At 46.8% G+C, this 115343-nt stretch carries 100 protein-coding genes, 6 tRNA genes, 1 pseudogene and 1 riboswitch; of the genes and pseudogenes, 33 read left to right on the top strand and 74 right to left on the bottom strand.

The features are described 5' to 3' along the window. The first annotated feature begins 151 nt into the window (after positions 1–151). The gene (locus tag MHH93_RS06800) at positions 152–1063 is read left to right on the top strand and encodes a TIGR01777 family oxidoreductase (RefSeq protein ID WP_500053410.1); all 912 of its coding nucleotides are present in this window, start codon (positions 152–154) and stop codon (positions 1061–1063) included. A 26-nt stretch (positions 1064–1089) separates the two neighbouring features. On the opposite strand, the gene MHH93_RS06795 is transcribed toward MHH93_RS06800, so the two are convergent. From MHH93_RS06795 to MHH93_RS06720, 16 genes are all read right to left on the bottom strand, one after another. Beyond that, a complete protein-coding gene (locus tag MHH93_RS06795; protein WP_500053409.1) occupies positions 1090–2865 on the bottom strand; it encodes a DUF6382 domain-containing protein in 1776 nt (591 codons plus the stop codon). Between the two features lie 298 nt (positions 2866–3163). Next, positions 3164–3679 (bottom strand): A24 family peptidase, encoded by a 516-nt coding sequence (locus MHH93_RS06790; RefSeq protein WP_500053758.1) that lies wholly within the window; start codon positions 3677–3679, stop codon positions 3164–3166. An 11-nt stretch (positions 3680–3690) separates the two neighbouring features. Beyond that, positions 3691–4722 carry a pilus assembly protein gene (locus MHH93_RS06785; RefSeq protein ID WP_500053757.1) on the bottom strand — a complete coding sequence of 344 codons (1032 nt, stop codon included), beginning with the start codon at positions 4720–4722 and terminating at the stop codon, positions 3691–3693. A 29-nt stretch (positions 4723–4751) separates the two neighbouring features. Next, positions 4752–6980: a hypothetical protein gene (locus MHH93_RS06780; RefSeq protein WP_500053408.1), complete on the bottom strand. Its 2229-nt coding sequence runs from the start codon at positions 6978–6980 to the stop codon at positions 4752–4754. Further along, positions 6961–7638, bottom strand: coding sequence for a TadE/TadG family type IV pilus assembly protein (locus MHH93_RS06775; RefSeq protein WP_500053407.1), 678 nt, complete (start codon positions 7636–7638; stop codon positions 6961–6963). The genes MHH93_RS06780 and MHH93_RS06775 overlap by 20 nt, the downstream gene beginning before the upstream one ends. Continuing rightward, entirely contained in the window at positions 7619–7810 is a 192-nt protein-coding gene (locus MHH93_RS06770) for a Flp1 family type IVb pilin (protein ID WP_500053406.1), read from the bottom strand. Before MHH93_RS06770 ends, MHH93_RS06775 begins: the two co-directional genes overlap by 20 nt. 11 nt (positions 7811–7821) lie before the next feature. Beyond that, positions 7822–8691 carry a type II secretion system F family protein gene (locus MHH93_RS06765; RefSeq protein ID WP_500053405.1) on the bottom strand — a complete coding sequence of 290 codons (870 nt, stop codon included), beginning with the start codon at positions 8689–8691 and terminating at the stop codon, positions 7822–7824. 12 nt (positions 8692–8703) lie between these two features. Beyond that, positions 8704–9447 carry a type II secretion system F family protein gene (locus MHH93_RS06760; RefSeq protein ID WP_500053756.1) on the bottom strand — a complete coding sequence of 248 codons (744 nt, stop codon included), beginning with the start codon at positions 9445–9447 and terminating at the stop codon, positions 8704–8706. Positions 9448–9487: 40 nt separating this feature from the next. Next, a complete protein-coding gene (locus tag MHH93_RS06755) occupies positions 9488–10792 on the bottom strand; it encodes a TadA family conjugal transfer-associated ATPase (RefSeq protein WP_500053404.1) in 1305 nt (434 codons plus the stop codon). Next, positions 10789–12006, bottom strand: coding sequence for a nucleotide-binding protein (locus MHH93_RS06750; RefSeq protein WP_500053403.1), 1218 nt, complete (start codon positions 12004–12006; stop codon positions 10789–10791). The genes MHH93_RS06755 and MHH93_RS06750 overlap by 4 nt, the downstream gene beginning before the upstream one ends. Positions 12007–12166: 160 nt before the next feature. Beyond that, positions 12167–12550, bottom strand: a complete 384-nt coding sequence (locus MHH93_RS06745; protein WP_440387504.1) for a VOC family protein — start codon at positions 12548–12550, stop codon at positions 12167–12169. Positions 12551–12760: 210 nt separating this feature from the next. After that, on the bottom strand, positions 12761–13624 hold the full coding sequence (locus MHH93_RS06740; protein WP_500053402.1) for a DUF6612 family protein: 864 nt from the start codon (positions 13622–13624) through the stop codon (positions 12761–12763). Positions 13625–13685: 61 nt separating this feature from the next. Next, entirely contained in the window at positions 13686–14108 is a 423-nt protein-coding gene (locus MHH93_RS06735) for a thiol-disulfide oxidoreductase DCC family protein (protein WP_500053401.1), read from the bottom strand. A gap of 192 nt (positions 14109–14300) precedes the next feature. Then, positions 14301–14579: a hypothetical protein gene (locus MHH93_RS06730; protein ID WP_253431871.1), complete on the bottom strand. Its 279-nt coding sequence runs from the start codon at positions 14577–14579 to the stop codon at positions 14301–14303. Positions 14580–14678: 99 nt separating this feature from the next. Continuing rightward, positions 14679–14924 carry a zinc ribbon domain-containing protein gene (locus MHH93_RS06725; protein ID WP_036610816.1) on the bottom strand — a complete coding sequence of 82 codons (246 nt, stop codon included), beginning with the start codon at positions 14922–14924 and terminating at the stop codon, positions 14679–14681. A 211-nt stretch (positions 14925–15135) separates the two neighbouring features. Continuing rightward, positions 15136–15555, bottom strand: a complete 420-nt coding sequence (locus MHH93_RS06720) for an organic hydroperoxide resistance protein (RefSeq protein WP_017690005.1) — start codon at positions 15553–15555, stop codon at positions 15136–15138. 385 nt (positions 15556–15940) lie between these two features. Between MHH93_RS06720 and MHH93_RS06715 the strand changes: the two genes are divergently transcribed. After that, positions 15941–17236 (top strand): Nramp family divalent metal transporter, encoded by a 1296-nt coding sequence (locus MHH93_RS06715; RefSeq protein ID WP_440390096.1) that lies wholly within the window; start codon positions 15941–15943, stop codon positions 17234–17236. Positions 17237–17324: 88 nt separating this feature from the next. On the opposite strand, the gene MHH93_RS06710 is transcribed toward MHH93_RS06715, so the two are convergent. Together MHH93_RS06710 and MHH93_RS06705 are read right to left on the bottom strand one after the other, a co-directional pair. Then, complete coding sequence (locus MHH93_RS06710; protein WP_500053400.1) at positions 17325–18008, bottom strand: HAD family hydrolase; 684 nt, start codon at positions 18006–18008, stop codon at positions 17325–17327. Between the two features lie 127 nt (positions 18009–18135). Beyond that, positions 18136–18534 (bottom strand): HAD family hydrolase, encoded by a 399-nt coding sequence (locus tag MHH93_RS06705; protein ID WP_235193755.1) that lies wholly within the window; start codon positions 18532–18534, stop codon positions 18136–18138. Between the two features lie 115 nt (positions 18535–18649). Continuing rightward, positions 18650–18825: riboswitch (cyclic di-AMP (ydaO/yuaA leader) on the bottom strand. A 369-nt stretch (positions 18826–19194) separates the two neighbouring features. Here MHH93_RS06705 and MHH93_RS06700 point away from each other — a divergent pair. Further along, on the top strand, positions 19195–19674 hold the full coding sequence (locus tag MHH93_RS06700; protein ID WP_315938240.1) for a glutathione peroxidase: 480 nt from the start codon (positions 19195–19197) through the stop codon (positions 19672–19674). Positions 19675–19824: 150 nt separating this feature from the next. Here the strand turns inward: MHH93_RS06700 and MHH93_RS06695 are convergent. Further along, positions 19825–19907, bottom strand: a tRNA-Leu gene (locus MHH93_RS06695). Positions 19908–20351: 444 nt separating this feature from the next. Between MHH93_RS06695 and MHH93_RS06690 the strand changes: the two genes are divergently transcribed. The 3 genes from MHH93_RS06690 to MHH93_RS06680 all read left to right on the top strand — a co-directional run bounded on the left by MHH93_RS06690 (position 20352) and on the right by MHH93_RS06680 (position 22181). Continuing rightward, complete coding sequence (locus MHH93_RS06690) at positions 20352–21053, top strand: urease accessory protein UreF (RefSeq protein ID WP_500053399.1); 702 nt, start codon at positions 20352–20354, stop codon at positions 21051–21053. A 256-nt stretch (positions 21054–21309) separates the two neighbouring features. Further along, positions 21310–21519, top strand: a complete 210-nt coding sequence (locus tag MHH93_RS06685) for an XRE family transcriptional regulator (protein WP_440387492.1) — start codon at positions 21310–21312, stop codon at positions 21517–21519. Positions 21520–21545: 26 nt separating this feature from the next. Beyond that, positions 21546–22181, top strand: coding sequence for a nitrogen regulation protein NR(II) (locus MHH93_RS06680; RefSeq protein WP_500053398.1), 636 nt, complete (start codon positions 21546–21548; stop codon positions 22179–22181). Between the two features lie 33 nt (positions 22182–22214). Here MHH93_RS06680 and urtE read toward each other — a convergent pair whose 3' ends face one another. From urtE to urtA, 5 genes are all read right to left on the bottom strand, one after another. After that, positions 22215–22910, bottom strand: coding sequence for an urea ABC transporter ATP-binding subunit UrtE (gene urtE, locus MHH93_RS06675; RefSeq protein WP_440387488.1), 696 nt, complete (start codon positions 22908–22910; stop codon positions 22215–22217). Next, positions 22888–23697, bottom strand: a complete 810-nt coding sequence (gene urtD, locus MHH93_RS06670; protein ID WP_440387487.1) for an urea ABC transporter ATP-binding protein UrtD — start codon at positions 23695–23697, stop codon at positions 22888–22890. The genes urtE and urtD overlap by 23 nt, the downstream gene beginning before the upstream one ends. Next, positions 23660–24751, bottom strand: a complete 1092-nt coding sequence (urtC, locus tag MHH93_RS06665; protein WP_440387486.1) for an urea ABC transporter permease subunit UrtC — start codon at positions 24749–24751, stop codon at positions 23660–23662. Before urtC ends, urtD begins: the two co-directional genes overlap by 38 nt. Before the next feature lie 21 nt (positions 24752–24772). After that, positions 24773–25678: an urea ABC transporter permease subunit UrtB gene (gene urtB, locus MHH93_RS06660; protein ID WP_500053397.1), complete on the bottom strand. Its 906-nt coding sequence runs from the start codon at positions 25676–25678 to the stop codon at positions 24773–24775. A 182-nt stretch (positions 25679–25860) separates the two neighbouring features. Beyond that, the gene (urtA, locus tag MHH93_RS06655; protein WP_440390094.1) at positions 25861–27057 is read right to left on the bottom strand and encodes an urea ABC transporter substrate-binding protein; all 1197 of its coding nucleotides are present in this window, start codon (positions 27055–27057) and stop codon (positions 25861–25863) included. Between the two features lie 315 nt (positions 27058–27372). Here urtA and MHH93_RS06650 point away from each other — a divergent pair, with 315 nt between their 5' ends. From MHH93_RS06650 to MHH93_RS06625, 6 genes are read left to right on the top strand one after another with little or no spacing between them, the layout of a single operon-like run. After that, positions 27373–27675, top strand: a complete 303-nt coding sequence (locus MHH93_RS06650; protein WP_440387483.1) for an urease subunit gamma — start codon at positions 27373–27375, stop codon at positions 27673–27675. A 17-nt stretch (positions 27676–27692) separates the two neighbouring features. After that, a complete protein-coding gene (locus MHH93_RS06645) occupies positions 27693–28082 on the top strand; it encodes an urease subunit beta (RefSeq protein ID WP_421887025.1) in 390 nt (129 codons plus the stop codon). After that, complete coding sequence (gene ureC, locus MHH93_RS06640) at positions 28079–29797, top strand: urease subunit alpha (RefSeq protein WP_500053396.1); 1719 nt, start codon at positions 28079–28081, stop codon at positions 29795–29797. Before MHH93_RS06645 ends, ureC begins: the two co-directional genes overlap by 4 nt. Before the next feature lie 34 nt (positions 29798–29831). Then, positions 29832–30527, top strand: a complete 696-nt coding sequence (locus MHH93_RS06635) for an urease accessory protein UreF (protein WP_500053395.1) — start codon at positions 29832–29834, stop codon at positions 30525–30527. Positions 30528–30559: 32 nt separating this feature from the next. Next, the gene (ureG, locus tag MHH93_RS06630) at positions 30560–31279 is read left to right on the top strand and encodes an urease accessory protein UreG (protein WP_017690021.1); all 720 of its coding nucleotides are present in this window, start codon (positions 30560–30562) and stop codon (positions 31277–31279) included. Next, a complete protein-coding gene (locus MHH93_RS06625; RefSeq protein ID WP_500053394.1) occupies positions 31185–32156 on the top strand; it encodes an urease accessory protein UreD in 972 nt (323 codons plus the stop codon). Before ureG ends, MHH93_RS06625 begins: the two co-directional genes overlap by 95 nt. Positions 32157–32264: 108 nt before the next feature. Here MHH93_RS06625 and MHH93_RS06620 read toward each other — a convergent pair whose 3' ends face one another. The 4 genes from MHH93_RS06620 to MHH93_RS06605 form a co-directional block, all read right to left on the bottom strand. Then, a complete protein-coding gene (locus tag MHH93_RS06620) occupies positions 32265–32690 on the bottom strand; it encodes a helix-turn-helix domain-containing protein (protein WP_440387477.1) in 426 nt (141 codons plus the stop codon). A gap of 172 nt (positions 32691–32862) precedes the next feature. Next, positions 32863–32945 (bottom strand) — tRNA-Leu (locus MHH93_RS06615). Between the two features lie 17 nt (positions 32946–32962). Further along, positions 32963–33038 (bottom strand) — tRNA-Lys (locus MHH93_RS06610). A 106-nt stretch (positions 33039–33144) separates the two neighbouring features. Next, positions 33145–33216: transfer RNA gene (locus MHH93_RS06605), tRNA-Glu, on the bottom strand. Positions 33217–33533: 317 nt separating this feature from the next. Here MHH93_RS06605 and MHH93_RS06600 point away from each other — a divergent pair. Beyond that, on the top strand, positions 33534–34310 hold the full coding sequence (locus MHH93_RS06600; protein ID WP_500053393.1) for a DeoR/GlpR family DNA-binding transcription regulator: 777 nt from the start codon (positions 33534–33536) through the stop codon (positions 34308–34310). Positions 34311–34314: 4 nt separating this feature from the next. Next, complete coding sequence (locus tag MHH93_RS06595; RefSeq protein WP_500053392.1) at positions 34315–35211, top strand: Cof-type HAD-IIB family hydrolase; 897 nt, start codon at positions 34315–34317, stop codon at positions 35209–35211. A gap of 75 nt (positions 35212–35286) precedes the next feature. On the opposite strand, the gene MHH93_RS06590 is transcribed toward MHH93_RS06595, so the two are convergent. Both MHH93_RS06590 and MHH93_RS06585 read right to left on the bottom strand, forming a co-directional pair. Then, positions 35287–35958: an MgtC/SapB family protein gene (locus MHH93_RS06590; RefSeq protein ID WP_500053391.1), complete on the bottom strand. Its 672-nt coding sequence runs from the start codon at positions 35956–35958 to the stop codon at positions 35287–35289. A 281-nt stretch (positions 35959–36239) separates the two neighbouring features. Next, the gene (locus tag MHH93_RS06585; protein WP_500053755.1) at positions 36240–36824 is read right to left on the bottom strand and encodes a flavin reductase family protein; all 585 of its coding nucleotides are present in this window, start codon (positions 36822–36824) and stop codon (positions 36240–36242) included. Between the two features lie 182 nt (positions 36825–37006). On the opposite strand from MHH93_RS06585, the gene MHH93_RS06580 reads away from it, so the two are divergent. After that, positions 37007–37705, top strand: coding sequence for an ArsR/SmtB family transcription factor (locus MHH93_RS06580; RefSeq protein ID WP_500053390.1), 699 nt, complete (start codon positions 37007–37009; stop codon positions 37703–37705). A gap of 219 nt (positions 37706–37924) precedes the next feature. Here the strand turns inward: MHH93_RS06580 and MHH93_RS06575 are convergent. The 3 genes from MHH93_RS06575 to MHH93_RS06565 form a co-directional block, all read right to left on the bottom strand. Further along, positions 37925–38013: transfer RNA gene (locus MHH93_RS06575), tRNA-Ser, on the bottom strand. A 6-nt stretch (positions 38014–38019) separates the two neighbouring features. Then, positions 38020–38095: transfer RNA gene (locus MHH93_RS06570), tRNA-Asn, on the bottom strand. A 92-nt stretch (positions 38096–38187) separates the two neighbouring features. Continuing rightward, positions 38188–38649, bottom strand: a complete 462-nt coding sequence (locus MHH93_RS06565; protein ID WP_500053389.1) for a SprT family protein — start codon at positions 38647–38649, stop codon at positions 38188–38190. A 119-nt stretch (positions 38650–38768) separates the two neighbouring features. Here MHH93_RS06565 and MHH93_RS06560 point away from each other — a divergent pair, with 119 nt between their 5' ends. Beyond that, a complete protein-coding gene (locus MHH93_RS06560) occupies positions 38769–39125 on the top strand; it encodes a hypothetical protein (RefSeq protein WP_017690032.1) in 357 nt (118 codons plus the stop codon). Positions 39126–39309: 184 nt separating this feature from the next. Further along, complete coding sequence (cmpA, locus tag MHH93_RS06555; RefSeq protein ID WP_017690033.1) at positions 39310–39453, top strand: cortex morphogenetic protein CmpA; 144 nt, start codon at positions 39310–39312, stop codon at positions 39451–39453. Positions 39454–39638: 185 nt separating this feature from the next. Here cmpA and MHH93_RS06550 read toward each other — a convergent pair whose 3' ends face one another. The 6 genes from MHH93_RS06550 to MHH93_RS06525 all read right to left on the bottom strand — a co-directional run bounded on the left by MHH93_RS06550 (position 39639) and on the right by MHH93_RS06525 (position 48430). Beyond that, positions 39639–41858: a Tex family protein gene (locus MHH93_RS06550; RefSeq protein WP_500053388.1), complete on the bottom strand. Its 2220-nt coding sequence runs from the start codon at positions 41856–41858 to the stop codon at positions 39639–39641. A 469-nt stretch (positions 41859–42327) separates the two neighbouring features. After that, positions 42328–44517, bottom strand: coding sequence for an alpha-galactosidase (locus tag MHH93_RS06545; RefSeq protein WP_500053387.1), 2190 nt, complete (start codon positions 44515–44517; stop codon positions 42328–42330). A gap of 236 nt (positions 44518–44753) precedes the next feature. Further along, on the bottom strand, positions 44754–45104 hold the full coding sequence (locus tag MHH93_RS06540) for a type II toxin-antitoxin system PemK/MazF family toxin (protein ID WP_024630714.1): 351 nt from the start codon (positions 45102–45104) through the stop codon (positions 44754–44756). A 3-nt stretch (positions 45105–45107) separates the two neighbouring features. After that, positions 45108–45389, bottom strand: a complete 282-nt coding sequence (locus MHH93_RS06535; RefSeq protein ID WP_017690037.1) for a CopG family ribbon-helix-helix protein — start codon at positions 45387–45389, stop codon at positions 45108–45110. A gap of 260 nt (positions 45390–45649) precedes the next feature. Further along, positions 45650–46837 carry an alanine racemase gene (gene alr, locus MHH93_RS06530; protein WP_500053386.1) on the bottom strand — a complete coding sequence of 396 codons (1188 nt, stop codon included), beginning with the start codon at positions 46835–46837 and terminating at the stop codon, positions 45650–45652. Positions 46838–47230: 393 nt separating this feature from the next. Further along, positions 47231–48430 carry an outer membrane lipoprotein-sorting protein gene (locus tag MHH93_RS06525; protein ID WP_500053385.1) on the bottom strand — a complete coding sequence of 400 codons (1200 nt, stop codon included), beginning with the start codon at positions 48428–48430 and terminating at the stop codon, positions 47231–47233. A gap of 249 nt (positions 48431–48679) precedes the next feature. Here MHH93_RS06525 and MHH93_RS06520 point away from each other — a divergent pair, with 249 nt between their 5' ends. Then, complete coding sequence (locus MHH93_RS06520; protein ID WP_500053384.1) at positions 48680–50182, top strand: serine hydrolase; 1503 nt, start codon at positions 48680–48682, stop codon at positions 50180–50182. Between the two features lie 45 nt (positions 50183–50227). Here MHH93_RS06520 and MHH93_RS06515 read toward each other — a convergent pair whose 3' ends face one another. Next, a complete protein-coding gene (locus MHH93_RS06515; protein WP_500053383.1) occupies positions 50228–52114 on the bottom strand; it encodes an ABC transporter substrate-binding protein in 1887 nt (628 codons plus the stop codon). Positions 52115–52288: 174 nt separating this feature from the next. Here MHH93_RS06515 and MHH93_RS06510 point away from each other — a divergent pair, with 174 nt between their 5' ends. From MHH93_RS06510 to MHH93_RS06495, 4 genes are all read left to right on the top strand, one after another. Continuing rightward, positions 52289–53584 carry an MFS transporter gene (locus tag MHH93_RS06510; protein ID WP_500053382.1) on the top strand — a complete coding sequence of 432 codons (1296 nt, stop codon included), beginning with the start codon at positions 52289–52291 and terminating at the stop codon, positions 53582–53584. Positions 53585–53747: 163 nt separating this feature from the next. Beyond that, positions 53748–53957: a helix-turn-helix transcriptional regulator gene (locus MHH93_RS06505; RefSeq protein ID WP_017690042.1), complete on the top strand. Its 210-nt coding sequence runs from the start codon at positions 53748–53750 to the stop codon at positions 53955–53957. Between the two features lies 1 nt (position 53958). Continuing rightward, the gene (locus MHH93_RS06500; protein WP_500053381.1) at positions 53959–54729 is read left to right on the top strand and encodes a DUF3169 family protein; all 771 of its coding nucleotides are present in this window, start codon (positions 53959–53961) and stop codon (positions 54727–54729) included. Between the two features lie 108 nt (positions 54730–54837). Continuing rightward, a complete protein-coding gene (locus MHH93_RS06495) occupies positions 54838–56988 on the top strand; it encodes a serine hydrolase domain-containing protein (RefSeq protein WP_500053380.1) in 2151 nt (716 codons plus the stop codon). Between the two features lie 156 nt (positions 56989–57144). Here MHH93_RS06495 and MHH93_RS06490 read toward each other — a convergent pair whose 3' ends face one another. Both MHH93_RS06490 and MHH93_RS06485 read right to left on the bottom strand, forming a co-directional pair. Further along, a complete protein-coding gene (locus MHH93_RS06490) occupies positions 57145–58200 on the bottom strand; it encodes a hypothetical protein (protein ID WP_500053379.1) in 1056 nt (351 codons plus the stop codon). Then, positions 58200–60035: an HSP90 family protein gene (locus MHH93_RS06485; protein ID WP_500053378.1), complete on the bottom strand. Its 1836-nt coding sequence runs from the start codon at positions 60033–60035 to the stop codon at positions 58200–58202. The genes MHH93_RS06490 and MHH93_RS06485 overlap by 1 nt, the downstream gene beginning before the upstream one ends. Before the next feature lie 443 nt (positions 60036–60478). Here MHH93_RS06485 and MHH93_RS06480 point away from each other — a divergent pair, with 443 nt between their 5' ends. Genes MHH93_RS06480 through MHH93_RS06470 form a run of 3 tightly spaced genes read left to right on the top strand, consistent with a single transcriptional unit; the run spans position 60479 to position 63095 of the window. Continuing rightward, entirely contained in the window at positions 60479–61384 is a 906-nt protein-coding gene (locus MHH93_RS06480; protein ID WP_500053377.1) for an ABC transporter ATP-binding protein, read from the top strand. Beyond that, the gene (locus MHH93_RS06475; RefSeq protein ID WP_500053376.1) at positions 61377–62210 is read left to right on the top strand and encodes an ABC transporter permease subunit; all 834 of its coding nucleotides are present in this window, start codon (positions 61377–61379) and stop codon (positions 62208–62210) included. Before MHH93_RS06480 ends, MHH93_RS06475 begins: the two co-directional genes overlap by 8 nt. Before the next feature lie 51 nt (positions 62211–62261). Further along, entirely contained in the window at positions 62262–63095 is an 834-nt protein-coding gene (locus tag MHH93_RS06470; protein WP_500053375.1) for a MurR/RpiR family transcriptional regulator, read from the top strand. Between the two features lie 3 nt (positions 63096–63098). Here the strand turns inward: MHH93_RS06470 and MHH93_RS06465 are convergent, their stop codons facing one another. Further along, the gene (locus MHH93_RS06465; RefSeq protein ID WP_500053754.1) at positions 63099–64085 is read right to left on the bottom strand and encodes a Gfo/Idh/MocA family protein; all 987 of its coding nucleotides are present in this window, start codon (positions 64083–64085) and stop codon (positions 63099–63101) included. Between the two features lie 277 nt (positions 64086–64362). On the opposite strand from MHH93_RS06465, the gene MHH93_RS06460 reads away from it, so the two are divergent. After that, complete coding sequence (locus MHH93_RS06460) at positions 64363–65649, top strand: DUF5050 domain-containing protein (protein WP_500053374.1); 1287 nt, start codon at positions 64363–64365, stop codon at positions 65647–65649. A 186-nt stretch (positions 65650–65835) separates the two neighbouring features. Then, complete coding sequence (locus tag MHH93_RS06455; RefSeq protein WP_500053373.1) at positions 65836–67461, top strand: helix-turn-helix domain-containing protein; 1626 nt, start codon at positions 65836–65838, stop codon at positions 67459–67461. 136 nt (positions 67462–67597) lie between these two features. On the opposite strand, the gene MHH93_RS06450 is transcribed toward MHH93_RS06455, so the two are convergent. Beyond that, the gene (locus tag MHH93_RS06450; protein WP_062833093.1) at positions 67598–68173 is read right to left on the bottom strand and encodes a GbsR/MarR family transcriptional regulator; all 576 of its coding nucleotides are present in this window, start codon (positions 68171–68173) and stop codon (positions 67598–67600) included. Positions 68174–68673: 500 nt separating this feature from the next. On the opposite strand from MHH93_RS06450, the gene MHH93_RS06445 reads away from it, so the two are divergent. Continuing rightward, complete coding sequence (locus MHH93_RS06445) at positions 68674–69903, top strand: quaternary amine ABC transporter ATP-binding protein (RefSeq protein ID WP_076331983.1); 1230 nt, start codon at positions 68674–68676, stop codon at positions 69901–69903. Further along, on the top strand, positions 69869–72460 hold the full coding sequence (locus tag MHH93_RS06440; RefSeq protein WP_500053372.1) for a glycine betaine ABC transporter substrate-binding protein: 2592 nt from the start codon (positions 69869–69871) through the stop codon (positions 72458–72460). Before MHH93_RS06445 ends, MHH93_RS06440 begins: the two co-directional genes overlap by 35 nt. Before the next feature lie 243 nt (positions 72461–72703). On the opposite strand, the gene MHH93_RS06435 is transcribed toward MHH93_RS06440, so the two are convergent. From MHH93_RS06435 to MHH93_RS06370, 14 genes are all read right to left on the bottom strand, one after another. Further along, the gene (locus tag MHH93_RS06435) at positions 72704–72916 is read right to left on the bottom strand and encodes an immunity 17 family protein (protein WP_047842001.1); all 213 of its coding nucleotides are present in this window, start codon (positions 72914–72916) and stop codon (positions 72704–72706) included. Between the two features lie 294 nt (positions 72917–73210). Further along, positions 73211–78778, bottom strand: coding sequence for an S-layer homology domain-containing protein (locus MHH93_RS06430; protein ID WP_500053371.1), 5568 nt, complete (start codon positions 78776–78778; stop codon positions 73211–73213). A gap of 430 nt (positions 78779–79208) precedes the next feature. Further along, positions 79209–80582, bottom strand: coding sequence for an ABC transporter substrate-binding protein (locus MHH93_RS06425; RefSeq protein WP_500053370.1), 1374 nt, complete (start codon positions 80580–80582; stop codon positions 79209–79211). A 386-nt stretch (positions 80583–80968) separates the two neighbouring features. Continuing rightward, positions 80969–81790 carry a carbohydrate ABC transporter permease gene (locus MHH93_RS06420; RefSeq protein WP_500053369.1) on the bottom strand — a complete coding sequence of 274 codons (822 nt, stop codon included), beginning with the start codon at positions 81788–81790 and terminating at the stop codon, positions 80969–80971. After that, on the bottom strand, positions 81787–82749 hold the full coding sequence (locus MHH93_RS06415) for a carbohydrate ABC transporter permease (RefSeq protein ID WP_500053368.1): 963 nt from the start codon (positions 82747–82749) through the stop codon (positions 81787–81789). The genes MHH93_RS06420 and MHH93_RS06415 overlap by 4 nt, the downstream gene beginning before the upstream one ends. Positions 82750–83092: 343 nt before the next feature. After that, a complete protein-coding gene (gene kimA, locus MHH93_RS06410; RefSeq protein WP_500053367.1) occupies positions 83093–84910 on the bottom strand; it encodes a potassium transporter KimA in 1818 nt (605 codons plus the stop codon). 278 nt (positions 84911–85188) lie between these two features. Further along, a complete protein-coding gene (rhaD, locus tag MHH93_RS06405; RefSeq protein WP_169480146.1) occupies positions 85189–86034 on the bottom strand; it encodes a rhamnulose-1-phosphate aldolase in 846 nt (281 codons plus the stop codon). 382 nt (positions 86035–86416) lie between these two features. Beyond that, positions 86417–86941 carry a GNAT family N-acetyltransferase gene (locus tag MHH93_RS06400; protein WP_500053366.1) on the bottom strand — a complete coding sequence of 175 codons (525 nt, stop codon included), beginning with the start codon at positions 86939–86941 and terminating at the stop codon, positions 86417–86419. 119 nt (positions 86942–87060) lie between these two features. Then, a complete protein-coding gene (locus MHH93_RS06395; RefSeq protein ID WP_500053365.1) occupies positions 87061–87753 on the bottom strand; it encodes a hypothetical protein in 693 nt (230 codons plus the stop codon). 172 nt (positions 87754–87925) lie between these two features. Beyond that, positions 87926–88213, bottom strand: coding sequence for a hypothetical protein (locus tag MHH93_RS06390; protein ID WP_062833085.1), 288 nt, complete (start codon positions 88211–88213; stop codon positions 87926–87928). A 187-nt stretch (positions 88214–88400) separates the two neighbouring features. Beyond that, a complete protein-coding gene (locus MHH93_RS06385; RefSeq protein ID WP_500053364.1) occupies positions 88401–88889 on the bottom strand; it encodes a DinB family protein in 489 nt (162 codons plus the stop codon). 27 nt (positions 88890–88916) lie between these two features. Next, positions 88917–89852: a helix-turn-helix domain-containing protein gene (locus MHH93_RS06380; protein WP_500053753.1), complete on the bottom strand. Its 936-nt coding sequence runs from the start codon at positions 89850–89852 to the stop codon at positions 88917–88919. Between the two features lie 215 nt (positions 89853–90067). Continuing rightward, complete coding sequence (locus MHH93_RS06375; RefSeq protein WP_500053363.1) at positions 90068–91234, bottom strand: hypothetical protein; 1167 nt, start codon at positions 91232–91234, stop codon at positions 90068–90070. A 61-nt stretch (positions 91235–91295) separates the two neighbouring features. Continuing rightward, positions 91296–92516 carry a metal-dependent hydrolase family protein gene (locus MHH93_RS06370; protein ID WP_500053362.1) on the bottom strand — a complete coding sequence of 407 codons (1221 nt, stop codon included), beginning with the start codon at positions 92514–92516 and terminating at the stop codon, positions 91296–91298. 225 nt (positions 92517–92741) lie between these two features. Here MHH93_RS06370 and MHH93_RS06365 point away from each other — a divergent pair, with 225 nt between their 5' ends. Further along, positions 92742–94796, top strand: a complete 2055-nt coding sequence (locus tag MHH93_RS06365) for a helix-turn-helix domain-containing protein (protein WP_500053361.1) — start codon at positions 92742–92744, stop codon at positions 94794–94796. 5 nt (positions 94797–94801) lie between these two features. Here the strand turns inward: MHH93_RS06365 and MHH93_RS06360 are convergent, their stop codons facing one another. After that, positions 94802–95635 (bottom strand): helix-turn-helix transcriptional regulator, encoded by an 834-nt coding sequence (locus tag MHH93_RS06360; protein ID WP_145146442.1) that lies wholly within the window; start codon positions 95633–95635, stop codon positions 94802–94804. A 126-nt stretch (positions 95636–95761) separates the two neighbouring features. On the opposite strand from MHH93_RS06360, the gene lacZ reads away from it, so the two are divergent. Continuing rightward, entirely contained in the window at positions 95762–98893 is a 3132-nt protein-coding gene (lacZ, locus tag MHH93_RS06355) for a beta-galactosidase, LacZ type (protein ID WP_500053360.1), read from the top strand. A 215-nt stretch (positions 98894–99108) separates the two neighbouring features. Beyond that, positions 99109–99729, top strand: a complete 621-nt coding sequence (locus MHH93_RS06350; protein ID WP_500053359.1) for a hypothetical protein — start codon at positions 99109–99111, stop codon at positions 99727–99729. A gap of 84 nt (positions 99730–99813) precedes the next feature. Here the strand turns inward: MHH93_RS06350 and MHH93_RS06345 are convergent, their stop codons facing one another. The 11 genes from MHH93_RS06345 to MHH93_RS06295 form a co-directional block, all read right to left on the bottom strand. Next, complete coding sequence (locus MHH93_RS06345) at positions 99814–100161, bottom strand: hypothetical protein (RefSeq protein ID WP_500053358.1); 348 nt, start codon at positions 100159–100161, stop codon at positions 99814–99816. 87 nt (positions 100162–100248) lie between these two features. Then, positions 100249–101292: a flavin-containing monooxygenase gene (locus tag MHH93_RS06340; RefSeq protein ID WP_500053357.1), complete on the bottom strand. Its 1044-nt coding sequence runs from the start codon at positions 101290–101292 to the stop codon at positions 100249–100251. A gap of 223 nt (positions 101293–101515) precedes the next feature. Beyond that, positions 101516–101752: a hypothetical protein gene (locus tag MHH93_RS06335; protein ID WP_500053356.1), complete on the bottom strand. Its 237-nt coding sequence runs from the start codon at positions 101750–101752 to the stop codon at positions 101516–101518. Between the two features lie 12 nt (positions 101753–101764). Continuing rightward, on the bottom strand, positions 101765–102196 hold the full coding sequence (locus MHH93_RS06330; protein WP_500053355.1) for a hypothetical protein: 432 nt from the start codon (positions 102194–102196) through the stop codon (positions 101765–101767). A 268-nt stretch (positions 102197–102464) separates the two neighbouring features. After that, the gene (gene groL / locus MHH93_RS06325; RefSeq protein WP_094939589.1) at positions 102465–104099 is read right to left on the bottom strand and encodes a chaperonin GroEL; all 1635 of its coding nucleotides are present in this window, start codon (positions 104097–104099) and stop codon (positions 102465–102467) included. A 73-nt stretch (positions 104100–104172) separates the two neighbouring features. Continuing rightward, positions 104173–104454 carry a co-chaperone GroES gene (gene groES, locus MHH93_RS06320; RefSeq protein ID WP_153977313.1) on the bottom strand — a complete coding sequence of 94 codons (282 nt, stop codon included), beginning with the start codon at positions 104452–104454 and terminating at the stop codon, positions 104173–104175. A gap of 478 nt (positions 104455–104932) precedes the next feature. After that, complete coding sequence (gene tatC / locus MHH93_RS06315) at positions 104933–105715, bottom strand: twin-arginine translocase subunit TatC (RefSeq protein ID WP_500053354.1); 783 nt, start codon at positions 105713–105715, stop codon at positions 104933–104935. A 78-nt stretch (positions 105716–105793) separates the two neighbouring features. Continuing rightward, positions 105794–106042: a twin-arginine translocase TatA/TatE family subunit gene (gene tatA, locus MHH93_RS06310; RefSeq protein ID WP_036668966.1), complete on the bottom strand. Its 249-nt coding sequence runs from the start codon at positions 106040–106042 to the stop codon at positions 105794–105796. Positions 106043–106250: 208 nt separating this feature from the next. Continuing rightward, positions 106251–106736 carry a MogA/MoaB family molybdenum cofactor biosynthesis protein gene (locus MHH93_RS06305; RefSeq protein WP_017690080.1) on the bottom strand — a complete coding sequence of 162 codons (486 nt, stop codon included), beginning with the start codon at positions 106734–106736 and terminating at the stop codon, positions 106251–106253. Positions 106737–106773: 37 nt separating this feature from the next. After that, positions 106774–107277 carry a cyclic pyranopterin monophosphate synthase MoaC gene (gene moaC, locus MHH93_RS06300; protein ID WP_500053353.1) on the bottom strand — a complete coding sequence of 168 codons (504 nt, stop codon included), beginning with the start codon at positions 107275–107277 and terminating at the stop codon, positions 106774–106776. 15 nt (positions 107278–107292) lie between these two features. Further along, entirely contained in the window at positions 107293–107931 is a 639-nt protein-coding gene (locus MHH93_RS06295) for a 5-formyltetrahydrofolate cyclo-ligase (protein WP_500053352.1), read from the bottom strand. Positions 107932–108213: 282 nt separating this feature from the next. Here MHH93_RS06295 and MHH93_RS06290 point away from each other — a divergent pair, with 282 nt between their 5' ends. Then, positions 108214–110172 (top strand): ABC-F family ATP-binding cassette domain-containing protein, encoded by a 1959-nt coding sequence (locus MHH93_RS06290; RefSeq protein WP_500053351.1) that lies wholly within the window; start codon positions 108214–108216, stop codon positions 110170–110172. A gap of 637 nt (positions 110173–110809) precedes the next feature. Here MHH93_RS06290 and MHH93_RS06285 read toward each other — a convergent pair. The 4 genes and pseudogenes from MHH93_RS06285 to MHH93_RS06270 all read right to left on the bottom strand — a co-directional run. Continuing rightward, positions 110810–112369 carry a 2-isopropylmalate synthase gene (locus MHH93_RS06285; protein ID WP_500053350.1) on the bottom strand — a complete coding sequence of 520 codons (1560 nt, stop codon included), beginning with the start codon at positions 112367–112369 and terminating at the stop codon, positions 110810–110812. Between the two features lie 1210 nt (positions 112370–113579). Continuing rightward, complete coding sequence (gene tsaD, locus MHH93_RS06280) at positions 113580–114635, bottom strand: tRNA (adenosine(37)-N6)-threonylcarbamoyltransferase complex transferase subunit TsaD (RefSeq protein WP_500053349.1); 1056 nt, start codon at positions 114633–114635, stop codon at positions 113580–113582. After that, entirely contained in the window at positions 114632–115153 is a 522-nt protein-coding gene (gene rimI / locus MHH93_RS06275; protein WP_500053348.1) for a ribosomal protein S18-alanine N-acetyltransferase, read from the bottom strand. Before rimI ends, tsaD begins: the two co-directional genes overlap by 4 nt. 18 nt (positions 115154–115171) lie before the next feature. Next, a pseudogene (locus MHH93_RS06270) lies at positions 115172–115343 on the bottom strand (tRNA (adenosine(37)-N6)-threonylcarbamoyltransferase complex dimerization subunit type 1 TsaB); the annotation flags it as partial.

Here is a 115343-nt window from a genome sequence, read left to right as displayed (position 1 = left end):
AAAGATGAGTTAAGCCATATATAGATTTGGTTAATGTACAAATATGCTCCGTCAGGTAAGTCGTTCCCAACAGGCATTGCTTACCGTCCGGGGCTGTTTGTCGATTCACGGGTGTATATCAGGGCAGTGAAAAACAGAGAGGATGTTGGATATGAAAATTGCCATTTGTGGAGGTACCGGATTTGTGGGAGGAGCACTTGTAGATTACTGGCTGCAAGCCGGACACCATGTGAAAGTTATTACACGAAAACTGCCTGACTTGCATAATCCAAGTAAAAATCTTACATATATATCGTGGGAACAAGTCGAAGAACAACCTCACTTGCTGGAGGGTATGGATGCTCTCGTTAACCTTGCCGGAGAAACGTTGAATCAACGTTGGACAACTAAAGCGAAACTGGAGATTGTTGAATCCAGAGTAACAACCGTAGCGCGGGTAGCCAGATTGGTAGAATCCCTGGAACAAAAGCCGGAAGTGGTGGTTCAGGCTTCTGCCATGGCCATCTATGGAACCTCCCCTAACGAAACCTTTGACGAGAGCAGTCCGCAAAAATCAATGAACTTCCCGTCCCGGGTCTCGGAACAATGGGAAGTTGCTGCAGATGCAATCAAAAATGTACGGCTTGTTAAGATCCGGGTGAGTTTGGTTCTTGGACATAAAAAAGGGGCTTTTCCGTTGATGAAGCTCCCTTATATGCTGGGTGTTGGTGGCAAGATTGGCAGTGGCAAGCAATGGACTAGCTGGATTCACATTATGGATATTGTAAGACTTATTGATTTTAGCATCCAAAATAAACAAGTATCAGGTCCGGTCAATGCGTCCTCACCGAACCCTGTCACTAATGATGAATTCGGTCGTACAGTAGGCAAAGTGTATCATCGTCCACACTGGTTCCCAGTGCCCGGTTTCTTAATTAAAACCTTGGTTGGTGAACTATCCGTTGTTCTGCTTCAAGGGCAAAGAGTCATTCCGCAAAAAGCTCTCGACCACGGATTCCAATTCACCTTCCCTACCTTAACCGAGGCCCTGGAGGATCTGAAGCACCGCGGTTTATCTGACTAATTAAACCACGAGAACTATGACATGGCTTATCCAATCGACCGATAAGTGTAAACTGATTCCGCAAGTGTAAATGTGTCTCCATCCGCCAATGGATACTCCTTATACGGAGCAAGAATATTGCCCTGAAGAATGGTTCCATTGACGGAACCCAGATCCTTAATGACATAGCCCGATTTGTTCCGGCTCAATTCCACATGAGCACGGGACACCCCGGTCGCTGTGTCCACCCACTGAACCATGTCTGCTGATCTTCCGATGACAAAAGATGCTCCTTGCACATCCATCCGTTCATTTTGGCTACCACTGCCGGATCTTCGTTCAAGATAATAAAAAGCCATCCCTGGGCCTTCCCCTGTAAAGTTACCTTTAGTCAGATTCTGCAAGTTCACGGTTGCTTCCGCAACTGTATCATGTGGGATTAGCTCTGAAGTTGAAGCTACCGTTTCAACATGGTGCTGAACGAACGGTGGTTCAGAAGGTTCATGAGTCATATGCAGAGGTTGATAACGGGAATGCGCACTTTCTTCTAAAACCGATTCAGTCACTTGTTTTACACGTTCCTCCTTCCTATCAGTTGTATTCCAGCGCCAACTTTCCTGAAATGGTTCCTCTTCATCTTCCGTTTTCTTCCCTTTATGCTTACCGAAATTGAATGAAAAAGACTGCTTATTCTCTGAGTCTTCATGAGGACTTTCCTTACGCTTCCACGTCCATCCTGCTACACCAAGCAAGCCAAGGCTTAGTACCATGCACAGGATCATCTGCGTCTGTCCCGGTTGCTCCATGTAAATAAATCTCCATACCAATGCCATGGCAACCATGCAGCCCAATATGATATAGGTTACTTTGGAAGTTCCGGGCTTTTCCTCCACTTCCTTATCAACAGGCTCTATCGAATCAGAATCATACGGGTTACTTCGTCTCTTATCCATGTTGTTTGAGCTTTCTAATGAAGAATGCTCAGGTGAGCGCCTGCCTGAAAAGGTTCGAGATCTCACCGGAATGTCTTCTACTGCGGATTCACTTGTTTTCTGCGTCTGACGAAAATTTGGCCCAGGCTCCACAGCAACGTTGTGAATGGGAACACTCGGTTGATATGGCCGATTATTACTAATAGCTTGTCTGCTATCCCGCTCAGAAATCGACGAATGCAGATTACCTCTTGACTCATCGAGTGTTTCCGACGTTCTGGACGAGAGAAATGCTGCGCCACCTCCACTGTCTTGTTCGTCTGCGTATAATTCCAGCAGGAGCTCTCGCAACTGTCTGATATCCCAACGTTCGTTGTCACACAACTGTAGAACACGCTGAATGCCTTCTCCCTGCAGTTCCTGTACATGGGCCATCAGCCTAATTACCAGCTCACGGAATTGCTGAGGCGTTGAGTCAACTTCAACCGTATCCATGATTGGTACATAGACCATCCCAAGCTCACCCTGTTCGAATGAACCGTTGATGAACAAGTACTCCTCCTGAATCAATAATTTACGAGGCTCCAGCATATATTGTCGACATTCCGTGAAGGCATCGGCTAGCTGGAACAACAGACCATATAGAACACGCAACTTGATTTTGCTTGACTTTAACATCTGGGATAACATCTTGTACCCTGATATGTCATACTGCAAAGTTACATTTCGATCTACCTCCCGAATATGGACAGGAAGAAGCCGCGGAATCTGATTGGAGGACAACATTCCCATTTGTACACGGCTCAATTCCTCCATTCGTAAGCCTTCCTCTTTCTCCAAAACCATGAACGCTCCGCCGTTACGAATAAAATCTCTCGTTAATCCATACATGCCAATCCTCTCTTTCCATTGTTATATAGGATCAACTAAAGAAAGTTACACTGGGCACTACGATGACGGAACAACCTTCCGATCACTGTTATCCCCAGATTTCTTGATTCCCTTCTATAAGGGAGAAATCCGGGGATAAAGGCGAGCGCTACGCTTCTTCAGGTTTTTTCCGTCCTCTCCGTTCATGTGTAAAAAGTTTAGTTGATATAAGTTGAGTTATAATATGTTACACTCTGCCACTCCAATTGTAGTGCCATCTTCTATCACTGTTACTCTCAAAACTTCTTTACTCCTTCATTCAAGGGAAAAGTCCTGAAATAAGCACCGTGATATACCCGGGCAATACGGCAAGCATAAATGGAAACTTTAATGTCTTCTCTGTGTTCAGCAACTTGAGCGAACCCAGCATGAAGAAACCGGCAAGATTGCCTGCCATGCCTCGAATCCGTTTGGCTGAGTCCTTGCGGAATAGAAGTATCACTAGACCAATGGCTCCCGCATACAAAACAGAGTAAATAATCACATGAATGCCAAAAGCAAATCCCGTCCATGCGCCAATCCCACCAAACAATTTCACATCTCCTGCCCCTACTGCACCAATCGCATACATCAGAAACAAAATACCAAATCCAGCTGCAAACCCAGTGGCCGAGAACAAGAAACCATCCCAACCTCCCCATAAGATATGAGCCAATACACCTGCAATAGTCACGGGTAAAGTTAATCGATTGGGAATTTTCATGGAACGAATATCTGTAATAAAAGCTGCAATAACGTACATGCCACAGGCAATGTAGAACCACTCCACCTCCATCATCTCCTCACTTATTTTCTGGAGGCCACGTTAAACGTAGTCTCCGTCTTGGCACCGTCCCCTGTCTCAACTACAAAACTCCATGTTCCTTCTGTTGTCCGAGTGCCAACAAACCAGGTCCATTCAATAATTCCATTCTCATCTGCGGTCGCCCAACCGATGTGCTTTGCAGAACTTTCACCTGACTTGTAAAATATCGTTAAGTTGGCGGTCGCTCCTGGTTCTACCTTCACCTTGATCGTTGCATTGTTACCTATGTAAGCCGGGTCAGGCTTCAAAAGTACCGTTGCTGATCCTGCAGTATCCCCGTCTCCTGCACTGCCGTCGGATCCTTCTCCGGTATCTCCAATCCATAGCCGTTCTGCCGCAGCAGCCTGTATCCGAAGTGGTTTACTAAGAAATGGGACTTTTACCGGCAATTCGTAACTCAGTTCAAGTCGGAAATATGGATTTGTTTTGTTTTTGAGATCAGGTATCGAAATACCATTCACATGAACACGCTCCATATTCAGCAGAGTTGGCTCGATAAATGGTTGAAGCAGCGGTTTTACCGTGGGATCAAGTACGGTTTCCAAGACGGATGTCTTGATCTCCTGTAGTGGTTGTTCACCACTGGCCGCTGCTGAACGTACCCAATCACTTAATGGCTCGGGCAAAGAAGAAGCATAACCTTCTGCCCATTCCGTCAGAGATAACTCCGGTATCTTCCATCCTCCTCCAGAGCCTTCACCTCCGGCAGAATCAGAAGGTGTGAATGCAAGGGAAACGGGATATATTTTCGTTGATAACTGCTTCACCGCTTCCCCTGCCGTACTCTGTAGCGCTGTGGAGATTAATGTCATTTGCACAATGAAGATGAGAAACATGATAAAGAACAGAAAAACAGGTAAGACCAGTGATGCTTCCAGAACCATGCTGCCCTGTTCCTTTTTCGCAGAACATACCTGCTTATTCAGAGACTTCAAACGTTGCAATCTGATAATTCTGGTTAAAAGAATCTGTAATTGTGCGCTTTCTTTTTCATATTGTTGCTGCTTATCCATAATCCCTCCACCGAAACGATCCCGATCATTCAATAGGAATAATCCGCCTTCCGCTCAATGAAAAATCGCCCATCTTCAACCTGGTCCGCACTCCCCATAACTGCACCGATGCTTCTAACCACCCCTGGCAAAAACCACAGCTTGATGCTGCTGCGCATGTTACCCGAAGCATATGTCTGTTTCTCATCTGGGTTCACACCCGTATTCAATCGAATTAACGCCAGCATTCTGGACATTTTGCGTTCATTGTTGCTGTGCATCAAGAGGAACAATCGAAGATGATCCCTGTACGTCAATTTGACTTTGATATATTTGGACAATTCTACACTGCCCTCTTTTGCGAGTTTCACCATATCCGCAATAGCGTTTGTAATTCCGTATAAAATGGCTGCCGATAGCACCAAAAGTGGATTCCCCAACTTGCTGTGCTCGATTAATCCTTCTGCGGTTCGAATAGCCAGACGCATCCCGAAGATTTCCGCATATGCCGCAGCGATATTACCCGAAGGATTATGAAATCCGTAAACGATATACTCCAGTTCCTGATTTTCCAGTTTGAAGACATCACCAGCATCTCCACCACCTTCAGTCCAGGTAAATAGCTGACCAAAATCCATGGAATTGAAATAGGCTAGAGCGTATTCATTCTGGTACAATTCGTCACCTAGGTTATCCAGCAGACCTGACATCCCGCCAAACAAACTGTCCATTCCCTTCATGGCATCGCCACCAGAATCATAGGGATCACCGGCAATCTCTGCTTTTTTGGCTTCTTCACCACTAGCCTCGTTAAACGCAATGTTAGCGTTGTAATATTCCTCCAGCTGTTTGAAAGCGTCCATGGAACCTGAACTTCCATTCTGAATCTGTGACAAGATTCGTTTGACTTCCTTCAATTTCCCTTTGGATTCTTTGTCATTTGCTTTGCGCTGGGCATCCGACCCACGACCACTCTCCAGCTGTTGCTTACTCTGTTGGATGAGATTGGCAGGACCGCTGCGCACGTAGGTGTCCATATATCGTTCCGTTACCTGACTTGCCTGCCTGACCGCAGATTTAATCGGAACACCGCTCATACCCGTGACACTGCGAAGCTGTGTATTCAATTCCATGTTGTCTCTTCTAACGTTAGAGAAGTCCGCATTCTGGGAAACCACTCGTGCCTTCAACTGATCAAACAGGCTATCTGCCCTCACAAGCTCCGAAGCAAGAGACCGTGTACTTTTGGCTTCAGTGCCTGATCCTGTAGATGCAGGACTCGTTCCAGGCAGATTCGAATTGCCCACGTTGTCGTAACTGGCATTCTCCGAACGGTTCTCCCCCTCCGCGATCACACGTTTCATTTCCTCATTGATCTTGCGCGCTTCCTCGATCTTGGACTGTGCTTCCTCCAGCTTCGTTTGGTGGGCTTGTAAAGCGGGCTGTATGATCATGCTGATGCCAGTCACCACATTCCCAACACCCGTCAGATAACGAGCCAGTTCCAATATGTATTGTTGCTCTCTGAACGGCAGTCCCTCATCTGCCCTTTGCTTGTTCAGATAATCCGCATAACGTGTCGCTGCCTCGGCAGCCGTCTCAGGTGTATCTTCCAGCATCTCATCGTAGATAGCCTGTGAAGGCGGGTCCATGATCAACTTCGGAAGGTTCTTCAGTTTCTCTGCCGATTCCATCTGATTGGCAATGGCCTCATCCAACAACTCTTCACGTTTGTCATATAACTTTTGTAATTTCTTCAGCAAGTCTACCGTGTGCGCGGCTTCCTTCATCTCATCCGACATCGGTTTGAACCGATTGATCACTTCAAGGGTAAAATCAACCGGAGCCCGATACTTCATATCCTCCTGAATCTGGCGATTAAATATATCGTATCTGCCCAGTTCACGCTCCATGCTCAGCGAAGTAGTATCCCACTGGATATCCAGAATGGGGAATCCATCTTTTACGGATGAAGGCTTCACACTATCATTCAGCACTTTTGCCATAATCGCATCGCCACTGCTGTCGCCATATCCGAATAAACCATACTCCCGGAGTGAAGTGTCATAGGCTGACATGACGGATCGCATCGCGGCATGAGTCATTCGTTCAGTCTGCACCTTGAATGCCGCTATACGAGCATAATCAATAAATATAGCGACAAACATATAAACTCCGGCCAAGATTAATATTAAAAAAAGGGTTACGGCTCCCAACTCACCGTCTTTTTTTCTAAACAGATCCGCCCTCCTCCTTTTCTCACTTTTTGCTTTTGCCAAAATGCTGCACAACCTGTCCTGCTTCCGCGGCAGTACTCGAGGCTTCTCCGCCTTTGCCTTTAAACTTGGCTGCATAATAACGGATCAAATCTACCGTTCGAATGAATTCAACCGGTTCTACAACTGCAGATGATCCTTGAGTTAGAACACGGTTACCTGAATCGAACAAAAAAGAAGGAAGAGGCAAGGAAATTACTTGTTCCAGCTTGGTTGTTACTTTCCGCTGAATCAGAAAATTCTGATACTCAATCGTTCCTTTCATGGCTGAGGGCATATGTTGCACCCCTTGTGCTAATTTCTGTTCTGAGAGACTTCCCCCTTCACCAGCAGGTACAGATACGCTAACCTGATTATCCGCTCCCGCCCAGCCAAACAGCGCTCCAAGCATACGATCATCCGTCAGTCTCCAGTACAGATTGTCATGTTCTCCAGCGACAAATTCACCTGTCATCGCCTGTTTGTGACTGTTGTCCCAGCTATAAGCTGCACGTTCGGAAGCTGCATAAGCATGTTGATTCAGGAATGTCTTTTGATACATGTACATGGTAAAAAAGAGCAATAACACAAGAATAAACAGCACGACAGGGAAGATCAGGGAGGCTTCAACGGTGAAGCTCCCTTCTTCCTTCTTCAACCTGTTAACCCGGGAAAAATTCATTACTTTTTGTGTCCACCTTGTTAAGAAGACCCGTGACTATACGTTCAATTTCCTTCCTGAATAACAGAGCAATAATGATAATAACTCCAATGATCAGAATCAGCTCCAACGTGCCAAGTCCGTCCTCTTCCTTCCAAAATGCGTTGACCTTATTCTTCAATACTTCCATCATCCCAATTCCTCCTACATATTCATCATCATAAAAGCAGGTGTCCCGATCATCACCACAATCGTAAAAAAGATAAGTACCATCGGAAATACCAGTTTGGAAGAAGCCTGTTCTCCCTTCGCCCGACTGACAGCCTTACGTTTCTCCCACAACACATGTGACAGATCCCGCAGCGCCAATACAAAGTCACCTCCCCCACGCCGGAAATTCAGCAGCACCGTTGTTGTAAAGATCGTCACTTCCTGTACACCGCAGCGGCGGCTGAACTGTTCAAAGGATTGTTGAAACGAGTACCCATTATTCCAATCTCCTACGGTCTTTCTGAGTTCGTTGTACAACGGATGATCCCGTTCTCCTTGACTTGTAACACAGTGAACGATGGCACGCTGGACGGTCTCCCCGGCGCCCACTAACAGAACAATTCGGTTAAGTAACTCGGGCAGCTCCATAAGGATGTCCTGATCTCTCCGCTGGACCTTGGTATTGAGGTCTTTATAGAGTGCAAAAGGTAAAGCTATTCCTAACGCCAGTCCACCCACCATACCTCCGATGCCCATATCTCCGGCAAGTGTTAACAGACAACCTACCAGTAACATAAGCCACGTGTAGGTTAACATCTCAGCGCAATAGAGCATCGTTTTCTCCCCACTGTGCTGTATGCCATACATTTTCTGAATGGCATGTTGCATCCGAAACATGAGCACAGGCAATCTGCGTCCAATCTCGAACTTGTCCAGTATGAACAGGAATGGTCCATGCAATTTTTTCAGTCGTAATCCTTCCATATCCAGTTTGCGCAGATGCCGATAGGTCTGTCCCCGGGTTCGATCCAGTACCAGCCATCCCGCTCCAAACATCCCTGCGACTATAACGGGAAGCAGCATCGTTTCAGCTCCTTATACTTTGATATCCATAATGCGAGTAACCCACAGATAACAGCAGGCCAACACTGCAAGTGCACCAGTAGAGATTAGATATCCCATCCCGCTGTATAACGGCTCCATAAAGTCCTTGGCGGTCAGATTCAGAAAAATCAGAAAAATAAAAGGGGCAGCAAACATCACCTTGGATTCAAATTTCTTCTGTGCCACTGCGACCATAATATCCTGCTGAATATCCAGCTTCTCACCAATCACCGCAGATGTACGGCGCACGACTTCAACCAGATCCCCGCCCGTTCGTTTACAAGTAATGAACACGTCTGCAAAATTCGTAATGTCCTCAATCTGCGCCCGATCCGAGAAATCCTGTAGTGCCTCTTCGATCGGTTGTCCATACTCCATCCGAGTTCGCAATATTGTGAACTCACGAATCAGATCGGTATCCGCTTCCGGGTTCAACATCCGCAGATCCTCCACGGATTCCTTGAATCCATTTTCCACCGATTTTCCGGCGGCAAGTGCCGAAGACAATGCATATAATGCTTGCTTAAAATGTAAACTGAGTGTCATTCTTTTTCGTTCTAACAGCACTTTAGTCCAATGTTTTGGGACCCATATGCAGCCCGCAGCCAGGATCGCTCCAGCCAACCAGTGATGGTAGAACAGAATTCCGATACCAAAAAACAGCAGACCACTAATCAGCATACAGACCATTCGTTGTCTCCGGGAAAGCGTATATACGGTGTAATCCGTCAACATCTGTCTGGCTTCACCCAACAGTAATCACCTTCCAATGACTTTAATTCACGTTGTTATCTGATGAATTTATTCCAACACTATATTGTTCTATGTATCCATCCAGCCATTCCCCGAGCCCAGCCATCTGAATTTTATCCACCTGAATCAACGTTCCAACCTGCATTAGTCCACCTATAATTTTACCTTCACGCTCTTCTTGTTCCTGGAAACGAAATAGTGGATTCAGCATAACCTCACCGTTCTGCATGCCAATCACTTCACTAATCTCTGTCACCCGCCGTGAGCGATCTCTTAGCCGGGACAGATGTACAAAAATATCGATTGCTGAACTAATCTGCTGCCTTACAACCGCAATGGGAAGATCCGCACCGCTGAGCACCATCGTTTCCAGTCTGCTGATCATGTCCGAGATGGTATTCGCATGCCCTGTTGATAAGCTCCCATCATGACCTGTGTTCATGGCTTGTAACATATCCAGCGCTTCTGCGCCCCTTACCTCACCAATCACAATCCGATTCGGACGCATCCGTAAGGAAGACTTGATCAGATCACGAATGGATATCTGTCCCTTGCCTTCGGTATTAGCATTCCGCGTTTCCAGTGATACCAGATTCGGTACCGTAACAATCTGTAACTCAGCCGAATCCTCAATAGTAATAATCCGCTCATCGGCAGGGATGAACTGTGATAATGCGTTCAGAAAGGTCGTTTTTCCCGATCCGGTTCCACCTCCAATAAAGATGTTGTATTTACTCCGTACCAACTGCTGTAATAATTCTGCCGCTTCTTCATGCAGAGCTCCCTTTTCAATCAGATCGGACATCTTCATCGGTTCACTGGGGAATTTACGAATCGTCATCGTGGGGCCTTTCAAGGCAATAGGTGGCAACACGATATTGACCCGTGAACCATCCTTTAGACGGGCATCTACGATTGGAGAAGACTCATTCACAATCCGGTTTACCCCGGACACAATCATCTGGATAATATCCTCGAGCCGTTCCCGGGACTCAAATTCAAGGCTGATCTGACTGACTTCACCTTCCTGCTCCACAAATATTTCCTTGTGACTATTAATCATAATCTCGGTAATATCGGGATGATCCACGAGCGGCTGCAAAATATCCAATCCACGAAAGGAGTCAAACAACCGCTGTACCAGCGTATGACGCTCTCCTGAGGTCAATTCATCCAGCTTCGGGTCGGTGAGAACTTTGCGTTCTATCCCCAGCCACAGTTCATCATCTCCTGCTGAAGAGGTTAAATCGAGCCCAGCCCTGACTTCCCTGCGCATCATCTGAAACTGTTCTTCACGATCCAGTATTCTATGGGTTGAATCCGTCATAGTGCCCACCGATCTTGCTTCTGAATTCGCCCCGTTTGCTTCAATTCTTCTTCGCCATCTTGTACCAGCATGGCACATAATCTCTTCACTTCACGTTGGAAGATCGGTGAACTAAGCAGGACTTCCTCCTGACTCAGTTGTTTCCAAGAAGGGATATAGGGCAACACTGCATCCAGATGCAGATCAGGGCGTGGGAGTGCATTGATAACATTTTCCCGATATTTGTTAACTACAAAGCGTGATCGGTCCATCATACTTTCATATACCTCTGGCTTTGTTCTTTCAGCATGCTGCAACCATTGTCCCCATCGATGCATGGCAGATATATCATCCTCAACCAACCAGACAAAAGCATCCGCTACATCCAGCACCCCTTCACTGCGCCCATCCCAACCGGAGTCCCCATCCAGAATGAGCATGTCATACTGTCCGCTATCGGATAAATAACGAAGCAGATTCACCGTATCCTCACGAGTCATTTGCAACAATTCTTTCCGATTCGATAATGGCCAGAACACATCGGCTTTCAGTGCTTCATGCCGGACCACATATCCATCCACGCCTTTTGATAGTGCCTGTAACTGCTTGCCGGATTCCTTTCTGCCCACCTTCAGATCGTATAACAGGCGTGACAATCCCGTCTCCGCATCCGGCTGGCGCTGCCCATTTCTAGTTAGTCCCTTTTCCAGAAAAGGGAGCGTACTGTCCAGCGTCTCCAGATTCAGATAAAGAACAGCATATCCTGCGAGTCCCAGTTGCTTCGCCATATGCAGGGCTACCGCCGTTTTGCCACTTCCACCCGAAGCAGATACTACACCGATGGAGAGAGTTTCTTGTCCCGGATGGTGCACCTTCTTGCGGCGTGGCTGCCGGCAGGCATGAATCACAGCATCCAGCAAAGCAGGCAGAGGTTGATATTTCATCAGCCGCTTGGCCTCATCCACCTCTTCCATTCCTTCACTAAGCATCAGCCAAGGTACACCTGATCCTTCTCCCCCGTTATTCAGCCAGTCATTCAGAAACTCCGGTTCCGCAATAACCAGATCCGGAAATTCCCTACCTTCTTGCTCATTCATATGCTCCCTGAAGGAATCCCCCAGGGAGAATGCCGTGAAACGCACATGAAGACCAGACGAACTCCCCTGCACATAATCCAGCCATGCGCTAATGTAATCTCTATCCTTTGAAACCAGAACAACCTTCAGTACAATCAAATTCCCCTTCCCTCCCTGTCAAAAAGCACAAAAAAGCACCGCCCAATAACCGCATGAATATGCAGTATATGGACGGTGCTTCCGTCACGTGCTATGAATGTATGGATAATATAGCATACAATTTCTGGGGGAGCAAGGGATTTATTCTAACCCTTCATCCTTAGGATTCATAGGGTGAATCAAACTCAATAATGTTACGATCAGGATCAAGTACAAAAATCTGCGCAAAGCCCGCTACACTATCGGGTCTTGCTTCGTACTCAATTCCCTGCTGTTCCAACCAAGCAATAGTCCCAGAATAACTGGTCACCCAGATTGCAAAGTGGCCGTCTGTTGTATCAATCCCAGCCTCACGCAGCGTGTGACCCTCTGGGTGCTGTAACAGATGAAGCTGCTGGCTGCCGATGGCATACCATGTACCTGTGGAGCGGAAAGCCGGACGTTCAATCTCCTGCATTCCCAGTAACCCCGAATAGAATTTTTTCGCGATTTCCAGGTCACGTACAGCCAGACTAACATGGTGGATGTGTGCGTATTCAATCATCTTGTATATCCCCTCTCTAATTATACATGACTATACTATAACACCTTGGACCCTGACCATAATCTCCGCTAAAAAGAAAACACCCCTGACTCTGATCCGCTAAGCCTTACGGCTCACACAGATCCAGTTCAGAGGTGCTGCAATCGATATGCATTGATGCTCGCTTAGAGCATTGAGTTCATCTTCAACATATCACTTGGCATTACCATATTATTTTGCGCTATCCAATGCTTCTTGTGGAATCTTGATCTCTTCCACTTTATCCTGGTTAGAAAATGTACTGTTCATCTTCATGTCCATCGTCATTTTCTGTCCATTCTGTTCCATCTCCATGACCATGGCTACATCTGTACTTGCAGGCAAGTAAGTTTCTTTGTTGATCATGTATTTCATCTTCATACTCGTGATATTCATCTGATCAAGCATGGCTTGCATCTGAGCATCCGATCCATTTTGCTCCATTACGGCTTTGGCCAGTTCTTTCACGTTATCACCGGATACGTCAGCGTTAATTACATAATTGTCGCCTTCTTCGGTTACTTCAGTATCTTCTTCGATCTTTTTGAATTGCTCTAATTCGCCTTCAGGATTCATGCTTGCTTTCATCTGCTCAATCAATGCAGCAGTTTGATTTTCAGGAATCGTGACCCATTGATCCCCAACTTGGGAGTAGATTTTATCCGAAGTGATATACTGCTTCACATTTTGAGCTTCCTGTCCCGACATTTCCATATTCATCTCTTGATAGATCATCATTGGATCCTTGATAATATCCATCTTGAGCGATGTTTTAACCTGTTGATCCTGGGACTGTTCACCAGCATCCAGTTTCAGATTCTGATCAATGTTTGCTTCAGTTCTGAAGCTTTTCATTTCTTTCGTTGCTGCATTGGTTTTGGTAATTAGCTCGTCCAAGGTAGGGATTTTTGTCTGCTGCTCTGCAGGTGTATTCCCTTCGTTCGTCGTTTCGTTGTTCGTCGCTGGCGGCGTTGCCGTGTTATCTGTGTCGTTACCGCATGCTGCCAAGCTTACTGCTAATAATGCCCCGATAAATAATGTAGTCCACTTCTTCAAGTTATTGTCCTCCCAAAATAGATATGATCTGTAGTCATTACCCAATTATTTCCGTTATTAATCATAAAAATCGATCTTTGATCTCCGGTGTAGGCAACATGCATGCTTCATCCTTGCCAAACCAGCGATAACGGTTGCGAGCAACCCAGTTATAGACTGCATTACGAATAAATTTCGGTACAACAATGAACACATATAATAATGGATAAGGGAACTTCAGACCTTTTGCCAATCGCAGTGCGGCGGTTGAGCGTGTATAGTATTTTCCATTTTCAATCAGAACAAAAGTGTCCATACTGTCTGTCGATAAATTACCCTTCGCCAGCAGTTCCTTGGCTACATCGGATTGGAGCGAGGCAAAATGATATTTCCCTTCCGGGTCACGCTTGATAATCCATTTGGTTAAGCCCTGGCAGAAGTGACAGACGCCATCCACCAGTACGATGGGATGTCCCTGATGCACATCCGTTTGATTTGCTGTCATATTGGCTGCCTCCTATTGTTGCGGTTAGAGTAACTTACCCAATCTGAGCCATCTTGTTTCCTAATTCTAAAAATATTACTTCTAGAAGTAGTTCAAAAAGTCCGCAAACCGCTCTTTTTGAACACGCATTAATGGGAAGTATAAAGAAAAAGAGCGCAGGCATTGTGCCCACGCTCGTATCTTGTCCGACAATTACTCAGCAATTGCCTTTTCCATCCATTGGTCATCGATCATTTGTTGATGCAGGTCACTTGCCCACTGGTCCATACATTTGCAAATGAAATCTTTGCGACATACTGGACAAGGCGTTTTCTGCAGACGGCTGATATTGGTCATCTTCCATTCGGGAGAACGGGAGTAGAATACACGGCATTTTGTACCGTCTACCAAATTCATTTTGAATTCGTACAATCCGTCTTCCTTGTTACCATAAGCTAATTCTAAATCTGCAATACGCGGTCTATAAGACATGGATATCACCTGTTTAATTCAAATTTGGTTCATGCAATGACACTACTCAGTACTAAGTTATATTAAAGAAAATTCAGTTCAATGTCAACTCGCGCATGTCTACCCGCCAAACAGAATATCCAGAATCGTCCCTACTTGCCCTTGTTTTTTACCTTTCAAAACATCCGGATCAAATACTTCAACATAGCCGCAGGAAGCACAAGCCACGAACAGGTAGTGGTTATGTTGTATATCAAACATCTTGCTCAGGCCAGCTCCTGACATGGAAACTTCCTTAATGTTACAATCCGTGCCCCTGCATTTCGTGCATACAAATCGGCGCTCGATCATCTCTTCAATACTCATCTTCGTTCCCCCTTTATGGAATGTGTAGCATGAAGTGGGAGTGCAATTATGTAAAATAGTACGCGATCCGGCATCTGATCTCCTGCATCATGTCCTTAGATTATAATCAACACAAAACCCTGCCGATTGCCAGCAGGGCTTTGTAATCGAACATCAGGTATCAGAAATACCCCTGCTCTATATGTTCCCCTTTACTTGCGGGAGTCGAATCTTAGACTACGTTCAATACAACATCAATGTTACCACGTGTCGCTTTGGAATACGGACAGAAATCATGTGCCTTGCGCGCCAGATCTTCTGCTTGACTGTGATCGACACCAGGCATACTCACGTCCAGACGAACAGATAATTGGAAACCGTCATCCGCAGGGTCTTTACCAATGGATACGTTACTTGTAACGACCACATTCTCCAATTTTACACCTGCTTTACGTGCTACATTGGCAAGTGCACTTTCATAACATGCTCCATATCCAGCGGCGAAGAGCTGTTCAGGGTTGGTACCTTCACCACCGGAACCACCAAGCTCTTTGGGCATTTTCAGATCATGTTTGAGCACGCCATCCGAAGAAGTCACCGAACCTGTACGTCCACCTTTAACTGTCGCTACTGCTGTATATAAAGCTTCCATTTAGAATCTCTCCCTTATCCATATAGTTTTTAACTGCCTTGCTTTCAATTTAAACTTCTGGCTCATTTTGAAACGCAAGTTGTATCTTTATCAGCTTTTACAACTTTATTATTTTCATGCATTTTAACACCATGGCTGTATTTTTCCTGAGGTTGGGTAATATACGAAGGGGCTTTTACGAATTAGAACCGAAATTTTGTGTTAATACATAAAAGTTGCACTAGACAAAAATTATTGAAGGAGTACAATGTAACAATAAACATAAAAATTTAGATATATCATGCGCGGTTTGTCCCGCATCAATATTCCAAAGTCAGGTGATTATCGTATGAGTAAAAAAAATCCGTTCAACGCTCCTTCAAGAGAATCATTGTCTACTGCAGGCATGGCCCCTTCCCTTGGAGAAGCGCATAGCTCCATGAAAGTTCCGCAGAATGCTGCATGGTGGAAAAAATTTCTCGCCTTCGTTGGCCCAGGATACCTCGTTGCCGTAGGTTACATGGACCCCGGCAACTGGGCAACAGATATCGCAGGCGGCTCGCAGTTCGGGTATACCTTGTTATCCGTCATCCTGCTCTCGAACCTGATGGCCGTTGTACTTCAATCGTTGGCTGGAAAACTCGGCATCGTCACTGGACGGGATCTGGCTCAAGCCTGTCGTGAACGCTTCAGCATGCCTGTTGTCATGATGTTATGGATCCTGTGCGAACTTGCCATTGCAGCTACCGATCTGGCTGAGGTCATCGGTTCTGCCATCGCGTTAAAGCTGTTATTCAACATCCCCATGTTGTACGGTGTTATCATCACCGCAGTTGATGTACTTCTGATTCTGGTGCTGCAAAATAAAGGCTTCCGCGCCCTGGAAACTCTCGTTATTGTGCTGATGGCGACCATTGCCCTCTGCTTCGGGATTGACCTGTTCCTGGCAAAACCGGATATGGGCGGTGTTCTCCATGGTTTTGTCCCAAATGTGGAGATCCTGCAGAACCCTGCCATGCTCTATATTGCCATTGGTATTATAGGAGCAACCGTGATGCCGCATAATCTGTATCTGCATTCTTCCATTGTGCAGACGCGTCAGATCGAACAGACACCACAGGGCAAAAAAGAAGCGATTCGTTATTCGACCATGGACTCTACAATCGCGCTGACACTCGCCTTGTTCATCAATGCGGCCATCCTGATTGTATCCGCTGCTGTATTCCATAGTGCCGGCATGACACAGGTTGCCGAGATCGCAGATGCCTACCATCTGCTGACACCTCTATTGGGTACAACGGTTGCAAGTATCCTGTTCGGTGTGGCGTTGTTAGCATCAGGTCAGAATTCTACCCTTACAGGGACACTCGCTGGACAGATTGTGATGGAAGGCTTCCTGAACATTCGAATTCCAGCTTGGCTGCGCCGACTGGTCACACGTCTGATCGCCATCATCCCGGCGGTAATTGTCACAGCGATTGCAGGAGAACACGGCACAGAAGAACTGCTCATTTTGAGCCAGGTTGTGCTGTCGCTTCAATTGCCTTTTGCGGTAATTCCCCTGGTGATGTTCACGAGTGACAAAAAAAGCATGGGGGCATTCGCCAACAAATTGTGGCTCAACATCATTTCATGGGTCATTGCCTCGATTATCGTGGTGCTGAATATCTATCTGATCATTCAAACGATCCGGTTATTCTAATCACGTTCTTATTGATAAAATACTAAAAAGGCTGATCAACTCCGGTATTCGATACCAGATTGATCAGCCTTCTTTTATTAATAATCACCTAATCCTGATTCGGCACCAGTAACGGCAGGAGTTGATCCAATGAATCAACAGTCCAATCCGCACGTTCGTCCTCCGATCGGTCTGGCTGGAATCTTCCGTAACCTTGCATAATTCGAATCGTACGCATGCCCAGCTTCCGAGCAGGTATAATATCGTTATCGATCCGATCCCCGACCATGACGGCTTCCTCTGGCGTACATCCTGCCTGTTTCAGGGCCACCGCGTATAACTCCGGATCTGGCTTGGACACCCCTTCTTCAGCCGAGCAGGCCAGAACATCAACATACTTCCGCAGTCCGTAACTCTCCAGTCTCTCTTCCGTTCCGGGACTCTGATTGGCAATAATGCCAATGCGATAATACCGTGACAACTGCTGGAGAACGGAATCCGCTGAAGGAAAAGGACGTTCAAGATCTTTTTGAAACTTCAGCTTGTCCTGAATCTGTTTCTGGTGTCCCTCGTCGTCAACGAATGTGCTAATCGCCACTCTCATAGGCCATTGCTCATAACTTTGGTAACAGTTCGCGAACAGTTCGCGTACCGCCTCAATCTTTACCGGATACCCCAAAGCACAGGCTTCGCGGACGAACTGTCCGATAATATCATCAACCGGCTCCCATTCATCCACCAGCGTATCTCCAACATCAAAAAACAACCACTTTAATCCACCTACATCCGGCACGCCAATTCCTCCTTGTAAGCATAAAAAAGAAGACTCACCATCTTGCATGAGTCTCCTCAAATTTCCGTTTATCGATACATTCAATTATAACAGGCACCTTACACCTGAGCAATCACAAGCTATGGCATTAACCATTGAGGAGAAAGCCGACTTCCCCATTGAGTGAATATACAATCCGGTCTGCGCCCATGCCCCGATAGATGCCCTTTGGATGACTCTGTTCCGTAATGACGCACAGGGATTTCGATGTCCATGAACGGCAGATCTGTAAATAACGGCAAGTCAGGTTCAGGCTGTTCTCAAAAATAAACACGTTGCCCACGCTGCCCTGCGGCAAAAACCATTTTTGAGCTGCAGCCGTATTCATGCGAATGACATGCTCTACCCCGATTCTACGGAGTCTGCGCTCTTCCCCTGCACTGTTGGTTAGAACGGCAAACGGCATTTTTTTGTACATCAGCAATTTGATAAATTTGCGTCCTGCTTCATTTGGAGCAGTCACTAAGATCATCTCAGTATCCATCATTCGTTCCTCCCTTGGCGTGAAAAGACAACAAAAAAGAAGCGTGGGGGACCAAGGCCTCCCGAACGCTTCTTAAAGAATCCATGGCGAAAACACCATGAACCAGCGTACGGCTTGTTGCCTCTCCCTTTAACGCTTACGAGGTTAGCTGACGGATTCGGGCGCGAGAGTCGCCCTATTTCCGGCTGTCACCGGAAAATTCACCCCATGAATGCCTACTGTCCTGGACAGCGCATTCTGTTGGTTCCCCCGTTTCCCACTCATGACTGAATGGAAACTCAGCGATTAAAACATCGTTCGTATATCTTAAGATCAGATCGAGCGATATTATCGTTTGTTTCGTTTTTCAGGTACAATTTAGTTTAAATTGAAATTACGTTATGAATCATACACCCGTACCATGACGGTGTAAAGTCCGTACAGATCACCGAATCGACAGATTTTCGCCAATACCGATCCATAATAACGCTTACAACATGGTTATACTCTATCCATCTCTTCAAGGCTATCTAATTCTCACTCTGACGAAAGTCACTTCGCATTTCATTCACGTATTCTGCACAACTTGCCCGTTTTGGTTCTTTTAACACCATATTAATTTTGCATTATTTAATTGCATCCAATATAATAAGAGATATCAGATGATATCATGGAGGCGATTAGATGACAGTTTACGATTACAAAGTCAATACCCTTCGGGGCCAAGAAGTTGAAATGTCCGACTACCGTGATAAAGTGTTACTGATTGTAAATACCGCAAGCTCATGCGGACTTACCCCTCAGTTCAAAGGTCTGCAAGAACTGCAAGACAAGTTCCAAGATGCCCCGTTTGAAGTCCTTGGTTTTCCAAGCAACCAATTTGCACAGGAAAAAGGTTCTTCCGACGATATCGCCGAGTTCTGTCAGATGAATTATGGCGTAAGCTTCCCGATGTTTGAGAAAATTGATGTGAATGGCTCAAGCGCTCACCCTCTCTTCCAGCACCTTAGCAAAGAAGCACCAGGCCTGCTTGGCTCCAAAGCAATCAAATGGAATTTCACCAAATTCCTTGTGGATCAGAACGGACAGGTAATTAAGCGTTATGCTCCGAAAACAACACCTGACAAGATTGAAGAAGATATCAAGAATTTGCTGCAAAAATAGTACATTGGCCACCCGTGCCGGAAGGTAGAGCACCATTACCCCCGGGAATGGATGGCCTTTTTTCTCACCCCTGGATACCCGACTGTTCGAAAAGACACAAAAAAAGAAGCTCTCCATTAAAGGAAAGCTTCTTCTTCATCGTTCATATGATGCGGTCGAGAGGACTCGAACCTCCACGGGCATACGCCCACTACCCCCTCAAGATAGCGTGTCTGCCATTCCACCACGACCGCATGTCGTAAATAATCGGCAACAGAATTGATTATACCGGGTTCAGAAATAAAAGTAAAGTATTTTTTAAACCTTCTTTTTCAGCCAGGCATTTTCCTCAAAAAACGCATATTCTCGTCATGTTTATCCATGAACTGCATATCCTTAGATTTGATCCCCTCTTTTCCGGCTAGAGCCGATCTTGTTGATTCATTAATATGTAGTCCTTCCTTATATATAGTCCTCCCTGCACTTCGCCACACAAATAACACAATAGGTTATATAAAATAACACAAATATTAAATATCAGAATCTATTCATTAAATTCAACAGATACTATTGACAAAAAGCGGACATTTATGGGATGATAACTATCATATAATTCGGATTTCCAAACATAAAGTTAACAAAAAGGAATATAAATGTCATTTAACATGACATTTAACGAACACAGGAGGCGAATGATTGTGAACCGTGGGAATAAGCTGCTCGATTATGTCAAACTGCTTGATTCCTCTATTCAGGTTGGAGGGTTTACCCATTCCTTCGGCATGGATATCCATATCAGGGAGGGTACCATTCGTAATGCTGAAGATCTCGAATCATTCATGCGTTGTCAGTTGCATCCCAGCATTGTTCGTCTTGAAGGCATGGCCATCAAAGGCATCTATACCGCAGCAGATCACAAGGATACATGGCGGATAGCTCTGATCGATAAACTGGTCCACGTTCAGCGAACTCCTGGAGATCTCAGAGAACAAGCTGCCGCCATGGGAAAACGATTGATCAGACTGGCACGCGCTCTGCACCCCTGGATTGATTTCAGCCAGCTCGAACAGATCTTCGCCAAATATGATTCGGTTGGCTGCCTCTCCACTGTTCACGCCTGGATTAACCATCACCTCGACATCCCGGTCGAGGAAGCGGTCCTTGGTTACCTGCATTCAGCCATGAATGCCTGCATAACCGAAGCCTCCAAAGTCATTCCCCTGAACAACGATATAACCAAAGATCTGATGGTACGCCTGGCCTCAGATCTGGAGAATGAATGGAATACCGTATGCGCCTCGGCTACGGATGGACTGGTACAACCAACCTCGATGTCCATGAAATCATTTTTCCCCAGTTTCCATATGCTTGGAGCTGGACTTCATGCCTACAGAGCCTAATCCTCTTCCTTCTCCCCTTCATTCAGACAAACACAAAAACACGCGGCAACCTCCTTGCCGTCGTGTTTTTTGTCGTTTTATTTGTTTATTTAACGTATTTACGCCATTTAACATCAAAAAATACACTTTTTTCCGTCTTTTTTAATTGTTAGATGACGCATTTACGTATATAATAAAATACACAGCTCGTATTTCTATATATTTTACACGAAGAAATGGCGACTGAATACTACATTCTAACCAGGGGTGAACCCTTTTGAACAAGAACAAGAAAAAACCAGTGACCCCGTTCGGATGGGCCATCAAACGACGGCTAACCGAACTTCAAGTGGACCAGAAGACCTTTTGCGAACAGCATGGCATCCCACCCTACCGTTTATCCAATCTCATTCACGGCACGCGTAAAGCCACCCGATTCAGACACCTGGTTGCTGACATTTTGGATATTCCAGATGAACTGAGATAAAATTTCTGCCAAGGAGGGCCCCATCCATGAGACATGTTACATCCGATCTGGAGAGGCTATCGTTCCAGTCCATTCGTCACCAACTCATCATCGTTGATCACCATTGGGTTATCCACAGTTGTAACCACGCATGGCAACAGGGACTCGGCCAATCATTACTCAACCCGGAAGCGAGCAGTAATCATACACATTACCTGCATCTGACGGAAGCCTGGGCAATACGAAGCAAGAACGCACACACGGCACTTGTCGCACAGAATTTGAAAGAACGCGGAGTACCTTTTCATCGAAATCATACATACGACATCTGCGTGTATACGGCATGCAACGAAGAGCGGTGGTTTCGCGTGGAACTCACCCCTCTGTCTCATGCGAATTCAATTTTGGATATCGATCTCGCTCTGATTGCACACATGGATATTACCGAACAGAAAAAGACAGAACGCCAATTAAAAAAGGCCCTGTCTGACGTGCGCACATTGCGCGGACTCCTGCCTATTTGCGCTGTCTGCAAACAAATCAAGGACGAAAAGGAACATTGGAACTCCGTTGAGAGTTATCTGGAGAAGCATACCCACGCCGAATTTACCCATGACATCTGCCCGGAATGCATCCGGCGGTTATACCCGAAATACTCAAATATTCTGGACAAGCGTTCCTGAAACCTTTCTTTATACTCCACACGCTAACAGGAATCACACAGACAGATGATGTTCAAACTGCGACATATCCAGTTCTTGCGGTGTCCCATGCAAGGTGATCGTTCCTTTGTCCATAATATAGATATAATCTGCGGCACTTCGCACGAAATCAATACTTTGCTCTACCAACAGAACCGAGAGGTCTCCCTTTGCCTTGAGCTGCAAAATAACCTGCCGAATATCCTCCACGATAGAAGGCTGAATGCCTTCTGTCGGCTCATCAAGTAATAACAACCCGGGACGTGAAGCCAACGCACGAGCGAATGCCAACTGTTGCTGCTGCCCACCACTCAGATCCCCGCCCTGCCGTCCATACATTGTAGCAAGCACTGGAAACATCGCCAGCACATCCTCTGGGAACACCTTTACCCCCGGCGCACTTGTCTCCAGGCCAAGCAACAAGTTTTCTTTCACCGTAAGCTGCGGAAAAATCTCCCGCCCCTGCGGTACATAACCAATCCCTGCTCTTGCCCGCTTGGCTGTGTCCAAGGTAGATAACTCCTGATGTTGCCACTGAATACTGCCTTTACGTGTTTTGAGCAGGCCCATTAATGTTTTCATCAATGTTGTTTTACCTACACCGTTACGGCCCATTAGGCACACCACCTGTCCAGGCTTTACGTCCAGGTTCACTCCACGTAGCACATTGCTTTCCCCGTAGCCGGATTCAATTCGTTGCAGCGACAGCATGGTCATCCCTCCTTTTACCCAGATACACTTCAGCCACTTTCGGGTCTGCCTGTACCTCCGCCATCGTACCTTCCTTCAGCAGTTTCCCTTCATGCATTACTGTTACCTTGGCTGCGAACTCTCGTACAAACTCCATATCATGCTCCACCACCACAACCGAGCGTTCACACGCAATCTCTTGCAGAAGTCGCCCGGTCTTGTGTGTTTCTTCATCCGTCATGCCTGCGGCTGGTTCGTCCAGTAACAACAAACGCGGCTCTTGCAGAAGCAACATGCCAATCTCAAGCCACTGCTTCTCCCCATGTGATAACGCCCCTGCACGAGCATAGACGCGATCTTGCAGACCAATCTGGAGGGTAACACGCTCCATGGCAGCACTCATTTTCCCATATCGACGAATACCGATGGCTTGCAAAGGAGAACGGCGAGTCTCTGCCGCCAGTGTCAGATTCTCCTGCACCGTCAGACCTGCGAAGATCGATGGCGCCTGGAATTTGCGTCCTACACCTTTGCGAACAATCTGGTGTTCTCTCAGTCGCGTCAATTCCGTGCCATCCGCTATTTTCACCGAGCCGGACATGGGTTTGGTTTTACCACATATCACATCCAGCATCGTGGTTTTCCCTGCACCATTCGGTCCAATCAGAAAATGCAGATCATGCTCATGCAGCTTCAGATTCATTCCTTTGACCGCAACGAACCCGCCAAATGCCACCGTAATATCCTCGGCGATCAGAACCGCTGAATCCTCAGTAGACTTCAGGTTTTTCCCGAGTGACTTGGACATGTGCACTTTCTCCTCTCCGTTTCAGCAAGCGAACGACATGACGATACACACCCACAATTCCGTTAGGCATGAACAAGACGACCGTTACAAAGAGCCCACCAATGACAAACAGCCATCCTTCAGGGTAAGCTTCGCTGATGCCTGTTTTGGCTGCATTCAGCACCACCGCTCCGATAACCGCTCCAATAAGCGTACCGCGACCACCCAGTGCAACCCAGAGGACCATCTCAATGGAAGGAACAATGCCCATCATGGATGGCGAGATAATGCCTACCTGAAGAACAAACAGCATGCCCGCGATGCCTGCAAGTGCACCGGAAAAGGCAAAAGCCAGCGTTTTGTATCCTGCCGGATCATATCCGAGGAATCGCACCCGATTCTCTCCATCACGCGCCGCTTCGAGCACCTGACCGAAACGACTGTTCACCATTCGACGACAGAGCACATACGCGATCACCAGAACAGCAAGCGTTATATAGTAGAGAACAATGGTTGTTCCAGCGGAATGAAGTGTAAAACCAAAGATTGAATTATATCCGGTAATGCCATTCGTTCCACCCGTCCATTCCTGTTTGCCAACAAATAACGTCACTGTGATGAGAACCAAAGCCTGAGTCAGGATGGTAAAATAAACACCGGTGATCCGGTTACGGAACGTAAACCACCCCAGGGCAAAGGCGAGTAATGCCGGAAGGGCTATCCCCAATATCAGCGCCACGGGGAAAGAGCGAAATGGTTCCCAGAACCACGGCAGACCACTGAGACCACTCCATCCCATGAAGTCAGGAAGTGTTGCTCCACTGGCCTGAAGCTTCAGATACATCGCCATCGCGTACCCACCCAGACCAAAGAATACCCCATGCCCAAGACTCAACACACCCCCATACCCCCAGATCAGATCGAGACCGATGGCCAGGATCGCCAGTGCCAAAAACTTGGCTAACAGGCTCAGACGAAACTCCGTGGAGATCAGCGGAGCAAGACACATCATGATCAGTACAACCGCCCAGATAATCCTCATTTTCAGACTGCCAGTTTTGAGTAATGCCGACATGAACTAACCCCCTTCTTCACGTTAATCGAGACTCCGTGTGCGCATCGCGACCAAGCCGCGTGGTTTCCATTGCAGAAAAGCAACGATACATACAAACACAAGCACCTTGCCAATCGAGGCCGAGGTATATGTTTCGAACAATGTGTTGAACATGCCGATCCCCAGCGCACCGCACACGGTTCCAACCAATTTCCCCACCCCACCCAGAACAACGACCATGAACGCATCCACAATATAATAGGTACCAAGGGAAGGACCAATTGGACCGATAAGTGTTAACGCACAACCAGCAATTCCGGCGATGCCCGAACCAATGGCAAAGGTCATGCCATCCACCCGTCGGGTCGAAATCCCAAGACACCCCGCCATACTTCGGTTCTGCATCACAGCCCTCATTCGTCTTCCGGAAGATGTTCGATAGATATAGAGATACATACACAGCAGCACAACCGCAACCAGTGCGATAATGAAAATTCGCTTGTACGGAAATATAATGCCGTCCGAGATCGCCAACCCTCCATTGAGCCAAGCCGGACTGGATACCCCCACATTTGGTGCACCGAATATTGTACGGGCCAGTTGTTGCAGCATCATCCCTACACCCCAGGTCGCGAGCAGACTATCCAGCGGCCTGCCATATAGATGCCTGATCAGCACCACTTCGAGCAACCAGCCAATCAGAGCAGCTACGATGAACGCAATCGGCAAAGCAACAACAAAGTAGGCACCAAACCACGCCGCTGGAGCATAGGACATGAACAGATTTTGTGTTACATACGTTGCATATGCACCGATCATAATCAGTTCACCGTGAGCCATATTGATCACATTCATCAGCCCAAACGTTACCGCCAGACCAAGTGCAATCAACAACAAAATTGAACTGATACTCAGACCATTGAACATCTGCAGGATAAACATATCCATCGTTATCCCCTCCTCCATACGTGACTCTCGATAGTTCACATCACTTCAATTCGCACCACTCTCACGTTTTGCATAGCGGTAACGCTTTACCGCGATACGGTGAGAGGATGTGTTGTCACACCCTCGTCTATGAATCGGCTGCTTTGAAGCAAGTTACCTTTATTTATTACGAGGTTTCTATGTTATTTGGCGCTAAGAGAAGCTCCCCATTCATACGTTTTCAGATAAGGGTCCGGTTTGACAGGCGCACCAGAATTCCACAATTCCTTGAACTGCCCATCTTCCTGTACCTCACCGATCCGTACGGTTTTGTAGATATGCTGATTCTCTCCATCCACGGTTACTTTACCTTCCGGTGCATCAAACTCCAGACCCTTCGCAGCTGCCTTCACCTTCTCCACGTCGGTTGATCCTGCTTTTTCCACCGCCGCCTTCCAGAGATAAACCGCCACATATCCCGCTTCAATTGGATCTGCCGTCACTCGATCAGCACCGTATTTTTCCTTGTACTTGGCTACAAATGTTGCATTTTCAGGTGTATCCGTTGTCTGATAATAATTCCATGAAGCGAGATGCCCCTTCAATACGTCTGCGCCAATACCACGGATCTCTTCCTCCGCCACACTTACCGAGAGGGTTGTCATCTGATCCGAAGAAATTCCGGCATCCTTCAATTGTTTGAAGAAGGCCACATTGCTGTCTCCGTTCAGCGTATTGTATACAATATCCGGCTTCGCAGCCTTGATTTTGCTAATGATGGTACTGTAATCGGTATGTCCCAACGGTGTATATTCCTCACCCACCACTTCGCCGCCTTCTGCTGCGAGTTGTGCCTTAATGACCTGATTGGCCGTTTTTGGAAAAACATAATCTGAACCGAGCAGATAAAACGTCTTGCCCCTGTTCTCCAGTAACCAGGTTACGGATGGAACGATCTGCTGATTCGTTGTTGCTCCTGTATAAAAAATATTTGGCGACGATTCCAATCCTTCATATTGCACCGGGTAAAACAATAGACCTTTGTTCTGTTCGAACACCGGGAGCATAGCCTTCCGACTTGCAGAGGTCCAACCGCCAAATACAGCAGCGACCTTATCTTGTTGCAGCAGCTTTCCAGCCTTCTCCGCAAAAGTAGGCCAATCCGAAGCACCATCCTCAATTACCGGCTCGATCTGCTTACCCAAAACTCCACCCGCGGCGTTAATCTCTTCAATAGCAAGCATCTCGGCATCTTTAACAGATACCTCACTGATTGCCATAGTTCCGCTGAGGGAGTGAAGAATGCCCACTTTAATCGTATCACCGGATGCAGCCGGCTCTCCTGTACCACCCGAACCTGAGACTTCAGGTGGAGCAGTGCCCTCCACACATCCTGTCATTACCATGACCGCACCCAGCAAAATGCTCCATAACTTGACCGTCCTCTTCTTCAATAGCCTACACTCCCTTTTTTTAGTCTATTGCCGAACATTAAGGTCATTTACACCCGAAATGTTCGTTGATCCAAATTATGGAGTCTTACACTCTTCATGTCAATATAGCTTACATAATTTTATTTTATGCCTACTCGTTTCATGCATGCTGCTAATAAGCTTTGAAGCTTATTGACAAAGGGTTCACCCTGTGTGAGTATATTTAACATACAATATGTTCCACGAATATATCAGACTCTATAAGCGAAAGGTCGGATTGCCTTGCACTGGACTGAGCAGGAAAAGGAAAAACTCCTGATTACCGTGGCCGCTAACCTCGCCCGTGAACGAAGAGCACGCGGGCTCAAGTTAAATGTTCCCGAAGCCATAGCCCTGTTGACCTCCGAACTCATGGAGCGGGCACGGGATGGCATGAGTGTTGCCGAATTAATGAGATACGGAGGCACCATCCTGACACGCGAAGACTGTATGGATGGTATTCCCGATATGATCCCTGAAGTACAGGTAGAAGCCACATTTCCTGACGGTACCAAACTGGTTACCGTACATGAACCTATACGCTGAGAAAGGCAGGAGAAGCCATGATTCCTGGTGAATATCGCTTGAAACCAGATGACGATATCATCTGTCATCCGGATCGTCCAACCTTGCGCCTGATTGTCCTTAATCGCGGCGACCGCCCCGTCCAGGTCGGCTCTCACGTTCACTTTTATGAAGTTAATGCAGCACTGGACTTCGATCGCGCTTCCGCTTTTGGACATCGCCTGCATATCCCGGCAGGCACCGCAGTCCGTTTCGAACCCGGTGAAGAGAAACCGGTCGAACTTACGACCTTTGGCGGCAAACGCCAGATACACGGGTTCAACGGATTAACCGAAGGCTCTGCGGATCAGGCCCCTGATCCACAAAAACTGGAGGCATTCCTGAAGACGTTCTCCCCTCCCATACAAGATGGAGGTGAACCTTCATGAAACGAATGAGCCGTGAACAATACGCGTCAATGTTCGGACCCACCACTGGTGATGCCGTAAGACTTGCGGATACCGAACTATGGGCAGAGATTGAACATGATTATGCCGTCTATGGCGATGAGAGCAAGTTCGGGGGCGGCAAGGTTATCCGCGACGGAATGGGCCAATCCACCTCCGCTCTGCGAAGTGACGGCACTCCCGATACTGTTATCACCAACGCCATCATTATCGATCATTGGGGCATTGTAAAAGCGGATATCGGCATTCGGGATGGGCACATCAGCGCCATTGGCAAATCCGGCAACCCGGATACAATGGATGGTGTTCACCCCGCACTGGTCATCGGTGCTTCCACCGAAATCATCGCTGGTGAAGGCATGATTGTAACCGCCGGCGGCGTCGATACCCATATTCATTTCATCTGTCCACAGCAGATTCAGACCGCATTATCCTCTGGAGTAACGACCATGATCGGCGGTGGAACAGGACCAGCAACAGGAACCAAAGCCACCACCTGCACACCAGGAGCCTGGCATATCCACCGAATGCTGGAGTCCGCAGAGGCTTTTCCCATGAACATCGGTTACCTCGGTAAAGGCAACAGCTCCAGCACCGCACCTTTAATCGAACAGATTGAAGCGGGTGTAATCGGCCTGAAACTGCATGAGGATTGGGGAACTACGCCAAGCGCTATCGATACCTGCCTGACTGCCGCCGGGGAACATGATGTTCAAGTCGCTATCCACACCGATACACTGAACGAAACCGGTTTTCTCGAAAATACCCTGGCTGCAATCAACGGACGGACAATCCACACGTACCACACGGAAGGCGCTGGCGGCGGACACGCACCGGATATTATCCGGGCCGCTGGGGAGTCCTACGTTATCCCGTCATCCACCAACCCTACACGACCGTACACACGCAACACCGTAGAAGAGCACCTTGATATGTTGATGGTGTGTCATCACCTGGACCCATCCATCCCGGAAGACGTCGCTTTTGCCGATTCGCGGATTCGTCCCGAAACGATTGCCGCCGAAGACATTTTGCATGATCTTGGCGTGTTCAGCATTATCAGTTCAGATTCACAGGCCATGGGCCGAGTGGGCGAAGTCATCATCCGCACCTGGCAAACTGCCGACAAAATGAAAAAACAGCGCGGCAAACTCGAACTCAACCCGGGTTCTCCCTCCGATAATGATCGGATCAAAAGATATGTCGCCAAATACACCATCAACCCTGCTATCGCACACGGAATCGGACACCTTGTCGGTTCGGTGGAAGTCGGAAAGCTGGCCGATCTAATCATATGGAACCCTGCCTACTTCGGTGTCAAACCGGAGATTGTCATCAAGGGTGGCATGATTACTTTCGCCCAGATGGGTGATCCCAATGCGTCCATCCCGACACCTCAACCCGTATTCGGCAGACCCATGTTCGGAGCTTATGGCAGTGCCCTTGCCAGCGGTTCGATCACCTTTGTCTCCCAAGCCGCAGCAGAGGCAGGAATCAAAGAGACATTGGGCCTGAAGAAACGAGTTGAACCCGTCAAAGGCTGCCGCTCGGTTACTAAAAAAGACATGATTCATAACGATGTCACCCCCGTTATTGAAGTCGATCCCGAAACCTATGAGGTACGAGCTGACGGCGAGCTTCTCACCTGCGAACCCGCAGACGAGTTGCCTATGGCACAGCGGTACTTTATGTTCTAATATGAATTCCGATTAGCTGACAAGGGGGCACCGCATGATGAATAGTGGCACAAAGCTGCTTCGTTACGTTCAACTGCTGGATTCAGCCCTGCCCATTGGTGGTTTCTCCCATTCCTTCGGTCTGGAAGCTTACACGCATGATGGCACCGTGCGGAATACCGCCCAGCTTGAACAGTTTATTCGCAGCCAGCTTCATTCCAGTCTAGTGCGAATAGACGGCCTTGCCATCAAAGGTGTCTACCAGGCGATACAACAACAAGATGCCGCTCTACTTGCCCTGTATGACAAACGTGTCCACGCCCAGCGTTCCCCTCGGGAAATGAGGGAAAGCGGGCACAAGATGGGAAAGCGACTGCTCAAGCTCGCCCGGTCACTCTATCCGTGGATGGACTTTGCCCTGATCGATGAAGCTATACGGGAATACGGCGCGTATTGCGGCATCACGACCATACACGGTTATATCAACTATCAATTGGAGATTGGATTGGATGAAGCCGTTACCGGGCATCTATATACCTCGGTTAACGCTTATGTGAACAGTGCACTTCGCCTGTTGCCCATCGGACAAACCGAAGCACAGATGCTGATTCAGAAGCTGCTCGATGATATTGAAGCGGAATGGGCACTCATTCGGGAAAATGACCCGGTAGATATGCACAGCTTCGGAATTGCCCAGGAAATCTACGCCATGCGGCATGAAACCTTACCCGCGCGGTTGTTTATGTCTTAACTACAACTTTTATCTAACTAGGAGGAATTGTTATGTGTGGAGGAGCTAATCATACGCATCATCCGGAGTGGGAACGCAAGGCATTTGATCGGAGTCGTCCGATGCGAATTGGAATTGGCGGACCGGTAGGTTCAGGTAAAACAGCCCTTGTGGAGAAGTTGTCCAAGGCACTGCGTACACGTTATAGCCTTGCTGTCATCACCAATGACATTTATACCAAGGAAGATGCCGAGATTTTGCTGCGCCAGAATGCCCTGGCACCAGAGCGCATTATCGGTGTAGAGACAGGCGGATGCCCGCATACCGCTATTCGCGAGGATGCCTCCATGAATTTTGAAGCCGTTGACGAGTTGATTGAACGCTTCCCTGATCTTCAACTGATCTTCATCGAGAGCGGCGGCGACAATCTCTCTGCTGCCTTCAGTCCGGAACTCGCTGACGTGTTCATCTACATTATCGATGTTGCCCAAGGAGAGAAACTCCCGCGTAAAGGCGGTCCTGGCATCACTCGTTCAGACCTGCTGTTAATCAACAAAACCGACCTCGCCCCTTATGTTGGAGCAAGCCTGGAAGTGATGAAAAATGATACCGAGCGGGTCCGCGAAGGCCGCCCTTATGTCATGTCTAATCTAATGAGCGGTGAAGGTGTATCCGAGATTGTCCACTGGCTCGAACATCAATATATGGATGACGACGCTTCCGCTGCACATCTGCATTCACACAGCCATGAACATGGCACTCACTCGCATTAATTCATCTTCTGTCCCGATGGGAACAGAGATCATTCGGAACGAAAGTCCAGGTGAACCCGTCACGCGCCGCAGCGAGCTTCGGGCCACCTTCTCCTTTCAAGGAGAGCGGACGGTCATGACCGATCGTTATTACAGCGCACCGCTTCGGTTCAGCCGATCCTTTCGACCTCCCGGAGGCGGAAGCGAATTATGCATTTACACGTCAGACGTCTCTCCCGGAGTCCTTAACGGGGATCACTATCATTCCGAGTGGGTATTGGGCGAAGGCACGCATGTCATGCTGAGCAGCACATCAGCGACCAGACTTCATCCTACACCTTCCATTCCCTCATCCGTTAATCATCACTTTCGGTTGGGAAAAGGAGCCACGCTGGAATATTTTCCTGAATGCGTCATTCCCTTCAAGGGTAGTTCTTCTTCACTCGCTGTAACCTTTGAGCTGGAAGACCAGGCGATCCTGGCCTATGCAGACATCTGGTCTGCCGGACGGATTCATCGGGGAGAAGCTTTCCAATTCGAGCGTTACCGAAGCTTGACGGAGATATGGCAAGGTGAGCAACTGGCTGTGTGGGATCGATTCGGACTTGAACCGAAAACCGATGAACCCACACACTCAGCATCCCTCCTTCACTATACGCATACCGCTGCGTTGTGGATGATTGCCCCGGGTCTGGGTACTGCCGAGTTGGAACTAGTCAGGTCTGTACTGCCACCCGATGGACGAATACTGGCAGGTGCGAGTTTGCTGGCAACTGGGGGTATCGGTGTTCGACTGCTTGGCCTGGCGGCTTGGGAGCTTCAAGAACAGTGCCTTCAGATTTGGAACACGCTCCGCCCCCAACTGCTGGGCAAAGAAACCCTCATCTTTCGTAAATAAGAGCATCAAGCATCGTTTAACACAGAAAACCTCTGAACTGTCTCCGAGTATGTTCGGATTAGTCCAGAGGTTTTTGTTCATTCAGTCCATGGATGCTGCTCATATCAGTTACGCTTCGTTCTCTTCAGAATTACTCTCTGATCTGTTCTCAGACTTATAACGATAGTCTCCTGCATCTTTGCTTTCCTTGGATTTGCGGTAACGGGTGAACTCAATATATTCGCTGATAAAAGACTGTTCCACAGTCGATAATTCACTTTCCTGGCAATTCAATTGCCGCAAAACGTCAAAAAAATAATCCTCCCGTTTTTCCCGAACCATCGCTTCCTTCGATGGACGACCAATCATGAGCCAGTCAAGGCTCACATCAAAAAACGAAGCAATCTCAATTAATTTATTCGTACTCGGAATAGACTTGCCACGTTTCCAGTCACCCAGATTGCCTGTGCTAATCTTCAGCTGTTGGCAGAAAGCCTTCTTGGTCATTCCTCGTTCGGCAATCAGGTGTTCAATTCGCTCATAGATCGACTGCATACAAGAACCGCCTTCCAACCGTAATAATCAACTTATCTGCTTGAATTATACCACATTATTCCTGAATGCTCAGCCTTTATATGCCTGGAGCAGGATAAGGTATAGCGTATAACACAAAGATAGACTCCCATGAATGATCATGGAAGTCTATCTTATAACGTTGTTGCTGTGATGCGGTCGAGAGGACTCGAACCTCCACGGGTATACACCCACTACCCCCTCAAGATAGCGTGTCTGCCATTCCACCACGACCGCATATTCAATTGTAAAAATGGTGAGCCATGAAGGGCTCGAACCTTCGACACCCTGATTAAAAGTCAGGTGCTCTACCAACTGAGCTAATGGCTCTTGCTGTAAACTCCACCGGATGTGCCACGCTTCATTCTTGTCTATAAGAGCAATGACTTTGAGGATTTCTCATCGAAAATATAAATCTCATGAGGTGGTGAAGATATGACCCGTAGGGGATTCGAACCCCTGTTACCTCCGTGAAAGGGAGGTGTCTTAACCCCTTGACCAACGGGCCTTAATAACAAGTTGTCTTTCTTGGCGACAAGAATGAGTATACCATAGGACAATTCGAACTTGCAATACTTTTTTTGAAATTTATTTTTCATGCCTTTCTTGTCCGTTGTATATCACTTGCGTACTACTCTTCAGAGACCCATCTTTCGTTCCATCCATTCATGCCAATATCATCACTGTCCAGGAAATATGTTAACCATACATTAAAACACTTACAAAAACTTACGTTCACTTATAATATTGCAAATCACATTAAGAATACTTATAATTATAGTATCAGTATAAGTACGGTCATAAATACACTCGGAGGTGACATGTTTGTTTCAAGAAGAACGAATGCAGCTCATTGTTGAACATCTACGGAAACACAATCGCATCTCAGCTGATGATATTGTCGCCTTGTTTGATGTATCACGGGATACTGCACGCAGGGATCTGATCAAGCTTGAGGAACAAGACGCCATCATTCGAACACGTGGCGGCGCAATTCTCCCTCCTCCTCCGCAAGAGTTCAGATCCTACAAAGACCGTTTACTCGATGTTTCTGAGGAAAAGAGAGCCATCGGCAAGCTCGCTGCGGCCATTGTAAGACAAGGCGAGATCATTATTCTGGATTCTTCCACAACTGTACAGGCCTGTGCCGAGAACTTAAACGGCAAATCCTGTACCGTCATTACGAACTCGATTCATTCCGCTGATCTTCTCTCCAATCACACGGCAGTCCAGATTCGTTTACTCGGGGGCAAAGTAGATAAGGAACAACGTTATGTCTACGGTACCTCTGTGATCGAGACCCTCTCCCACTATTATGTAGATAAAGCCTTTATCGGAATTGGCGGTATCACCATGGACGGCTTCAGTGCTTCTGAAGAGGAAGGGAAAATAAAACATCAGATGATGAAAGCTGCCAAGAAAGTTGTTGTTCTTGCAGATCAATCCAAGTTTGATAGACGTTATGGTTATCGTTTTGCCGACTGGTCATTGGTGGATGTATTGATTACAGATCAATGGCCAACCAAAGAATGGCTTGATTTTCTAGCCGAACAACAAGTTGAGATTCTCATTCCTGAACCTACAGATGATAAGGAGTTGTAAATATATGAAATTATTTGCCACAGATTTAGATGGAACTTTGTTGAACAGAGACAGCCAGATTAGCCCGGAGAATGCCGCAGCCATCCTCAAGGCCCAGCAATCCGGTATGAAAGTTACCATTGCTACAGGACGTGTCTATTCCGATGTGGTAACCATCAGCCGCAAAGGCGGAATCAAAACCCCGATTATCGGCTCTAACGGAGCGACGATTCATGATGCCGACGGTGAACGTCTATTCCACCTTCCGCTTGAGCGTGACACAGCAGCTTCCGTCATGCAGTGGCTGGAAGATCATGATGTCTATTATGAGGCTTCAACGCAACAAGGCATCTATGCCCCGCGTAGCAGTCATGAGACCTTGCTCGCCGAAATGGAACGTGTTCTTGGTTCGAACCCCGGTGAGGACATTGAACGCATGATTCGTGGCATCAAGAAACACTATGACAAAAAAGACTACCACCGTGTAAACAGCCACCTCGAAATTCCGGCAGAAGCCTACATCTATAATATTATGGCCTTCTCCATGAATCCGGACAAAGTAAAGACAGGAAGAGAATACTTCGCTTCCCGATCCGATGTCGCGATGGTTGTATCCTTTGAGCACAACTTCGAAATGCAGCACCCGGACGTATCCAAAGGCAATGCTCTCACCAAACTGGCGGCTCACCTGAACATTTCCTTGGAGGATACAGTAGCGATCGGGGATAACTTCAACGATGTTTCCATGTTAAAAATGGCCGGACTCGGCATCGCCATGGGTAATGGTGAACCGGAAATCCAGGCATTGGCCCAGGCCATAACGCTAACCAATGTGGAGCACGGTGTCGCCCATGCCATTGAGTGCCTGCTTGAAGGCAAGCCGGTATCCCGCCCAGAAACGATTGTCGGAGAAGGTCAGTAATCGGGCCTATATTGAATCAAACACTAAACCTGCATGGTCGCCTATTGAGCCATGCAAGTTTAGTGTTCTTGTTCTTCATTTTAACTCAGCAGATCGAACATGAGGCACGTCCTGTAACAAAATAATCAGTTGCTCCCCCCGGTATGAACCCGGCAGTTGCAATGTGAACTCAAGCACCGTCTCTTCTACGGAGTCCGTGCTTGTTTGATGTTCTGTCTTAAATCCGATGACCGATATTTTCTCTTGTCCCAGCAGTGCCAGAACACGCTTCAGGGCCTCTCCTTCCTTTTGCAGATGTATGGTTAATGTCTCTGTTCGAGCGGATACCAGCCAGCGTGTGGGCCTGTGCAGTAACATCTGTGCGACGACAATGAGCAGCGTCACGCCTGCACCTGTCCAATACAGACCGGAACCCACAGCAAGTCCCATGCCTGCCGTAGCCCATATGCCTGCCGCTGTGGTCAATCCCCTGACCGTGTGCCGCTGTGTGAAGATCATGCCCGCTCCAATGAAACCCACACCGCTTACAACTTGTGCAGCGATCCTTGACGGATCCAGAGACAGATTGGCCCAGCCAGCCTGATCCTGGAATCCATACTTCGATACAATCATCATTAGGGCAGCACCGACAGCAACCACAAAATGAGTACGTATACCTGCCTCTTTCATTCGGTTCTTGCGCTCATATCCGATTAGCACACCACATATTCCAGCTATGAGTACACGCATCAAATATTCCACTTCCATGCACATCACCTCTTTCATTATGTATATGCTTACATGTGTATCTTTACTATTACCCAATCTTTCCCTGACTATATAAGTTGAACTAAAGATTATTTACACTGGCACTACGATGACAGAACAACCTTCCGATCGCTGTTATCCCCAGATTTTTTCGATTCCTTTTTCCCAAGGGAAAATCCGGTGATAAAGGCGAACGCTTCGCTTCTCCAGGTTTTTTCTGTCCTCTCCGTTATCGTGTAAATGATTTATTCATCTTATACAATAAAAAGCCTTTACCCTGGTCAATTCTCTGACCGAAAATTGCTACCTTGTCTCTCTCCCAAGCCGTAATAATGTCTGAAATTATATATCAGTGGATGCCATTCTTCTGGATTAATCTTGTTCGGTCCAGCTATTAGTCTGGTGTGCGCGTGCACCTTCAACGCTTTCACTTCCACAATCGCCATGAACGGTGTGTGTTCCGGAATACGTATCTGTTGAACAGCCGCTTCAATCTGAAGCGGACATTCAACTATTTTATCTGGTGCCACCTGAACCGAGCATTCGGATGTCAGTCCAGCTACAGTGAATTTATCATGACAATATTCATAACCCATCTGCCTTTTCTCCTCAGGAACTGGGGTGACTCCCGTATAACGTCCCAATGCTTCAACCTGTCTCCACATCGACTCATCCGGTAAATTAATCACACACTCCGGATGTCGACTCAGATTTTCATAGGCTTTGCCCTGTGTACCTAGACCAAGAACCAAACAGTCCCCCAGCGCCCAAGACGAGGACAGCGGAGACAGATTGGTTGAGCCATCCTCATTTAATGTGCTTAGCAGCAATACGGGCGTACCATAATATAAAATACTCGGATTCATCGTTTCATGTTGGATCACTTCTGGACCCTTGGATAATTGCTCTGTAGTAAAATTCTGCTTCATTATCTTTTTCACCCTGTATCTCTCCTGTTCCAATCCACTCGTTTATAAGCTCAATCTCACCCGCATGGGGACGATACAACCGAATTGTAATACAGTAATAGTTCAGATATGATCGAAGTATGAATGTATACCCGAATATTACTGTTATTGCGTCGTTAATCGCCGACCCAAGTCGCTCCATTTTTCTTTCATCCTTACTGGATGGCCGGGCATTGCCCGCAGGAGAGCTTGCTCATATGGCAGGTGTCACGCCTCAGACAGCAAGCAGCCATCTAGCCAAACTCGTAGAGGGAGGATTACTGGAAGTTGAACAGCAAGGCCGTCACCGATACTACCGTCTTGCAAACAAAGAAATTGCTAATCTGATTGAAACCATGGCCAGTATCGCCCCTCCTGTACAGATCCGCTCTCTCAAACAATCCGATCAGCTTCAACAACTGAGTTATGCACGGACCTGTTATGGTCATCTGGCCGGGAAATTAGGAATCTTGCTCTGTGAGGCCTTAGTACAGAAGGGTTATCTTGCAGAGCCCGAAGAAGCACATCAGAAGGATTATCAAGTTACGGAGCAAGGAATGCAGTGGTTTACCACGTTTGGGATTGAAGTTCATGCGAAGCGAGAATCACGCCGGGCCATCGCTCGTAAATGTCTGGATTGGAGCGAACGTCGTCATCATCTCTCAGGTATACTTGGGGAACAGCTCAGACATCGATTATCGGAACTGGACTGGATTCGTCAAAAAACAGGAAGCCGCTCTGTTGAGTTAACAGAAGCAGGCAAGAAAGGTTTATACGAGGTGCTGAACATTTCACTTTAGGCCGAAGTGTATCCGATGGATAACCAAAGATCAGAACGCAAAAAATCCCCTTCACAATAAACCGTTATCGGGTCAAATGTGAAGAGGATTTTTTGTCAATCTGAACGGAGAGAGAGGGGTACTCTCACTTCGTTCGAGACTGCGAAGTATTGCTAACGAAGCTTATACTCCGACGAACCTTTAGGGTTCTCATCCCTTTGCAGAGAAGTTGATTCAGAACGGAGAGAGAGGGATTCGAACCCTCGCACCGCTTACGCAGTCTAACCCCTTAGCAGAGGGTCCCCTTATAGCCACTTGGGTATCTCTCCAAGAAATGGCTCCCCGAACAGGGCTCGAACCTGTGACAACTCGATTAACAGTCGAGTGCTCTACCAACTGAGCTATCAGGGAAAATTAACTTGAATAAGATTAATTTATCATGATTAATAATCCAAGTCAACATGCCTTTCATCTCTTTCTTCCCGTAGTGAACAATCTGTACATCAAATATTCTGAAGACCAAGTTTTCCCGCACAACGACCACAGCGGTAACGCTTTGGATCTATTTTCCGCTTACGCAAATATTCCGTACCACAGCTCTTGCACACCAGCTTATAACGATACGGCAGCGGCTTTCTGCCTTTGCCGTCAGGAAGGGATTGGCAGAACCGTGAGCCGCCCACCTTCTGTAATAAAGCCTTGAATTCCGGATCACGGTGCTGATAGCCGCGTCCACGAATATGCAGATGATAGTGGCACAGCTCATGTTTGATGATCTTTTCAACCTCATCTCGCCCGTAGGCTTCGAGTTGATGGGGATTGATCTCAATCCGGTGACTTTTGAGCATATAACGCCCACCCGTCGTGGTCAGGCGACTGTTAAACAACGCTTCATGAGTGAACGGCACTCCGAAATAATCCAGTGATACCTGTTCAATCCATTGTTGCAATTCCTCATTTTCCATCGGTATCCTCTCCTTGCACCCCCTCGGAGCATTTGTTTTTCCGGCATAATACTTGAATTTTAACCGTTTCGTAGGCTACACTGTCAAGTAGAATGTATGAGGGGAGATTATTACTCGTTATGCCTACAATGCGCTATGTCATCCTGCAGCAGGAACAACAATTGCAGTTCGTGGAAATGCCGGCAGATTACGCCTATCAACTCAGTGCGCTCAACCTGCGCCTGCACAAGGAAATTGATAAACTCACAGCAGCAGATGTCCCTGTCCTGCCTTGGGCGATCGCCGAATGTGACAGCCTCGATCTCCTGAACGAAAATCTTACTATCATTGGCGGCCTTGATTATATCAATGCGCTTGAAGAATCTTTTGCAGCATTACGTGAAAGCCATTATCCTTTGATCTCTTTGCTTACCGAAATCCGGGCTCTTCAGGCCCAATTGGAACAATGGTATGAAGAAGAGATGGAAGCTCTCTAATTCACCACAGGTACCATTTTAATATGAAGAGAACGAAAAGCACATCTCCCTGAATTGGGACTTGTGCTTTTTTTTGAGTCAACGAAACATTGATTTGCCAGAGGCCTCCACTTATCCCGCACAGTCCAGGCTATTGCCACATATGCTAACGTACAGATGAATTATGCAAGAGGAGGAGATACCCTTGCCTCAATGGCTTTGCAATCAACTGATGCGTGCATTTCACAAAAAGGACAGCCGGCAAATCAAGTTGCTGAACGAATGCTGGTTCTTTTATCGCAACAAACCAGCAAATGGCACACCACGCAGTGCAGAGAACGAACTTTAAGAGGTCGCTAGTACATGTCTGCTTTGGATTACGAAGGATGGCCTTCTGAACATGCACTTTAAAAAAATGTACATTATTTCCACCGTACTTATTAGAAAAATCAGAACGGACAACGGGACTATTACCGTAGACAACAAACAGCCTTCCCTGGTCAGGGAAGGCTGTTCTCCAAATCCTATTGCTTATTAAGACTGTTGCGCAGAAGCAGGCTTCTTCATCGTAAGGCCGACACGGCCTTTTTTGGTATCCACATTCATAACCCAGACCGTTACATTATCCCCTACAGATACAACATCCATCGGATGTTTAACATATCCGTTGCTGAGCTGTGAGATATGGACAAGCCCATCACTCTTGATTCCAATATCAACAAAAGCACCGAAATCAATAACGTTCCGAACTGTACCTTGAAGCTCCATGCCTTCCACCAGATCCTCAATTTTCAATACATCCGTACGGAAGATTGGCAACGGCATCTCTTCACGCGGATCACGACCCGGGCGCTGCAAGCTGTCCAGAATGTCACGCAATGTAGGCACACCTACGTCCAGTTTCACAGCCAGTTGCTCTGGCTGTTGCTCAGACAGTAACACGGATAGTTCCTTGCTACCCAGCTTGTCCATTGCAACCTGAAGCTCCTTGAACAACTGATCCACCACCTTGTAGGACTCAGGGTGAATCGGTGTACGATCCAATGGATTCTCACCCTCACCAATACGCATAAAGCCTACGCACTGCTCATAGGTTTTGGCACCCAGACGCGGCACCTTCTGAAGCTGACGGCGGTTCGTAAACCGGCCATTCTCTTCGCGGTACTTCACAATGTTTTTGGCAATCGTAGCGTTAACTCCAGCAACATATGACAGCAACGAAGGTGAAGCCGTATTCACGTCCACACCCACATGGTTAACTGCGGATTCCACGACAGCCTTCAGGCTCTCTTCCAGAATCTTCTGGGAAACGTCATGCTGATATTGACCTACGCCAATAGCTTTTGGATCAATCTTAACCAACTCCGCAAGCGGATCTTGTACACGGCGTGCAATGGAAGCTGCACTACGCTCCGCAACATCCAGATCCGGGAACTCTTCCTGGGCCAGTTTGGATGCAGAATATACACTTGCGCCTGCTTCATTAACAATCAGATACACCAGACTTTCATCACCGTTCTCCTGAATGATCTCGGCAACAAACTGCTCCGTCTCACGCGATCCGGTACCATTACCAATGACGATCAGTCCGATATCATATTGCTTGATCATCCGATGGAATACTTCAGCAGCTTCGCGCTTCTTGTTGTGAGGTGGCGTCGGGTAGGTCACCGCCACTTCCAATAGCTTGCCCGTATCATCTACTACAGCCAACTTACAACCGGTACGATAGGCAGGATCGACACCCAGCACACGTTTGCCATGAATCGGCGGTTGAAGCAACAGATTACGCAGATTGGCAGAGAATACCGATATGGCCTGGTTTTCACCTTTTTCCGTGAGTTCTCCACGAACTTCACGCTCAATGGAAGGCGCAATAAGCCGCTTGTATGCATCTTCAATCACATCACGCAGGATACCCTGCACGGCAGAAGCACCACGAATGATCTGTCCTTCCATATGACGATGGGCCGGTTCTGCCTGTACGTCCAAGCCGACTTTCAGAATACTCTCACGTTCACCGCGATTAATCGCGAGAATACGGTGTGGTGGCATCTTTTTGGCTAGTTCGCGATAATCATAATAATTCTCGTATACAGACTCCTCTTGAGCATCCTTCGCTTCTGAAGTCAACATCCCGTGATCCAAGGTGTACCGACGAATCCAGGCACGAATGGCTGCATCGTCTGCGATATTCTCAGCGAGAATGTCTTTGGCACCCTGAAGCGCCGACTCCGCATCTTCTACACCAAGTTCAGCATTGATATATTTCGCAGCTTCCTGGAGCGCATCTCCTTGCTTCGGTTGACCCCAGATCCATACAGCAAGGGGTTCAAGACCTTTTTCCTTAGCCACACTGGCACGCGTTTTCCGCTTCTGACGGAATGGACGATACAAGTCCTCCACTTCCTGCAGTTTCACAGCTTGGGTAATGGATTTTTTCAGCTCTCCGGTCAGCTTGCCCTGTTCCTCTATAATACGGATGACTTCCAATTTGCGATCCTCAAGATTGCGCAGATAAACAATGCGTTCTTCAATCGATCGCAGCTGGTTCTCATCCAGCTCTCCAGTCATTTCTTTACGGTAGCGGGCGATAAATGGAATCGTATTGCCTTCGTCCAGAAGCTCCGATGTCGTACGGACCTGCTTCAAGGACAGTGACAGTTCCTTGGCTACCTGTTTGATGATTCGTTCATGGCGTTCTGCCTTTATTGTTTCTTCATTGGGTTCCAGAACCGTTTCCTGTTCAGACAAAATAAATCCCTCTTTCCTTCCTGAATCTGAATCGTTCGTTACAATCATTTCAGGGCAGCTTTGCTGCTGTAATTACAGTATAGTTGAACCATTTGTTTTTTCCACTCTACCCTATATTATCACAAAATCACGTCCAGATTCCCATCAATCCACAAGCATACAAGTTCTGTCAGAATGATGTTATCCTCCAGCCTTCCCCATTACGGCAAAAAAAGACCGAAAAACGTCATTACGACGCTCCTCGATCCTCCCTTGTTTAAAAACTCTATATACAATAGCAATCTAATAAGTGAAACTACTCATTTACACTATGACGGAGAGGACAGAAAAAACCTGAAAAAGCGAAGCGTTCGCCTTTATCTCCGGATTTTCCCTTTGAGAAAGGGAATCAAAAAATCTGGGGATAACAGTGATTGGAAGGTTATTCTGTCATCGTAGTACCCGTGTAAATAAATTGTAGTTCACTTATCTAGACGCGTTCAAAGCGGAAAAGTTCGCTCAGATAGTCTCCTGATGCGCTGCCTACCGAAATACCGCCATACATCAGGGCATCGCCGGTAAAGATCTCTGATCCGCCTTTCAGACGATAATCCGCATTCGGGTCCAATCCTTTCAACTTCAGGCGCTGAAGTGGCGCATTAGGCTCAGAGAGCACACGGAAGTAGAATACAACCGCTTCGCTTCCGTCTGGTGCAATAAACATCCACGCCGTCTCATTACCTTCAAACGGACTGAGCAAGCGACGGAACGTTCCATATTGCACCGTTCCACGAATCTCCTTGTACAATTCAACCTGAGATTTCACGATGTCGTTCTCTTCCTCCGTGAATTTCGTCAGGTCCAGCTCATACCCGAAGTTGCCCGACATCGCCACATGTCCCCGAATCTCTAGAGAAGTGATCCGGTTCACCTGATGATTCGGTACCGCCGAGATATGCGATCCCATGGAGCTCACCGGATACACAAGACTGGTACCATATTGAATCCGAAGACGAGAGATCGCATCGGTGTTGTCACTTGTCCACGTCTGTGGCATGTAATACAGCATACCTGGATCGAAGCGGCCGCCACCACCTGAACAGCTCTCGAACAGAATGTTCGGGAATGCCGAAGTGATTCGTTCCATGACGTCATACAACCCCAACATGTAACGATGCGCTGTCTCACGCTGTCTATCTGCCGGAAGTAACGCAGAACCCACTTCCGTCATATTGCGGTTCATGTCCCATTTCACATAAGTGATTGGTGCAGAACCAAGAACGTCTGTTAACATGCGTACAATCTCATCACGTACATCCTGACGGGAGAAATCGAGCACCAATTGTTGACGTCCTTCTGTCCGACGACGATCAGGTACATGCAGACACCAGTCCGGGTGCGCACGGTACAGCTCACTGTCTGGTGAGATCATCTCAGGCTCAAACCACAGTCCGAACTGCATGTCCAGACCTGTTACGCGGTTAGCCAGATCATCCAGACCCTGTGGCAATTTGTTCTTATCTACAATCCAGTCACCCAACGAGGAATTGTCACTATCCCGGTGTCCAAACCAGCCATCATCCAGAACAAACAGCTCAATACCCAGCTTCTGTCCAGCGCGAGCAATCTGTTCAATCTTGTCTGCGTTGAAACCAAAGTAAGTTGCTTCCCAGTTATTGACCAACACCGGACGCTCTGCATTGCGGAATTTGCCGCGTGCCAGACGCTCCCGATACAATTCGTGGTAGGACTGTGACATGCCGTCTAAACCTGCAGCCGAATACACCATAACCGTCTCAGGGGTCTGAAACGCTTCCTGTGGCTCCAGCTTCCAGCTGAACTCGAACGGATTGATTCCGAGTGATACACGGGTGGTATGGAACTGATCCACTTCAGCCTGTGCGGTGAAGCTGCCACTATAGACAAGACTGAATCCATAAACTTCACCCTGATCTTCGTCCGTACCTGGTGTCATCAGCGCAATAAAGGGATTTTGCTGGTGACTGCTTGAACCGCGACGACTCTCGATGCCTTGCAAGCCTGAAGCAAGCGGTCTGCGAACGATATCACGTTCCCGTGTCCAAGCTCCTGACAATTGCAACAATTCATAATCTGCATGCGGGAAATCTACAGAAGAACTGAGCGCACGCGCCACATTCACTGCGGTAGCGCTCTCATTAACGATACGCATGGAGCGTGTAATCGCATTAAATGCCGTAAAGGCTGTATAGGAAAGCTCGATTTTGATACCAGCGACGCGGTCTTCCAGCTCAATAACCAGCGTCTCTGCTTCGTCATCGGACTCAACGTATGTTGCTGGCAGTCCGGTAAGCGCCGCTTTTCCTTTGACCAGTCGATGGCCTGTATACGTAAACTCCGAAACCGTTGAGCCATTCTCAAGTTCCAGTTGGATTGCCGGATTACGGAAATCACTTGTGCCATACACTGGCAATTCCACTGGCAACGTATCGAACGAGATCGTACGATCCTCTGGCACCGGGTTAGGGCTAAAGGATGCTCGTTCTGTCCGAACATGCAACCAGCTCAGATCGGTGTCGCGTAATTTTTTGCCATAATACAAATGCACCAAATATCCTGAAGGCAGTACCTGAAATACGTAACTGGCCTCACGGGTCTGTAAATGAAACTGAAGTTTCTCTTGATTGATGTAAATGCTCATATGTCTCCTCCACCTCTATATATAGGTCTTTCGGGTAAACGGTTTCTCAGGTTTCATTATAGCGAAAAGATCGCCAATGTTCTACGCTTTCATCAAGCTTTAATCAAAAGAGCGCATAACAGCCCGAAGGATGTCATACGCTCTTTTGGTTACAGTCTGAATTCAGTGTGTTCCCTTACAGGAAACATCCATTGCCAACGGAAGGCCGGGCAACGTACAAGACGCTGATTACTGCCTTAAAAATCGATTAAACCAAGGCTGATCTGCAAGGCTTCGTTGACCAATTTCATGGTCTCCTCGTCCAGATGGGTAATCTTATCAGTCAGCCTTTGCTTATCAATCGTCCGTATTTGTTCGAGCAAAATAACCGAGTCCCGGTCAAAGCCGTGTGCCGCCGCATCAATTTCAACATGCGTTGGCAGCTTTGCCTTCTGGATCTGGGCGGTGATCGCCGCCACAATACAAGTTGGACTGAACCGGTTGCCGATATCATTCTGGATCACCAGAACCGGCCTGACTCCACCTTGCTCGGAACCGACAACGGGAGAAAGATCCGCAAAAAAAACGTCACCACGTTTTACGATCAATGTCTACACCCCGCTAACTAAGCGGTCCAGAGTGCTGTCCGCATCTTCCTCCGCATGAAAGGCTTCGGATGCCATGGTCAGATTAATTTTTGCCATCTCCATGTACCCTCGCTGCATCGTTTCACGGATGTAACGTTTCTTACGCTCCGTTAAATACAGCTTCATAGCCTGCCTAATCAATTCGCTGCGGTTGGAATTCTCCAGCGCTACGATGCCATCCACTTCCTGCAAAAGATAATCAGGTAAACTGATCATGATCCGCTTGGTGTTCTGCAAGTTGGCCACCTTTCTTCCACCCCCACAAACCTTTCGCCATTGTGAACCAGTATTACGTTTTTCCAGAACTTTTATACAAAGGAATATATATGCCCCGAGTATATCAAGTATGCTGTACTCCATTATAAACACGGGGAACAATATTCGTACAGACCAAACATCTCAATTCAGGAATTAAATCCTTACTGTCATACAACATTCGAGATGCTCCGACAGTTTTCCTTCTGTTCTGAAAAAAAGTTTATTGGTAATGACGTCCAGTTTACCTGTCAGGATGTCAAAAGTGGATTGATTCTGGCGATTACTGCTGCCCCACGGGTATATACCCGTGGAATGCGGTGCGCCATCATGCAGATCACTTCATAAGCAATCGTACCAAGCTGGGATGCCACCTCGTCTGCGGTTATAACGCCACCAGACTGATGACCGATGAGGACAACCTCTTCGCCGACTTGAATTTCTTCCGCTTCTTCTGCGAAAGATTGTAACGACACCATACACTGATCCATACAGATTGTACCGACGACAGGAACGCGGCGGCCGCGTACAAGCACTTGTGCTTTACCTGTCAGCATTCTGGAGAAACCATCTGCATAGCCAATCGGCAGGGTCGCTATTCGTTCATACCCTTGCGTAAAATAACGGGTTCCGTAACTGATCCCCCAATGGGGTGGCAGTGTTTTGACCAGAACCGCTTTCGTCTTCAGCGTCAATACCGGGGACAGCTTCACCACCTGATGATTCACCTCAGCCGAAGGATATAGTCCGTACAGGCTTATTCCCACACGTACCATATCATAGGACAATTCCGGTGTATCAATGGCAGCGGCGCTGTTCGCCGTATGTATAATCGGGATGGTACATCCCTGATCCCTGAGCGCTTGAACCACGCCTTGGAACCGTCGATACTGCTCCAGTGTATAGGTTTTGTCTTCTTCATCCGCTCTGGCAAAATGGGTAAACATACCTTCAAGCATCACCTGATTGAGCGAAGCTACTTCCTGAATGAAAGCCAATGCCTCATCACCAGGCAACAGACCTAATCGGCCCATGCCGCTGTCGATTTTGATATGAACCTTCAATTGGTTAGCGAATGTGCTCGCATCCAGATGTCGAATGGCATCAAGCACTTCCCTGCTGAACAACGTGACGGTCACATCATGTTTCCAAGCAACAGGGATCCCTTCAGGCGGAGTATAACCCAATACCAGAATAGGAATCGTAATCCCATGTTGTCGCAGTTCCAGCGCTTCGTCAAGAAAAGCAACACTTAAGTAATCCACACCCACTCGTTCCAGTTCTTTGGCCATCTCCACCGCTCCATGTCCATAGGCATTGGCCTTCACACAGGCGAGGAATTTCATGCCCTGAGGCAATGCCTCGCGGAAAGCTTCTACGTTAGTACATAAATGATCCAAATTGATGTCCGCCTGGGTCGGCCGATATTGTCCTTGCACGTTAAGTCACCTTCTCTAGTCATCTTAATCCGGCTCACGTCAGACTCCATCGTAATGCTCCAGCATGTGACTGTCAAATGAACCGAAGTTCCGCATTCAAAAACAGATGTAAGGTGCGCCGTTTGAGGAACTAATGGGAACATAGAAGAAGACCGATAAGCGAGATGAGCAGGGCAATATGTTACTTTTCACCCCAGCAACGATCTGCTTATATCGATTATTTACCCGGTTCCTCCCGCATAGAAGCGCGTTTTGCATTATTGGGTGTATCGAGTAAACATTCCCTTCTGTATGACACATGTCTTTCATCAAAATAAAGCACCGGAGATTGGGTCTCCGATGCTTCTTAGCATTCCTTATGTTTATGCGACTATTCGTTCATTGGTTCAAAAATCATTTGCCTGACTCTTCCTGCATCGATGTTGCAATGCGTACCATTTCGTTCTGAGGCAGGTCTGCACTGGTGATCCGATATTCTATCCCATCTGTCATCCATGTCAGTGTCTTCAATGCATCTCCGCTGATCATACCCAGTGTGAATCCGAGATCCACTACACTGGATGGAGCAAGGGATACAGCTCGATCCTGCGGTCTGGCTTCGAATATCGTGTAATTATATGTTCCTTCATAACGAAGCATAACCGAGTAGTCTCCAGCCTCTTCAAGGATCTGATCATCCTTAAGCTGCACGCCTTCCGGCGCATAGGTCGGCTGAATAACGCCAAAGCTGTCTGGACCTTCCGGTTCAGCGATTGTTGGCTCTTCGCCTTCCTGACCTGTTGCAGCACCTTCTGTACCTTGCTGCTCGGTGTCACCACCTACACCTGTCTGTCCATCAGTGACAGCTCCATCAGGTTCAGGAGCAGTCTGAGGATTGGCAGGTTCTTTACCACCCTCATTACCGGCTTGCTCCACAGGAGTCACACCAGAGTCTGTTCCTGTTTTGCCGCCTTCTTCTGAAGCTGCTGTCATGTTCCGTTGCATATCAAAGGCATCTTTCTCAAATTCAGTCCCGAATTTGAAGGAGTCAAATTTCACATCGACTACAACATTGGCATTGGAGTCGGACACCTCAACCTGTTTAGGTGCGTAATCCGATTTGTTCAGCCAGATCTTCTGTCTGACGAGTGCATGTGTATTATAATTGGCAGCTACATCAAATACATAGCTCTCCTTCTCATCCGCAAACTGACGGGTTGTATCCCCCGTAATGCTCCGAATTAATGTTTCATAGAGATACACTTGTCCTTGATTATCTGGCCAATTGCTCTGAAAACGGAAGCTTTTGTTCTGGCTCGGTGTCAAAACAAACACACCTTCATCGTTACGCAGGACAATCTGTGTTACATCCTTTTTGGCATTCGTTAACGCAATACGATAATAGGAAGGCTTCTGATGCCATACCTCGACCTTGTACTGCTGCGGCGTATCTCCGGTATGCAGCGTCATCACGCCTGCCCCCTGGTAACTTTCCATCTCTCCTACGACTTCGTTCAGATCTTTGACCACAGCTGCCGCATCCTTCTTCCCGCAGGCGGCAAGTAAGGCCGATAAGACCAATACCATGGCAAGCATCCATGATATTCGGCGCATGACATCATCCCCTTTAGCACATGTTTTCACTTCAGGATTGTGCTTGCAGCAGAACCCCTACTTGATTAGTACATGTTATGAGGGACTTGTTCGATATATGCGGACTAGTTTGACAAGCAATCGGTGAAGTCAGATAATAACGCATTGCTAAGCAAAAATCAGTCTCAGGATGGATGTTAACTTTATCCAAAAAAGGCATAGTGGATTGCAGGTAATTATTCGTTTCATTGAATATGGGGAGGAAAAGGTATGACGACAACAAAACTTCGCACATCACTGGAAGGACTGGATGAATTCATCGACGAGCAGCTTCAATTATGGAACGGTGTCGGCACAGCGGTGGCTGTGATCCATAAGGATGAAGTCATCTGGCAAAAAGGCTACGGGTATCGTGACCTCGAATCCAAACTTGAAGTTACCCCTAATACATTGTTTGCCATCGGTTCAAGCACCAAAGCCTTTACCGCAGCAACCGCTGCTCTGCTTGTGGATCAGGGGATATTGGATTGGGATACTCCTGTGAAGTCGTATATGAAGGATTTCAAAATGTTCGATCCAGTCACAACAGAACGTCTAACTATCCGCGACATGCTGTGTCATCGTTCCGGTCTTCCAAGGCATGAGTTGGTATGGTACAACTCCCCGCGTACTAGAGAAGAGCTTGTGCGTGCATTACAATATCTGGAGCCGAATCAAGATTTCCGTAACAAATGGCAGTATCAGAATCTGATGTACATGACCGCCGGTTACCTTGTTGGACAACTCAATGGAACTTCATGGGAGCAGATGGTTCAGGATTCCCTATTTAATCCGCTCGGTATGAACTCAAGTCTGTTCTCTGTTCAAGAAATGCAACTTCGGTCTGACTATGCTTATCCTTATATGGAGAAGGATGGTCACAATACTAGAATACCTTTCCGAGCCATTGATGCCGTAGGACCTGCGGGTTCCATTAACAGTAATCTGGTCGATATGATTGCATGGCTTCAATTCCAGTTGCATCAAGGTCAATGGGAAGGAACGTCACTGATATCGAAGGAACAGATGAAGATTATGCATAGTCCCCAGATGCCTAGTGATTCACCGTTCATAAGCCAAGAAATGCCTGTGAGTACATATGGTATGGGTTGGATGATTGAGCCTTATCGTGGTCATGCCATGATTCATCATGGCGGGGCTATTGATGGCTTTGCATCACAGGTTGCCTTTTTGCCAGAGGAGCAGATTGGAATCGTGGTTCTGAGCAATACCAACGGAAGTATAATTCCGTATACGGTTGCTTTTCATATCATGGATCGAGTGCTTGGATTGGAGCCCGTCAATTGGAGTTCCAAATTGAGAAAATTAATGGGGAAAGAATCAGCAGAAACGGAGGATCATCCGGAGAATTTTTTGGAAGTACCTATTCAAGCAGATACTGCCGCTGAGGAAACAATTAAAGAACCTCACATCATACCTTGTGATCGGCCTTACACCGCTTATGTGGGTATTTACACGCATCCTGGTTATGGCGAGATGTCTATTCAGGAAACAACGAACGGGTTACAGGCAACCTTTAACGCCCTCGAAATGCCCATGGAATACACCGGAAAAGATACGTTCTCTGTCGAACTGGTCACATTCGGTCTGAAGGTCACATATACGTTCACCCTGAACGAATCATCAGAAGTTGCTCAATCCATCTCCATTCCTTTGTTGCTTGAGCCGGGTACAAAACCTATTGAATTCAACAGGGTTTCGGAAATGATCTGAACTGGTGAGCATCTGCTTTATTTCCGTTGTGGTAGGTATCCATACCTACCACAACGGAATATACACCGGATAACTCGTATCCTCTTCAGCAGCACCTGGCCTTCTTTTCACCCACAATCGACGCAGATCAGGCAGACCATACCCCGCTACACGATAATCTCGCAACGAATCGTGATGGGCGTGCTCTTCCTTAAAGCTGTAGGTTGGCAGGAGCAACGCTTCCTGAATCAGTCTATTTTCCAGTTGAATCAATCTATCCATCCGTTCCGCAGATTCCTGAGTCATGACTACTCGTCCGCATTCCTGCTCCAGTTCTTGTCTCCAGTAATCATTCATGGCAATCAGGAATAACGTGTTCCGGAAGGTATACATCGTCACGAGACTTAACATGACATGATCATTGAAGACTTCTCCTGTATAGACCAGATCATGGTCCCCGAACCCATCTTGATAGACTGCATGGACCGGATCTCCCGGTATAATGTTGATATGTAGGCCGATCTGTTTACATCTCTCTGCAAACCAGACCATGTCTGCCTCCATCTTCTCTCCTTCTTCCACCCATAGACTTAAACTCTGCCCTTGATATGAACTACGTCGCAATAATGCTGAGGCTCGCGCCAGTGAGGAGTCCACGGAAAGTACCGGTACAGCAATGACAGAGAAATTCGATTGTTCTGGATGCTGTTTCCATGGCCCCCCTTGAACCGTACCCTCCGGTTGTTGCTGCTCCTGTACTCGTCCTCGAATCAGACTATAGGCTGCCTGCGTGTTCATGCTCCCTAACGCTTCCGACAGCTCATGCGCATCCAATAGCTGTTGAACAGCCCGGCGAAAATTCACATCATGCTGGGGCCCTTCCTTTTGCATATTAAATGTCATATACACACCGCCCTGTATCTCATGCTGTACAGCACGAGGCTCCGCATCCAGAAATAAATCATGCTTGATGATGGACTCCGCCTTTGCCGAGTGAGGGAGTTGCCACACTTCAACACGATCCACATAAGCCCGCCCTCTGAAATAGGCAAGAAACACCTCAAGCACAAGCAGCTTCGAATCATGACGAGTCACTCGATAAGGCCCTGTTCCAATCGGATGCAGCGGCTTCAACTCCACATCTCTAGGCAGGATCGATGCACACATACTACTCATTAAATCCGGGAACATGAAGTTTGGCTTATTCAAAACAAAACGTACAGTCAACTGGTCATACGTCTCTATGCTCTCAATTGAACCAAACAGCGGCCTGCACGGGTTACTCTTGTCAGAGATAATGCGATCGAAGGTAAACTTGACGTCCTCTGCATCCAATATTCTTCCATGATGAAAAGCTATGCCTTTGTGCAGATAAAAGGTCCATTCCCTTCCATCTTCATCACTCTCCCATGCCATTGCCAGACTAGGCTCGCAGACTTGCCGTTCACCATTATAACGAACCAAACGATCGAAGACCTCTGCAATAACGAATACTTCCCCCCACCTCCCCGTCTGCGTTGGGTCGAGAGTCTTAAAAGGTGTATTCTGCGGAATCCGCAAGGTATCCACTCGGCCTCTGTCCCCTTCATTCGAACGCAAGCCAAATTGAGTCTGCATCTGCTGCATCAGATGTTCTCGCATCGTAATGGGCAAGGTGGCAGCCAGTTCATAGGCATCCTCCATCCTGTTGCCATTCAGTAGATAATCGAACCGTTCACGCGCCACTTCAAGCAGCGGGATGTAAAATACCAGCATCGATTTTTTGCCTCTGCCACGCTGAGGGTTCCACCCGACCCATCCGTTCTCCTTGAATTTGTTCATAATGAGGTTCATGTTGCGCATGGTACAACATAAAAGTTCGGCGAGTTCACCTACCGTTGTATGTACTTCTTGTTCATCATGCACATGTGGGAAGCCTAACCGCAGTTGAATGTAATGTTCTGATACGTCCATATATGCCCAACCCTCTTCTATTTCTATTGTTTTTAATTTCTATCTTTAAGGTGTCTTCGTCAAGATTGCTAAAATACGAAATCTATCGGGATGTTTCTACAGTTTTTCTTCAGGTTTTCCTCCATTATACTCAGTAACAACAACATGACCAGTGGGAAGGAAGAAGAATAATTTATGAATTACGCCGATCTGCACCCTAACATCAGGATACGAATCATTACGGATTTTTTCACCGATCTGACCCAGAAGTCCATCATTCCATTCATGGCGATCTATCTGAGTATTCAGATTGGCGCAGATATGGCAGGGTTATTGCTGACGGTCAATATTGTGGCTTCCATGATTGTGGGATTGTGGGCAGGATATTGGTCTGATCGAATTGGACGAAAGAAATTAATGGTGATTGCTCAAACACTACAGGTCGTGGCTCTACTTTGTTTGGCCATTGCCAACTCGCCGTGGATGGATTCGATCATCGTCACTTGTGTCATGTTCCTGCTCAGCAGTCTCAGTTCAGGGATCACAGTGCCGATTGCTAATGCCATGATTGTCGACGTGAGCAGTGAACATGAACGTCATTATGTATATGGGTTGCAATATTGGACAACTAACGTTGCTATAACCTTTGGTGCACTGATGGGCGGGTTATTTTTCGACTCATTTCGTTTTCTATTGTTCAGTCTGGTCTGCCTGGAAAGTATAGCTACCCTGTTTATTTTGATCTTTATGATTCGTGAAACAATGGATAAACGTGCAATGATTCACGCCAAATCATCCGATAATTCGGATAGATCCACCAGACCAATGGAGGCCAATGCTACCATCCAGAGGAACATACTGAAAACGTACTGGGCGGTCTTTCAGGACAAACGTTTCATGGTGTTTTTCACAGCTACTGTACTTGCTGTTTCCCTGGAATTTCAGTTGGATAAATATATTGCGGTTCGTCTAAAAAGTGAATTCACCGCCCAATTGTTCGGCTCAGATATCTCAGGACTGCATATGTTTAGCCTGATCATGATCATCAACACCGTACTGGTCGCCCTGGTTGCCATTCCATTCTCCAGATGGACAGGTCGCTTCCCCACCCGATCTATCATGACTGTCGGTATGCTCCTCTATACCGCAGGTTTCACCGTACTCGCTTTTAGCAACTGGGCTTGGTTACTCATCTCATCCGCCATACTACTGACCATTGGAGAATTGATGTATGCGCCTGTTCGTCAGGTCATGCTCGCGGGTATCATTCCCGATTCGGACCGTGCTGCCTATATGGCTGCTGACGGGTTGAGTTATAACGCAGCTGCACTCCTCGGCAGTCTCGGGCTAACACTGGGAGCCTTTCTCCCGTCATATGCAATGGCTGGTCTGTATGTACTCATGGGCCTTGGAGCACTCGTCTGTTTCCGAATGTTACTTCGGAAGACAGAGGAACAGCATCAACATCTCCCGTGTGCAGAGGCATCATGATATTACTTTTTCGGCAACAAAATAATCATCCAAGGGAGCCTTGACAGGCTCTCTTTTTCATGTCCAATCTCATCACATACAAGTAAATTATCATTAACATTTTGTATATTATAGTTTACATTTAGTAAAATATCATGTACATTGGATTCATGGAGGTGAGCAAGTGGAAGAATTGCACAATCACGTTCGGGAGTTACGAGCCAGAGACCGACTGTCCCAAGCGGAACTAGCCAAACTCATCGGCGCATCCCGCCAAACCATTGCCCTGATTGAACGTGGAGATTACTCGCCATCGGTCGTCCTGGCATTAAAAATAGCCCATGTCTTTCGTGAACCCGTCGAAAAAATCTTTGAATTGAAAGGTGGAGATTAAGATGAACAGAACAACTTCCCCGTCCAAAAAAAACAAGATGCGTCTTCCATTATATGCGGCAGGTGGTGCTGTGGTCGGTTTTCTCGGAGCCAGCGGAATCAACAAAATTCCATCTAATTTGAACTGGACGCTGTCCATGTATTATGACTATGATCTTTTATTTGGTGTACTGGCTGCTTCGTTGGTGGTTATGATGTTGTGGAATATAATCAGTCTCTCCCGCACGCCATCTGTGCCTCCAACGGAAGATGAGGTGTATGGAGAATCTGATTCACTCATTTCACCCGCAGAGCGTTCCCTCGGTAAAGCGATGATACTCAGCGGTTTCAGTGTTATTGTTGCGTTTACCTGGGCAGCACTGGCCTTGTCCTTATACGCATCCCATAGAAATATGACGAATTTTCCTGAACTGTTTAACCTCGTGAATCTCATTGCTGCATGTATCTCTATTATCATCGTCGTTGTGCTGCAAACACTGACCGTAAAGCGGTACAACCGCTATTTCCCGGATCGCGCACTGGATCTGAACTCACGCAACATGAAGAAGGATCACTTCGAGAAGTTGGATGAGGGAGAGAAATGGATCGTGTATCGCGCAGCCTACCGTTCTTTCCAGATGATGAATGTACTTCTTGGTATCGGAATGGTCTCTATGGTGCTGTATTCGGTTCTATTCACCTTCGCTCCATTCCCAATTGTAATGCTCGCTGTGATCTGGATTGCCAACATTGGAATCTATTATCGTGAAACCTATCGTGCGAGTAATCAGTAATACATGGATAAGTAACTATTTTGTAAATATTTTCATAAAAGGAGTGTTTGCATGCATCTATCCAAACGAAAGACCCGCGTCAGGTTCATCTCCCTAACAGGAGCTTTCATGTCTGTAGTTCTGTCTCTCAGTCTGTGGGTACCCGCGGTTCAGGCGGAGACTGCGACTCCAGTAGCTGCCGAACAAGGAAAGTCGAAAGCGCTGACAACCGAAACGGCTACAACATTTCTCGATTCATTCTTCGATTCTGCTGAGGCAAAAGCTCATTATGTGGGCGCCTCCGTTGTTGTCGTGAAGGATGGTAAAGTTCTAGCGGAAAAAGGATATGGCTATGCTGATCAGGAGAACAAAACGCCTATCGATCCGAAAAATACGGCCTTCCGTGTAGCCTCTGTCTCCAAAACGTTCACGTCAGCAGCTGTAATGCAGCTAGTGGAGCAAGGCAAGGTTGACCTGCAAGCTAATTTTCAGACCTATGTGAAAGGGCTCGAATTCGATAATCCCTTTAACAAACCTGTAACTGTAGAGAACCTGCTCACACACACGACCGGATTCGAAATCCGTGATCCCCAGCAGGAAGACATTCATACTGATTTTGATAAGTACATAACGATGGAGGATTACGCTCAGCAACATATGCCTCCTGTCGTTCGAGAACCTGGTAGCGCCTACATGTACGATAACTTCTCGTTTTTGCTTCTGGGCATGATTGTTGAAAACGTAAGCGGCGAGTCCTTTGAATCTTATATGCAACAACATATCTTCAAACCGCTAGGCATGGACAACAGCAGCTTCATGCTGAACGAAAAGTTCCAACAGCAGCTTGCTATAGGCTATGATGCTGCACATAAACCGCTTGATCTGTACACCCTCTCTCCAACACCAATGCCTCAAGGTGGCATGTTGTCTACCGCAGAGGATATCGGAAAATTCATGATTGCGTTACTGAATGATGGCGTGAAGGGCAACGAGCGTATTCTCAAGGAATCCACAGTGAAAAGCATGGAGCAGTACCGTTCCTCCATTCATCCACTGTTACCAAATACCACCTATGGATTCGAAGCAGCATTTCAGCTTCCTGGGGCAGGAAGTAGTTCCAAAATCATTACGAAAGCAGGCGACCTGACTGGATTCAGCTCTTATCTCTTCCTTATTCCCGAGCAAAATACAGGCGTCTTCCTGACGTATAATCAAAATGGAGCACTTCGTAATCTGTTCTACCCGGCATTCATCCAGAATTTCTTCCCGCAATATGCAGAGCCAGTGCAGTTTAAGGAATACACGCCGCAATCCGCAGCTGAGCTGCAACGCTTTACCGGATTGTACGCAGACCTTCGACTTAGCACGATTGTAAGTTCTCTGAAAGGTGGCGACGATAAGCCAGGACATCTGAGCATTAACGATGTATTCCTGGGCCAACGCAATCTGATTCAAGTGGAAGATAATCTTTTCAAAGACGAATTGACCGGTCAATTCACAGCATTCAAAGAAAATGCAGATGGCACCACATACCTGAAAGAACCTTACCTCAACCCTATGGGTTATGAGAAAAAAGGACAAAAGCCTGCGGGCTTCCGGGATGTTCGTGAGAACAGTCCTTATGCTGAAGCCATCTATGCCATACAATCACTTGGATATTATGAGAATGATGCCAACACGTCTTTCCAACCGAAAACGGCGGTGACACGAGCCGAATTTATTGAGAACAGCCTTAAACTGAGTGGTTTGAAGCCTAGCAAAACAACACCTCCTGCGGGCACCGACTGGGCAGACCATGCGACAGCGGGATATATTCAACTTGGATATGAATTGGGTATGATTACGGGCACGGACGAACAGCAGTTTAAGCCGGATCAAGTCATTATCCGACAGGAAGCCATGGTCATGATGTGGAGAATTATGCAACTGCAATATCCTAGTGAACTGTTCAAGGATGTGAAACTTGCGGGGCACACAGATGAATGGGCTGTACCAGCCATTCAGATGATGTATGCGCTCGGTATTCATGGACCTGAGGTGAAGGTATTGGAAGATGGCTCCGTTGATTTCCTTTCCCGCAAACCTCTGATTCGTCAGGAAGAGGCGGCAATTATGTATGCGCTGCTTACACAGCCGACGGATCAAATTGTCGCTGAATTGATGGCGGCTCAGCAGCCGCAAGCCGAACCTGCTGAAGGAACCGAGCCTGTAGAAGAGCCCACAGAAACTGTACCGGTTCCATCACCAGCGACGGTCCCTTCTGCAACTTCAGCACAATAAAAATAAAACATCTTCATACTCATTAGACATATCATGCTTATGGCAAAAGAAACAGGCTTGTTCAGAAGGGAATGATCCTTCATGAACAAGCCTGTTTCTTTACGTTTCTTACGTTATAATAGCTATCGGTTACATGTTACCGAATTATATCCATCTCTATTCGATCAATGAAGATACATGACGGTTCCCATTGCGCTGATCAAACTTGGCCGCAACGGTCTGAGCATGCTCCGCAAAGTAATCGGCCAGCTTGAGCAAGTCGCCTGGGTCGCCTTCATACGAGAAGGACGCTGGCAGGCGCATGCGATACCCTTCCGACTCTTTTTCTTCAGCCCAACGCCGCAATAACGGCGCTGCCTTCGCATAATACATCATTTTGGCGTAAGCATCTTCATGATCGGCTGCGAGCATCAGTGTTTCTTCGAGGATATCAATTCCTTTGGACGGATTCGTAAGTGTAAGATACTCCATCTGCTCGGAAAAACTCTGCACGAAATCATTCTCACCCTTGATCAAGCGGTATCCCTTGACCTGATATTTATCGGCTTCCTCTGTCCGCCCCAGACGATATAGCGGCATCAGAATTTCCGACAACGTTAGATGCGGAATCTCCGCACAGCTCATACGTCCTTTGAGAATAGGCTTCGCAGCTTCCAGTACCTTCTCATCGTCTCCTTTTAACATAAAATAACGCATAATTTCATCCTGCTCACACGCCTCGCAGTCACTCATGAAGTCGCGGTCTAACGTTCTGAACTTGTCATAGCTGCGTCCTGATTCCTCCAACTCTCCGAAATCCATAAAGATGCGGAAACGATAGTACCAGTAAGAACGCTCACTGTAACCATAGGACTTGAACCGTGCTCCGAAATCCTCCAGCAACTCCATGATCTTCTCACGTGAAATTTCCGGGAAATCGGGCATTTTGCCGAGAATCCATTTGTACGACCACAATAACGTTTCTTCATCATACAGCTCTGGCTGCTGATCGAACTTGCCCAGTTGCCAGGAAAAAGCGATCAAAGCTTTCATCGGATATCCACAGAAGGTGGCTGCATCCACAATCTCTGAACGTGCTTCGTACGCCTCCTCAACCATACCATTGACATCAGCTACCCGCGCTGCTTCCTCCAAAAAACCGAGCTTCGCAGGACCGTTAGGCAGTTGATAGGCCTCTTCCATCAAATCTTCAAAATCCATCTCTGTCTTCATCAGGCATCTCCCTCATGATTCATATTTGCGCGTAAACCCCAATCAATAAAACGTACAATTCCCTGGTTCAACACTTCAAGTTCCTGTTTATTCATCGCATAATGCCCCATCATCAGTGCGTTAACATACAGCATTTCAATAGCAATCGGTGTCATCTGATTATCTGGTGAAGTCAACACCCGTTTAATGATGGGATTATTTACATTCAGATACAACGTCGAGTACCCTGCTGAATTAATGCCTGCCGACAACGAACCGAGAACAGAAGAGAATAAATCTGTGCTCTCTTCGCTCGCTTTTTCCAGCGCACGCAGCGTGGATGATTCCTGCGAAAGGGTAAACAAGACCGGCAGATCCGATGGCTTGAATCCTTTTACCTCTGCCCGGCAACGGAAACGTTGTAATGCCGAATCTGCCAAACGCAGCGCATCATAGTACTGGTTACGTTCAGCCGGTGCAACATCCGTGAATGTCATCGATACTTCATCTGGCTCAATACGCTCGGTCTGTACATTGTTCAGTATGACAGGCAGCATCGCCATCAGTTCTTTATCGTAGATATAACCTGCGTTTACGACCAGCATGAACTGTGCTGAAGCCACATGGTGAATCTGGCGGTATTCATCAATGGAGCCAGTGTAATACAGCGTCTCACCTTCATCGATCAGTTCACCCAGCTCACGATGTCCTCTCGTCGTCTCAAAGGGCAACCAGCGATGAATCATCGCGTAGAACGCCTGATCCTGAACAGCCAGTGCTTTCATCGAAAGGGCATGCAGACGAATCAGCTTCTGCAGACGTTCGATCTGATTCTCAGCCATGTCAGCCAGCCCCATACGCAAAGCGTCTCCAAGCTCGGAGCGCACCTCTTCCAGTTTTTCATTTTCATAGAAATGTTCTCTTGATGCCGTCGGTTGAAGCTCATCGGTCCAGATCAGACATTTCACGAAGAAAGCCCAATCCGGCAAAATGTTCTCGGCTTTCTCCGAGATCAGCATTCGCTTCAGGTACACCCGGTGAGAACGCTTGGCATTCAGATTCACCGCATGTGGCAGCACATAAGCAATACCTCCCGTACGACCGGAAGCCGTCGTCAGCGTGATGAAATCCTGGAACTTCTCCCCAAGCAGACGTTCACCAAAAGCAAGCACTTCCGCTCGGCAAGAACGGGCAAACTCCGGGCGTGTAAGCCAGATCGGAGAATCCTGATTGACAACAGACTGCACCCCATCATGAATCAACGTGACCGGATATGGAAGCAAAGCGCCGTAGTAAAATAAAGCTTCTTTCACATACTCCGCTTCAAAATAATGTGCTGCGTCCGGCGTACAACGCAGATATACTTTCGTTCCGGGAGATAGCTGTGTGTCCAACTGTCTAATCGTATATGTACCGTCCGGCTTACCTCTCCACTCCATCGAGGGGCCGCCCTTAATCGATTGAGTCAGCATAACGATCTCATGACTTACCATGAAACAGCTGAGCAGACCAATACCGAAACGCCCAATAAACGATGTCTCGCCATCCAGCAGTGCCTGTTGTCCACGCTTCGAGGATTGTCCAATCATCGCCAGAAACTCATGGATGTCCGCTTCGGTCAGACCAACGCCGTTGTCCTCCACCATCATCGTCAATTGGTCACCGGTTCCTGTCAGCTCGATCCGTGCTTCTCCCTGATATCCCGGGTCCACTTCCTTGCGTGCCGTGATCGCATCTGTTGCATTCTGCATGAGTTCACGCAAGAACACCTTGGGACTACTATATAGATGGTTGGATAAAATCTGGATCATTCCGCTCAGGTTCACTTGAAAACGATATTCATTGGATGCTGTCATGATTCACTCACCTTCCTCTGCGCCCAAACACAATATGTACCCATACGATGTATTCGTATGGATGTGTTAGACGAATTCATTATGTAATCGATAAAAACAGACGTTTCCTTTGCAAGTACGCCAAAAATCACGTCAAACCGGCCCTGTATTACCAAGGCCGGCGTTAGATGAATATTCCAGGCATTCATGAGACGTATGGCCTTATCTTTCATTACCACATTATGAATAGCAATGAAACGGATGTTCTACCCTAAAATAAGGATACATGTTACAGCCCATAGTGAAAACAAACCTGAGACCCGATTTCAGATAGACTTCAGGGTAAATATGCACCCTGCATTCGGGACTATTGAAGGAGGAATAGATCTTTTTTGTCGTCCATTTGAACGATATCAGCCTACCACACGTATAATCTCCAAACTCAGATCGGACGGTGAACATACATGATCCAAGCACGCAACATATCCAAGCAATTCAAGGTGCATCAAGCACTGCATGATGTCAGCTTCACAGTTAAACAAGGTAGTGTCACTGGGTTAATTGGCCCCAATGGTTCGGGCAAAACTACACTGATCCGCATCATGAATGGGGTCTTGGGTGCTTCCGGTGGACAGGTAACCATTAACGGATTGGATGCCGCTCTTGAGACGGAGAAAGTACTGGCCATGTGCGGCACCCTTACCGAACAAAGTGGATTATATGAGAATATGAGTGGGCGTGAAAATCTGACTTTCTTCGCAAATGTTTTTGGTCTGAAACATGCCAAGAAACGAATTGATGAGCTTGTAACTCTGTTCGAGTTGCAGGATTATCAGCATCGAAAAGTCGGTACCTATAGCACAGGCATGAAGAAACGCCTGGGCCTTGCACGAGTACTCCTGCACCGTCCTTCTATCCTGTTTCTGGATGAGCCCACCAATGGCCTGGATCCAGATGGAATTCAGATGGTGCTGCGTATGATCCGTCAATTAAATAAGGAAGAAAAGATGACGATTCTGATCTCATCCCATGTGCTGTCCCAACTGTCAGCCGTCTGTGATCATTATATTTTCATGGAAAAAGGTCACATCGTTGAGGAAGGAACGGAGCAAGAGATTGTTAGCCGATACCTGTCCACACCGAAGCTCGAAGTAGAAGCCGATATGCCCCATGGATGGCACACGGCTACCGACTATACGCCCGAGACGATCTCGGCATATAAAGCGACTTATCAGCTTCAATCCCGTGAAGATATCCCATTACTGCTAAGGCAATTAACGGAGCACGGTCAAGTCTATCAGGCCCGCATCACGGGCAGTGATCTGGAGAGTATCTATTTTGCCATAAGGGAGGCACACGACCATGAATAACCGTCAAGCCATACGTGCTCTGGTACGCAAAGATGTCCGGTCCGTCACAGCCAGCGTTCAGCTCTGGTTGCCCATGTTGATCGTTCCACTGATTATCGGAATCATCATGCCCTCTGCCCTCCTGTGGGCGGCCTCCAGAATGGAACTTCGTTCTCTGGGCAACATCAGCTTTCTGCTCGAATCATTGGATGCGTTAACCCATGGTGGACAGATTCCTCAGCTTGCTTCCATGCCTACAGATAATCATCGTATTGTCTATTATTTAGCTATGTATATGTTCGCGCCCTTGTTCCTCATCATTCCGGTGATGGCCTCCAGTATTCTGACAGCTAATAGTTTCGCTGGTGAGAAGGAACGCAAGACGCTGGAAGGATTGTTGTTCACACCAATCAGCATGAACACTCTTTTTAAAGGTAAAGTATTGGCTGCCCTGATTCCGTCCATTCTTTTATCCTGGGTTACGTTCCTGATCTACGGGATCATTGCCAATATTCTGATGTACCCTATGTTTGGAACGTTGATGTTTCCCAATGTCAACTGGACGATTCTTGTCCTGTGGGTTGTTCCGGCTTGCAGTCTTATGGTCATTTTGTTAAACGTGCTGATCTCGGCCAAGGTTCGTGGATTTCAGGAAGCTTATCAGCTTGGTGGATTAATTGTCCTTCCCTTGATCGCCTTAGTCGCTGGTCAAGCCAGTGGCATGTTGCTGATCGGCCCCTGGATGTTACTCTTGATTGGAGCAGTGTTCTTGCTTATTAGTTTGGTACTTCTTCGTCTCGTCACGCTATGGAATAGTCGTCAACAACTGGCGGAAAGTCAGATCTGAGATGTGCAGATTGAGAAATAGATAAACGCAGGTTATGATGTTTGGAGATATATGCTCTGGGATGATTATAGAGAGGAATGGAAGAACCGCATGGAATCCAAACTACTTCAAAAATTAAAATATGCTTCACCATTAACGTCACAGGAGAAGCATATTGTGGACTATATCCTAAACAACCTCGAAGTTGTATTCGATTCTACAGCCCATGAACTGGCTCAGCAGACCTATACAAGCTCCTCCACCATTGTTCGCTTATGCAAAAAGCTGGGTACCAAGGGGTACCCAGACTTTCAGTTAAAGCTTGCTCTTGAATATCAACGGATACCTTCTGCGTTGCAGAAGCAGGATTCTCCATTCGCAGAACAAGGCAATGTGCTGGCTGCCATCGACTCGGTTCCTTACCTATATCAGCAAGCGCTGGAGGATACACGCGGGATGTTAAAGGCCCCCGTTTTACTACGAATCGCGGACTGGGTCAAAGAATCCGGACGTATCGATATCTATGGCAGTGATATGAATTATTATCTAGCTCAACAGGCTTGTGCCAAATGGAATGAACTCGGCATATCTGCGATTGCTCACAATAATGCCAACATGCATTACTTGAATACGATGAATCCCAACAGCCTGACGCTTTCTTTTGTTATCTCACACACAGGTGAGAATCAATCGATGATTGAAGCCGCCAAAGTGCTCAGTAGCAAACAGATGAAGGTCATCGCGGTCACAGGCAACAACCATTCAACCCTGTCCAGACATTGCGATGAAACGTTACTGGCTTACGGATACAATGAGCAACTACGGCTCTCCAAAATGTCTTCGATGGTCTCGGTGCTCTATATTTTCGACATCTTATATATGGGGAGTATTAGCGACACGTATTAACGATTAACGCTGATCCGCTGCAAATACAATTCCTGCATCCTTACGCGCACGCATGAGTACACTCATCACAGACTCACTGTGTTCGAGCAGTTCGTAACACCGTTTGTAGTCCCCACTTGCATGGATGTCCCTGAACGCTTCCCACTCATAGTACAGCCAATTAGACTTTGTCTGGGCATTATACTCCTCAGCTGGCTCATTCCCGATCTGAAGCTTGATCTTCCGGCAACCGTTTGCTCCCCCGTCAACCTGAAGATACCCTTTCTCTCCTTGAATGAGCACAAAGTTCATGCTGTTCGAGTCTTTGGCCCCTACACATTCCGCAATAAACTCCGGATACTTGAGCATAACAACACCTGACGTATCAATGCCGTTTGCATGCTGGTTCGCAGAATATGATACGGCATTCGGACTGCCGAACAGATTCATGACCAGATGAAGATTATAAATATTGATATCCATTAATGCTCCGCCAGAGAATTGTGGATTGAAGACATTCGGTGTTTCGCCTGCAAGAAGATCATTGTATTTGCGCGAATATTGACTGTAGTTACACTGGATGAGTTTGATCGGACCAAGCTTCGGTAGTTGCTCCTGTATGACTTTGGTATTGGGCAAATGAATGTTGGAGATGGCTTCAAACAGCAGCAGATTTTTTTCTTTTGCAAGTGCACTCAGCGTTTCTGCTTCCTGAAGTGTGGACGTGAACGGTTTTTCACACACGACATGTTTGCCATGTTGAAGCGCCTGATAGGCCTGTTCGTAGTGCATGTTGTTCGGTGAAGCAATATATATGAGATCTACTTTCGTATCTAAAAATAGGGATTTCAGATCAGTATAGATTGTACTTACTCCATATTTGCCTGCAAGCTCCTGCGCTGTCTCTCTCTTTCGGGAGTACATCGCTATACAAGTGACATCTTCCAGTTCATTGATCGCGGCTAAAATGGCATCTACAATAGACCCTGTACCAATTGTTGCTATGTTCATCATATGGTTTCGCTCCTGTCGTTGGTTGTTTATCATTCAGCTATCCTTCGCTGCTCTGGTTGAGTGTAATGTTATCACGATCATGTCAGGCGGAGAATGCTTTGGGACGGGATTGGCCGCATCATGCGCAATTTGATTTCAGGTTTGAATGACTGTGAAATTCAATTTCATTCTCTGTTTTTTTTCATGTATGAGACCTAACATATCTTCCATAGTTTACCGATATAACATAAGGAAATAACGACATACATACACGAACGAAGGGGACGATGAAAGAATGAAGACAGGGTATACATACGTACAACGTACCATCTGTACATTACTGCTCATTACACTTATTGCAGCAGTGACATTCGGAGGCGGAAACGCAGCGCAGGCAGCTTCACTAAGCCAATCCACTGTGTATTATGAGTCTGACGGTGTTTTGTACAAGGTATCCGCGGATGGCAGCAATACAACAGAAGTATTAATTGATTTCCAAGGGGTGGACTTGCTCGCAGCAGGCTCTTATCTCTACTACACCCAGACTGCTTCTTCCACAACGTTACTTCGGGTTCCGAATGACGGGTCCAGCGATGAAGCAGAGCCATTTGCAACAGATGTACTCAGCTATTATACGGATAACGGATTCATCTATTATCTGGATGCTACAGGCACCATTTATCGCGCTAATGGCAACAGTGATGCTTCAGCTGTTACCAAGATTGCGGACAAGGCCGATACCGATTTTCCATTTCTCCTTGTAGCCAAAGGGCGTGCTTACTATAATGCGCTGGTTAATGGAAACACGTGGATCGTGTCCAAAACGTCCAACGGAAGTGGAGCTGTGCAGCGGATTGCCGCAGGCGCAGTGGAAGGACGTTATTTTACGAATCAAGCCAAAAACGAACTGCAACTGATGGTGAATACAGACCCCTACGAGGACTTCTATTCCACCAATGCTGTTGTCATGTATAAGGTGAATTACAACACTGGCAAGGCAACTGCTGTTAATCCAAAAGCCAAACTGGATGTGAATGCAGTATATTCCGGTGGTTGGGGTAACAATCTCTACGTGTATAACAAAGGAATCGATCTCGACAGCAATAAGGATTACAACTATGCCAAAGGCAAAGCGTTCGCGTTAACAACTTCAGCCAAAACGCTTCAGCTTCATAACAAGAGCATCCGGGAAGTAAGTGCCTTAGGTACAGACAAGGTTGTCCTTATTGATGCAGACAAGAAGGCTTATGCCAAAACGGTATCCGGCAACAAAGTGACCAAGTCCGCCAACCTGAACCTGAACAATGTAACGTATGTTGCAAATCAATTGACCAATGGTACAGCTACGGCTGCATACATCTCGGGCAACAACGGTCTCTATTCGGTCAATACAGCTCTCAAGGTAACGAAACTTACCGGTGACGAATGGGATGCATTCCATATCAGAGATGATGTTGCCGGCCTGTTCTACATCAATGCCAAAGATCAGTATCGCTTGTATCACGTGCAAACGGGTGGAACAGGGAAAAAAGTAATGAGTGACGTTTTCCTCGACAATATTCTATTGGTGACACCGTACTAACATATCCTGTTGAATCAAGCGTGCAGCCTATTCATCGGAATTATCCATAACAAAAAGGATTACCTTGCAGCCATATAGGCTCTTGGTAGTCCTTTTTTGGTTGTCGAAAACTATTTTTCAAAAATATCTTCCATATGAGAATGATAATTGTTATCATTAAGAAAATAAGACAAAAGGATGGTCCGTATGACTGAACAGTTTCCCTTCATTGCTGAAACCTCATCTCTACCGCTCCTCTCCTCCATGTGCCGTGTGCGTCGTGGGGAGAATTTCCGTGTGCAAGGCAAGACGGTGTCCCGGCCCATGCTCTGTCTTATTTTGCAAGGAGACGGTGTTCTGGTCCTGAATGATACAGTCTATACGGCGCAAGCGGGCAGCTTGTTCGTGTTGAAGTCAGGTACAACCATCGAGGCCGCTGCACGCTCGAAAGTGACCGAATTTATATTGCTAAGCATGGATACGGTTCGTTTGCAGCAAGTGCGCGGCGAATGGAAAATGACCTCTTCACCCGCCTTCCCGCTGGATTGGCAGACAGGCAGGTTGCTGGTTCGTCATGAGCAGCAGGCTGTATTACGTTTGGAACAATTGTATGAAACCTATCGCGGTCTTCAACCGGATCACTTTATCAGCATACATAGCCAGCTGCATGAACTGCTGCAGTTTCTCTCAGAGAACCGGCTGGAAGCCAATCATGAGAAAGTGGACCCTGCCTTGGAGCGCAGTATTATGTATATGCGACGTTACATGAGTGAAGGAATCAGCATGGATCAGCTTGCCAAGATCGCTGGACTCACACCCAGCTCCTATTCTCGCAGTTTCAAGAAAGCCAAGGGCATGTCGCCGACCGATTATCTGAACCGTTTACGTATAGACGAAGCCAAAAAACAGCTGACCGCGGAATCATGTGTCCTCAAAGACGTCGCGATATCTGTCGGGTATGGCAATGAGTATTATTTTAGCCGTAAATTCAAACAAACCTTGGGCATTGCTCCCAGCGTATATATGAAAAGAGATCAACTTCGCGTAGCTACGGCATCCATCATGGGATTCCACGAGAATCTGGCTTCGCTTGGACTGCGCCCTGTAGCTGTGCTGGAAGGAGTTCTTGACCGAGAATCGGATGAATATGAACAAGAACGCCGATTAACCAGACAATTCGATCAACTTCGGCAGGCGAAGCCAGACTTGATCATCGGTGATTTTTACCATAAGCCTTATTATGATCGCCTGAAAAGTATTGCACCCACCATCATTTTGGAGTCCACTGACGACTGGAAAGAGAACCATATTCGCATAGCCGAACTGGTCGGACGCGAGAAGCAAGCGTTGCTGAATTTCAAGGAACTTGCGTTCCGCAAGCTTGAAGCCGGACGGAGCCTCCAATCTTATTTCGGACAAAAACGCTTGGCTCTGATGGAGATTACGAATCAATTCATTCGATTACAGGGGACTGGCGAGCATCCATTAAATCGCTTGTTGTATGCTGAATTGGGACTCCACCCTGCCCAGCTTGTGTCTCCCGAAAGTTCCAGAAATGAGTATGTTGCGGATAATATCCCTGTGCTGGACACGGATTATCTGTTGATCCATCGTACTTCGCTTCAGCCTGCCAGTGAAAAGGTATTCCGACGCATGAAACAAACGGCATCATGGCATCGATCACCTGCCGTGCTGCATGGTAATGTCCATGATATCTCAAATTGGCATCTCTTGTGCTGGAACCCAGTGGGCCAGTTGCAGATTCTGAACGAACTGGAGCAGATTGATCAGCAGTCTGTTGTCTTTCCTCAGGCAGGACTGATCGGACATTAGATATGAATATTAGCTCCTACGAAGTGACCGGTGTGCAGTGTTATTTTCTCCATCGTTTTCCATCATTATAATTAAATAAGATTTTGCACAAGCCAAAGGGCCCTCTCCTATGACGGAAAGGGCCCTTTACATGTAATTATGAATGTTCCTTGATCTCTTCCTTCGGAACCAACTTGTATATCTCTTCATCTTCCATGGTATCAATCAACCGATCCAACCATTTGTAGTATGCTTCCGCTTGCAAAACCTTATGTTTGTCTTCCATCAGAATGTGGATAAGTTCAGCATCTGCCTGCTCATCCAGATCTTCGACTAACCGATTCAGTTCTTCAATCGATTTGCGCAGAATCTGAAGGTTACTCTCCACGGCTTTTCTCCACTTAATCGCAAAATAATCCGTAAATGTCTGGTGCCAGTCATACTCTACTTCATATAGGTCTTTCCTGGAGCCTTTGCTCCATACTTTGTTCACCATTTTCAAATCCAGCAGTGTTCGCACACCTGTACTCATACTCGTTTTGCTCATTTCCATTTCCCGTCCCATATCGTCAAGGGTCATTGGCTTGTCTGCAAAAAATAGCAATCCATATAAGTGTCCCGTAGACAGCGTAACGCCGTAAAGATCCATATTACGTCCAATGGCTTCAATAACGCGTTTACGAATCCTCAGCACGGTTGCCTGCTGTTCCTCTTGTAAATGGTCCAAGCCCATGCTTGCAACCTCCATTCTGAACATTCCACAGTCTTGGCAAAATAATTGCAACACTTTAAAAGTCCTGCTTACATGGGAAAGCATCCGGCCGGACATCCTATATGCCAGAGGGCTTTCTTTCACCCAATGTATGAAAATGGGAACTTTACCAGGCTACATTTGCCTATGACTATCTTTTAACCAAAAAATTCAGCTTCAATTCAGCTCATTTTCTATTGTAGGAAATGCGATATCAAATGTAAAGGAACCTTATTAGACAGAATAAGGAGAACGACGGAGCATATGGGAGGAAAACTTTGTACAGTTTTTACTGTACAAACATTATGTACTGTTTATTCGGTTGCTATACGGGGTAAGTATTGTTAGAATACAAAACGTTACCCAGAAAGACGGGAAGCGAAGCAACATCTACCGGATTTCGTGGCTGGGCGCATAAGTGTATGGGCTTATGGATGCTGAAAGCCGTTCGAAGTGCACAACACATCAGAAGGGGTGAAAACATGACCATACTTGAAGTGAAAAACGTAAGTAAATTGTTTGGACCCCAAACCGAGCAAGGTCTGCAATTACTGGAGCAAGGTTGGGGTAAAGAAAAGTTGGCCAAAGAAAAACAGATAACGGTTGGTGTCAACCGGGTCAACATGGACATTAAGGAAGGCGAGATTTTCGTTATTATGGGACTGTCCGGGAGTGGTAAATCCACACTGGTTCGGATGTTCAATCGTCTGATTGAACCAACATCCGGAGAAATTCTGGTCCATGGTAAGGATCTACGTAAGATGAACAAAGAACAATTGCGCGAAGTGCGCCGGAAAACGATCAGCATGGTCTTCCAGAAGTTTGCGTTATTCCCGCACCGTACCGTTCTTGATAATGTGGAGTATGGATTGGAAATACAAAAAGTAGATAAGGAAGTACGCCGCGAGAAGGCGAAAACCTCACTTGAGCTGGTTGGCCTTAAAGGCTGGGAAGATAAAATGCCAGATGAACTCAGTGGCGGGATGCAGCAACGTGTCGGCTTGGCCCGTGCACTTGCCAATGACCCGGAAGTACTACTAATGGATGAAGCCTTCAGTGCACTTGATCCATTGATTCGCCGTGATATGCAAGATGAGTTGATCGAGCTTCAGGATAAAATGAAAAAGACCATTATTTTCATTACCCATGACTTGGACGAAGCGCTGCGCATCGGCGATCGTATTGCCCTCATGAAAGACGGCGCAGTCGTGCAGATCGGTACACCGGAAGAAATCATGATTCAACCGGCCAACTCATATGTGGCCCGCTTCGTCGAAGACGTGGATCTGTCCAAGGTCCTTACAGCATCTCACGTAATGCGTCGCCCTGAAACAATTACGCTTGACCGTGGTCCTCGTGTTGCCCTCGAATTAATGCGCGAACGTGGTATTTCCAACCTGTTTGTCATTGACCGTTCGAAAAAATTGCTTGGTGTTATTACAGCTGAAGATGCAACTCGTGCCATGCGCGAAAACAAAGTATTGAACGACATTCTGATCACGGACGGGCCGACGGTATCGCCTGAGACCCTGATTCATGAATTGTTCGAGATCGTAAGTTCTGCCCATGTGCCGCTCGCTGTTGTTGGTGAGAATGGTCGTCTGCAAGGTGTTATCGTCCGCGGTGCCCTGCTGGGTGCGCTTAGCGGTGAAGTTGCAGTAAAGGAGGAACTTGTGAATGATTCCCAAAATACCACTCGCATCGTGGATTGAATCCATCGTTGACTGGATGAGCTCCTCGCTCTCCGGATTGTTTAAAGTTATCTCTGTTGTTATTCAGGAAGTGGTCGGATTCTTCTCCGGGCTGTTCATGTTGCCACATCCACTCCTGTTCATTGCAATATTGGGTGTTCTTGCGTTCCTCGTAGGTCGACTCCCACTGACACTATTCACGGTTATCGGGTTCTTGCTCGTAGATAACTTGGGGTACTGGTCCCAATCCATGGACACACTCGGCCTGGTTATCACTTCAGGATTGGTTTCGATCCTGCTTGGTGTGCCTGTCGGAATCTGGCTCGCATACAGTAAAACTGCGGCGCGTATCGTCACACCGCTACTTGACTTCATGCAGACAATGCCTGCATTTGTCTACTTGCTGCCTGCGGTTACATTCTTTAGCCTCGGTGTCGTTCCAGGTGTTATCGCATCGGTTATATTCGCGATTCCACCAACGATTCGTCTGACTCACCTGGGTATCAAACAGGTATCTGGCGAATTGGTTGAAGCAGCCGACGCATTCGGTTCAACTTCCATGCAAAAGTTATTCAAAGTACAGCTTCCACTCGCTTTGCCTACCGTGATGTCCGGTATTAACCAGACGATCATGTTGTCACTGTCCATGGTTGTTATTGCATCCATGATCGGTGCACAGGGTATTGGTGCGGAAGTATATCGTGCAGTAACACAGCTGCAAATCGGTAAAGGTTTCGAAGCCGGTCTCGCTGTTGTTGTACTCGCGATTGTGCTGGACCGTTTCACACAAAATCTGTTTATGCCAGGTCGCAAAAAGACCTCACGCATTACAACGAAGCAAAAAGCATGGATCACTGCTGCAGCAACATTCCTTGTGTTAGTAGCTGGTTTCTCACAATACTTCGTTGGTGGCACGACTTCCGCTGGTGGCAACAATTCAGCAGCCAATGCTGTAGGTCAAGAAGTGAACTATCAGATTATTGGTATCGATCCAGGGGCTGGTATCATGAAGTCCACAGCTAAAGCGATCGAAGACTATAAACTAACTGATTGGACCCTCATTGAAGGTTCTGGTGCAGCGATGACTGCTACATTAGACAAAGCCATCAAAAATGAAGACCCAATCATCATTACAGGTTGGACTCCGCACTGGATGTTTAACAAATATGATCTAAAATATCTGGAAGACCCTGAGAAATCTTTCGGTGATGCTGAAGAAATTCATACCATTGCCCGTAAAGGTCTGAAAGAAGATCACCCTGTTGCGTTTGAATTCCTATCCCGTTTCCAATGGACATCCGATGAAATGGGTGAAATGATGACTGCCATCCAGGATGGCACATCCCCGGAAGAAGCAGCGAAAGCTTATGCCGAAAAACATGCCGATCAGATCGCTGAGTGGACCAAAGGTCTGACTCCAGTGAACGGTGATGCGTTCAAACTGAGCTATGTGGCTTGGGATTCCGAAATCGCAAGTACCAACTTGCTGAAATATGTGATGGAAAACGACTTGGGTTATAAAGTTAACGCTCTGCAAGTCGAAGCCGGACCGATGTGGACGGGTGTTGCCTCAGGTGACGTAGATGCCTCTCCAGCAGCTTGGCTGCCATTGACACACGCAGACTACTGGGAACGTTACAAAGACCAGGTGGACGATCTGGGTGCCAACATGACGGGTGTACGTACAGGCCTCGTGGTTCCTAGTTACATGACTGAAGTTAACTCGATTGCAGATTTGGAGACAGGTGCGACTTCTTCCTCCACTCCATCGGCAAGTGCTAATGTGGGCGAAGAGGTGAATCACCAAATCGTTGGTATTGATCCAGGTGCAGGTCTGATGAAGGCTACTGCAAATGCTATTGAGCATTACGAATTGTCTAATTGGAATCTGATCGAAGGCTCTGGAGCAGCGATGACTGCGTCGCTGGACAAAGCTTATAAAAATGAGGAGCCCATCATCGTTACGGGTTGGACTCCTCACTGGATGTTCAATCAGTATGATCTGAAGTATCTGGACGATCCAGACTTAATTTTCGGCGATGCAGAGGAAGTTCACACGGTTGGACGTAAGGGAATCAAGGAAGATCATCCCGTTGCCTATGAGTTCTTCTCTCGCTTTAATTGGACTGCGGATCAGATGAGTGAAATCATGACTGACATTCAAAAGGGCATTTCGCCTGAAGAAGCAGCCAAGACTTATGCTGAAAAACATCCAGACCAGATTAAAGAATGGACTACCGGGTTAACTCCTGTTAGTGGTGATAGTCTACGTCTTGGTTATGTGGCATGGGACTCTGAAATTGCGAGTACGAACCTGATGAAGTATGTGCTTGAGACGGATCTGGGTTATACCGTCAAAGCCCTACAAGTCGAAGCTGGTCCCATGTGGGCAGGCTTGGCAGCAGGTGATATCGATGCTTCTCCAGCCGTTTGGCTCCCGCTTACACACGGGGATTATTGGGAGACGTATGGTGACCAGATTGAAGATATTGCTGTCAGTATGACAGGAGTTAAACAAGGTCTGGTTGTTCCAACTTACATGGATATCAACTCTGTTGAAGATTTAAAAGATAATTAAACCAGATTGAGATGGATAAACCTGAATTTGGTAAAAAAAGACCACCGAAATTTTTCGGTGGTCTTTTCTTATGGCTATGTTTTTTTCAGACATGCTAATTTGATTTGGTATTCAATCTTAGTAATACTGCTACCTTAAGCATTCACACGCTTTTTTCCATTCAACGCTTCACACATATCCGCTTACTTCGCTCTTGAACCCTCTATGTAGATATTACTTGGTGAGTTCGATTATTTCCAACAACTATCCGATCAGCAACAGTAGTACACCAATGACAATCATGACAACACCGAGAATACCATATACCACTCTTGCTCCCTGCCGTCCAATGGTCTTCACAAAAATTCCTGCTCTAAAGCTCTTCATAAACCAGTCCCAGTTGTTGATTCCTCCGAGCAAACTAAAAATTCCTGCCGCTATGGCAAATAGTGCGATTAAAACGGGTTGATCTTGCATTTCTTCAACACTCCTTCAATATAATCCTGTCTACTATACCTTCACTTGGTGAAAATTAACAGGCATTAATTGGGCGTATCTCAAAACTCGCTGAAGTGCATCTTTCACCGCCTTTTCGCCCCCTGCTGCGTCACTTTCCCTTGACGTGCCCCGGCACGCCTGCAGAAAACTTCCTTGCTTGGAACGAAAATTCGGCAAAATCTACTTCCTTCGGAGTTTTCAGACACGCCCTAGAAAAAAACAGCTTGCAGATGGAAGTCTGCAAGCTGTTCTGTTACGTCTGTATTATACGTTTTATTGCTTTTGCAACTCGCTTGCCGACAATAGCAGAGTCACCACTTCAGCACGGGTTGCTTCGGCGAGTGGGTTAAACATATTCTTCCCTGTTCCCTTCACCAGTCCTGCATCATATGCAGCAGCGATATATGGAGCAGCCCACGCCGGTACTTTATCTGCGTCCGCGAAACTCAGTACCGGATTCGACTGTACCGGGAGACCGAGTGCTCTGACGAGCATAACTGTCATCTCTACCCGTGATACTTTGCCTGATGAACGGAACGTATCATCCGTATAGCCACTGATGATGCCTTGATCGACTGCTTGAGCAATAAAGGATTGTGCCCATGCAGGTATTCCCGCAGCATCCTTAAACGTCAATGCCTTGTTGCTGGCCGGAAGTTCAAATGCTCTGCCTAACATCACAATGAATTCGGCGCGTGTCGCTGGTGCATTCGGACGGAAATTACCATCCTGATACCCGTTCACAATTCCCCGGGAAATGGCCTGCTCAATAGCAGCCGCAGCCCAATGATTTCCGATGTCCTTAAGGTCTACAACCGGTGTGGTTGGATTAGGAGTTCCTCCATTACCCGGAACGGTTGGCGTAGTTGGGTTCGTAGGATTGGTTGGTGTAGTCGGTGTGGTTGGAGTTACAGGTGTAGTAGGTGTTGTAGAACCTCCACCACTGCCCGGATTACTTCCATTATTGCCGCCACCATTACCAGGATTGCTTCCATTACCGTCCCCCGGAAGTGGTGCCCCCTTCAAATCCGTACTGCGTCCTTCCGTTTTTTGATCAACTGTACCTACACGGTTCAGATGTTCATGGAAGATTTCATAATCGACCAGATTCAATTCGTAGAATCGATTATCATCTTTTGCTGTTCTCATAGCACGGTAGAAGTCTCCACCGTTAGCCATAAATGAATTGGTAGCGACGATATAGTACCCGTTCGGATCGATATCCGAGTACGTACCATCTGCATTCTTAATCTGAACTTTGACCACACGTTGACCGACTTGGGTCACAGTGTTAGTGGTGGCATCAATTTTTTCGCCTGGTTTTGTGGAATCGTAGTAGAACCGCATTCCTGCCACTTGCGGGAAGCGCCCTTCTCCTGTTTCCACACCACTAACGCCATTTTCCAGCGCGGCTGTGATTTCTTTGCCTGTCATTTTCAACGCAGACAGATTATTAGCGAATGGCATCACAGTCAGGAGATTGCCCAGCGTAATATCCCCTATCTGGAATGAAGCACGAATGCCACCGCCGTTCTGGATCGCCACGTATCCTTTGACGTCGTTTTCCTGCACAATGGATTTCACTTTCTCCAGCATACCGTCTGTCATCAGGTTTCCTAAGTTGGTTTCCTGTTTCCGCACAGTGCCACGTTCTCCATCCAAGAAGACATTCGTTTTACCGATAATCGTTTTCTTGAACTTTTCCAACTGAGGAGCATATTCTTTCAGCTTGTTTGCAGCTTCCACATCATCAGCATAGATGAATTGGTTGGAAGCATCTTTCGCATCCAGACTCAACAATTTGCCGTTCCACTTCTTCAATATACCGGCTTCATCAAACGTAACATCCAATTGACCAAGAGAAACGTCATATTCCCCGGTTTGCACAACCAATGTTGGCTCATCTTGGCTGCCCATAACAATCGGTTCCTTCAGAATGGTGTGTGAATGACCACCTACCACAATATCGATCCCTTCTACGGCTTCTGCCAATTTGAGATCCTCTGAGTAGCCAAGGTGAGTCAAAGCAATGATTTTATTGATACCTTCATTTTGCAGCATCTGTACAGTTGCTTGTGCACTTGCCTTATAATCTACAAACTTCAAGTCATCTCCCGGTGAAGAAAGAGATACCGTGTCCGGTGTCGTCAGTCCGAAAATACCAACTCTCTCACCATTCACTTCCGTAATAATCGCAGGATAGATTTCCGCTTTCTCACCCGGATCACCGATGCTATTGTTGTACAAACCACTCAAGCTCGCATCTTTTGAGTAATCAATGTTGGCACTTACGAACGGGAATTCTGCTTTTTCAATAAATGCTTTCAGTACACTTGGACCTTTATCAAACTCATGGTTACCAAAAGTCATGGCATCATATCCGATCATGTTCATGAACTCCAGATCAGCCAGACCGTTAAAAAGATTAAAGTACAATGTACCAGAGAATACGTCCCCTGCATCCAGCACCAGGGTATTATCATTGCGCGCTTCCTTAATTGCTGTTACTCGGCGCGGAATGTTATCCAGATGCGCATGCGTATCATTCGTGTGCAGTACGCGCAGGTTGAAGTCCCCTTCTTCCACCGGATCTCCAATACTTAATTGTGCAAGCAGTGGATCATGGTCGCTCACTCTTCCATCTGCTGTCTCAAAATCGGCATTCACATGTACCACTTCGATGGCTGCTGTCTCAGTCAGGTTTTTACTCACCAGAATGTGATCCAGTGTCTGAGAGTTTCCATCATAGATGTAGGAATACCGCTGATTTTCTGGCAGTTCGTTTACCAGATTGTCCAGTTCATTACCTTCAACAATATTCAAAGTATTTGAGAATTGGAAGTCATTAAAATCACCGAGAACAGCGACATTGACCTCAGGGTCTTTGTTCAGTAACTCCTTCACAAACCCATTCACTAACGCAGCTTGCTTCGCACGTTGAACTTCACTGCTTCGAGTCGCAGGCTGTATGCTTCCAAAAGGTTTCAGGTCTCCACCTTTGGAATTGAAGTGGTTGGCAATCACCACTACACGTTCACCATTGAATTCGAATTCAGCGGCAAGCGGCTTGCGGGAGCTAGCGAACGCCTCATCCCCTGGTGCAATACGACCCGGATTGTTGGAGAGACTGCCGTCAGCGCCTACCTGAATTGCTGTTGTAGCACTTCCTTTAATCCCTTCCTTCAGGGACACACGTGATTCATTATACAGAAACCCTACACGAATATTGGCACCTGGTGCTCCGCCATCCTTGTTATTTTCCGGAGCGATATCTGTGTATTTATACGTAGGACCACCTTTAGTTGCAATGGCATCAATTAGGGTTTGGAAACTAGCATCTGCAGCTGTTGCTCCACTGTCTGTTGCCCCATCATTATCTTGCACTTCCATAATGCCGATAATATCTGGATTTTTCAGATTATTGACGACAATGCCGCCAATTTTAACAGCTCTAGCCGCATCCTTTTGACTGAAATTCTCTACATTGAAAGTTGCAATCGTCAATTTGTCATCGGTGGGTTGAATTTTTGTTATTGCTTGTTCAAGGGAACTCGGTGTGATTGCTGGAAGATTACCTTCAGGAATCACTTTAAAATTCCCATTGGAGTATGTCATAACCCCTTTAATGGAGCCACCTAGCTTGTCTCCCGTTTTGACGGCTTGGGATGGTTTTTTATTGATGAACAGCCGTTGCGGATTAAGTGAACTCTCAAACGGCTCTGCACCATCCCCTGTCAGAATGACACCGCCCGCAGGCGTGCGCAACGGATTGTTGGGACCATTATCTACAACAACAGCGAGACCCGGTTCACTGGAATACGGACCGATAATGGTAGCATTATCGAGTTGCACCCTCATCCCTTCAAGACTCTCATAAAAGTCAATGGCATCCTTATCCGGATTAAACTCGCCGAATTGATTGGAATCAATTACGGTAGGAATCATGCGACCATTAGCACCCAAAACCACAGGTTCAGGTAAATCTTTATTACTGTCTTCAACCGAAATTATTGTAGCTACAATTTCCGTTATCGCCAGCTCCGTTGTTGCTGTTGCATATTCTTTCACCTGTCCAGATACGCTCACCTTGTTACCTACTGTCATTCCATGAGACGACTTATAGACCAGAATACCTTCAGATGTTCTGTCATCGTTATCTTCCATGCCAGGAATCTCCTGCATGTAGAAGGAAGTTGCGTTTACAACATGAGTCACAATGCCTTCCACATTTTGCACAGCCAAGCCATCGTACAAGGAGTTATGGGTGGCCCCTTGAATATCGTGGATTCTAAGATTGTTCAGTTCCTGAAGAACCTTGTACGTATAGGTATATACATTACTTGTATTCCCACCAGACACTGCAATAGCTTTAATAGCAGTATCTTCATCTACTTTAATTGGCACAGTGTACCGCGTAGATGTTGGTGTAGGGTTAGTGCCATTAACCGTATAATAAATTTCTGCTCCCGCCATTGGTGAGGATAAAGTCACCGTAGATCCTTTTACAATTCCCCCTGAAGGAACACTAGCTGTAACAGAAAGCAGATTCTCGACAACATCCGCTGCTGTGCGTGGGATTAATTCGAGACCATAGCTTGTGTGATAAGTCATGACGCCTGTCACTTTTTCGTATGTTTTGCCTGTTGCCAGTGCAGTGGGGCTATTTTTGGCATAGATCGTGATCTCTCGACCATCCACATCTGTCGCAAAAAAGGTGGAACTGCTACTTCTTGTCACCGTGACCCCATTGACTTCGACAAGCATCCCTTCATAGATGCCGCCCGAACCCTTGCCTCCGTCTTCAGCAGGCGCAAAGTCTTTGGATGTCAACGTAAGCGGTTCAGGAATTTCTTGTGTTTTATCCAAGATCTTAATATAACCGCCTGGAAATCCTGCTTTATCCTTCTCTACCTGGAGTAGACCGTTATAAATGGTGAGCGGACCATACGCTTCAATCCGGTCACCTGGCTCAACAGTTGAATCTGTACCACGAATGACGATTCCAGCATTCTCATCCTGAATATATAGATTCGCCATTCCTCCTGATTCCTCTCGGTAGGTTACAATCCCTTGAACGGTAACCGGAGAGTTTTCAGGCTTGTTTCTGGCATCAGATATTGAAATTGGAGTATTGTCAACGATCGTATAATTAAATAAAGCAATTGCACTATCCAGTAAGCCTTCTTTGTGTGCATAAGCTTCAATGTGCATAGCATCATTAACCGTGATGGGAACTGTGTAAGGAAGAAACGCATTTTCATCATTTAACTTGTAGTATACGGCTGCACCGACTGTAGTTGTTCCCAAAGTAACCTGTGTTCCTGACGGAACGGCCCCTGGGGACGGATTAGCTGTGACATTAGCCACTTCCGTTTCCGGTGTCTCATCAATCAGTTGAAAAGTTGTTGATGTAACGGATCGTATACCTTTAGAAGTGAAATATTGAGATAACGTACCATTGTTAATACGTACTTTGGATTGATATAAGGAGGGATTGCTTTGTAGTCCGAATGTGCTGCGAGGAGCAGTTGTGGGTACTTGAACAGGCATCATCTTACTAAGATTTGTTTCGGTTGGACTATCAGCAATTGCAAAATTAGTGTCTACAGTAAAGGGTGGATTCAAATTTACACTTGGACCGTTGCTGTAGGTCCCGACAACATAACCTTCAACCGTGGCGGTTGAATCATCCGAACCAAGAGCGAGCGCCTCTGCAACTGTTAGCAGTTCATCCGCCGCTGCAACTTTGTTGTTGAATAAGCCAGCAGGTATGGCACCCGTAATCAGCAGGACCACAGCTAAGAATAACCTGAGCCAACTCTTTATTTGCTTACTTTGCATCTTTTTCCTACCCCCATGTTTTAAATTTTCAATCATTTGTTCAGACAGCTTGTACATTAGTTCAAATATAAGATAACTGAATAACTGACTCATGTAAACATTATTTCTTCATTATGAAATAAAATAGAACATATACATTACAGAAAGAAATCATTTTCTCTTTCTTAAGGCTAAATAGGACTAATTTAAGATCAAAATTATATCTTTTTGATCTTTTAGAGTCATGTTTATGTGCACATTAAACTATTTACGTCAGATAAATTAACATAATAGATATGAATCGTTTATTATTTCGACATTTAATAACAGCATCTATCTATCCCTTTTTTAAGAAATATCAGACTTAAGTCTTATAGAATTTCAAGACACAGGCATAACAATACGACGATCAGGATTGATCGCCGCATCTTTATTTTGAAATTACCTACAATTATTTCTTCACCGTGCTGTTATATTGCGCAATCTTGTCTGTAATTTGTTTGGCTGCGGCATCCAATGCTTCCTGTGGTGTCCCTTGTCCATTCAGGACCGTTTCAATCGCTCCTTCGACAAGTTGTCTGGCTTCTGGGAATACACCCATTAATGCCCCGGATGTTGCTGTCGAATCCGCGGAAGCGTGCAATTGATCGACTGCTGTCTGGAATTGCGGGTACTTCGCCATATTATCCTTTAATACTTGCTCATTGTAGGCTGCTGTCGTAATAGGGAAATATCCTGTCGCAACACTCCAGTTCGCTTGTACCTCTGGTGTAGCCAAGTACTTGATGAACTCCCATGCCGCTTGCTGTTGTGCTTCGGATTTGTTGTTCATGATGTACAAGCTCGCTCCACCCACCACAACGCCGCCTTCTTTGGCATCCGCTGGACGAGGCAGGAAGCCTGTTCCCAGTTCAAACTTGCCACCTGAACCTTCTACGATTTTGCGCAGGCCAGCCGTGGAATCGAGGGTCATACCGATTTGCTGTGCGGTAAATGCTGCTGTCGTATCGTCTGTGCTACGTCCCAGATTGGAGAGGGTTTTCTCATCAATCATCTTTTTCCACCACGTTAATGTCTTCACTCCAGCTTCGGAGTTCAACATTGACTCTGTAGCCGCTTCGGTTCTTCCGTTTCCATTGTTTACATAATCTGCATTCTGGTTCGCAAAGAACTGTTCCATGAACCAGCCGTAGATCGCCATGGATGCTCCTGGCTTACCGTCTTTCGCCAGTGCTTTTGCTGCTTGTTCAAACTCTTCATACGTCTTCGGCGGGTTCTCCGGGTCCAAACCTGCTGCTTTGAACATATCCTTGTTGTAGTACAGAATCGGGTTCGATGTGTTGAACGGCATCGCGTTCAATTTGCCATCGATGGTGTAGTATCGGATGATGTTCGGCTCCAGTTGGGACAGGTCGAACTGATCCTTGTCGATGAACTGTTGTACTGGTGTAATCATGCCCGAATCGATCATGAACTTGCTACCGATCTCGTAGACCTGGATAATGTCAGGACCGCTGTCTGAGCCCATGGATGCTTTGAGTTTGTTCAGACTCTCATCGTACTTCCCTTGATAGATGGGTTTCACCTGAATTTCCGGATGGCTAGCGTTAAAGTCGGAAGCGAGTTGATTAATGGCTTTCTCCCCTGCGCCAGACATGGAATGCCACCACGTCAATTGTGTTGTTTCAACGGCGGCCGCTTCTGCTGGTGCTCCACTCGCCGGGCTGCTTGTTTCTGCTTTCGTTCCGCAAGCGGAGATGACCAACATGAGTGCAGCCAGCATTAATGCAAATGTTCCTCTTTTTTTCAAACGAAATCCGTTCATAATCGCTCTCCTTTTATATGGCTCGCTTGCAATAAAATCTTGGGGATGACGCGGTGTGGCCGTTACGGTTACGAATCGTTCTTTTGATCGCTGTTATCCCCGGATTTTTCTCATCCCCCCTCTCAAAGGGGAAAATCCGGGGATAAAGGCGAACGCTTTGCTTCTTCAGAATCGATTTCGTCCCCTCCACTACTACCGTCGTTCATTTCAACATTTTATTTGAAGCACGAGCCTCATTTTATTCGCTCCTGGTATCCAAACCTTAGACCTTGTACGAAGATACAAGGTTTAATTCAAAACCTCTAAATCAAAATCTTTAGATCAAAATCTTTAGATCAAAACCTTCAGAGCTTCCACTTCAATAAATAGTTTCAAAACCTTACTCCTTACCCCTTCAGCGCGCCTGCGGCCATTCCGCGGACAAGCTGTTTCAACCCGAAAATCAATAGCAGTAAGGATGGTAGAATGACCATGGCTGTTCCGGCAAATACCAGATTCCACGCTGTGGATTCCTGGAACTCCAGCATCGAGATTCCGATCTGTGCGGTTCTCATTTCCGGTGTGTTTGTCACCAGCAGCGGCCAGAGATACGAATTATACATACTTAAGAATGAATAAATTGCCAGTGTTCCAAGTGCCGGACGGGACAATGGCAAGACGTGCGATATGAAATAGCGAATATGACCACAACCGTCGATCCTCGCCGCCTCGAACAATTCCTTGGGTAGCTGCATGAAGAACTGTCTCAGCAGGAATGTACCAAACGCCGTTGCCAGAAACGGCACCGTAAGCCCTTGATAACTATCCAGCCAACCCCAGCTGCGAACCGTGAGGTAATTTGGGATCATGGTTACTTCCCAAGGAATCATCATCGTTGCGACAAACATGCTGAAGATGACGTTTTTGCCTTTGAACTGCATTTTCGCAAACGCATAAGCTGCCATACTCGCTGTAATCAATTGACCAAGCGTCGTCAGTCCTGCGACAAGAAAGGTATTGCCGATAAATCGACCGATCGGAACAATATCGAATACTTCGCTAAAGTTGGACAGATCGATTGAATTCGGAATGATATGCGGCGGATAAGCGCTCGCATCTTCCGGCGTCATCACGGCCATGAAAAAGGTGTACATCACCGGATACAGCACAAGTGCTGCACAGATCGTCAGTACTACATACAACAGCGTTTTGGTCCATGTCGCACTCATTGGTAATGCACTTTCCTTTCTACCCACTTGAACTGGATCAGGGTCAGCAGCATAATCACCACGAACAGGATCAGTGCTTGCGCACTCCCTGTACCAAAGCGGAAATTAACGAAGGCTTCCTGATAGATGGAATAAACGAATACATTCGTACTGTCCATCGGGCCACCCCGGGTTAGAATGTTGATCTGACCGAACGATTGAAAAGCACCAATGATCGATACGACCGTAACAAAGAATAACGTTGGTGACAGTAGCGGCATCGAGATTTTGCGAAACGTCAGCAGTGGTCCTGCGCCGTCCATCTTGGCGCTCTCGTAGATTTCATCCGGGATGCCTGCCAAACCACTGGATAGAATAATGTAGTTGAACCCGAGGTTCATCCAGATGGTCATGATAGAGATCGAGATCAGTGCCCAGTCCGGGCTGGTAAGCCAGGGAATTGGGTCAATCCCTACTTTGCCAAGCAGATAATTCAGCATGCCCAGGGTCGGATGAAATAGAAACTTCCAGATCACCGCTGACGAGCCCACCGATAACACCACAGGCAGAGAGAACACAAATTGAAACACACGCATTCCCTTGAACCGGTTGTGGGTCAGTGCAGCCAGAATCAGAGCAGCCAGCATGCCCGTAGGTACTGTAAACAGGACAAATAGTAAGGTCACTTTCATGCCCTGCATAAACAGTCCCGATTGGAACACCGCCTTGAAGTTGTCCAGCCCCACGTAAGCCGCAATCTGCCCCGTCGGATCTGTGGAATGCAGACTGAGATACACGGACTTAAACATCGGGTAAAACAGAAACACTGCAAACAAAAGCAGCGATGGTGCCAGGAAACCATAGGCCAGCATATTCTCCCGCATTCGCTGCACACGCAGCGAGGCTGTCCGGCGCTCACTCGTACCGGATACACGCCGTTTGGCGGCGGGCAGGCTGATCCGGTTATCAAGCTCACTCATCGGATTTTCTTCCCCCTTGTTTCACGCATTCAGTGTGTGTGAAAGGTTATATCCACTTCAGCACCACGTTATCTAGTGTAAGAGTCGAATGTCACAGCAAAATCTTTTCTGAATCAACGTAAGGTTAATCATGGACAAGGGACTTTACGCAAATGTGCATCCATTCGAAAGCGGTATCCAGACCGGATTTCACGACAAAAAACCGCAAGAACTCCCCTGTTTGGAGATGTCCTTACGGTTATATGTGTAAATGGAATATGAACATTAGTCCATTAATAGAAGTGACTCATTTTACAATAATCTGTAAATCTTCCAAGCGAGGTGAAGCGATTAACCGATCAAGTTAACGATTCAGATGATATGGCACCGTGGTGACAATCACGTCTTTGTAATTGATCAGATAGGCCCGGATCATGAAGCTGGTCTGGTTGTGCAGTACATTTTGCCACCAGTGCTTGGTGATGAATTGCGGAATCAATACGGTGATGTGATCGGTCTCGGCCGTTTTCCACTCTACGGTATCAATGAATTTCTTCAGCGGCCCCATAATGCTGCGGTATCTCGATTTGATCACGACCAGACGAACGCCTGGATTCCACTCTTCCCACTTCTGCTCCATCTTGCGTATGGCCTCATCATCGAATCCAATATACAGCGCGACCACGTGATCCGACATCGTCTGCGCATAACTGATCGTATTCATGACGACCCGCGTAATGCCTGCAACAGGAATGATAATGGTATTACCTTTGTGGGCTGGTTTTTCCACCTGAATGTCAATTCGCAGCTCATCTGCGATGTTGCAATAGTGACGGTGAATGCGCATGAACACATAGACAACGAGTGGCAAAAAGATAAAGATCACCCATGTCTGCGTGAACTTGGTGAAAATAAAGATCAGGGTAATCGATAATGTAGTCAGCATACCGATCGTATTAACGAGCAGTTTCATCTGCCAGCCGGAAGGCTTGACTTTGATCCAACGAATCATCATACCCAGCTGCGACAGGGTAAATGGAATGAACACCCCTACCGCGTAGAGCGGAATCAGGCTTTCCGTATTTCCTTTGAATCCGACCACCAGCAGCGCAGACATCACACTGAGGAAAATGATCCCATTTGAGAAACCAAGGCGGTCTCCTCTGACCATGAACATATGGGGCATATATTTGTCTTTCGCCATCATGAAGGACAACAACGGGAAGGCCGAATACGCCGTATTGGCTGCCAGGAACAGGATCAGCGCCGTCACACCCTGGATAATAAAATACATCCACCCTCTGCCAAATGTAGCTTCGGCAATCTGGGAAATAACCGTGGCATGGGGATCAGGCTTCACCCCATAACCGAAAGCCAGCAACGTAATGCCAATGAACATGGCTCCCAATATACAACCCATGAGCAGTAATGTACCGGCAGCATTTTTCTCGGCAGGTTGCTTGAAGTTCGGGATCGCGTTACTTACCGCTTCCACACCAGTCAACGCAGAACATCCGGAGCTAAATGCTTTTAGTAACAAAAAGATACTCACATGGGATAGACTTGTTCCGAATTCAGGTGCAGCTGCGTCCATCCCCCCGGTAAGAAATTTGATTCCGCCTGAGATAATCAGAACCGCAATCGAGAAGATAAATAGATAGATGGGGATCGCCAGCACAGACGCTGACTCCGTCACTCCCCGCAAATTCATAATCGTTAGAAAAACAATCATAATGAGTGCAATCACAACACTGTAGTCATGCAGCATAGGAAAAGCCGACGTAATCGCATCCGTCCCTGCGGACGAACTTACCGCAACGGTCAGAATATAATCGACCAGCAGAGATCCTCCGGCAATCAGACTGGATGTTGTACCCAGGTTATCCTTGGCTACGATATAAGCGCCGCCCCCTGTTGGATAAGCAAATATCGTCTGGCGATAGGAAAAAATTAAAATGACGAGTAATCCCAGCACGGCGATGGAAATCGGAACAGAGTACCACAGGGCGGCGAATCCGGCCGCAACGAGCACCAGCAAAATCTGTTCCGTACCGTAGGCAACGGACGATAGGGCATCCGAGGACAGGATGGCGAGTGCCTTCCATTTCCCCAATTTTTCTCCATCCAGTTCAGCCGATTTCATTGGCTTGCCTATTAAGATTCTCTTCATTTTGCCAAGCATGATCATAACTTCCTTCCGTCTCTCATCTGTGAAGCATTGTTATTATGCAAAATCGCAGAGCCGTTGACAATACGTCATTTCACCCGAATTTCGCCAGCGCGTGATAATGCATTCTACGATTCAATAATTGATAACAAAGCCATTCTTGTTCAGCAATTTGAACTTTTTTGAACCAAAATGACGATTGTTCGTCAAAAAAAAGGAAATGGCCTTCGGTTCAATGAACCAAAGACCACTTCCTTGATCTAAGCGTTGACTATAAAACAATCCAGATTTCCTCAACTGCCCAGAATGCCGGGACGAGGGGTGACACCGAACGCTTGCGCCAGTGTGGTCAGCTGCTCATCCGTAATTCTCTGCCGGATCTCGTGACCAGCAACCAGCATATACACTTGAGCTGCCTTCTCAATCGTCTCGATCAGACCAAAAGCCTCGTCAATCGTTGTACCTGTTCCAAAGATGCCATGTTGCGGCCAGATAACCGCGTGGTATTCTTTCATTTTCTCAGCCGTTTCGCGGCCAATCTCGTTCGATCCAGGAATCATCCATGGAATAATGCCGATTCCATCCGGGAATACAACGACACACTCCGTGCACATCTGCCAGAGGGTCTTCGTAAATTTTGCCTCATCCAATTCGTGGATAAACGTCATCGCCAATACATGAGTGGCATGGTTGTGCATGACAACCCGATGGTTCGGGTCCAATTTCAAACGTTCGATATGGCTCATGAAATGCGTAGGCAACTCACTTGTTGGATTCGCGCCCGACTTCAATCCCCAGAGCACTTCCAACTCCTGTCCATCTTGCGATACACGGAGCAACCCCAGATTGCTCTCAGGATCAGCGAGTACATTTTTGAAATATTTGCCCGATGCGGTCACGATAAAATACTTGCCTGCCAGCTCCTGCACCGAAAATGCCGGTTTGATCTTGCGAATCACATGATGGATATCGATATATTGGGCAACTTCCTCTTCCTCCAGCAGATAGCTGACATTACCGCCATTGCGCTCATCCCAGCCATTTTTCCACATATGTTGTGTAATTTCGGCCATCTCACGGATAAATGGAATATGGAAACCTGCAGCCTGCGTTGTTTCATTCGTAAGGGTCACGTTCATAATCATTCTCTCCTTATATTGAAAATAATATGGCTTGCCACGTACATAGTAAGTTCCTTTTTTCACATTCATTATACCTTTGTTTATCTTTGATAGTCAATAATAAACACAGAAATAAACTTTTATTTATTTTTGTTTAGTTTTGTTTATTTGAAACAAAAACAAAAAAATACCCCACCGGCGCCCGGCGGGGTCAGTCACACATCTATTTAACACGAGAAGGGGTTTACAAGAGTTATCATACCTCTGCTACCTTAATAGAAGCTGAAAGCAAAATAAAAAAAGCATGAAAAGCGAACTGAGCCAGTATGAACCGCGTACCTCTTTTGGACCGCATTCACGTTAAGTTGTTATGTTAAGCCTGTCCATATTGGAAGGATATTTAAGGACTTTGCAGCGCATAGGATGGATGCATCTTACCAGTCGGTTCATACCGTTCGTCACCTGTGTACTCGAATCCCAGCTTAATCAAGATGTGACGTGACACTTCATTATCCGGATGATGCCCGGCAAACAGTGCCTTCACGTTCATTTCGTCAAAGGCATACTCAATCACTGCCCGCGCTGCTTCCTGGGCATACCCTTTCCCCCAGTGATCCCGGGTTAGATGAAATCCCAGTTCATAGATATCCTCTTCTGGTGAATATGGACGCAGGCCACAGCAACCGACAAATACCTCCGACTCTTTCTCAAAAAGGGGCCAATATTGCACTCCCGCTTCCTTCTGCCTTTGAATCTCCTGTGTTAATCGTGCTTCTACTTCGTCCTCGCTCAGAAATCCCTTGCTGCTAATCCACTTGGCAACCTCATGATCGCCCCACAGCGCAAACGCCAGCGCACGATCTCCCTCGTTCCACGTCGCACATTTCAACCGTTCGGTTTCAAATAAGATTGTTCTGTTCATCATCAACTAACCTCCTGTATGCCAACACAAGTCTGCGTGCCGCCTATACCTTAAATTAATCGAATGACCGTCAGGGTAAACAACATTTATAATCTGTACATGTTCATTCCTTCTAATGACACTTATAATTGCTTAGCCAATTTCTCAAATTGATTGATGTGAGGCTTGATCTCTTTTTCTATGCTTCTTATAAAAGAACTAAATTGCTTGGGATCATATTCGTCTCCAACACCAACACTTTTATATACTTTTCCCTTTTGATATGTAAACAAGAAGAAATAATTGTCTTTCAACCCATTCAAAATATTTCCGACATCCCCCCAAATTTCGAGACTCAATTTCGAATCTTTGTAAAGAAACGAATATGGCGGATCATATTCTCCATTTCGTACATCGTAGCCTGCAATCCACTGATCCTTGGCAAATGTCCCCGTTTGGATTCGAGATTCAAGCATTTCTCCAGTCAAAGCTATTTCATTAACCCAAAGTTCACCTTTACCATCCTTTTTGTCATTCTTCCAGTTCCCATCATACTTGGACTCTGTGATTCTGTCCTCTCCGCGTGTTATAACTTTATAAACCCCATGTCCTGATCGTTTCCCCTGTGCCCAGCTTCCTTTGTAAGTTTTGGTTTTCCCCCAGGTCATGGTTCCATTCCCATGAGGTTTTCCATTTTTGGTCTCTCCATAATATGTAGCCCCATTACCATACTCCAGGGTAGTCATCTCAGTCGCCGCCTGAGCAACATGTGGTGACAAAATTACAGACAATCCTAAGGTTACCCCCAAAATAAAGATGAACATCTTTCTAAACATCAATTCTCTCCTTCTTTCTCGCTGTACAAGAAATTCATTCTTATAACAACCTATTAATTAATAAAGACCCTAGTATAATATCATTTTCAATCCAGAAGGTTCTACCAAAAAAAAAAGAATAACCCCTGCCGACATCATGTCCGGCAGAGGCCAATCTACTATATTACACCAATTAGAAATCTGCTACGGCGAATTGAATTGTTCCGGAAGCTGCGCCTCCAAGGTTTGCTAGCAATGCAAAAACTAGAACTCCACCTGCAGAAATGGTAAGGCTGCTGTTTACAGGAACAACGTAAGTGACTACAGGTTCATTAACACGTGTTATTACGAGAGATACCGGGAAAGGTCCAAAGTTGTTCACTGTAGCGCTGGCATTCGCACCTCCAGCCAAGTTTTCGTAGTAGGACTTACCTACGCCAGCTGGAAGATTGTAATATTGTAATGGTAAAAGGACGGCCATTGAAATCACCTCCTTTTGCTTTGATACGGTATTCTATGTTCAGAAACTAGTAAAGCCACGGTGAACTGACCGTGTTATAACGTCCATTTTTAATAGACACCATAGATTGATAGACAACTGTACGCAAAAATGCCCCACCGGAACGTCCGATGGGGCCAATTAAGCTTATTTTATAGAACAAGGTTATTTAGGCATACAGCATGAAAAAGTTCAGTTCATGGCCCTGCTGCTTGAGGTAGTTATACAGCTGCGAACGGTGATGGAACACATGCGTTAACGTTTCAATCTGCCATTGCGCCTGCAAATGACCATGTTCCATATAGAAAGCTTTGGTAGAGCGGTTTAAATAATCTTCTTCACTCAATCCCGTAATATATGCTTTGTAGGATTCGAAATTGCTCCACAGCGTTGCTTCCAGCTTCTCGATATCCTCGATTCCGGACAGGCTGTTCTCCACCAGACCAACCTCTGCTTCACTTTTCTCCTGCATAATGGCAAGATCCGATGCCGTGATCTGGATAAAGTGATGCACAAGCTCCACCAATGAACGCATATTCTCCTGTGGACGAACCGACCAATCCTCCGAACGGATCAAGCGAATTAACGAAGCCCCCGTCCGTATGCCTGTTTCCAACTCATTTAACAAATGATCCCGAATCTGCAATGTTCCATTCATATATGATGTCTCCCTTACTTTTTATTCTCACGATTTAAGTATAACCGACGGTTCTACAGATCTATTGTACAAATCGGACAACATCCTGCCATGCTCTCTGGCTGCCGTCAACGGAGTCTCTCCATAAAACTTGCGAAATTGCCGAATTAGATGGGCTTGGTCAAAGAAACCATGATTCTGGGCAAGCATTGCCCAGTCTACCGTGTTCCCCTGATGAATATCACGCAACACACGATGAAAACGAACTACCTCACTGAATCGTTTGGGACTGATTCCGACCCACTCCGAGAACTTGCGATGCAGCTGCCGCTCACTGATCACTTCACGCCTCGCCAGCTCCTGGACAGTCATACGTCCCCCATCTATAAAGATGCGGTGCAGCACGTTTTTCATCAGATCGTTCTCAGATGTGCTTGCCTGCACAGACAATGGACTCAAGTACGCATTCATAACCTCTACCCGCTCTGCAAAACGATTCGTTTCGGCCATCCGTTCCTGAAGCTCGTTCAGCTTCTCCGGCCAACATTCCTGAAGTGCAATTCGCTTATCTGTAAACCATTCCAAAGGCATACCATGGAAGACATGTGCCCCACCCGGGAAGAACCGCACACCAAAGGTGTAATCTCCAGCAGGCGAACCATCATCGGATCGCTCAGGTACAGCAAACGGCTGTGTATAATTACCACAGTAAGCATAGGAATGTTCTGAACAGACCGGGTCGTATGTAATCAGCATATCCGTGCAACCGTCCGGCAATACCCGCGCAGGGACAGTCATCACCGATTGCTCTCGACTTTCTCCCCAAATAACATCTGCATGCGTGTTCGGAAGAGATCCTGATTCCCAATAACAGGCCACATAAGCCATCAAGCCGGCAGCAGGTATTTTCTCAACATAATAACTGTTAGGGTACGTTCCATTTATCTGAATAGGCTTAAACAATGGGTGCAGGCTGTGATCCACCATTCCATCCTCCGATCACTAGAGTTGGTTACACATTATGTATTCATCTATCATACCATCAACAGTAGAAATGAAGAAAAAAAGTGCCCTACCGGAGGACAATCCGATAGGGCCAGTCACACATCTATTTAACACGAGAAGGGGTTTACAAGACTTATCTTACCTTCACAACCTTAATGGAAACTGAAATTGGGATGAAAAGAACATCAATTTTTCTAAAGTGTCTTGATCAGTATGGACGCAATCAACACGGATGCTGTTGTGACCGTTGTGAATCCACCCACCAGCATCGGCGTTAAGATCTCATCGAGGATGGCTTTGCGTTCATTTTCATCGCGTCCAACCGAACGGCTTACTTCCTCACAGATAATGTAGTCCCCCGGAAAACCGAATAGTGCAGTCAATGCTACAGGCAGACCTTTAAGCGGGTCCCATTTGAATAGCTTGGAGCCAAGAAATCCACCAATCAGCACCCCAACTACACCGATTGCGATAATGAACAACACCGGAATAATGGAACTGACCACCGCATCGAAAGTGATCGACTCCATACTTGTCATTACTACTACAATTAGACCTATCATGGCAATTCCCGATGTACTTGCTTTATCCAGAATACGAGATGGGAACAGCCCGATCAGATGTCCTAGAACCCCAAGCAACAGAGCCCAGATACTGTAGCTAAGTCCGGTTACATTTCCCAGATAAATCGAGAGACTGCCCATTATGAACAAGAGCAACAGCAGAATAGGTGCAGTCTGGAAACGCTGTGGAAGGAATGTTTTGGCATTCGCTTCTTTAATATTTACCTGACCTTCCCCTGCAACCTTGTTCTCAAAAGCGCCCTGCTTCTGCAGTTTTAACGCGTATCTGCGCAACATATTGGTTGCAATCGGCATCCCCACGAGAGAATGAATCCCAAGAATAACAGCCGGAATTGTAATCAGATGACCCAGGTTCATCTCCTGCAACTTCGTGGTTGTGATCAGATAAGAGATAATGCCACCGACAACCGGACTTGATCCGGCAACAGCCGTAGGATAACCATAGAACGGTGATACGATTAACAAAATGAGACCTGTAGCTGTGAGTGATGCAAACAATGAGATCAGTATTGCTTTATATTGGGAACGTATTAATTTCAGCGGTATTAATGTCCCCATGTGTACAATCAACGGAGCCACCATGAGAGCCCCGAACGCAGTCAGAGCAGAGCTGGAGACCGCTCCTTTGGGAAATAACCCCGCCCAGTTCAGCAGCAAATATCCGATCAGAATAACAAGCAAGGAAGGAATTCGCGCTTTGGACCAGATCGAAACCAGTTCCCCTATAGCTAAAATAACAAGTAATACTGTGGCGATATATATCGGTTGACTAAACATGGTGGCTTCTCCCCATTCTCTATGTTGTCAGTGCAGTTCAGTACACGTAGAATCATCTTTCTTATTTCAAGCGTTCACCTGATAAATAGACCTGTTCGATATTCTCTGTGTTTTCGAGCAGTCCAATATCCGTCAACGGATTCACATTCAATACCAGCAGATCAGCAGCTTTGCCAGGCTCAATCGTACCGATCTCCGTTTCCATCTGCATCGCTCTCGCCGCATCTCTTGTTGCGGCTACGATCGCTTCCATCGGTGTAAATCCAACATCTTCAACAAGCAATCGAAGTTCGAGCGCATTCCCGCCATGCTCAACAGGTGCACACGTGCAGAAATCTGTCCCTACTGCAATGGTTACGCCTGCCTTACGCGCAATAATCATGTTTTCAATATGCTCCTGATATACACTTTGGGCTTTGCGGATGCCAAATTCGGGAACACCGTATTTATGCCCTTCTTTGATGATCCGATGTACAATGGCCAGCGTTGGTACCAGAACTGCCTTTTGATCCAGCATCATGCCAATGCCTTCTTCATCAATGTAAATCCCGTGTTCAATGGTGCGTACGCCAGCTTCCAGCGCATTTTTGATCCCCTGTGCACCTTGCGCATGTGCAGCCACATAAGACTGTACCGCTTCCGCTTCATACACGATCGCCTTCAGCTCATCCATGCGGAATTGCGACCAGCGAGGGTCATCTTTCTCCGAAAGTACCCCGCCTGTGGAACACACTTTAATGAAATCCGCCCCTTCACGGAACTGCGTGCGTGTTGCCTTAATGACTTCCGGAACGCCGTCACACACGGTGAAGATATTCAGTTCCGTTGGAATCATATGAATATCTGCATGCCCACCCGTCTGAGAGAGCATATGACGGGAAGTTTTAATCCGTGGCCCCTTCACCACACCTTCCTTGATCAGATCGCGAATGTATACAGCAACATGGCTACCGACATCCCTGACGGTTGTAAAGCCCGCGTTGATCAGCTTCGGCAGATCCTGAAGTGCTCTCCCCATCTGAAGTTCATTAGCTTCCAGCGCCACCGCAGCCATATTCAGATTTTTGGCCCCGTGTACATGTACATGGGCATCAATTAATCCGGGCATCACCGTTTTGCCTGTTACATCAACAAGCTCGGCATGTTCCGGAATTGGAACGGTTGCCTTCGCGCCAGCAGCTATGAATTTCCCATTCTCAACCAGAACCACACTATCGGAAACAGGCTCTCCACCTTGTCCATCAATCAACAATGCACCTACAAAAGCAGTAATTTGACTCATCTGTACTCCACCTCTCTACTGTTGTACTACGATGAAATTGTATCGTGTTAAAGTTAATGACATTATATAAGTTGCAAATGTATAATGTCATTGTTGATAGCAACAGCATTCTGATATCAATTATGTTGATATACACAATATAGAATATAAATTACACAGCATAGTGATGATCATGTTATATATGTAAGCATTTTGCCATGTGAACACGAAGGGGGTACGTTTGCTATGATTCATGAAGCGGTTCGCTCATTTATGGTTCAGGTCTTTGGAGCTGCTCCGTACGGAATCTGGATCAAGGATGAATACGATTTCCAGTGGAATAACTGGCTGCGTGAAGGAGAGGTACCTGAATATACAGATCAAGAACAGATCGAGTCTTCCTGGAAGATTCTCAGGTATACGTTTGTTTTTTTGTCCAATATCAACATTCGTGTGGTTATCGATACCCAGAAGCAACTTACTCTGTTACAGAGTGAACGTCTGGAGTCTTTAATTCGGGAAGGACTGCTGAAACAGCAGATTGAGATGGAACGTGCACACAATGATCGATGGTTGACCGGACTGCGGGAGCTGACCTGTTCCCTGGAGCTGAATGACTTGTTACTCAAAATCATGGAGAATGCGCTGCATGTCATCCCCTCCCTTTCCTGCGGACTGTTCATGATGGTTGATCCGGACTCTGGCAAGATGATCCCTAGAGCCAAAGTCGGTTTTCAGGATAGTGTGTATCAATATCAGGGCGAGCTGGATGAGGGCATTACGGGAAAAGTATACGAGGAAGGCATTGGCCGAATGTACAGCACGCCGGATGATGCCTTTAAAGATATGGGCAATGTCAGTCAGGAGAATGCGGATATCATTGTAAGTTCACTGCCTGACGGTATTATGGCAAAAGGACTTATCGCCGTTCCCGTGACTATGAACACCCACAAAATCGGGGTGATGCTGGTATACCAATTTGAACAAAACAGACGATTTGCCCCACATGATCTGAATATAATGCAGGGGTTTGCGGATCAGGCAGCCATTGCCATCTCCAACGCCACCATGTATTCAGAACTGCTGGAAACGAACCGATATCTCGTTAGCCGCAATGACATCCATAATCAATTCACGGCACTTTCCATTGAACATGTGAGCCTCGGACATATCATTGAGACGGTTGGATCGATGCTGAAGCTCCCCACCTATTATGTGGACATGGCGAGAAATGACTGGTACCCGCTCATCCCGGAAAGTGTCTTGCTAAGTGAGCTCGATATCTATACCGTTCTGGACAGTCAGTTTAACCCCATCACCTTATCCGGTGGAGCGGATCATAGCGATTATTACCTCTATCCCATTGTAAATGGATCTCTGGTACTTGGCTGTTTTGCCATCCAATTAGATCATCCGTTAGGGCAGCTGGATCATGTGATTTTGGAACAAGGCGGAGCTATTGTGATGCTAGAGATGGTGAATACCTACTCACTCACCGAGATGTCCTATCGGAAAAACCACGATTTCTTCAGCGATCTGGTGCAGTATAGAGAACCACAGCAGTTGGAGGCCCGACTTTCCAGCTTTCAGTTGCCAGCCCATCAGTCCTTGTTCGTCGCTCAATTGCAGCTCTATGGGGAACATCCTGATATGAAAACAACTGAAAATTGGGTGCGCAAGTTGATTGGATTTATCGAAAAGGAGCTGGGCACCCCCGAACATCTATTGTTCAGTGCACATCACAAAATTACGATTCTGGCTGCTGCATCCGAGCCAAAGGTCAGACACTGGATCATCAACAGGCTGGAAACGGCCGTGGAGAAATGGACCACCTCCAAGACTCCTGCCCTATCCATTGGCATTGGTGGACTTTATCAAGGACTTGAATATGTGTCCAAAAGCAATGACGAGGCTACACGCTCGTTATCCTTTTTGCTGAAACAAAACAAAGCGGGCCTGATGCTCTACGAAGAAATCGGGATCAATCGGCTGTTTCTGAATCAGGAACCTTCCGATATCGAGAACTACATTCACGAAATTCTGTCCCCTCTTCAACAGCAAAAATCAGGAGAGCTTGAACTCACACTCAAAACCTATATTGCCGCGAATCGATCTGTGCAAACCACAGCCGAACGTCTGCATATTCATACCAATACGCTGTACCTGCGCCTGCGCAAAATAGAGGAGATTCTAGGCGTGGATCTGAACGATTCGGAGGGTTGGATGAAGGTGTATCTGGCATGTCATTTAAGTGAGGTGTACTCTGTTGCTCCTACCGCAAGTGGAGCACTAAAATTATAACTCCATCAACTCAGTCCGTGCAGTTTACGGAAACGCTCCGGACTCATGCCTGTATGCCTTTTGAACATCGCACAGAAATAACTGGCGTTCTCGTAGCCCACCCGATCAGCAACTTCATAGATTCGGAGCTCTCTCTCACTGAACATGAGTTGTTTGCTCCGATTGATTCGTTCCTGGTTCACGTAAAATACAGGTCTGGTATGGAGCGCCTTCTGAAACAGTCTGCACAAATATTGAGGAGACACCACCGCCACATCGGCCAGTTCCTTCAGCGACAGTGAACGATCCAGATGCTCTGCGATATAACGCAGCACAGGCTTCAAACGCTCCAGTTCATCATTATAGTTGGCAGATACGATGAGTAGTGGCTTCAGATCCAGCAACAGAGCATATAATTGTTTGGAACACTCCACATCGTAATCTGCATAATCCGTATCACCGCCATTCTCACCTCTAACCAGAAGTTGCTCCAGTCCATGCAGCAGTGTGGCTGTCCGGAGTCTGCACACGCGTGAACCAGTAATACCTGCATAAGATAATAGCTGACTGGCCTCTCTCCCCTGAAACGAGACCCAAGCCAGCTCCCAGCGGTCACTGATCGGCATATATTTATGCGGGACATCAGGGTACAGAACGAAAACGTCACCTGGTCCGACGATATACTCTTCGTCTTGTATAATTAGTCTCCCCTGACCATGAATGATCTGGTGGATCTGATAATCCGGGAATCCCTCTGGACGCTCAGTTTCATATTGGTGCTCCCAGTATCCAACCGTGGTCATATAGATCGGCAGGCGAGCAGCTTCTTCTGTTTTACCAAAAAAAATCCGGGTATCCATCCAGTACACCACTCTCTCCGTCGTTAGTTTCATATTGTGATATATATGGGCAATATTCTTTATTTTCTAAGTATCAATTCAATTCTATAATGACAATATTATAACATTTCAGAAGGAGTTGCTGTTATGCGAAAGAAACTAATACATACCCCTCCGGCGAATGGATACCCGGAATGGAACAACAATCCCGAAACTTTTCAAGTAGGCCGTCTACCCGCACATGCGTCTATGGTAGCGTTTCCATCCGTGGAAGAAGCATTGTCCAATGAATCCAGTGCATCACCGTGGTACGAATCGTTGAATGGTTTGTGGAAGTTTGCCTTTGCGGAGACACCGGAGCAACGGATTTCATCCTTTTATGAGAACAACTATGATGCCAGTGACTGGGACGAGATCGCCGTTCCTTCCAACTGGCAGCTACAAGGTTACGATTATCCCCAATATACGAATATGACGTATCCGTGGGTCGAGCGTGAGCCTGAACTGAAGCCACCCTTTGCACCAACAACCTATAATCCGGTGGGTTCGTACATCCGTACGTTTACGGTTCCTGCTGACTGGAAAGACCGGCCTGTGCTACTGCACTTTGAGGGCGTTGAATCTGCCTTTTATGTATGGGTCAACGGGGAACTCGTCGGTTATAGCGAGGACACGTTCACACCCGCTGAATTTGATATCACTCCGTATCTAACGGAAGGTGAGAACAAACTGGCTGTAGAGGTATATCGCTGGTGTGATGCGAGCTGGCTGGAGAATCAGGATTTCTGGCGGTTAAGCGGCATATTCCGTGGTGTATACCTGCATTCACCTTCACCGGTTCAGATCGCCGATTTCTTTGTTCGTACTGAACTGGATGATGCGTATCAGGATGCGGAGCTACGGCTGGATTTGAAATTATTTAATCATCATGCCGCGCAGACCACTGCCGGATTGTCCGTTCACGCACAGCTCTATGATGCACAGCAACAGACTGTATTGAAGCCACTTACTGCGGCCGTTACGTTCCAGGGCGAGGATGAACTTTCATTTAAGTTGTCAGCAGAGGTTATAAAGCCGCTTCTATGGAGCGCCGAGTCCCCTCATCTATATACACTTGTGCTGTCCATTCAGAACGAATCAGGCGAAACGCTGGAGGCTGTTCGCAGCCGCATTGGATTCCGCAAGTTTGAACTGAAAGACGGCCTGATGCAAATCAATGGTAAACGCATTGTATTCAAAGGTGTGAATCGTCATGAGTTTTCCCCGGATACTGGTCGAGCCATTGGGCGGGAAGACATGATCCGTGACATCGAGCTGATGAAGTCCTATAACGTTAACGCCGTGCGCACATCCCATTATCCGAATCAGTCACTCTGGTACGAACTGTGTGATGAATATGGTCTGTATGTCATTGACGAAACGAATTTGGAGACTCACGGCACGTGGTACTATGGGCAAAAGGAAATGAACGAGAACAACATTCCTGCGAGCAAGCCGGAATGGCGTAATAACGTAATCGATCGCTGTAACTCGATGTTCCAGCGGGACAAAAACCATGCGTCCGTGATTATCTGGTCTCTCGGTAATGAGTCCTTCGGGGGCGATAACTTCATCGCCATGTACGATTATCTGAAACAAGTCGATCCAACCCGTCTCGTTCATTATGAAGGGACCTTCCATTATCGCCCTTCTGATTCAGCAAGCGACATTGAATCAACGATGTATATCAGTCCTGAAAATGTGGAGAATTATGCTCGCATGCAAGGACCGAAGAAACCTTATATTATCTGCGAATACAGCCATGCCATGGGTAACTCCTGCGGTGGTCTGCATCTGTATTGGGATTTGTTCGATAAATATGATGTGTTGCAGGGTGCATTCATCTGGGACTGGGTCGATCAGTCCATTCGTACCACTACGGCAGACGGTGTCGAATATTTCGCTTATGGCGGTGATTTCGGTGAATCCCCTCATGATGGAAATTTCTGCGGAAACGGACTCATTCTGGCCGATAAGACGGTTACGCCGAAGCTCGAAGAAGTGAAGAAGTGTTATCAGAACGTTCGTATGGAAGCTATTGATGTCAAAGGCGGCCTGCTGCGTATAAGAAACCAGTTCCTCTTCACGGATCTAAGCGAGTACTCGCTCGTATGGACAGTAACACACGATGGCGTATCCGTAGAAAACGGTTCGTTGGACATCACGGTACCTCCAGGGGAATCAACTGAAGTCCGCATCCCTTACACGCCTTCATCCGATCTGTTCAAGGAAGCCGTGTTGACTGTGTCTCTGGTCACCAAAGCAGCAACCAAATGGGCAGGTGTCGGTCACGAAATTGCCTGGGATCAGTTCGTGGTATCTCCACGACTGCGTCCAATCCAACCGGCACACCAAGGACAAGGCAATTCGCCACAGATACAGGAGCTGCATGTTCAGAGTCAGCAAGATGAATTGAAAGTGGCTGCAGGTCAAGTCACGTTTAGTTTCAACCCGGCTACTGGCGCGTTGACTTCTTATCAGATCAACAATCAGGAACAGTTGCTGGCACCGGTCCGACCGAATTTCTGGAGAGCCATGACAGACAACGATATGGGGAACAAGCTGAATATGCGTTCTGCCTTCTGGAGAGATGCTTACGCTACCAGCAGATTAATTCGCTTTGAGCATCATGCAGACGAGCAAGGCATTCTCGTGACGAGCGATTATACATGGGATCAACATCCGGGATGTACGCTGTCCATCACATACCGAATTGATTCGGATGGTGTATTGGAAATCAGTCAAACGCTTATTCCAGGCGAGGGTCTACCTGATCTTCCGGAATTCGGTATGCTACTGCAACTGAGTAACAGCCTGGATACAATCTCTTGGTACGGCAGAGGCCCGCATGACAATTATTCAGACCGTCTAACCAGTGCACGTCTTGGCTATTACACAGGTGCGGTTCAAGCTCAATTCGTTCCATATCTGAAACCACAGGAGTGTGGTAACAAAACGGATGTACGCTTCGCTGAAATAACGTCAGCCGATGGTCAAAGTGGCCTGCATATAGAAGCCTCCATCCCATTTGAAATCAATGCGTTGCCGTGGACAGCTGAGGAATTGGAAGCAAACGATCATGTGTACAAATTACCTCAGAGCACACAGACTGTGGCGCGTATCAATTACAAACAAATGGGTGTCGGCGGAGATGACAGCTGGGGCGCACGTACCCACGCTGAATATACCTTGCCAGCCAACCGCGCGTATCAATTCACCTTTACCGTAAGACCTGTATAACATCAAGCAAGCACTGCTGGCAGTATGCCGGTAGTGCTTTTTTGATGATCGGTGAGTAGTATGAGTTTGAAGTTTTTCAACGGAACATTATAATGAATGAGGTGCAAAAAAGATTTTTACCAGCTATTACTCTAATACGAGGTGAGACTTTGCAATATCTTTTTACAATAATCTTTATTCTTGGCTTACTTTCTTTCTTGGGATTTCTTGTTCTGATGATCTTATCTATTCGCAAAGGTAATAGGTTGCCGTTCAAATACATTTTGCTAACGACGGCCTGTTTTGCGATTGCTTCAATTGGGTTGTATGGCATGCTGACTTTATCTTCGAATTCTGCTCAGTCTGGAGAAGATCAGCCCCCTTCATCTCAGATCGAACTTCCTGGCCTCCATATGACTACCGACGAATTCCAAAACAAGTTTAATGGCGCCGTGGGCAAATACCGACTAAATGGGTTGAGTATTACTCGCTTGAATATGAAAGACTCTTCCGATCAGGGAACTGGCACTTTCGAATATGTCTTTAATGATGATTTGCGTTTGGTTGGTGCACTTAATGCAGATCGAAGCATTCAGGAAATCAGTTTATACGCAACTGGTGATCCGAGCCAACCCACAGGCGGAATTCTGTTGACCGCTATTGCCACACTCATTCTCACAACCAATAGTGAGTACACGTATAACGATGCACAAGATATTATCCAGGATATCGGTCTATTGGATCGCGATGTGAATCAGCTTGATTTTGATGGGGCGACAGTTCGAAATGGATTGCAATATCGCTTCAGCGTACAGGATCATGAACAATCTACTTTTGAAATCTCTGTTGCGAAGTGAGATGCACTGGAGTAAAAAGGCCGCTCCATGAAGGAACGGCCTATCGGGTGATATGTACTATGTAACACCTCCACCATGCGAGAGTTACTCAAATGTTACAATCTCGCTTTGATTGTTCCAACTCATTTTAAAGGTAATCGGATCTTTCGTTTTCTCCGCCTCAGTCACCGTTCCCGACGTACTGAACGGCACCCCTTGTTCTTCAAGTGCTTTCCCCTGTTGTTTTATGTTGTTACCGGTAAGGTCAAACACAAAATCCTTTATACGCTTTTCATCACCGATGTAGGTGATACTATAGATTCCTGTTGATCTCTGAAGAGACACATCCCAGTTATCGCTCTTTCCGTGTAACCTATCATCCGCACCACAAGCTGACAAAATACATAAAAGTAATATCATACAAAGAATCATTGGTAGTTTAAATAATTTCATAAAATCCCTCCTTTTAGGAATATACCCAAATATGTGAGATCTGATATGCGCTAATCATCCCTACCAGCCGCCCTTAGCATGTTGTATCTACCTTTGAATCACATGACTAACGATCTTCTGAGCATCGTACTTGACCCATCCCAACAACGCAGAACCTCGTGATGTTTGCCAAGGTAGTCCAACATAGTACAGTCCAGCAACCGGTGATACGCCTCTCTCGTGTATAATTTCACCTTTGGAATCAAAAGCAGTATGGATATCGATCCAATTATCATTTCGCTTAAATCCAGTCGCCCAGATCACATTGTCTATTGTTGTCTCACTACCATCCTCATATAGGATGCGGTCATCTATTGCATTAATGGCACGTGGATGCATATTTACTTTTCCCTGGATCATCAATTCTTTTAACTCATAGCCATATACGCATTCCGGCTGATTCCGCAACCATTTTCCAACCATACGATCTGCACTTGCACGTAATATTCCGAGCTTTTCAAAATACCAAAATATACTTCGTTTCATAATATGCAATGGCCTAAAGGTAATATTTCGAGCTATGGATATGTATACCGTTTGTTGTTCATCTGATGTTAACTCTACAGCGATTTGGGCACCTGAATTCCCTCCGCCTACCACTACTGTTCTTCCAGGCAGCAATTGAGAGATATTTTGATATTCGGATGAATGAAGCTGAATTACACTCTCGGATAATGAATTTGCAAAATGAGGAACATTCTTGCTCTGGAAAGGCCCCGTGGCAACGATAATATTGCGTGCTTCAATTATTCCATCATTGGTTTCAGCATAGTACACTTCATCTTGCTTCGAGAGACGGGAGATTAAACAGTTTAACTTTATGGGGAGATGCATTTGTTCGGTGTAGCTTTCAAAATAATCTGCAATTTCATCTTTGCTTGGCAGGTCATTTTCGTTTCCACTAAGCGGCATTCCCGGTAACCCATCATACATTCGTGGGGTAAAAAGACGCAATGAATCGTACCGTTTACGCCAAGATTCCCCAACAGATGAGGCAGCATCAACGATTAAAAAAGTTAGCCCCGATCTCTGAAGGTAGTAACCTGCTGCCAACCCAGCTTGCCCAGCTCCGATAACCAATACATCGTACATATGTATCATCTCCATTAACGTTTTATGTATTAACATATGAGCACTTATTCATATATTAATATTACTTAACATCTGTCTGTTTAGCAAGTGAAGAAATCATCACTACTTTTTTCAAGAAATCAACATTAAAAAGACTCCCTCGCGGGAGTCTTTACTCATTTCAGTGCAAGTTGCTTGTAATGTATCTTTAATATGTGCTCGAGTTTGATACGTTCGTTTATTATTATCTGGTGTATCTATCGATATCATCGATCGCAGATTGATGCTCTCTTCTATGATGGTCTTCATGCTGACGAACATCATTATTTAACTTTGCTAAGAATCCCCAGCCCATAAAGGCAAGCAACAGCACCGTAATCAGTGCATATGCAAAGCTATATAGATTCATAAAGAAGTTGATAAAAATTGCAGCGAGCATCAAGCCCAGAATCAACAATGTCCACTTTGTACCCTTTCTCAAATCGTTTCCTCCCTAATTAGCGTTTGTTTCCAGAGAAACATCCAATATGCCAGACATCCCTTGTGCAGAAGAGGTATTCACATAATACCCACCCGTCGACAGCGCTTTGTCACTATAGTATATATGCTCTTTTCCATCTGCCGGAATACTGCCAGACATTATCTTTGCTCCAATAGTCGATCCTTCATTAATGGTGAAGGTAAAATGTTTCGAACCCTTGTTTTTAAAACTCACTTTCACCAATGCAGATCCTGCCGGAATATCAAACCGATGCGTATTTGCAGTACCTGCGAAATCCTCATTATTGATTACTGTTAATGGAGCACTTATAGATTCATTCGCTTTTACGAATCGCCCTTCAGAATCGGAAGAAAAATTATAGATTAAGATGATAACCGCAACAGAAACAAGAACTGCTATTATCATTTTTCTAATATGCTTCATGATATATGACCTCCACATTTCAGCACCAACCTTCATCATACAACTGTAAATGTCCTCTATGCAATAGGAACCATATATAAGGTAAATGCTAGTGGCTTAAATTATGAAAATACTCAATAAAACAATGACCACTCCTTAATATCTATTAAGGAGTGGTCATTGTTTTATTTATCAATTGTATCAGTGACTTCTTCACCAATTCTCGTCACATCATAACGAGAATTGATGAAGCCAGGCACACGATGCTTTAAAGGTTTTTACACCTTTATTACATCATGCCGCCCATTCCACCCATACCGCCCATGTCAGGCATTCCGCCGCCAGCACCTGCAGGTTCCGGTTTGTCAGCGATAACTGCTTCAGTAGTCAGGAACATTGCCGCTACGGAAGCAGCGTTTTGCAATGCATAACGTGTTACTTTCGCAGGGTCAACGATACCCGCTTCGATCATGTTAACCCACTCGCCAGTCGCAGCGTTGAAGCCTACGCCAGTTTGTTCTTTTTTCAGACGTTCCACGATTACGGAACCTTCTTCGCCAGCGTTAGCTGCGATTGTACGGATTGGTGCTTCCAAAGCGCGCAGGACGATGTTTACGCCTGTTTGCTCATCACCGGACAGGGCTACGCCTGCAACCGCGTTGTATACGTTCATGAGCGCTGTACCACCACCGGATACGATACCTTCTTCAACCGCAGCGCGAGTTGCGTTCAGGGCATCTTCGATGCGAAGTTTGCGTTCTTTCAATTCTGTTTCAGTTGCCGCACCGACTTTGATTACTGCTACACCGCCGGACAATTTAGCCAGACGCTCTTGCAGTTTCTCTTTGTCGAACTCGGAAGTTGTTTCTTCCAGTTGTGTACGGATTTGGCTAACACGTGCATCGATATCGGATTTGTTACCAGCACCGTCAACGATGATTGTGTTTTCTTTCGTTACACGGATTTGACGAGCTGTACCTAGTTGTTCCACAACAGCGGATTTCAGGTCCAGACCCAGTTCTTCCGTGATCAATTGGCCACCAGTGAGGGCAGCGATATCTTGCAGCATTGCTTTACGACGGTCACCGAATCCTGGAGCTTTAACAGCTACAGCATTGAATGTACCACGCAATTTGTTCACAACCAGCATAGCCAGCGCTTCGCCTTCGATATCTTCAGCGATCAATACCAGCGGTTTGCCTTGTTGAACGATTTTCTCAAGCAATGGCAAGATGTCTTGCGTGCTGGAGATTTTTTTGTCTGTGATCAAGATGTACGGATTGTCCAAAACAGCTTCCATTTTGTCCGTGTCTGTGATCATGTATGGAGAGATGTATCCACGGTCGAATTGCATACCTTCAACCACTTCAAGCTCCGTAGCGAATCCGCGGGATTCTTCTACAGTGATAACGCCGTCTTTACCTACTTTTTCCATAGCTTCAGCGATCAGTTCGCCTACTTCTTCGTCAGCTGCAGAGATTGCTGCAACTTGTGCGATGGATTGTTTGGTTTCAACCGGTTTGGAGATGGATTGCAGTTCAGCAACCGCAGCTTTAACCGCTTTGTCGATCCCTTTACGGATACCGATTGGGCTAGCGCCTGCAGTTACGTTTTTCAGACCTTCTGTGATCAGCGCTTGCGCGAGTACAGTTGCTGTTGTAGTACCGTCACCGGCAACATCGTTGGTTTTAGTAGCTACTTCTTTAACCAGTTGTGCACCCATGTTCTCGAATGCATCTTCCAGTTCGATTTCTTTAGCAATCGTTACACCATCGTTAGTGATGAGCGGGCTTCCGAATTTTTTCTCCAGAACCACGTTACGGCCTTTAGGACCGAGTGTTACTTTTACTGCATTAGCCAATGCATCCACACCACGAAGCATGGAGCGACGAGCGTCTTCACTGAATTTAATGTCTTTAGCCATGTTAAGAAAACCTCCCTAGTTTTTGTTGGAAAATGGTATTGCTATATGATTCGGTTATCCGATTAAATTTGAATTAGTCGAGAATCGCGTGAATATCGCTTTCTTTCATAATCAAATATTCTTTACCTTCGAACTTGATTTCTGTACCGGCATATTTGGAGAAAATAACGCGATCTCCTTCTTTCACTTCCAGAGCCACACGTACGCCGTCTTTCAATGCTCCAGCACCAACTGCAATGATTCTACCCTCTTGCGGTTTTTCTTTGGCGGAGTCCGGGAGTACGATCCCGAAAGAAGTTGTTTGCTCTTGCTCCAGTGGTTCTACCAATACGCGTTCACCTAAAGGTCTGATCATGAAAAATAGCCTCCTTTTGAAATTATATAACGTTACATTGTAGGTTGTAGCCATATGTATTAGCACTCGACAGTGTTCAGTGCTAACAACCAACTTTATGATACTCAACTTGAAGCATGATTTCAAGTCCTTTTGACGAATTCCTGCGAGAATTTACGTTGAATTTACACAAACATAGCCAAAGTACACCCGCTGTGACTGGTCTCATGCGGCAATTCGCTATTCTTATTCTACGAAATTCTTGAGCCCTTCTGCAACGTTAGCAGACAGTCCCTTTCCCATTCTATCCATTGTTGAACATAATATGCCTGCTTGTCCTGCCTAGCAGTGGAACAATCTACAACAATAGCCCGGAAAAGAACAGACCGTCTTCTCCGGGCACATTACAGTTACAGATCATCCTCATTCACACGCATACCAGTCATGCACCAGCCATGAATGAGCTATCCTATGTTCCATTTTGATAACAGCTTATGTTCTAACCTGCATGTTTCTTATCCTCGGCACGAACGTAACGGGATTCGATCTCTTGATCGGCCGCAAGCTGCTTGCGATATACGATTGCGGATAGAAGCACACTGATCTCATATAACAGGAGTAACGGAATCATCACCAGAAGATCGGATATGAAATCTGGAGGTGTAATGACCACTGCAATGAAGATCAAGACAAAATAAGAGACTCTGCGCATTTTGCGAAGACGAATGGGATTCAGTATCCGCAGTCCTGTCAGAAACATAATAAGTAAAGGAAGTTCAAATAATAAGGACACAGGCAACACAATGCCAAACAGGAAGCTGAAATACTGTTTCATCCCGTAGGTCTCCACAAGCCCCATCTTCTCCGTAATCGCTGTCGTGAAGGCGAGTGCCATCGGAAAAATAACATAATACGAGAAAGCCATTCCTATAAGAAATAACAGAAATACATAAGGCACATACTTCAGCGTAGCTTTTCGCTCGCGCGGTTTAAGCCCCGGACTAACAAACTTCCAGATCTGATACACCGTAAACGGCAGCGTAATGATAAGTGAAAATAAACCGGCAATCTTCATGTAGATGCCAATCCCGTCCCAGAACGAGAAGGCATGCAACACAAAACCTTTGGCCGACTCTGACTTGGTCAGATATTGGTACACCGGGTCCGCTACAAAAAATCCTGCAATCAGTCCCAGCACAAAAATACTTAATACATAGATCAGCCGCTTCCGCAGCTCACTCAGATGTTCCGTAATCGACATTTCTTCCATTTGCTGCGTCATGCCTGCCCCCCATTATTGCCAGCTTAAAATACAAAACCCTTCCGGCAGGAAGGGATTTCTCTTTCATTGCCGTCAAGATTATTCCGGCAGGCGTTTATCAGCAGGCTTGTCTGCAGGTGTGCTCTCAGCCGCCAGCGGTTTCGCTTTCTCCTGCTCTTTGCGATTGGATGAGTCATCCTCAGAGATAATCTCGCGAGCGCCCTCTTTGAATTCACGGAAGGTACGCCCAACTGCACGTCCCAGTTCCGGAAGTTTGTTGGGTCCAAACAACAGCAATGCAATCACGGCCAGCAAAATAAAACCCGTTGGTCCAATGGAACTAAACATTGATATTCCTCCTCGTCTCAAGCTTCAAAGATGCGCATATTCGGCCATATGTTCATAGATGTCTCTGCTTCGTTCTTAATTTAAGCCCATCATACCACAGATGTAACCACTTACATAACCCGCAATATTCACAAATAAGAGATATCACCTTACTAACCAACCATGGTTTATGTCTAATTGGATATCATGCCCGAGAGTCCGTACTCGCTTATTGCTTGAACTGACCCGTAACCATTAGCAACGCTTCCGGAAGCTGATCCATAATGGCAGCCAGATGTTCGTGCACACCCTTCGGTGTACCAGGCAGATTGACAATCAGCGTACGTCCACGAATACCACATACACCACGGAACAGCATGGCAGAACGGTTTTTGCTCATCACACTGTACCGCATGGCCTCAGCCATCCCCGGGACTTCCCGTTCGATTACGCGCCGGGTCGCTTCCGGAGTAATATCACGAATGGCCAGCTCCGTGCCACCGGTCGTCAGCACCAGATCGGCGTGAAAATAATCCGTCATCTCAATCAAAGCTGCAATAATCTCATCGGGTTCATCCGGAACGATGCGGTACTCCACGATTTGACCACCCAGCTCTTCTTCCACCAGCTCCCGAATGACTTGTGCACTCGTATCCTCACGTTCACCGCGGGCTCCTTTGTCACTGGCTGTCAGGATTGCTGTTCTCCACACCATAAAGATCACCCTTCTCCTCTATGAAAATAAATATTGCCTATCGGCTGTAATCACCGTTTTTGCCACCACTCTTGAAATTCAGCATAGTTGGACCGATAATCATATCTTTTTGCATGGCCTTGCACATGTCATAGACCGTCAGTGCTGCAGCCGAGGCAGCCGTTAGTGCCTCCATCTCAACACCCGTTTTTCCTTCGGTTTTGACAGTAACTTCAATGTGTAATTCATCCACTCCGTTATCATGAAAACGAATATCCACACCCGTCAGTGCCAGCGGATGGCACATCGGAATCCAGTCCGACGTTTTCTTCGCGCCTTGAATCCCGGCAATCTGAGCCACAGCCAGAACATCACCTTTGCCGATTCGGCCCTCCCGAATCGCTTCCAGTGTATCTGGATTCATCGTCACCTTGGTTACGGCCACAGCCGTACGTACGGTAATTTCCTTACCCGAAATATCAACCATCCGGGCCCGCCCCTGTTCATTAAAATGGGTCAGTTTTCCACCGGAAGCCTGGCCGTTGTTCACTTCTGAACTCAATCACATCACAACCCTTTATTCGATATGTAATATACCTTCGGTTGTTATCAACAGATCCATCCGCAGATCGAGCAGGTCCATCGGGATCTCCTCTTGTAGCTGACCCGGCAATACCATCGCAGCCATCAACGGTTTCTTGCCCGTCGTTGCACATGTTGCTGCAAGCTTCTCGGCAAAACGATCATAATAACCTCCGCCATATCCAATGCGCCCTCCATGTAGATCGTAGCCAAGCCCTGGTACCAATACGAGATCGATATCCGGCCAATCTTCAGGTGACAGCACTTCACAGGAATCCCTGGGTTCCGGTATCCCCCATATGCCTGGCTCCAGATCCCGTTCTCCGGTCACTTGCCGTAGCTCCATTCGAGGAGGATTCGCCAACACTTTCGGTGCAAACATCAGATCTCCATGATTCCAACCCTCTTGAAACAGAAAAGCTGTGGACGCTTCGCTTCCATAGGACAAATAACTGAATATGACGAGTGGTTTGTTCACGACCTTATTCTTGTCCTGTCTAAGACGCTCCAGCTCCCGCCTCACTCCATCGTTAATCTTAGCCATCGCCTGCTGACGTATGCTCACATCCATCAGATCGCGGCTCTGTCTCAGTCTGGATCGAAGCTGGCTTTTCAGTTCCGCATGATCCTGCATATCCTTGAATAACCTCCTGTTGATAGGGAAGGTAAAAAAAGCTCTCATTTTTAAAAACAAATGTATATGTTATGACCAGTTGTCATCTTGTTGAAATGGTTAAAATGATTCATTTTCTGCAAAATCCTCATGTAATAACATGCCTTCTTTCAGTTTATCATTGATTGATCAAAAAGACTACATGCCCCATGCGTTCCCAATCGGTGCAATTGCTCTGTATTTCATGTAAACTGGGATATAGTTGTCATATCAAGAACTGGACCTATGGAGGAACTTAATTTTATGCTGCTGCAAGTATCCGGAATTATCAAACGTTTTGGTGTCGATCCAATCCTGGACGGCGTGAACTTACAAATATTAGAACGCGAGCGCATCGGCCTCGTTGGTGTAAACGGTGCAGGAAAATCCACTTTGCTCAAAATTGTAGCGGGTGAAATGTCTTATGACGGAGGACAGATCTTCAAATCCAAAGAAACGACGCTCGGCTATCTGGCTCAGAACAGTGGATTGCAATCCGACCGCAACATTTGGGAAGAAATGATGAACGTATTCGCTCATCTGACACAGGCTGAAGCTGATCTGCGTCAGATGGAACGTGATATTGCCGACCCTGCCCAGATGGAAGACGAGAAAAAGTACGCGGACCTGCTGGAACGTTATGCGAAACGCTCCGACTGGTTCAAGGACCATGGCGGTTATGAGATGGAAACCCGCATTCGCAGTGTACTGCACGGGATGGGATTCGGCGAATTTTCGCCAGACACCCCCATTGCTACGCTGAGCGGCGGGCAGAAGACACGCCTTGCGCTTGCTCGCATTTTGCTTCAGGCACCCGATCTGCTCATGCTGGACGAGCCTACCAACTATCTCGATATCGCCACCCTTACATGGTTGGAAGATTATCTGAGAGGATATTCAGGCGCTCTGCTCGTGGTATCCCATGACCGGTACTTCCTCGATCGGCTCGTAACGACCATCGTGGAGATCGAACGGCATCGCTCCAAAAAATATACGGGCAATTATAGCCGTTATATGGAACTCAAAGCTGCCGAATATGAGACGCAAATGAAGCAATATGAGAAACAACAAGGCGAAATTTCCAAGATGGAAGATTTCGTTCAGAAAAATATTGTACGTGCGTCCACGACTAAACGGGCTCAAAGCCGCCGCAAGGCCCTCGACAAAATGGAGCGTCTGGATAAACCGATGGGAGATTTGAAAAAAGCTCATTTTTCCTTCGAAACAGCCGTTATGTCTGGCAAGGAAGTGCTTCGTGTGGATCAACTGTCTGTTGCTTATGACGAGGCTTCGCCATTGTTCCGCAATGTATCCTTCGATCTGCGGCGCGGGGAGACCGTTGCCCTGATTGGGCCAAACGGTATTGGTAAATCCACCATGCTGAAGTGTCTCACCGGAAGTTTACGTCCGGTAACCGGGGATATCCAATGGGGAACGAAAGTACAGATTGGCTATTATGATCAGGAACAGACAGGCCTCAATCCGTCCAACACGGTTCTGGAAGAACTGTGGAGTGCCTATCCCGGGATGGAAGAAGCACGAATTCGGACTGTACTGGGGAACTTTTTGTTCAGCGGCGACGATGTGCTCAAGAAAATCTCCTCCCTCAGCGGCGGTGAGAAAGCACGTGTCTCTCTCTCCAAGCTGATGTTGAAGGAAGCCAACATGCTCATTCTGGATGAGCCTACCAACCATCTCGACCTGTTCGCCAAAGAAGTTCTGGAAGCCGCGTTAATGGATTATGAGGGCACCCTGCTGTTCATCTCCCATGACCGGTATTTCCTCAACAAAATGGCGGAAAGGATTGTTGAGCTTCATCCAGGTGGAACGGAACACTATCTTGGAAACTATGATGATTATGTCGAGAAGAAGCAGGAGCTTGAGGACATCGCACGCGAAGCTGCTGAGGCACGTCAGGCTTCATCCAAGAACTCGTCCAAATCCGATCCGAGCACAGCCACAACCGAGAAATCCGGAGCGGCTTCGTTCGAAGCGGAAAAACAAGCAAAGCGTGAAGAGCGGAACCGGCAACGCAAGCAGGAAGCACTGGAACAACAGATTGCGGAACTGGAAACGAAGATTACAGAGCTTGAGGAGCAGATGGCTCTACCTGAGATCTATCAGGATTATATGAAGTTGCAAGAACTCCAGCAACAGTCGGAGGAACACAAGACACAACTCACCAAAGCGTACGAAGAATGGGAAGAACTAGCCATGGAATAGTACGGGCTAAGCCATGATTGAGTCTGTCCTGAGAAGCATAGCCATACAACCAGCTGATTCCTTTTTGGGATCAGCTTTTTTTGTTGAGATTGAATGAATACATTAAAGCTATGCTCCTTATATTCATTAAGAAATGGACGCTCATACAGGTTGTATCAAGTAACTCGTTTTGGAATTTGTCAAATTTAGTCGAATGACGTAAAATATTTTTATAGATTTCTCCTCCACAATTATCCACAGCAAAGCAAGATAGCAAGCATATTAATACACTTAATTATACAGCGGTAGAATAGCCTTTTACACACAAAAACCATATTTATCCACTGAGTTATCCACTTTATCCACAGCTTTGTGGATAGTAAGGAGTCATTCTATCCCCTAAAGCCTTTTCGTTTCGAAAACTATACTGGTTTGACTTTGCGGTAGTTACCCACAAATTATACTGGATATGTGGATAACTATAGTCACACCTTGACAAATGCATTCGTCCACTCTTCAACGTTCCTCCATAATAAGACAAAAGCAGACCTTTGTCGTTCAAGGCCTGCCCGTTGTTTATTTCCTATATGCCATGCATATTTACATCAAATCGCAATTGCTACTATTGCCGCTGTAGATGCGATCTGGCAAAGATGTTTTACGCATGTGCTTCTTGTTCATGATGTTCGGAAGACTCTGCTTTCAGCCCAGCAGCATTGCATGCCGCTACATAAGCCAAACCGGCAGCCATGACAATATCATTATGTGTTGCCGTTCCCCGGAACTCACGTCCTGCACGCTCCACGGTAACTACAGCCTCCGCACTCGCTCCCTCTCCACCGCTCAAGGCGTGCATCTCCATATCGACAAAAGCAATATCATCCGAAATGCTCTGACCAATCGCACGAATGGTTGCATCCACGGGCCCCCCGCCAACGGCAGAATAGGACTGTTCTCCAGCGCTTGTGCGAATACGAACGGCAGCCATTCGATCGGTCATGCTACCCGCCGTCACTTGCAATTCAACGAGCTCATAATCCTGCGCAGGAATGTTCATGGTCTGGCTAACCATCTGCAATAACTGGTCGTCACTGACCACTTTTTGCTGGTCTGCGGTTTCTTTGAATACCTCATACAATTGCTCCATCTGTTGCTCATCCGGCTCAAAACCGTATTTGCGAACCCGATCCTTCAGGGCGTGACGACCGGAGTGCTTGCCCAGAATAATCATGCTGCGCGGGATACCCAGCGCTTCCGGGTCCATAATCTCATAGGTATTCCGATTCTTCAGCAGACCATCCTGGTGAATGCCGGATTCATGCTGGAATGCATTACGTCCCACCACTGGCTTGTTGTACGCAATCGGGAAGTGCATCGCACGGCTAATCTGACGCGAAGTCTCATACAGCTGGTTGAGTTTAATGTTGGTCGTTGCACCAATAACATCTCCCCGAGTCTCCAGCGCCATGATCAGCTCTTCCAATGCACAGTTTCCCGTCCGCTCTCCGATACCATTGATGGTCACCTCAATCTGGGAAGCCCCATTGGCAATCGCTGCCAAGCTATTAGCTACGGCCAGACCCAGATCATTATGACAGTGCGCACTATAGCGAACCTGATCCCCGCCTCTTGCACCCTCACGTACCCGGCGGAACATCTCGCCATACTCATGTGGCAGAGCGTAGCCCACGGTATCCGGCAGATTGATAATACTCGCTCCAGCTTCAATAGCGACTTCAACCATTTCAATCAGATCGTCCATCTTGGTACGAGCCGCATCCATCGCAGTGAACTCTACGATGTCCGTGAACTGACGCGCATAAGATACCATCTCACGAGCGGTAGCCACCACTTCACTACGCGGACGGCGGAGCTGATGCTCTATATGAATATCCGAGGAAGAGATAAACAGGTGAATTCGGCGCCGTGCTGCATCCGCTGTTGCTTGAACGGCTGCATCAATATCACCCTTGACCGCACGCGCGAATCCGCAGATTTCCACGTTCTGCAACTGTCTCGAAATCGCCTGAACCGCCGCGAACTCACCTGGACTGGAGATCGGGAATCCAGGCTCAATGACGTCGATCCCCAGAGAAGCCAATTGGTGTGCCAGTTCAATCTTTTGCTCGGGCTGCAGACTCGCTCCCGGTGCCTGCTCTCCATCGCGCAGCGTTGTATCAAAAATCTCAATCATGCGTTTGTTATTAGTCGTTGTCATATTCATCAACCTCCATCAAATTTTATAATCCTTTTTGTTACGATCCACGAGCACAGAATACCCGCTGACCGCCATCAATGTTGTTATATATTTTGTTTGTAAACGAGTATGTTGTTTGTAGCTTAGTCCTTGGAAATGAGCAAAGCCTGTGTTGCATGTTTAGTGCCTATACTTGATGTTTCATGTTCATTTAATTGATGTTCCATATTCATTGCTCGTTCGTTGCATATCCTGCTTACTTATGACAGGGTGTACGTCGACTTACCCCCTGTCTTTCTCACTTTTCAATCTCCATATGGTTCATTCCCATGCCCACCCTGCTGCCGGCAGCAAACACAAATAACCCGCCATCTCATATAAGAGACGGCGGGTTATTATCCCCTCCGCGGTACCACTCTCGCTTGATGGGCCAGGCTTGCGCCGGACTCCATCCACCTCGTCGTCTCCGATATCCGCTGAATGTGTGTGTACGCACATTCAGCACTGGAATTCGGAGAAACACCCTATAACGCGGGTTAACCGTTGCTGTGTAACACATGTCGTTGTCCATTAGGACAACTGGGCGATTGATATCATCCCCACGCTTCCACAACTCCGTTCCCGGGCGAGATTCGAATGACTCAAGCCACTGCGTCGCACCACCCCGCAGCTCTCTGAGCGCTTTATCATTCTACTGCTCCCGTTCATCACATTTATCATATGACCTAACTTCAATCATCCTTATTTTAAAAATCAAAAAAGCCTGCCACCTCATGCAATAATGCAAGAGACGACAGGCTGTTCACCTTCGCGGTACCACTCTTGTTGACTTCCTTCCTGTTCATTCAAGATAACCCCTGGATGCTTACGTACATCCGGATCACTTGAAGCAGCATGAAAGCCCCCTCAGTATTGTCGGCCAATCCTTGTAATAACGGTCCATCCGACAACGGCCCATTCACGGAGGCAACCCGTAACCATGTACTTTGGGCCATAATCGGCCATCGGATTCTCCCGGGGAGTCACCGTGTTCCATCGTTCCGCTTCCAGGTGAGTTTCAGGTTTCCTTCGACTGCGTTGCACCATACCGCAGCTCTCTAAGACCGGGAATGACCTTACTGTTCCTGTTCATCGCGTTTATCCATTCAGGAAGTTAAATTCCTGTTTAAATTTGTAACTAATATACATTCTTCACATCCAGGCTGTCAACTCTTAATCTCAAAATGCTTGCCTATAAAGACTGAACGGACCATTCCTCCAGGGAAAGCCCCGGATCTGCCTTGGCATCAAATTCCGAGATTTCTCCCCGCTGCCATTTCAGATACGCAGCTGCTCCAATCATGGCCGCATTATCCGTACAGTATTCCATTGGAGGGATTAACAACTCAAGCCCTTCCTTCGCGCAACGCTCCTGTAGTGCTGAACGCAATCCCCGGTTGGCGGCAACACCACCACACAACAGCAATTGTTTTGAACCATACTCACGAACGGCTCTTACAGCTTTCTCCACCAGGACTTCTACGACAGCTTCCTGGAAACCACGTGCAACTGCAGATGGCTCCAAGGTTTCTCCGCGCATTTTTGCCTGATTGAGCGCATTCAGTACAGCAGACTTCAGACCACTGAGACTGAAATCATACGAACCTGCTTCCAGCCACACCCGTGGTAGCGGCACCACGTTCTCCGCTTCAGACGCCATCCGGTCCACATGCGGACCTCCCGGATAAGGACAACCCAATGCACGTGCTACTTTGTCATACGCTTCGCCTACGGCATCATCTCGCGTACGACCAATCAACTTGAACTTGCCCTCGGATTCCATATGCACAAGTTCTGTATGTCCACCCGATACGACCAGTGCCATCGCCGGGTACTGCAGTTCATGAGTAAGTCGGTTGGCGTAGATATGTCCGGCAATATGATGTGTGCCAATGAGCGGTTTGCCCAGTGCCATTGCCAGCGTTTTGGCCGCAACGATTCCTACCAGCAATGCCCCAACAAGTCCCGGGCCTTGTGTCACAGCAATCGCACTCAGATCGCGCGGACGAATGCCGGACTGCTCAATTGCCTGTTCCAGCATCAACGTAATGACTTCAACGTGTTTGCGTGAAGCCACTTCAGGGACCACACCACCAAATGCCTTATGCGTCTCGATCTGACTTGAGATCAGATTGGACAGCACTTCCCGTCCGTCCTTGACTACAGCTACCGATGTTTCATCACAGCTTGTCTCCACCGCCAAAATGTAGGATGGTGCAGAATTTAATTTTTCATTGAGTTCGTTCATGAATCCAGTACGCTTCCTTCCTCTTCGCCGCTCCGGCCTGCAGACGGCAAGTTCGCCCACATAATCATCGCATCTTCCCCATTATCGGAGTAATACCCTTTACGAAGACCCGCCGATTCAAACCCTTTTTTCTGATATAAACGCTGAGCTATGCTGTTCGAGACTCTGACCTCCAGCGTCATTCGTTCCATCCCGAGATAAGCCGCTGTACTCATTAATTCATCCAGTAACTTTTCGCCAAGCTTGCGTCCACGATACGCGCCTCTGACTGCAATATTGGTAATATGGGCTTCATCCATAATCGTCCACATTCCGGCATAACCGATGGCTTTGCCTTCCAATTCCATCACCATATATTTAGCAAAATGATTGTGTGTCAATTCATTTTGAAATGCTTCTTCCGTCCAGGGCAGGGTAAAGGCCTCATGTTCAATCTCCATCACATCGGGAATATCCGCGAGGGTCATGAACCTGAACTGAAGCGATGCTTCCTGCTTGTTATTCGCCAAATCGTCCATCTGCTTTCCCCTCCCCCTTTAGCCTTTGCGCAGCAGATTGGCTTCCGCTTCAGACAACTGGGTATAGTTTGGCACCAGCGCATGCACGTCATCACGCTGACCTGCAAGCAGCGCGGCGGCGCCAAGGCGCCCAACCCAGCGGCCTTCCAGCTCATAAGGCACGAGCTGGAGCGCCGTTCCTGCGGGGCAG

This window comes from Priestia sp. FSL H7-0729, assembly GCF_038005685.1.
Taxonomy (GTDB): Bacteria; Bacillota; Bacilli; order Paenibacillales; family Paenibacillaceae; genus Paenibacillus.
Note: the sequence above shows the minus strand (reverse complement) of the source record. Positions and strands in the feature narration are given on the sequence as shown.

Bases quoted from the DNA above. Each gene is read 5' to 3' on its own strand.
- lacZ (WP_500053360.1), top strand. From the start codon at position 95,762: ATGCGAAAGAAACTAATACATACCCCTCCGGCGAATGGATACCCGGAA.
- MHH93_RS06715 (WP_440390096.1), top strand. From the start codon at position 15,941: ATGGCCCCTTCCCTTGGAGAAGCGCATAGCTCCATGAAAGTTCCGCAG.
- MHH93_RS06425 (WP_500053370.1), bottom strand. From the start codon at position 80,582: ATGAACGGATTTCGTTTGAAAAAAAGAGGAACATTTGCATTAATGCTG.
- MHH93_RS06720 (WP_017690005.1), bottom strand. From the start codon at position 15,555: ATGGAAGCTTTATATACAGCAGTAGCGACAGTTAAAGGTGGACGTACA.
- MHH93_RS06765 (WP_500053405.1), bottom strand. From the start codon at position 8,691: ATGCTGCTTCCCGTTATAGTCGCAGGGATGTTTGGAGCGGGATGGCTG.
- MHH93_RS06755 (WP_500053404.1), bottom strand. From the start codon at position 10,792: ATGACGGATTCAACCCATAGAATACTGGATCGTGAAGAACAGTTTCAG.
- MHH93_RS06460 (WP_500053374.1), top strand. From the start codon at position 64,363: ATGAAGACAGGGTATACATACGTACAACGTACCATCTGTACATTACTG.
- ureG (WP_017690021.1), top strand. From the start codon at position 30,560: ATGTGTGGAGGAGCTAATCATACGCATCATCCGGAGTGGGAACGCAAG.
- MHH93_RS06390 (WP_062833085.1), bottom strand. From the start codon at position 88,213: ATGGCCGTCCTTTTACCATTACAATATTACAATCTTCCAGCTGGCGTA.
- MHH93_RS06725 (WP_036610816.1), bottom strand. From the start codon at position 14,924: ATGAGTATTGAAGAGATGATCGAGCGCCGATTTGTATGCACGAAATGC.
- groES (WP_153977313.1), bottom strand. From the start codon at position 104,454: ATGATCAGACCTTTAGGTGAACGCGTATTGGTAGAACCACTGGAGCAA.
- MHH93_RS06645 (WP_421887025.1), top strand. From the start codon at position 27,693: ATGATTCCTGGTGAATATCGCTTGAAACCAGATGACGATATCATCTGT.
- MHH93_RS06445 (WP_076331983.1), top strand. From the start codon at position 68,674: ATGACCATACTTGAAGTGAAAAACGTAAGTAAATTGTTTGGACCCCAA.
- MHH93_RS06790 (WP_500053758.1), bottom strand. From the start codon at position 3,679: ATGGAGGTGGAGTGGTTCTACATTGCCTGTGGCATGTACGTTATTGCA.
- MHH93_RS06700 (WP_315938240.1), top strand. From the start codon at position 19,195: ATGACAGTTTACGATTACAAAGTCAATACCCTTCGGGGCCAAGAAGTT.
- MHH93_RS06775 (WP_500053407.1), bottom strand. From the start codon at position 7,638: ATGAATTTTTCCCGGGTTAACAGGTTGAAGAAGGAAGAAGGGAGCTTC.
- MHH93_RS06395 (WP_500053365.1), bottom strand. From the start codon at position 87,753: ATGTTTAGAAAGATGTTCATCTTTATTTTGGGGGTAACCTTAGGATTG.
- MHH93_RS06385 (WP_500053364.1), bottom strand. From the start codon at position 88,889: ATGAATGGAACATTGCAGATTCGGGATCATTTGTTAAATGAGTTGGAA.
- MHH93_RS06340 (WP_500053357.1), bottom strand. From the start codon at position 101,292: ATGTACGATGTATTGGTTATCGGAGCTGGGCAAGCTGGGTTGGCAGCA.
- MHH93_RS06345 (WP_500053358.1), bottom strand. From the start codon at position 100,161: ATGAAATTATTTAAACTACCAATGATTCTTTGTATGATATTACTTTTA.
- MHH93_RS06580 (WP_500053390.1), top strand. From the start codon at position 37,007: ATGAATGTATACCCGAATATTACTGTTATTGCGTCGTTAATCGCCGAC.
- MHH93_RS06495 (WP_500053380.1), top strand. From the start codon at position 54,838: ATGTCTGTAGTTCTGTCTCTCAGTCTGTGGGTACCCGCGGTTCAGGCG.
- MHH93_RS06285 (WP_500053350.1), bottom strand. From the start codon at position 112,369: ATGACAACGACTAATAACAAACGCATGATTGAGATTTTTGATACAACG.
- ureC (WP_500053396.1), top strand. From the start codon at position 28,079: ATGAAACGAATGAGCCGTGAACAATACGCGTCAATGTTCGGACCCACC.
- MHH93_RS06415 (WP_500053368.1), bottom strand. From the start codon at position 82,749: ATGAGTGAGCTTGATAACCGGATCAGCCTGCCCGCCGCCAAACGGCGT.
- MHH93_RS06730 (WP_253431871.1), bottom strand. From the start codon at position 14,579: ATGTCTTATAGACCGCGTATTGCAGATTTAGAATTAGCTTATGGTAAC.
- MHH93_RS06590 (WP_500053391.1), bottom strand. From the start codon at position 35,958: ATGGAAGTGGAATATTTGATGCGTGTACTCATAGCTGGAATATGTGGT.
- MHH93_RS06450 (WP_062833093.1), bottom strand. From the start codon at position 68,173: ATGGGCTTGGACCATTTACAAGAGGAACAGCAGGCAACCGTGCTGAGG.
- MHH93_RS06500 (WP_500053381.1), top strand. From the start codon at position 53,959: ATGAACAGAACAACTTCCCCGTCCAAAAAAAACAAGATGCGTCTTCCA.
- MHH93_RS06560 (WP_017690032.1), top strand. From the start codon at position 38,769: ATGCCTACAATGCGCTATGTCATCCTGCAGCAGGAACAACAATTGCAG.
- MHH93_RS06785 (WP_500053757.1), bottom strand. From the start codon at position 4,722: ATGGATAAGCAGCAACAATATGAAAAAGAAAGCGCACAATTACAGATT.
- MHH93_RS06470 (WP_500053375.1), top strand. From the start codon at position 62,262: ATGCTCTGGGATGATTATAGAGAGGAATGGAAGAACCGCATGGAATCC.
- groL (WP_094939589.1), bottom strand. From the start codon at position 104,099: ATGGCTAAAGACATTAAATTCAGTGAAGACGCTCGTCGCTCCATGCTT.
- kimA (WP_500053367.1), bottom strand. From the start codon at position 84,910: ATGCTTGGCAAAATGAAGAGAATCTTAATAGGCAAGCCAATGAAATCG.
- MHH93_RS06705 (WP_235193755.1), bottom strand. From the start codon at position 18,534: ATGATGGATACTGAGATGATCTTAGTGACTGCTCCAAATGAAGCAGGA.
- tsaD (WP_500053349.1), bottom strand. From the start codon at position 114,635: ATGAACGAACTCAATGAAAAATTAAATTCTGCACCATCCTACATTTTG.
- MHH93_RS06400 (WP_500053366.1), bottom strand. From the start codon at position 86,941: ATGATGAACAGAACAATCTTATTTGAAACCGAACGGTTGAAATGTGCG.
- MHH93_RS06510 (WP_500053382.1), top strand. From the start codon at position 52,289: ATGAATTACGCCGATCTGCACCCTAACATCAGGATACGAATCATTACG.
- rhaD (WP_169480146.1), bottom strand. From the start codon at position 86,034: ATGAACGTGACCCTTACGAATGAAACAACGCAGGCTGCAGGTTTCCAT.
- MHH93_RS06515 (WP_500053383.1), bottom strand. From the start codon at position 52,114: ATGGACGTATCAGAACATTACATTCAACTGCGGTTAGGCTTCCCACAT.
- MHH93_RS06350 (WP_500053359.1), top strand. From the start codon at position 99,109: ATGATCTTATCTATTCGCAAAGGTAATAGGTTGCCGTTCAAATACATT.
- urtE (WP_440387488.1), bottom strand. From the start codon at position 22,910: ATGCTGTCGCTGCAACGAATTGAATCCGGCTACGGGGAAAGCAATGTG.
- MHH93_RS06465 (WP_500053754.1), bottom strand. From the start codon at position 64,085: ATGAACATAGCAACAATTGGTACAGGGTCTATTGTAGATGCCATTTTA.
- MHH93_RS06485 (WP_500053378.1), bottom strand. From the start codon at position 60,035: ATGACAGCATCCAATGAATATCGTTTTCAAGTGAACCTGAGCGGAATG.
- tatA (WP_036668966.1), bottom strand. From the start codon at position 106,042: ATGTTTAGTTCCATTGGACCAACGGGTTTTATTTTGCTGGCCGTGATT.
- MHH93_RS06635 (WP_500053395.1), top strand. From the start codon at position 29,832: ATGATGAATAGTGGCACAAAGCTGCTTCGTTACGTTCAACTGCTGGAT.
- MHH93_RS06475 (WP_500053376.1), top strand. From the start codon at position 61,377: ATGAATAACCGTCAAGCCATACGTGCTCTGGTACGCAAAGATGTCCGG.
- MHH93_RS06290 (WP_500053351.1), top strand. From the start codon at position 108,214: ATGCTGCTGCAAGTATCCGGAATTATCAAACGTTTTGGTGTCGATCCA.
- MHH93_RS06800 (WP_500053410.1), top strand. From the start codon at position 152: ATGAAAATTGCCATTTGTGGAGGTACCGGATTTGTGGGAGGAGCACTT.
- MHH93_RS06490 (WP_500053379.1), bottom strand. From the start codon at position 58,200: ATGAAGACAGAGATGGATTTTGAAGATTTGATGGAAGAGGCCTATCAA.
- MHH93_RS06585 (WP_500053755.1), bottom strand. From the start codon at position 36,824: ATGAATCCGAGTATTTTATATTATGGTACGCCCGTATTGCTGCTAAGC.
- MHH93_RS06420 (WP_500053369.1), bottom strand. From the start codon at position 81,790: ATGAGTGCGACATGGACCAAAACGCTGTTGTATGTAGTACTGACGATC.
- MHH93_RS06440 (WP_500053372.1), top strand. From the start codon at position 69,869: ATGATTCCCAAAATACCACTCGCATCGTGGATTGAATCCATCGTTGAC.
- MHH93_RS06430 (WP_500053371.1), bottom strand. From the start codon at position 78,778: ATGCAAAGTAAGCAAATAAAGAGTTGGCTCAGGTTATTCTTAGCTGTG.
- MHH93_RS06680 (WP_500053398.1), top strand. From the start codon at position 21,546: ATGAGACATGTTACATCCGATCTGGAGAGGCTATCGTTCCAGTCCATT.
- MHH93_RS06480 (WP_500053377.1), top strand. From the start codon at position 60,479: ATGATCCAAGCACGCAACATATCCAAGCAATTCAAGGTGCATCAAGCA.
- MHH93_RS06545 (WP_500053387.1), bottom strand. From the start codon at position 44,517: ATGAGCATTTACATCAATCAAGAGAAACTTCAGTTTCATTTACAGACC.
- MHH93_RS06520 (WP_500053384.1), top strand. From the start codon at position 48,680: ATGACGACAACAAAACTTCGCACATCACTGGAAGGACTGGATGAATTC.
- MHH93_RS06295 (WP_500053352.1), bottom strand. From the start codon at position 107,931: ATGCAGGATCATGCGGAACTGAAAAGCCAGCTTCGATCCAGACTGAGA.
- MHH93_RS06745 (WP_440387504.1), bottom strand. From the start codon at position 12,550: ATGATTGAATACGCACACATCCACCATGTTAGTCTGGCTGTACGTGAC.
- MHH93_RS06525 (WP_500053385.1), bottom strand. From the start codon at position 48,430: ATGCGCCGAATATCATGGATGCTTGCCATGGTATTGGTCTTATCGGCC.
- MHH93_RS06595 (WP_500053392.1), top strand. From the start codon at position 34,315: ATGAAATTATTTGCCACAGATTTAGATGGAACTTTGTTGAACAGAGAC.
- MHH93_RS06760 (WP_500053756.1), bottom strand. From the start codon at position 9,447: ATGTTGACGGATTACACCGTATATACGCTTTCCCGGAGACAACGAATG.
- MHH93_RS06365 (WP_500053361.1), top strand. From the start codon at position 92,742: ATGATTCATGAAGCGGTTCGCTCATTTATGGTTCAGGTCTTTGGAGCT.
- MHH93_RS06565 (WP_500053389.1), bottom strand. From the start codon at position 38,649: ATGGAAAATGAGGAATTGCAACAATGGATTGAACAGGTATCACTGGAT.
- MHH93_RS06435 (WP_047842001.1), bottom strand. From the start codon at position 72,916: ATGCAAGATCAACCCGTTTTAATCGCACTATTTGCCATAGCGGCAGGA.
- urtC (WP_440387486.1), bottom strand. From the start codon at position 24,751: ATGTCGGCATTACTCAAAACTGGCAGTCTGAAAATGAGGATTATCTGG.
- MHH93_RS06735 (WP_500053401.1), bottom strand. From the start codon at position 14,108: ATGACAGCAAATCAAACGGATGTGCATCAGGGACATCCCATCGTACTG.
- urtA (WP_440390094.1), bottom strand. From the start codon at position 27,057: ATGACAGGATGTGTGGAGGGCACTGCTCCACCTGAAGTCTCAGGTTCG.
- MHH93_RS06360 (WP_145146442.1), bottom strand. From the start codon at position 95,635: ATGGATACCCGGATTTTTTTTGGTAAAACAGAAGAAGCTGCTCGCCTG.
- MHH93_RS06620 (WP_440387477.1), bottom strand. From the start codon at position 32,690: ATGCAGTCGATCTATGAGCGAATTGAACACCTGATTGCCGAACGAGGA.
- urtD (WP_440387487.1), bottom strand. From the start codon at position 23,697: ATGTCCAAGTCACTCGGGAAAAACCTGAAGTCTACTGAGGATTCAGCG.
- MHH93_RS06770 (WP_500053406.1), bottom strand. From the start codon at position 7,810: ATGATGGAAGTATTGAAGAATAAGGTCAACGCATTTTGGAAGGAAGAG.
- MHH93_RS06370 (WP_500053362.1), bottom strand. From the start codon at position 92,516: ATGAGTCAAATTACTGCTTTTGTAGGTGCATTGTTGATTGATGGACAA.
- rimI (WP_500053348.1), bottom strand. From the start codon at position 115,153: ATGGACGATTTGGCGAATAACAAGCAGGAAGCATCGCTTCAGTTCAGG.
- MHH93_RS06455 (WP_500053373.1), top strand. From the start codon at position 65,836: ATGACTGAACAGTTTCCCTTCATTGCTGAAACCTCATCTCTACCGCTC.
- MHH93_RS06330 (WP_500053355.1), bottom strand. From the start codon at position 102,196: ATGAAGCATATTAGAAAAATGATAATAGCAGTTCTTGTTTCTGTTGCG.
- tatC (WP_500053354.1), bottom strand. From the start codon at position 105,715: ATGACGCAGCAAATGGAAGAAATGTCGATTACGGAACATCTGAGTGAG.
- MHH93_RS06305 (WP_017690080.1), bottom strand. From the start codon at position 106,736: ATGGTGTGGAGAACAGCAATCCTGACAGCCAGTGACAAAGGAGCCCGC.
- urtB (WP_500053397.1), bottom strand. From the start codon at position 25,678: ATGGATATGTTTATCCTGCAGATGTTCAATGGTCTGAGTATCAGTTCA.
- MHH93_RS06795 (WP_500053409.1), bottom strand. From the start codon at position 2,865: ATGTATGGATTAACGAGAGATTTTATTCGTAACGGCGGAGCGTTCATG.
- MHH93_RS06375 (WP_500053363.1), bottom strand. From the start codon at position 91,234: ATGTTTAGTCAACCGATATATATCGCCACAGTATTACTTGTTATTTTA.